This window comes from Ornithinibacillus halotolerans (genome assembly GCF_014637405.1).
GTDB lineage: Bacteria > Bacillota > Bacilli > Bacillales > Amphibacillaceae > Ornithinibacillus > Ornithinibacillus halotolerans.
Map to the genome: position 1 here is coordinate 57,672 of NZ_BMEY01000003.1, position 115,343 is coordinate 173,014.

The 115,343-nt window shown below is 35.2% G+C and carries 100 protein-coding genes (1 of these 100 only partly in view); 82 read left to right on the forward strand and 18 right to left on the reverse strand.

Annotated features, from left to right (window positions below; translation table 11 throughout):
• Window positions 1-1,063: 1,063 nt before the first annotated feature.
• Window positions 1,064-2,410: an FAD-binding oxidoreductase gene (locus IEV35_RS03510; protein WP_188383510.1), complete on the forward strand. Its 1,347-nt coding sequence runs from the start codon at window positions 1,064-1,066 to the stop codon at window positions 2,408-2,410.
• Window positions 2,411-2,450: 40 nt separating this feature from the next.
• Here the strand turns inward: IEV35_RS03510 and IEV35_RS03515 are convergent, their stop codons facing one another.
• The gene (locus IEV35_RS03515; protein ID WP_188383321.1) at window positions 2,451-4,478 is read right to left on the reverse strand and encodes a LuxR C-terminal-related transcriptional regulator; all 2,028 of its coding nucleotides are present in this window, start codon (window positions 4,476-4,478) and stop codon (window positions 2,451-2,453) included.
• 179 nt (window positions 4,479-4,657) lie between these two features.
• On the opposite strand from IEV35_RS03515, the gene IEV35_RS03520 reads away from it, so the two are divergent.
• The 8 genes from IEV35_RS03520 to IEV35_RS03555 all read left to right on the forward strand — a co-directional run bounded on the left by IEV35_RS03520 (window position 4,658) and on the right by IEV35_RS03555 (window position 13,237).
• Window positions 4,658-4,855 carry an alpha/beta-type small acid-soluble spore protein gene (locus IEV35_RS03520; RefSeq protein WP_188383322.1) on the forward strand — a complete coding sequence of 66 codons (198 nt, stop codon included), beginning with the start codon at window positions 4,658-4,660 and terminating at the stop codon, window positions 4,853-4,855.
• 173 nt (window positions 4,856-5,028) lie between these two features.
• Complete coding sequence (locus tag IEV35_RS03525) at window positions 5,029-5,742, forward strand: gamma-glutamyl-gamma-aminobutyrate hydrolase family protein (RefSeq protein WP_188383323.1); 714 nt, start codon at window positions 5,029-5,031, stop codon at window positions 5,740-5,742.
• A gap of 26 nt (window positions 5,743-5,768) precedes the next feature.
• Window positions 5,769-6,719, forward strand: coding sequence for a dipeptidase (locus IEV35_RS03530; protein ID WP_188383511.1), 951 nt, complete (start codon window positions 5,769-5,771; stop codon window positions 6,717-6,719).
• Window positions 6,720-6,913: 194 nt separating this feature from the next.
• The gene (locus IEV35_RS03535) at window positions 6,914-7,507 is read left to right on the forward strand and encodes an asparagine synthetase B family protein (RefSeq protein WP_188383324.1); all 594 of its coding nucleotides are present in this window, start codon (window positions 6,914-6,916) and stop codon (window positions 7,505-7,507) included.
• A gap of 258 nt (window positions 7,508-7,765) precedes the next feature.
• Complete coding sequence (fdhA, locus tag IEV35_RS03540; RefSeq protein WP_188383325.1) at window positions 7,766-9,022, forward strand: formaldehyde dehydrogenase, glutathione-independent; 1,257 nt, start codon at window positions 7,766-7,768, stop codon at window positions 9,020-9,022.
• 188 nt (window positions 9,023-9,210) lie between these two features.
• On the forward strand, window positions 9,211-10,041 hold the full coding sequence (locus IEV35_RS03545) for an MIP/aquaporin family protein (protein ID WP_188383326.1): 831 nt from the start codon (window positions 9,211-9,213) through the stop codon (window positions 10,039-10,041).
• Between the two features lie 26 nt (window positions 10,042-10,067).
• Window positions 10,068-11,561, forward strand: coding sequence for a glycerol kinase GlpK (gene glpK, locus IEV35_RS03550; RefSeq protein ID WP_188383327.1), 1,494 nt, complete (start codon window positions 10,068-10,070; stop codon window positions 11,559-11,561).
• A gap of 260 nt (window positions 11,562-11,821) precedes the next feature.
• Entirely contained in the window at window positions 11,822-13,237 is a 1,416-nt protein-coding gene (locus tag IEV35_RS03555) for a YfcC family protein (protein ID WP_229740631.1), read from the forward strand.
• Between the two features lie 49 nt (window positions 13,238-13,286).
• Here IEV35_RS03555 and IEV35_RS03560 read toward each other — a convergent pair whose 3' ends face one another.
• Window positions 13,287-13,661, reverse strand: coding sequence for a RidA family protein (locus IEV35_RS03560; protein WP_188383328.1), 375 nt, complete (start codon window positions 13,659-13,661; stop codon window positions 13,287-13,289).
• A gap of 182 nt (window positions 13,662-13,843) precedes the next feature.
• Between IEV35_RS03560 and ggt the strand changes: the two genes are divergently transcribed.
• The 4 genes from ggt (at window position 13,844) to IEV35_RS03580 (ending at window position 19,689) form a co-directional block, all read left to right on the forward strand.
• On the forward strand, window positions 13,844-15,457 hold the full coding sequence (ggt, locus tag IEV35_RS03565) for a gamma-glutamyltransferase (protein WP_188383329.1): 1,614 nt from the start codon (window positions 13,844-13,846) through the stop codon (window positions 15,455-15,457).
• Between the two features lie 102 nt (window positions 15,458-15,559).
• A complete protein-coding gene (locus tag IEV35_RS03570; protein WP_188383330.1) occupies window positions 15,560-16,429 on the forward strand; it encodes an alpha/beta hydrolase in 870 nt (289 codons plus the stop codon).
• A 313-nt stretch (window positions 16,430-16,742) separates the two neighbouring features.
• Window positions 16,743-18,098 carry an allantoinase AllB gene (gene allB / locus IEV35_RS03575; RefSeq protein WP_188383331.1) on the forward strand — a complete coding sequence of 452 codons (1,356 nt, stop codon included), beginning with the start codon at window positions 16,743-16,745 and terminating at the stop codon, window positions 18,096-18,098.
• A gap of 217 nt (window positions 18,099-18,315) precedes the next feature.
• The gene (locus tag IEV35_RS03580) at window positions 18,316-19,689 is read left to right on the forward strand and encodes an NCS1 family transporter (RefSeq protein ID WP_188383332.1); all 1,374 of its coding nucleotides are present in this window, start codon (window positions 18,316-18,318) and stop codon (window positions 19,687-19,689) included.
• 533 nt (window positions 19,690-20,222) lie between these two features.
• On the opposite strand, the gene IEV35_RS03585 is transcribed toward IEV35_RS03580, so the two are convergent.
• Window positions 20,223-21,551, reverse strand: coding sequence for an allantoinase (locus IEV35_RS03585; protein WP_188383333.1), 1,329 nt, complete (start codon window positions 21,549-21,551; stop codon window positions 20,223-20,225).
• A gap of 280 nt (window positions 21,552-21,831) precedes the next feature.
• On the opposite strand from IEV35_RS03585, the gene IEV35_RS03590 reads away from it, so the two are divergent.
• The 10 genes from IEV35_RS03590 to arcC all read left to right on the forward strand — a co-directional run bounded on the left by IEV35_RS03590 (window position 21,832) and on the right by arcC (window position 34,258).
• Complete coding sequence (locus tag IEV35_RS03590; RefSeq protein WP_229740632.1) at window positions 21,832-23,472, forward strand: PucR family transcriptional regulator; 1,641 nt, start codon at window positions 21,832-21,834, stop codon at window positions 23,470-23,472.
• A gap of 409 nt (window positions 23,473-23,881) precedes the next feature.
• Window positions 23,882-24,175 (forward strand): cytosine permease, encoded by a 294-nt coding sequence (locus IEV35_RS20070; protein ID WP_229740633.1) that lies wholly within the window; start codon window positions 23,882-23,884, stop codon window positions 24,173-24,175.
• 602 nt (window positions 24,176-24,777) lie between these two features.
• Window positions 24,778-26,040, forward strand: coding sequence for an allantoate deiminase (allC, locus tag IEV35_RS03600; protein WP_373284686.1), 1,263 nt, complete (start codon window positions 24,778-24,780; stop codon window positions 26,038-26,040).
• A gap of 27 nt (window positions 26,041-26,067) precedes the next feature.
• The gene (gene allE / locus IEV35_RS03605; RefSeq protein WP_188383336.1) at window positions 26,068-26,841 is read left to right on the forward strand and encodes a (S)-ureidoglycine aminohydrolase; all 774 of its coding nucleotides are present in this window, start codon (window positions 26,068-26,070) and stop codon (window positions 26,839-26,841) included.
• Between the two features lie 36 nt (window positions 26,842-26,877).
• On the forward strand, window positions 26,878-27,927 hold the full coding sequence (allD, locus tag IEV35_RS03610; RefSeq protein ID WP_188383337.1) for an ureidoglycolate dehydrogenase: 1,050 nt from the start codon (window positions 26,878-26,880) through the stop codon (window positions 27,925-27,927).
• Window positions 27,928-27,954: 27 nt separating this feature from the next.
• Window positions 27,955-29,004 carry an ureidoglycolate dehydrogenase gene (allD, locus tag IEV35_RS03615; RefSeq protein WP_188383338.1) on the forward strand — a complete coding sequence of 350 codons (1,050 nt, stop codon included), beginning with the start codon at window positions 27,955-27,957 and terminating at the stop codon, window positions 29,002-29,004.
• Between the two features lie 27 nt (window positions 29,005-29,031).
• Entirely contained in the window at window positions 29,032-30,789 is a 1,758-nt protein-coding gene (fdrA, locus tag IEV35_RS03620; RefSeq protein WP_188383339.1) for an acyl-CoA synthetase FdrA, read from the forward strand.
• Window positions 30,790-31,147: 358 nt separating this feature from the next.
• The gene (locus IEV35_RS03625) at window positions 31,148-32,410 is read left to right on the forward strand and encodes a YlbE family protein (protein ID WP_188383340.1); all 1,263 of its coding nucleotides are present in this window, start codon (window positions 31,148-31,150) and stop codon (window positions 32,408-32,410) included.
• Window positions 32,411-32,417: 7 nt separating this feature from the next.
• Window positions 32,418-33,320, forward strand: a complete 903-nt coding sequence (locus tag IEV35_RS03630; RefSeq protein WP_188383341.1) for an oxamate carbamoyltransferase subunit AllH family protein — start codon at window positions 32,418-32,420, stop codon at window positions 33,318-33,320.
• Window positions 33,320-34,258, forward strand: coding sequence for a carbamate kinase (gene arcC / locus IEV35_RS03635; RefSeq protein WP_188383342.1), 939 nt, complete (start codon window positions 33,320-33,322; stop codon window positions 34,256-34,258). Before IEV35_RS03630 ends, arcC begins: the two co-directional genes overlap by 1 nt.
• 46 nt (window positions 34,259-34,304) lie before the next feature.
• Here the strand turns inward: arcC and IEV35_RS03640 are convergent, their stop codons facing one another.
• On the reverse strand, window positions 34,305-35,957 hold the full coding sequence (locus IEV35_RS03640; protein WP_188383343.1) for a PucR family transcriptional regulator: 1,653 nt from the start codon (window positions 35,955-35,957) through the stop codon (window positions 34,305-34,307).
• Window positions 35,958-36,232: 275 nt separating this feature from the next.
• On the opposite strand from IEV35_RS03640, the gene IEV35_RS03645 reads away from it, so the two are divergent.
• Window positions 36,233-37,663 carry a uracil/xanthine transporter gene (locus IEV35_RS03645; RefSeq protein ID WP_229740634.1) on the forward strand — a complete coding sequence of 477 codons (1,431 nt, stop codon included), beginning with the start codon at window positions 36,233-36,235 and terminating at the stop codon, window positions 37,661-37,663.
• 431 nt (window positions 37,664-38,094) lie between these two features.
• Here IEV35_RS03645 and IEV35_RS03650 read toward each other — a convergent pair whose 3' ends face one another.
• Window positions 38,095-39,447, reverse strand: coding sequence for a trypsin-like peptidase domain-containing protein (locus IEV35_RS03650; RefSeq protein WP_188383344.1), 1,353 nt, complete (start codon window positions 39,445-39,447; stop codon window positions 38,095-38,097).
• Window positions 39,448-39,712: 265 nt separating this feature from the next.
• On the opposite strand from IEV35_RS03650, the gene IEV35_RS03655 reads away from it, so the two are divergent.
• The 17 genes from IEV35_RS03655 (at window position 39,713) to IEV35_RS03735 (ending at window position 58,340) form a co-directional block, all read left to right on the forward strand.
• Entirely contained in the window at window positions 39,713-40,267 is a 555-nt protein-coding gene (locus IEV35_RS03655; protein WP_188383345.1) for a chromate transporter, read from the forward strand.
• Complete coding sequence (locus IEV35_RS03660; RefSeq protein ID WP_188383346.1) at window positions 40,267-40,797, forward strand: chromate transporter; 531 nt, start codon at window positions 40,267-40,269, stop codon at window positions 40,795-40,797. Before IEV35_RS03655 ends, IEV35_RS03660 begins: the two co-directional genes overlap by 1 nt.
• Window positions 40,798-40,942: 145 nt before the next feature.
• Window positions 40,943-41,395, forward strand: a complete 453-nt coding sequence (locus tag IEV35_RS03665) for a GNAT family N-acetyltransferase (RefSeq protein WP_188383347.1) — start codon at window positions 40,943-40,945, stop codon at window positions 41,393-41,395.
• A gap of 531 nt (window positions 41,396-41,926) precedes the next feature.
• Complete coding sequence (locus IEV35_RS03670; RefSeq protein ID WP_188383348.1) at window positions 41,927-42,895, forward strand: lantibiotic dehydratase C-terminal domain-containing protein; 969 nt, start codon at window positions 41,927-41,929, stop codon at window positions 42,893-42,895.
• Window positions 42,882-43,754 (forward strand): SagB/ThcOx family dehydrogenase, encoded by an 873-nt coding sequence (locus tag IEV35_RS03675; RefSeq protein ID WP_188383349.1) that lies wholly within the window; start codon window positions 42,882-42,884, stop codon window positions 43,752-43,754. Before IEV35_RS03670 ends, IEV35_RS03675 begins: the two co-directional genes overlap by 14 nt.
• Complete coding sequence (locus tag IEV35_RS03680) at window positions 43,747-44,835, forward strand: TOMM precursor leader peptide-binding protein (protein WP_188383350.1); 1,089 nt, start codon at window positions 43,747-43,749, stop codon at window positions 44,833-44,835. Before IEV35_RS03675 ends, IEV35_RS03680 begins: the two co-directional genes overlap by 8 nt.
• Before the next feature lie 6 nt (window positions 44,836-44,841).
• A complete protein-coding gene (locus tag IEV35_RS03685) occupies window positions 44,842-45,849 on the forward strand; it encodes an ABC transporter ATP-binding protein (RefSeq protein ID WP_188383351.1) in 1,008 nt (335 codons plus the stop codon).
• Entirely contained in the window at window positions 45,849-46,718 is an 870-nt protein-coding gene (locus IEV35_RS03690) for an ABC transporter permease (RefSeq protein WP_188383352.1), read from the forward strand. Before IEV35_RS03685 ends, IEV35_RS03690 begins: the two co-directional genes overlap by 1 nt.
• A 12-nt stretch (window positions 46,719-46,730) precedes the next feature.
• The gene (locus tag IEV35_RS03695) at window positions 46,731-47,690 is read left to right on the forward strand and encodes a thiopeptide-type bacteriocin biosynthesis protein (RefSeq protein WP_188383353.1); all 960 of its coding nucleotides are present in this window, start codon (window positions 46,731-46,733) and stop codon (window positions 47,688-47,690) included.
• A gap of 15 nt (window positions 47,691-47,705) precedes the next feature.
• Window positions 47,706-49,640, forward strand: coding sequence for a hypothetical protein (locus IEV35_RS03700; protein ID WP_188383354.1), 1,935 nt, complete (start codon window positions 47,706-47,708; stop codon window positions 49,638-49,640).
• A gap of 44 nt (window positions 49,641-49,684) precedes the next feature.
• Entirely contained in the window at window positions 49,685-49,849 is a 165-nt protein-coding gene (locus IEV35_RS03705) for a thiopeptide-type bacteriocin (RefSeq protein ID WP_188383355.1), read from the forward strand.
• 22 nt (window positions 49,850-49,871) lie between these two features.
• Entirely contained in the window at window positions 49,872-50,033 is a 162-nt protein-coding gene (locus IEV35_RS03710; RefSeq protein WP_188383356.1) for a thiopeptide-type bacteriocin, read from the forward strand.
• A gap of 312 nt (window positions 50,034-50,345) precedes the next feature.
• A complete protein-coding gene (locus IEV35_RS03715) occupies window positions 50,346-52,286 on the forward strand; it encodes a TOMM precursor leader peptide-binding protein (RefSeq protein ID WP_188383357.1) in 1,941 nt (646 codons plus the stop codon).
• A gap of 21 nt (window positions 52,287-52,307) precedes the next feature.
• Window positions 52,308-53,894, forward strand: a complete 1,587-nt coding sequence (locus tag IEV35_RS03720; RefSeq protein WP_188383358.1) for a nitroreductase family protein — start codon at window positions 52,308-52,310, stop codon at window positions 53,892-53,894.
• A 29-nt stretch (window positions 53,895-53,923) separates the two neighbouring features.
• Window positions 53,924-56,626: a lantibiotic dehydratase gene (locus IEV35_RS03725; protein WP_188383359.1), complete on the forward strand. Its 2,703-nt coding sequence runs from the start codon at window positions 53,924-53,926 to the stop codon at window positions 56,624-56,626.
• Window positions 56,626-57,750, forward strand: coding sequence for a lantibiotic dehydratase C-terminal domain-containing protein (locus tag IEV35_RS03730; protein WP_188383360.1), 1,125 nt, complete (start codon window positions 56,626-56,628; stop codon window positions 57,748-57,750). The genes IEV35_RS03725 and IEV35_RS03730 overlap by 1 nt, the downstream gene beginning before the upstream one ends.
• Window positions 57,751-57,818: 68 nt before the next feature.
• Window positions 57,819-58,340 carry a hypothetical protein gene (locus IEV35_RS03735; protein ID WP_188383361.1) on the forward strand — a complete coding sequence of 174 codons (522 nt, stop codon included), beginning with the start codon at window positions 57,819-57,821 and terminating at the stop codon, window positions 58,338-58,340.
• A gap of 297 nt (window positions 58,341-58,637) precedes the next feature.
• Here IEV35_RS03735 and IEV35_RS03740 read toward each other — a convergent pair whose 3' ends face one another.
• Both IEV35_RS03740 and IEV35_RS03745 read right to left on the reverse strand, forming a co-directional pair.
• Complete coding sequence (locus tag IEV35_RS03740; RefSeq protein WP_188383362.1) at window positions 58,638-60,335, reverse strand: M3 family oligoendopeptidase; 1,698 nt, start codon at window positions 60,333-60,335, stop codon at window positions 58,638-58,640.
• A 123-nt stretch (window positions 60,336-60,458) separates the two neighbouring features.
• Window positions 60,459-61,661 carry a dicarboxylate/amino acid:cation symporter gene (locus IEV35_RS03745; RefSeq protein ID WP_188383363.1) on the reverse strand — a complete coding sequence of 401 codons (1,203 nt, stop codon included), beginning with the start codon at window positions 61,659-61,661 and terminating at the stop codon, window positions 60,459-60,461.
• Between the two features lie 201 nt (window positions 61,662-61,862).
• On the opposite strand from IEV35_RS03745, the gene IEV35_RS03750 reads away from it, so the two are divergent.
• The gene (locus tag IEV35_RS03750; RefSeq protein WP_188383364.1) at window positions 61,863-62,156 is read left to right on the forward strand and encodes a hypothetical protein; all 294 of its coding nucleotides are present in this window, start codon (window positions 61,863-61,865) and stop codon (window positions 62,154-62,156) included.
• A 161-nt stretch (window positions 62,157-62,317) separates the two neighbouring features.
• Window positions 62,318-62,602, forward strand: coding sequence for a DUF2651 family protein (locus IEV35_RS03755; protein WP_188383365.1), 285 nt, complete (start codon window positions 62,318-62,320; stop codon window positions 62,600-62,602).
• Between the two features lie 27 nt (window positions 62,603-62,629).
• Here the strand turns inward: IEV35_RS03755 and IEV35_RS03760 are convergent, their stop codons facing one another.
• The 4 genes from IEV35_RS03760 to IEV35_RS03775 form a co-directional block, all read right to left on the reverse strand.
• Window positions 62,630-63,481, reverse strand: a complete 852-nt coding sequence (locus IEV35_RS03760; RefSeq protein WP_188383366.1) for a CvfB family protein — start codon at window positions 63,479-63,481, stop codon at window positions 62,630-62,632.
• Between the two features lie 458 nt (window positions 63,482-63,939).
• Window positions 63,940-64,134 (reverse strand): hypothetical protein, encoded by a 195-nt coding sequence (locus IEV35_RS03765; protein WP_188383367.1) that lies wholly within the window; start codon window positions 64,132-64,134, stop codon window positions 63,940-63,942.
• Between the two features lie 84 nt (window positions 64,135-64,218).
• Complete coding sequence (locus IEV35_RS03770) at window positions 64,219-64,488, reverse strand: hypothetical protein (protein WP_188383368.1); 270 nt, start codon at window positions 64,486-64,488, stop codon at window positions 64,219-64,221.
• A 21-nt stretch (window positions 64,489-64,509) separates the two neighbouring features.
• On the reverse strand, window positions 64,510-64,965 hold the full coding sequence (locus IEV35_RS03775) for an AAA family ATPase (RefSeq protein WP_229740635.1): 456 nt from the start codon (window positions 64,963-64,965) through the stop codon (window positions 64,510-64,512).
• Window positions 64,966-65,158: 193 nt separating this feature from the next.
• Between IEV35_RS03775 and IEV35_RS03780 the strand changes: the two genes are divergently transcribed.
• The 12 genes from IEV35_RS03780 to IEV35_RS03835 all read left to right on the forward strand — a co-directional run bounded on the left by IEV35_RS03780 (window position 65,159) and on the right by IEV35_RS03835 (window position 76,583).
• The gene (locus IEV35_RS03780) at window positions 65,159-65,620 is read left to right on the forward strand and encodes a UPF0158 family protein (protein ID WP_188383370.1); all 462 of its coding nucleotides are present in this window, start codon (window positions 65,159-65,161) and stop codon (window positions 65,618-65,620) included.
• Between the two features lie 80 nt (window positions 65,621-65,700).
• Window positions 65,701-66,366, forward strand: coding sequence for a GntR family transcriptional regulator (locus IEV35_RS03785; RefSeq protein WP_188383371.1), 666 nt, complete (start codon window positions 65,701-65,703; stop codon window positions 66,364-66,366).
• 192 nt (window positions 66,367-66,558) lie between these two features.
• Window positions 66,559-67,479: a 2,4-dihydroxyhept-2-ene-1,7-dioic acid aldolase gene (hpaI, locus tag IEV35_RS03790; protein ID WP_188383372.1), complete on the forward strand. Its 921-nt coding sequence runs from the start codon at window positions 66,559-66,561 to the stop codon at window positions 67,477-67,479.
• Between the two features lie 12 nt (window positions 67,480-67,491).
• Entirely contained in the window at window positions 67,492-68,979 is a 1,488-nt protein-coding gene (gene hpaE, locus IEV35_RS03795; RefSeq protein WP_188383373.1) for a 5-carboxymethyl-2-hydroxymuconate semialdehyde dehydrogenase, read from the forward strand.
• A 12-nt stretch (window positions 68,980-68,991) separates the two neighbouring features.
• A complete protein-coding gene (gene hpaB / locus IEV35_RS03800; protein WP_188383374.1) occupies window positions 68,992-70,458 on the forward strand; it encodes a 4-hydroxyphenylacetate 3-monooxygenase, oxygenase component in 1,467 nt (488 codons plus the stop codon).
• 12 nt (window positions 70,459-70,470) lie between these two features.
• Window positions 70,471-71,454 (forward strand): 3,4-dihydroxyphenylacetate 2,3-dioxygenase, encoded by a 984-nt coding sequence (gene hpaD, locus IEV35_RS03805; protein ID WP_188383375.1) that lies wholly within the window; start codon window positions 70,471-70,473, stop codon window positions 71,452-71,454.
• Window positions 71,455-71,661: 207 nt separating this feature from the next.
• Window positions 71,662-72,138, forward strand: coding sequence for a flavin reductase family protein (locus IEV35_RS03810; RefSeq protein ID WP_188383376.1), 477 nt, complete (start codon window positions 71,662-71,664; stop codon window positions 72,136-72,138).
• Between the two features lie 33 nt (window positions 72,139-72,171).
• Window positions 72,172-73,320, forward strand: coding sequence for a Leu/Phe/Val dehydrogenase (locus tag IEV35_RS03815; RefSeq protein WP_188383377.1), 1,149 nt, complete (start codon window positions 72,172-72,174; stop codon window positions 73,318-73,320).
• A 3-nt stretch (window positions 73,321-73,323) separates the two neighbouring features.
• Entirely contained in the window at window positions 73,324-74,565 is a 1,242-nt protein-coding gene (locus IEV35_RS03820) for a dihydrolipoamide acetyltransferase family protein (protein WP_188383378.1), read from the forward strand.
• Window positions 74,566-74,650: 85 nt separating this feature from the next.
• A complete protein-coding gene (locus IEV35_RS03825) occupies window positions 74,651-75,436 on the forward strand; it encodes a fumarylacetoacetate hydrolase family protein (RefSeq protein WP_188383379.1) in 786 nt (261 codons plus the stop codon).
• Window positions 75,433-76,188, forward strand: coding sequence for a fumarylacetoacetate hydrolase family protein (locus IEV35_RS03830; protein WP_188383380.1), 756 nt, complete (start codon window positions 75,433-75,435; stop codon window positions 76,186-76,188). Before IEV35_RS03825 ends, IEV35_RS03830 begins: the two co-directional genes overlap by 4 nt.
• Before the next feature lie 11 nt (window positions 76,189-76,199).
• A complete protein-coding gene (locus IEV35_RS03835; RefSeq protein ID WP_188383381.1) occupies window positions 76,200-76,583 on the forward strand; it encodes a 5-carboxymethyl-2-hydroxymuconate Delta-isomerase in 384 nt (127 codons plus the stop codon).
• A gap of 107 nt (window positions 76,584-76,690) precedes the next feature.
• Here the strand turns inward: IEV35_RS03835 and ytaF are convergent, their stop codons facing one another.
• The gene (gene ytaF / locus IEV35_RS03840) at window positions 76,691-77,320 is read right to left on the reverse strand and encodes a sporulation membrane protein YtaF (RefSeq protein ID WP_188383382.1); all 630 of its coding nucleotides are present in this window, start codon (window positions 77,318-77,320) and stop codon (window positions 76,691-76,693) included.
• 194 nt (window positions 77,321-77,514) lie between these two features.
• Between ytaF and IEV35_RS03845 the strand changes: the two genes are divergently transcribed.
• The 3 genes from IEV35_RS03845 to IEV35_RS03855 all read left to right on the forward strand — a co-directional run bounded on the left by IEV35_RS03845 (window position 77,515) and on the right by IEV35_RS03855 (window position 80,862).
• Complete coding sequence (locus IEV35_RS03845; RefSeq protein ID WP_188383383.1) at window positions 77,515-77,928, forward strand: hypothetical protein; 414 nt, start codon at window positions 77,515-77,517, stop codon at window positions 77,926-77,928.
• A 49-nt stretch (window positions 77,929-77,977) separates the two neighbouring features.
• Window positions 77,978-80,155: a DNA topoisomerase III gene (locus tag IEV35_RS03850; RefSeq protein WP_188383384.1), complete on the forward strand. Its 2,178-nt coding sequence runs from the start codon at window positions 77,978-77,980 to the stop codon at window positions 80,153-80,155.
• Between the two features lie 467 nt (window positions 80,156-80,622).
• Window positions 80,623-80,862, forward strand: a complete 240-nt coding sequence (locus tag IEV35_RS03855; protein ID WP_188383385.1) for a ferredoxin family protein — start codon at window positions 80,623-80,625, stop codon at window positions 80,860-80,862.
• A gap of 59 nt (window positions 80,863-80,921) precedes the next feature.
• On the opposite strand, the gene IEV35_RS03860 is transcribed toward IEV35_RS03855, so the two are convergent.
• Window positions 80,922-81,059, reverse strand: coding sequence for a hypothetical protein (locus IEV35_RS03860; RefSeq protein WP_188383386.1), 138 nt, complete (start codon window positions 81,057-81,059; stop codon window positions 80,922-80,924).
• Window positions 81,060-81,293: 234 nt separating this feature from the next.
• Here IEV35_RS03860 and IEV35_RS03865 point away from each other — a divergent pair, with 234 nt between their 5' ends.
• From IEV35_RS03865 to IEV35_RS03900, 8 genes are all read left to right on the forward strand, one after another.
• Complete coding sequence (locus IEV35_RS03865) at window positions 81,294-81,641, forward strand: SCP2 sterol-binding domain-containing protein (RefSeq protein ID WP_188383387.1); 348 nt, start codon at window positions 81,294-81,296, stop codon at window positions 81,639-81,641.
• A gap of 27 nt (window positions 81,642-81,668) precedes the next feature.
• The gene (locus tag IEV35_RS03870) at window positions 81,669-82,814 is read left to right on the forward strand and encodes an acyl-CoA dehydrogenase family protein (protein WP_188383388.1); all 1,146 of its coding nucleotides are present in this window, start codon (window positions 81,669-81,671) and stop codon (window positions 82,812-82,814) included.
• Window positions 82,811-84,019 (forward strand): acyl-CoA dehydrogenase family protein, encoded by a 1,209-nt coding sequence (locus tag IEV35_RS03875; protein ID WP_188383389.1) that lies wholly within the window; start codon window positions 82,811-82,813, stop codon window positions 84,017-84,019. Before IEV35_RS03870 ends, IEV35_RS03875 begins: the two co-directional genes overlap by 4 nt.
• A gap of 15 nt (window positions 84,020-84,034) precedes the next feature.
• A complete protein-coding gene (locus tag IEV35_RS03880; protein ID WP_188383390.1) occupies window positions 84,035-84,832 on the forward strand; it encodes an enoyl-CoA hydratase/isomerase family protein in 798 nt (265 codons plus the stop codon).
• Between the two features lie 10 nt (window positions 84,833-84,842).
• Window positions 84,843-85,682 carry an SDR family NAD(P)-dependent oxidoreductase gene (locus IEV35_RS03885; protein WP_188383391.1) on the forward strand — a complete coding sequence of 280 codons (840 nt, stop codon included), beginning with the start codon at window positions 84,843-84,845 and terminating at the stop codon, window positions 85,680-85,682.
• A 15-nt stretch (window positions 85,683-85,697) separates the two neighbouring features.
• Window positions 85,698-86,834, forward strand: a complete 1,137-nt coding sequence (locus IEV35_RS03890) for a thiolase family protein (RefSeq protein ID WP_188383392.1) — start codon at window positions 85,698-85,700, stop codon at window positions 86,832-86,834.
• Window positions 86,835-86,844: 10 nt separating this feature from the next.
• A complete protein-coding gene (locus tag IEV35_RS03895) occupies window positions 86,845-87,192 on the forward strand; it encodes an SCP2 sterol-binding domain-containing protein (RefSeq protein WP_188383393.1) in 348 nt (115 codons plus the stop codon).
• Window positions 87,193-87,323: 131 nt separating this feature from the next.
• Entirely contained in the window at window positions 87,324-89,162 is a 1,839-nt protein-coding gene (locus IEV35_RS03900; protein ID WP_188383394.1) for an AMP-dependent synthetase/ligase, read from the forward strand.
• Window positions 89,163-89,231: 69 nt separating this feature from the next.
• Here IEV35_RS03900 and IEV35_RS03905 read toward each other — a convergent pair whose 3' ends face one another.
• Window positions 89,232-90,725: a response regulator transcription factor gene (locus IEV35_RS03905; protein WP_188383395.1), complete on the reverse strand. Its 1,494-nt coding sequence runs from the start codon at window positions 90,723-90,725 to the stop codon at window positions 89,232-89,234.
• 373 nt (window positions 90,726-91,098) lie between these two features.
• On the opposite strand from IEV35_RS03905, the gene IEV35_RS03910 reads away from it, so the two are divergent.
• From IEV35_RS03910 to IEV35_RS03920, 3 genes are read left to right on the forward strand one after another with little or no spacing between them, the layout of a single operon-like run.
• Window positions 91,099-91,713 (forward strand): DUF6230 family protein, encoded by a 615-nt coding sequence (locus IEV35_RS03910; RefSeq protein ID WP_188383396.1) that lies wholly within the window; start codon window positions 91,099-91,101, stop codon window positions 91,711-91,713.
• A gap of 27 nt (window positions 91,714-91,740) precedes the next feature.
• Complete coding sequence (locus IEV35_RS03915) at window positions 91,741-92,214, forward strand: DUF6114 domain-containing protein (RefSeq protein ID WP_188383397.1); 474 nt, start codon at window positions 91,741-91,743, stop codon at window positions 92,212-92,214.
• Window positions 92,215-92,246: 32 nt separating this feature from the next.
• Entirely contained in the window at window positions 92,247-93,983 is a 1,737-nt protein-coding gene (locus IEV35_RS03920; protein WP_188383398.1) for a hypothetical protein, read from the forward strand.
• A gap of 40 nt (window positions 93,984-94,023) precedes the next feature.
• Here the strand turns inward: IEV35_RS03920 and IEV35_RS03925 are convergent, their stop codons facing one another.
• Entirely contained in the window at window positions 94,024-96,081 is a 2,058-nt protein-coding gene (locus IEV35_RS03925; protein WP_188383399.1) for a thioredoxin domain-containing protein, read from the reverse strand.
• 119 nt (window positions 96,082-96,200) lie between these two features.
• Between IEV35_RS03925 and IEV35_RS03930 the strand changes: the two genes are divergently transcribed.
• Window positions 96,201-96,554 (forward strand): SNARE domain-containing protein, encoded by a 354-nt coding sequence (locus IEV35_RS03930; protein ID WP_229740636.1) that lies wholly within the window; start codon window positions 96,201-96,203, stop codon window positions 96,552-96,554.
• 279 nt (window positions 96,555-96,833) lie between these two features.
• Window positions 96,834-97,601, forward strand: a complete 768-nt coding sequence (locus IEV35_RS03935) for a SurA N-terminal domain-containing protein (protein ID WP_188383401.1) — start codon at window positions 96,834-96,836, stop codon at window positions 97,599-97,601.
• Window positions 97,602-97,873: 272 nt separating this feature from the next.
• Here IEV35_RS03935 and IEV35_RS03940 read toward each other — a convergent pair whose 3' ends face one another.
• Window positions 97,874-98,236: a hypothetical protein gene (locus IEV35_RS03940; RefSeq protein WP_188383402.1), complete on the reverse strand. Its 363-nt coding sequence runs from the start codon at window positions 98,234-98,236 to the stop codon at window positions 97,874-97,876.
• A gap of 235 nt (window positions 98,237-98,471) precedes the next feature.
• Here IEV35_RS03940 and IEV35_RS03945 point away from each other — a divergent pair, with 235 nt between their 5' ends.
• Both IEV35_RS03945 and IEV35_RS03950 read left to right on the forward strand, forming a co-directional pair.
• Window positions 98,472-99,038 carry a sigma-70 family RNA polymerase sigma factor gene (locus IEV35_RS03945; RefSeq protein WP_188383403.1) on the forward strand — a complete coding sequence of 189 codons (567 nt, stop codon included), beginning with the start codon at window positions 98,472-98,474 and terminating at the stop codon, window positions 99,036-99,038.
• Entirely contained in the window at window positions 99,022-100,140 is a 1,119-nt protein-coding gene (locus IEV35_RS03950) for a DUF4179 domain-containing protein (protein WP_188383404.1), read from the forward strand. Before IEV35_RS03945 ends, IEV35_RS03950 begins: the two co-directional genes overlap by 17 nt.
• Before the next feature lie 46 nt (window positions 100,141-100,186).
• Here the strand turns inward: IEV35_RS03950 and IEV35_RS03955 are convergent, their stop codons facing one another.
• A complete protein-coding gene (locus IEV35_RS03955; protein WP_188383405.1) occupies window positions 100,187-101,191 on the reverse strand; it encodes a tetratricopeptide repeat protein in 1,005 nt (334 codons plus the stop codon).
• 317 nt (window positions 101,192-101,508) lie between these two features.
• Here IEV35_RS03955 and IEV35_RS03960 point away from each other — a divergent pair, with 317 nt between their 5' ends.
• The gene (locus tag IEV35_RS03960; RefSeq protein ID WP_188383406.1) at window positions 101,509-103,005 is read left to right on the forward strand and encodes a peptide MFS transporter; all 1,497 of its coding nucleotides are present in this window, start codon (window positions 101,509-101,511) and stop codon (window positions 103,003-103,005) included.
• Window positions 103,006-103,600: 595 nt separating this feature from the next.
• The gene (locus IEV35_RS03965) at window positions 103,601-104,371 is read left to right on the forward strand and encodes an acyl-[acyl-carrier-protein] thioesterase (protein WP_188383407.1); all 771 of its coding nucleotides are present in this window, start codon (window positions 103,601-103,603) and stop codon (window positions 104,369-104,371) included.
• Window positions 104,372-104,408: 37 nt separating this feature from the next.
• On the opposite strand, the gene IEV35_RS03970 is transcribed toward IEV35_RS03965, so the two are convergent.
• On the reverse strand, window positions 104,409-106,166 hold the full coding sequence (locus tag IEV35_RS03970; RefSeq protein WP_188383408.1) for a glycoside hydrolase family 13 protein: 1,758 nt from the start codon (window positions 106,164-106,166) through the stop codon (window positions 104,409-104,411).
• A 388-nt stretch (window positions 106,167-106,554) separates the two neighbouring features.
• Here IEV35_RS03970 and IEV35_RS03975 point away from each other — a divergent pair, with 388 nt between their 5' ends.
• The 7 genes from IEV35_RS03975 to IEV35_RS04005 all read left to right on the forward strand — a co-directional run.
• Window positions 106,555-107,820 (forward strand): extracellular solute-binding protein, encoded by a 1,266-nt coding sequence (locus tag IEV35_RS03975; RefSeq protein WP_188383409.1) that lies wholly within the window; start codon window positions 106,555-106,557, stop codon window positions 107,818-107,820.
• Between the two features lie 67 nt (window positions 107,821-107,887).
• Window positions 107,888-109,192: a sugar ABC transporter permease gene (locus IEV35_RS03980; RefSeq protein WP_188383410.1), complete on the forward strand. Its 1,305-nt coding sequence runs from the start codon at window positions 107,888-107,890 to the stop codon at window positions 109,190-109,192.
• Between the two features lie 2 nt (window positions 109,193-109,194).
• Entirely contained in the window at window positions 109,195-110,046 is an 852-nt protein-coding gene (locus IEV35_RS03985; protein WP_188383411.1) for a sugar ABC transporter permease, read from the forward strand.
• 64 nt (window positions 110,047-110,110) lie between these two features.
• Complete coding sequence (locus tag IEV35_RS03990; protein ID WP_188383412.1) at window positions 110,111-110,950, forward strand: DUF1189 family protein; 840 nt, start codon at window positions 110,111-110,113, stop codon at window positions 110,948-110,950.
• Window positions 110,951-111,118: 168 nt separating this feature from the next.
• Entirely contained in the window at window positions 111,119-112,786 is a 1,668-nt protein-coding gene (locus IEV35_RS03995; RefSeq protein WP_188383413.1) for a glycoside hydrolase family 13 protein, read from the forward strand.
• Window positions 112,787-112,941: 155 nt separating this feature from the next.
• Entirely contained in the window at window positions 112,942-113,958 is a 1,017-nt protein-coding gene (locus tag IEV35_RS04000) for a LacI family DNA-binding transcriptional regulator (protein WP_308419763.1), read from the forward strand.
• A gap of 239 nt (window positions 113,959-114,197) precedes the next feature.
• Window positions 114,198-115,343: the 5' portion of a beta-N-acetylhexosaminidase gene (locus IEV35_RS04005; protein WP_188383414.1), read on the forward strand. Its footprint extends 735 nt past the window's final position; only the first 1,146 of its 1,881 coding nucleotides appear in the window; it begins with the start codon at window positions 114,198-114,200; its stop codon lies beyond the right edge, outside the window.

Sequence of the window (115,343 nt, forward strand, 5' to 3'; positions counted from 1 at the left end):
TCATTCTCTTAACAAGTTAACTTCATTTTCGTATGATAAGGAAAATAAAGTTTCTATTAGTTATGGAGGAGGGGAAGTTATGAGTCAAAAAATTGCTGTATTAATACTTCATGGTGCTGGAACTCCAGATGAAAACTTTGCAGATAAATTAATTGATAAGATTTCTGTACAATTTGCAAAAAAATTACCCCACATACATGCCAAAAGTGAACTGATCTTTGAACCTGTTTATTGGTCTAAAATTTTTGCAAATGAACAGGTAGATTTGTGGAAAAAGTTAAGTGATTATCGAGAGTTAAATTATACTAGCATGCGTAAGTTTGTGTTAGAGTTCTTAGCTGATGCAGTCGCATATCAGCCTACTAGAATAGGCAATCAAAATTACGACAAAGTTCATGCACTAGTTGCCCAGTCGATTCAGCGCTTAAGAATGAAAGCTGGAATAAAAGCTCCATTATGTGTCATAAGCCATAGTTTAGGTACAATTATTGCTAATAACTATTTTTATGATCTTCAAATGAAGCAAGAAAATATCGGCAAAGAAACCCAAGATTGTACTGGAATTAANCGTTATATTGACTTTGGTTCTCCAATTCAAGTTCCCTCTCCAACATTAAAGAAATATTACCCAGATTTAGATGGTGAATGGTTAAACTTCTATGACAAAGATGATGTATTAGCATTCCCATTAAAGGCAATTAATGAGGCCTATAATAAGGCAGTTACTCAAGATGTTGAAGTGAATGCTGGTGGATTATTTACAAGTTGGAATCCCTTTTCCCATCTGAAGTATGATACAGACAATGAAGTTATATCACCAATTGTCGAAGGTTTAGTTAGAACATGGAAGAAAATTAATGTAGGACATCAGTTAATAATATGAATACGAGAGTTAGTTAGATAAAAATGAATCTATAAATAAATGGGATAAGTCTAGCAATATTGTAAAGTTTATACTTACGTATACATTACAAATGTCTTTACTTATGATAATATACCTATTAAATACAACAAGTGTATGAAAGCAAATGTCCCCACATATTAGAGTAATGGAGGAATCCCGATGGTTGATAAAGGTATCAATCAAAGATCTGCATTAAAGATAGAAAAAGATCATCCTTTATATCATTTAAAGCGCATGGTGTGGAATCTAAATATAGATCAATATCCGGCTGTCATTTTTGAGTGCAAAAATGAGCGAGAGGTTGTAGATGCAGTTCATTATGCGTTAAATCATGGGTTGAAAATCACTGTCCGTGGGGGAGGGTTTCATCCTGCTGGGAAATCGGTAATGGATGAAGCGGTGCTAATAGACTTATCCCATATGAATAATGTACAAATTGATGAAGTTAGCAAAATAGCAACTGTTGAGGCTGGGGCAAGAACTTTTGAAGTGGACAATCCTTCTCAAGAATACGGTTTAGCTACTCCTTTAGGCATTGTTTCTAATTTAGGCGTTTCTGGAACAGCTCTTGGAGGTGGCATTGGATATTTAAGGGGATTGTATGGTCTAACCAGTGACAACATAGTCGGAGTCCACATCGTTACAGGGGATGGACAATTACTATATGTTAATCAATTTGAACATCCTGAATTATTTTGGGCAGTACGTGGTGCAGGATCAAATTATGGTGTAGTGACAAAGTTTGAATTTAAGTTACATCCAGTCGGTAGAAATGTCTTGGGATTAGATGTTGTATATGATTTTAAAGACCTCCATGAAATTATGAATAAAGTAGAAGTGTATCGCCAAACCGCAGTCGACGAAATTGCTTTTAATATTGTATTGACAAATAAACAACCGGATACAAACGAACCGGATGAAAAACTAGTATATTTATATGGTATGTATACAGGAGAGTTAAATCTGTACGTAGAAGAACAAATTATCCAACCACTTATTGAATTAGCAACTCCTATAGAAGATAACGTAGAAGTGATGACTTATATGGAAATGCAAAGTAAATATGATAAATATTTACAAGGTGGTGTTGGGGTAAAAGGGATCTCATTATTTTTTAATGAAATTAATAACCAAGTTCTAGATATATTAACATCTGAATTTGAAAAAACGGATTTACGAGTAGTTATACAAATAGTAGAACTACATGGTCAAGTAAATCGTATCCCTTTAAATGAAACAGCTTTCGCAATTCGTGATGCAAGTTATTTAATGCTTATAGATGCAGAAGTTGGTACAAATCCAGATGAAGCTGAAGACTGGATACTTCATATGTACCAAAAGTTGTTGCCATATTCGTATAATCAGATATCATATTTAAACTGTAGCCTTGTAAATGAAGATATTATTAAGAATTCCTATTCAAATATTATCGAACGATTAGTTGCCTTAAAAAAAGAATACGATCCAAATAATTTATTTGCATCGAATCATAAATTGATAGAATAAGACGAAAGGTAAGCTTATCTTCTTCTAAGCTTACCTTTTGTTATTTCGTTAGTTCCATTATTTTTTTAACAAGTTGAATTCTGTTTTTTACATTTGCTTTTTGGTATATGCGGCTGAGTGCTTTTTTTACTGTTATCTCCGCTATGTATAGGTCATTCGCAATTTCGATAATTGGTTTTCCCTCTAGTATAAGCTGTACAATATCCTGTTCCCGATTAGTCAAAGAATACTCCTTCGTTATTTCTTCTAATTCCGTAGGTTCTCTATGCTCTTTTAAAAAGTTGTTTAAGTATGATATAAGTTTTCCTCCACTAACATCCAACAAAAATGTAGGTGTAGGCTCTTTTTGATTATAAACATTATGCTCTGCTCCAGGAACCGTTTGGAACCCAAACTTATATAAGATATTTTGAAAAAACGGTAAAGGTGTTGATGTAATTATTCTTCCACCTGAAAATACTAACGGAAATAAATTATACAGTAAGAATGATCGTGCATGATTGTCAGTAGGGTCTTTGTAATCTTGAGTACGGATAAAATAACTAGTTGTTTTTTCTGGTGGTACTTGATAGTATTGCAACTCTTTTTTTGATAAATTTTCAAAGTATGGTCTAGAGATTGGATCACTAGTTAATAGTGACAATGTCTCCACATTGATTGGGACAATGATGGAGATTGCAATTACTTCTCCGTGTTTATTTTTAAGTAAGGTTGCTCCATGATACCCCATATTTTTTACGTATTCTGGCCCAACTAAATCTAATTCTAGTTTATTATGTTCAACGGATGCGTCGAAATAATAAGTCTCATTGGATATTCGATTATAATATTTCGTTTTACTTTCAGAAATATGTTCTTTTTGATGCGTGAAAAACTGTTCAACTTCATGGAAATTATAGATATCTACTGGCTCTAGGTACATGGAATTCTTATTCGTGTATTGAAAGAATACGGATTGAATTACTTCATCTCCAATGTGATAGAAAAATTCAGCAATATCCTCATTAGTTGGTTTATTAATAAGTCTATGATAATAATATTTTACAATTTTCTTTTGTATAAGATCATATTGTTCCGGGTTTCTCTGTTGTAAATTAACTTGTATCGCATCACGAACTAGGTCATGTAAACTCCAGCCTTTATGTGTTTTTCGGACGAAAGATAAAGATACTAATTTTGTAAAGGTTGTGGTGGAAATATCTTGACCAAGAATCGTTGAAAGCGTGCTTTGATTAAATTGATATAATAAAGCTGCTACTTCGATAAGGGAAGTCAATTGTTTATCCGTTACTTCACTTAACCATCTTTTCGTTAATGTACATAACATTTCTCTAATGTTTTCTTGGCAGAAACGTTCATTGTTGCTTTTAAAATTAGTAACGGATGCAAGTGAAATTAACAGAGGAAGTCCTTTTGTAAACTCCCAAATAGTCTCATATTCGTTTTCGTTCATTATGCCATTTTTTTTAGCTAGCTGTGTCGTTTCTTCATAATTAAAATTACTTAATTTAATTTGTTTTGTTGTGGAGCGCCATGCAGGGGATTCAACCCAATCCCCTGTAAGTGGATTTCTCCCTGCTAAAATAAAACTAACATTTGGATGGACATGTCGGACGAATCCTTCGCGAAACCATCGATCTAAATCATCCATTTGTTCGTACGTATCCATTGCAATGATAATTCGATCATTATAATCATGAACAAGTTCTATGACATCTGCTAAACTAATTGCATTTGTCTTTTTTAATGGTATATGTAAATAGCTTGAAAGCATGTAATACAGGTAATTTATGAAATCTTGTACAGTATGATTAAAATCCTGACTATCTATATGAAGAAAGGGGATATTGTGGCTATTGGCAATTCTTGCAAATTCGTTTAACGTGTATGTCTTACCAACCCCTCCTTTGCCGAATAGATGAATTACTTTAAACTGTTGTTTCTTAGATTGAAGGTACTCATGAAAAAAATTTAATTGATTTGTTCTACCAATAAAATAACTTCTTTCAACTTCCTCTACATCGTTTGTGCTCCAGTGCGGTTCTGAAGTTACATTAAGTACTTTCAATGTAATCCTCCTATCCTTTAAATTTTTGAAATCTTCTATTATTTCAACTGTAAGGTAGTACTAAAGTACTGTCAAGACAAATCATGGGAACATTTTGTGAAAGAATAAAAAAACATCAGTATTCAAAACCTAGTGTTGAACAGTGTATACTGTTCAATACCCACAGGGAGTGATCAGTCTTGGCAAGAAACAATAATAAGTTGTTAGTGCCTGGTGCAAGAAATGCAATGGACCAAATGAAAGAGGAAATTGCAAATGAATTTGGTGTTCAGCCTGGAGCGGACACTACTGCACGTGAGAACGGATCAGTGGGTGGCGAAATGGTCAAACGAATGATCCAAATCGCCGAACAAAGCATGCAAAGTAAGCAAAAATAGCATGCAAAAGAGGGGCTCTAACTGGGCTCCTCTTTTTAAATTCAAACATAATATGTATAGGCGGAATATAATCTCTATTCATAAATTAAACCCAATTGCAAATTAATTATCCCATCATGTTTCTGAAACGTGTATTATATTCTATAAGGGATATATTAAAGGGGGCTTGAGCAATGAAACCGTTAATTGGGGTAGTAACTTCGACAGAACTGGAACAAGAAACGTATTATACGAACACAGATAATGTGAATGCAATTATACGTTCTGGAGGAATTCCTGTCTTATTACCGTATTACCAATCAGATAATGATATATTGGAAATTGTATCGCAAATAGATGGATTATATGCGACTGGGGGATATGATATCGATCCAACTATATTTGGGGAAGAGCCTCATCCAGATCTTGGAACGATAATACCTGCAAGGGATAAGTTTGAAATAGAACTAATGAAAAAAATACTCGAGGTAGATAAGCCAATCTTAGGTGTTTGCCGTGGGAGCCAAACATTAAATATTGCACTTGGAGGCGATATGTTTCAAGATATTTATGCTCAGCATAGTGGAAAACTTTTGCAACACCAACAAAAAGCACCTACGGAACACGGTTCTCACTTTGTGACTGTAAGTGAAGGCTCCTTATTACATCGTATAACTGGGAAGACTAGTTTGAGAGTAAATAGTAGACATCACCAAGCTAATAGAAAAGTAAATCATCCACTACGAATTTGTGCTCAGGCTAGTGATGGGGTCATTGAAGCAATTGAAAGTACAGACCATCGTTTTGTACTTGGACTACAATGGCATCCAGAGAATTTACTTCGAGGAAATGATAGAAATTCTATAGCAATTTTCAAAGCATTCATAGATGCATGCCAGACGAAATAGTTGTTGGCAAGAAGGGAATTTATACATTGAAAATTATCGATACACATTGTGACGTACTATTTAAAATACAACAATCTAGGCGAAATGTATTAACTAAAGAAGTAATACAATTTAAAGATTCGAGCAAGCTGGATAGTAATTTAACTAGGATAAAAAAAGGCAATATTAACGTACAATTTTTTGCCATATTTATTTTGACTGAAGTTCCAGTAGAAGAAAAATGGCAACATGCATTAGAACAAATTGATATATTTTATACAGAGATATTAGGTAATCATCCAGAGATAAAACATATTCGAAAATGGGAAGACATCGGTAATTTGAAAGAGGATGAAATTGGTGCAGTACTAACATTAGAAGGTGCAGATGCGTTTGGAAATGATTTACGAAAGCTTCGGTTACTCTATCAACTCGGAGTATTGTCGATTGGACTGACATGGAACCATGCTAATTTATGTGCTGACGGAATCGGAGAATCTCGAGGTGCAGGTTTGACAGACTTTGGAAAAGAGGTCGTTCATTTAAATAATGAGTATGGGGTATTGACTGATGTATCCCATCTTTCCGTGAAGGCATTTTGGGATGTACTAGACATAGCAAAATATCCAATCGCTAGCCATTCTAATGCATATACATTATGTAATCATCCGAGAAATCTAAGGGATGAACAAATTAAAGCACTGTTTGAGAAGGATGCAATGGTCCATGTTGTCTTTTGGCCGCCTTTTATTAATCATAATCGAACAGCGGCAACTATAAATGACCTAGTAAAACATATTGATTATTTATGTAGTCTAGGTGGAGTTAGTAATATCGGTTTTGGATCGGACTTTGATGGGATATCATCCTTCGTTACGAACTTGGAAGATGCATCCAAGTATCAAAATTTAATAAATGAATTATTGAAACATTTTACCGAGGAAGAAGTAAAAGGATTTGCTTATCAAAATTTTATTGACCATTATGTTTTAACTTAAATTTAGTTTTTTATACGGAAAAAGCGGGTATAAGGAAATTAACCTTATACCCGTTCTTTTTTAACAAATTAATAGAGATTCTTTTACCGTAATCATTATTGTCATGGTTTCTTTACGAGCATAAATATAAATTATAATGCTATAAACCTAAACCAAAGTAGTTTTTAACTTCATGAAGGAGGATGTGTAGGGAAATGAATGAGATAACTGGTTTGGTAAATTACCGAGACTTTGTCCGAAAAGAGCGTACACCTTTTATTCAAATGATTGATGCTCTAACATCGGAAGGTACTATTCAAGAATGGTTTAACACATTTATAGGCTTTGGATATAAAGGAAAGGAACAGGTGAATCATCATTTATTAGAGAAAAAGATAAATGGGAAAACATATGCTATTGTGTTAAGTGGTGTTATAAATAATAGCGTTGAAGTTAGAAGGGTATTATTAGAAAAAGGCCATCGTTTTCATACAGAAGGTGATGCAGAGGTAGCCTTAACAGCTTATATCGAATGGCAGGAAAGAATTTGTTCTCTAGACTTAAAAGGAGATTTCACTTATGCAATATGGGAAGATGACAAACAATCCCTTTACTTAAGTAATAAGTCTAGGAATAGACCGGTTTATTATTATGAAGATGCATCACTCTTTCATTTTGCAACAGTAAAATTACCGTTAGAGGGATACAAAGCGATAAAAAATGTACATGGAAATCAAATAAAAGAACTACCTTTTAATAGTTATTTAATCTTCTCCAAGACAGGGACTCACGTAACAAACCTATACTAATCCTTCTCATAACTCCCCATTAACCATCCAATCCATAAGAAGATTTTTTTGGCTAGTTTATGAAAAATTCGCGTTTAATTATAATAACTTAATGAATAAAAAATCTTCTTAAGTGGATTAGTTGTACCCACTTAAGAAGATTCGACATTGATTTCAGAAAAAAACAAATAATTAAAGTATTGCAAAAATTAGTACAAGGTGTTATATTAGAAATAGTATGTCAGCGCTTACAACGACATCCTATATTATAATAAAGGAGTGGTATTTGTGAGTAACAAGGCAGTAATTTATTCAAAACCAGGTGAGGTGGAAGTAAAGGATATTGGATATCCTGATCTTGTCCTTCGCGATGGTCCAGGGGTGAATCCACTTAATGTTGGTCGTAAATGTAACCATGGAGTTATCTTAAAGGTGATTACAACCAATATTTGTGGTAGTGACCAGCATATGGTTCGTGGGCGTACAACAGCACCAAGTGGACTTGTATTAGGTCACGAGATAACTGGTGAAGTTGTGGAAGTTGGTAGTGATGTAGAATTTATTAAAAAAGGTGACATTGTTTCCGTACCATTTAATATTGCGTGTGGACGTTGTGTCAACTGTAGACAACAGGATACACATATCTGCTTAAACGTTAACCCAGATCGTCCTGGTTCTGCATATGGTTATGTAGACATGGGAGGATGGGTTGGAGGACAGTCTGAATATGTAATGGTACCATACGCAGACTTCCAATTACTTAAATTCCCAGATCGTGAGCAAGCATTAGACAAAATTATGGATTTAACAATGCTTTCAGATATTTTCCCAACTGGATACCACGGTGCTGTTAGTGCTGGCGTTAAAATGGGGTCAACTGTATATGTAGCGGGAGCAGGTCCTGTTGGATTAGCTGCAGCACATTCTGCACAATTATTAGGAGCAGCTGTTGTAATTGTTGGTGATCTAAATGAAGAGCGATTAGCACAAGCAAGAAGCTTTGGTTGTGAAACAGTAAACCTACGTGAACATGATAATTTAGGAGAACAAATAGCAGAGATTCTAGGTGTTCCTGAGGTAGATTGCGCTATCGATGCTGTTGGATTTGAAGCTAGTGGCCATGGACAGAATGCTGGTGAAGCACCTGCAACTGTTCTGAACTCTATTATGGAAGTTACAAAAGCTGGAGGACGTTTAGGAATTCCAGGATTATATGTAACTGGTGATCCAGGAGCAGTAGATAAGGATGCGAAAGAAGGAACATTAAAGATTCGCTTCGGATTAGGATTTGCTAAGGCACATCATTTCGTAACAGGACAAACTCCTGTAATGCGTTATAATCGTGATCTAATGAGAGCTATCCTAAGTGGAAGAGCACAGATTGCAAAAGCAGTTAATGCTACATTAATTTCTATTGATGAAGCTCCAGATGGATATAAGAAATTTGATGGTGGAGCATCACGTAAATATGTTATCGATCCTCATGGTATGGTTCGTGATCGTGCGCAATTTACTGCAAGTGCAACTGTAAATTAAAAAATAAAAGTTTATAAATAAATACTTAAAACGAAAGGCCTACACTATCTAGCGGGATAATGCTAAAAGTGTAGGTCTTTTTTAAAGAAAAAGGAATGTATATATTTATTGGGAATATAGTTTATTAAGGAATTAGTACATGCTAATTTACCTAATTTCCTAAAGTTAAATGAAAAGGGGTGTATGGAATGACAGAGTTTATGGGAGAACTTATTGGCACAATGATTTTAATTATTCTTGGTGGTGGCGTAGTTGGTGGAGTGGTGCTGAAGAACACGAAGGCAGAGGGTGCTGGGTGGATTGTCATTACAGTCGGTTGGGGGCTTGCCGTGACGATGGCAATTTATGCTGTTGGTAACATTTCAGGAGCTCATATTAACCCAGCTGTAACGTTAGGATTTGCAGCGGTTGGTGAGTTTGAATGGGCGAAAGTCCCATTATTTGTTACTGCACAAATGATCGGTGCAATAATCGGGGGAGTAATCGTTTATTTAGCTTACTTAGCTCATTGGAGAAAAACAGATGACCCTGAAACAAAGCTTGCAGTATTTGCTACCGCACCAGCAGAAAGAAGTATGTTTGCTAACTTCTTGACGGAGACGATTGGTACTTTTGTATTATTATTAGGATTATTATTTATTGGAGCAAATTCATTTACAGAAGGATTAAATCCACTAATTGTCGGTTTACTTATTTTAGCTATTGGGGTTTCTTTAGGTGGCCCAACTGGATATGCGATTAACCCAGCTCGTGATTTAGGTCCTAGAATTGCTCATGCATTTTTACCTATTGCTGGGAAAGGTCACTCTGATTGGGGTTATTCATGGATTCCTGTTGTCGGACCAATTTTTGGAGGAATATATGGAGCTGTATTCTATAAAGCCTTCTTTGAACAAGAGTTTTCCGTTCTTTTCTGGATAATGAGTGTACTTATGTTAGTTGCTATTGGTGGAGCTATTAGTGAGGATGCTAAAAAGCAACGCGAGCAGGCAGGAGAACTTAATAAAAAAGCAGTATAATCTTATTAAAAAGGGAGAGTGACGACATGGCTGAGAAATTTATTCTTTCCTTGGACCAAGGTACTACAAGTTCAAGAGCAATATTATTTAATAAAAAAGGGGAAATTGTGGAGACTGCACAAAAAGAGTTTGAACAACATTTTCCTCAACCTGGTTGGGTTGAGCATGATGCGAATGAAATCTGGACATCCATATTAGCTTGTATTGCAGAAGTACTTCGAAAAGCTGATGTAAGTCCTGAGCAAGTAGCAGGTATTGGAATTACCAACCAGCGCGAAACTACTGTAGTTTGGGATAAAACTACTGGTAAGCCTATTTACAAAGCAATTGTTTGGCAATCTAGGCAAACAGCAGATATTTGTAAACAATTAAATGAAAAGGGTTACAATGAGCTGTTTAAGGAGAAAACAGGCCTTCTAATTGATGCATACTTCTCAGGTACAAAAGTAAAATGGATCTTGGATAATGTAGAAGGTGCAAGAGAGAAAGCAGAAAATGGCGATCTATTATTTGGAACGATTGATACATGGCTAGTTTACAAGCTTTCAGGCGGTAAAGCGCATGTTACCGATTATTCAAATGCATCACGTACATTAATGTATAATATTTATGATTTAGCATGGGATGATGAATTGTTAGATATTCTAACCGTTCCAAAGAGCATGCTTCCAGAAGTAAAACAATCTTCAGAAGTGTATGCACATACAATTGATTACCATTTCTTTGGTCACGAAGTTCCAATTGCAGGGATTGCAGGTGACCAACAAGCTGCATTATTTGGTCAAGCGTGTTTTGAGAAGGGCATGGCAAAAAATACGTATGGTACCGGTTGTTTCATGTTAATGAACACAGGGGATCAAGGAGTTAAATCAGATCATGGTTTACTTACGACATTAGCTTGGGGTGTAGATGGAAAGGTAGAATATGCGTTAGAAGGAAGTATCTTTGTTGCTGGTTCTGCAATTCAATGGCTCAGAGATGGATTGCGTATGATAGATAGTGCGCCGGAAAGTGAAGCATTTGCAACTAAAGTGGAATCAACGGATGGTGTATACTTAGTGCCAGCTTTTGTTGGATTAGGAACACCGTATTGGGATAGTGATGCTCGTGGAGCAGTATTTGGAATTACACGTGGAACTTCTAAGGAACATTTTATTCGTGCAACACTAGAATCATTAGCATACCAAACACGTGATGTGTTAGATGCAATGGCAAAGGATTCAAAAATTGACCTGAAAACATTACGTGTTGATGGTGGAGCTGTAAAGAATAACTTCTTAATGCAATTCCAAAGTGATATGTTAGGCGTGTCTGTCGAACGACCTGTTGTCCAAGAGACAACTGCGCTTGGTGCAGCATATTTAGCAGGATTAGCTGTAGGGTATTGGGAGAGTAAAGAACAAATTGCTGACCTATGGCAAATTGAAAAAACATTTGAAAATGAAATGGATACAGATAAAAGAGATTCGCTATATGCTGGCTGGCAAAAAGCAGTTGAAGCTACTAGAGTATTTAAATAGTATAATTTCTACCATATTCATTTGTGAAACTGAGGCTGGAAAAACCCTGCCTCAGTTATTTTTTTGTACCTGTTCTTTAATAAGGTAAGAACAAGTGTCAAGGATAGTTCGTATATCAATTCAATGTTCAATTTAAACAACGATGTTAACATATTTTTATTTAAAATGTACAATGAATTTTTTGTGACAATCAAATAAGATGACTATAAGCTCGTTTTGTAAACCTTTTCAAACATGAACAAACAAGAGGGGGAATTAACATGGAGAAAAATACAACAACGAAGAAAAAGGGCTTTCAAATGCCGCATATTTATGTCATCTTATTCTTATTCAGTGCTATAGCAGCAGTTGCAACATATTTTGTTCCTGCAGGTACATTTGAACGAGTACCTGGACCAGAAGGAAGAACAACGATCGATCCAACTTCATATACGCAAGTTGAGTCAACACCAGTAGGACTTATTGATTTCTTAACTGTTATACCTAGAGGGCTCATCGATGCTGGGGAAGTTGTGTTCTTTACGTTTATTATCGGCGGTATGTTCATGGTACTTAGACGTACTGGAATTATTGAAATTGCAGTTGATAATTTATCAAGAAAATTTGCTAATAATAGTGTTCTATTAATTCCGATTTTAACTACTGTATTTGCTGTTGTAGCAACACTAATTGGAACACCGGAATTATCTTTAGTATATATACCAGTTATTTTACCACTTATGATTGCACTTGGTTATGATTCTATGGTAGCGGCAGCTATTGCTTTATTCGGTACTGTAATTGGATTTACAGCAGGTGTACTAAATCCAATTAATACTGGTTTGGCACAGAAAATATCAGGTTTACCTGTATTTTCAGGAATGGGCTTACGACTAATTATCTTTATTGTAGCTGTTACAATGGGAGTTCTCTTTATTATGCGCTACGCAAACAAAGTAAAGAAAAATCCGATGAACAGTTTAGTTTATGAAGATGATCGCGAAAAGCGCGAAATGTATCAAAAAGTCGGCAATGTCGAGAAAATTAAAGCTACACCAAGACAGAAGTATGCTGCTTTAGCAACACTTGTTTTCTTTGGTATTTTAGTATATGGGGTAATTGGCCATGGCTGGTTCATGGTTGAGATGTCTGGACTATTTATTATTATGGGTATTGTTGTTGGTTTAATTGCTGGCCTGAAAACAATGGAAATCTGTGAAGGATTTAACCAAGGTTTTCGTGATGTGTTAGTTGGGGCTATTATTGTTGGGGTAGCAAGAGCGGTTGCAGTAGTGTTAGAAGATGGACAAATTATGGATACAATCGTTAATAGCTTAGGTTCACTTGTAGGTGACCTTCCAGCAGTATTAAGTGCAGTTGGTATGTATGTTGTTCAATTATTAATTAACTTCATTATTCCATCTGGTAGTGGACAAGCACTTGTTACAATGCCAATTATGGCACCACTTGCTGATATGGTTGGAGTAACAAGACAAACGGCTGTACTTGCATTCCAATTAGGTGATGGTTTTGCGCATATTCTTTATCCAACATCTGGTTACTTTATGGCAGCATTAGTTATTGCTGGTGTACCATATCAAAAATGGATTAAATTCTTTATACCTTTATTTGTAGGTTTTGTAATCTTATCTGTAGTTATGCTTATCATCGCACAATCTATCCAGTGGGTAGGGTAATAAGAATAAATAATGAAAGGAAGGTCCTATAGTAGGCCTTCCTTTTTTGTTAAGCTTTTTTCGCTACAAATTCAATTTCCACTTCTGCTCCAAGCGGTAATTCTTTTACCGCTACACAAGTTCTTGCTGGGAATGGTTCGCTGAATTGCGTTTTATATACCTCATTCATTGCATCAAAATTTTTCATATCCGTTAAATAAACGTTAACTTTAACAACATGCTCCTCACTGAGACCTGCTTCGTTTAACACATCAAATAAACTTAAAAAACATTCTTTCGTTTGAGCAGCAATATCCCCCTCCATATCAGCATCCGAGGAATTTTTTGCTGTTTGACCTGATAAGTATACAAAGTCTCCGGCATCAATAGCATGGGAATAAGGTCCTGAAGATGTTGCACGTTTTGTCGTATATGCTTTTCTCATTTGTTATCTCCTTCACTAGATGTTTTATGTAGAGAGTCATGATTCCTCTCGTAACCCAACTTTAGCATTAATACCCTAGTTCGACAATTTTTCTTTCTAATTTGAGTAGTGACAGGTTATTTTCAGATTGGTATGATAATTAAAAGTAGATTAATAGTTTGCAACTTTTGGGGGAATGAACGATGGATTTATTTAAAGCTCAAGTTAGTCCGTATACGAGTGTGAGACAAGCTACATATGCGAGAAATGGAATGGTAGCAACTTCTCAACCGTTAGCATCACAAGCTGGGATAGACATTTTGAAAATGGGGGGAAATGCGATCGATGCTGCGATTGCAACTGCTGCGTGTTTAACCGTTGTTGAACCAACGACAAATGGAATTGGTGGGGATGCTTTTGCGTTAGTGTGGACGAAAGGGAATCTATATGGATTAAATGGAAGCGGCCCTTCACCGAAAAATATTTCTATTGAAGCAGTTAAAGAGAGAGGGTATGAAAAAGTCCCAAAATATGGATGGGTTCCAGTAACGGTTCCTGGTGCTCCTTCGGCATGGGCGGAACTATCCAATCGATTTGGTAAGCTCCCACTCTCTACAGTACTTGAACCTGCTATTCGCTATGCGGAAGAAGGGTTCCCGTTATCCCCAGTACTTGCTAAATTTTGGAATAGGTCGTATCAAATATTTAAGGAAAATTTAAAAGAAGAGATGTATAACCATTGGTTTGAAACGTTTGCCCCTCATGGTAGAGCACCAAAAACAGGAGAAATTTGGCAATCTAAAGACCACGCTAAAACGTTACGTTCCATTGCTGAATCAAATGCAGAGAGTTTTTACCGTGGAGAACTAGCTGAAAAAATTGCCCGTTATTCCAAAGAGCATGATGGATTTTTAACAACTGACGACTTAGCAGAATACAAGGCCGAATGGGTTGAACCTATTCATGTGAATTATAAAGGTTATGATGTATGGGAAATCCCTCCTAATGGACAAGGACTAATTACATTACAAGCTTTGAATATTCTAAAGGAGTACAATTTCTCTGAAAGAGATCATGTCGATACAATCCATAAACAAATTGAAGCGATGAAATTAGCATTTGCGGATGGATTTAATTATATTACTGAAGACAAATGGATGACTCGTTCAGTAGAGGAATTATTAAGTGAAACTTACGTCAAAGAGCGGAGGAAATTAATTACCGACAATGCAATGATGCCAGAAGCTGGGGATCCGAGAGCGAGCGGGACTGTTTATTTAGCAACTGCAGATGGTGAAGGAAATATGGTTTCTTTCATTCAAAGTAACTATATGGGCTTTGGATCGGGTTTAGTTGTTCCAGGAACAGGAATTGCCTTACAAAATCGTGGCTATGATTTTTCCATGGATTCCAATCATAGTAATCGATTAGCAGGTGGGAAAAAGTCGTTTAATACGATTATACCAGGATTTATGTCAAAAAACGGCGTCCCATTAGGACCATTTGGTGTCATGGGAGGTTTTATGCAACCACAAGGACACCTCCAAGTTGTCATGAATACTGTCGATTTTCAATTAAATCCTCAAGCAGCACTTGATGCACCTCGCTGGCAATGGATAAAAGAAAAACAAGTAGATGTAGAGCATAATTTTGCCCACCATTTAGCACAAGGATTAGCTGATAAAGGGCATAATATTCGAATAGCATTGGAGCCAAACAGTTTCGGTCGTGGTCAAATTATTTGGCGAGATCCTAGTACTGGAGTTTTAGTTGGTGGTACGGAGTCTAGAACAGATGGAATAGTAGCGGCTTGGTAACCGATGAAACAAATTAGTTGAAATTTCATTTGACTTACCTTTAACATTATGATGGAATTTAAAAGCATTAATTATTATAACAACAAGGACTGATTTTACTTCATGAAACAAACAGTAATTTATAAAACAGTGGATCAATGTGATATAAAAGGAGACTTTTATCCATCAGACAAAAAGGATGCACCAGTCATTATTTATATTCATGGTGGTGGACTAATCTGGGGTTCTCGAGAAGATATGCGAGAAGAGCAGATAAACTTCTTTAATTCTTCAGGATACCATGTATTCACAATTGATTATCGACTAGCACCAGAAACGAAAATAGATGGTATAAAAGAAGATGTTGAAGACGCGATTAATTGGTTGAAAACAAAGGGTTCCGAAACGTTTCAAATCAACGTCAATAAAATAGTTGTTATGGGTAGTTCGGCAGGAGGGTACTTAGCTCTTTTAACTGGGTTAATGAACCATAAACCAGATGCTATTGTCTCTTTATATGGATATGGGGATATTACAGGCTCCTGGTATACTAGACCGAGTTCTTTTTTCTTACAAAAACCAAATGTACCGAAGCAACTTGCCTATCAATTAGTTCAACCTAAGCCATTATCAGTAGGACCTATCCAACGTAGATATGCGATTTATTTATATTGTCGTCAACAAGGGGCTTGGTTAGATGAAGCTACAGGGATGAACCCAATTACACAACTAGATAAGATTAAAACGTATTGTCCTTATTATCAATTAGATCATACGTATCCACCAACGATGTTGCTACATGGAAATAAAGATACAGATGTTCCTTATGAAGAATCTGTAAAAATGAATGAAAAATTAACAGAGCATCAAGTCATTCATGATTTTATCACAATGGATAATGCTGACCATGTATTTGATGAACATTGGGATGACCCAAATGTAAAACAAGCATTCCAAAGAATAATTGAATTTATCGATGAACATGTCCAATAATAAATGTAGAAGAGTTTCCCGCTAGTGGAAACTCTTTTTTATATTTATGAGTATAAAGTTTATTTGTTTCAAATAATAATGACTAGGGAATATTGTAGGTTTCTGTCGAAATTTGTCCAAAGAAAACAAATAAAATATTATTATTTGTTCAAATGAAATAAAGACTTTCATTTTGCGCAGCAATATAATTGTACCTGGTATAAAAGTTCTATGAAAGCGTTTCTTATGTGATATGGAGATGGAAAATCTAACAATTATCCCTAACTTCTCCATGTTTTTAATCCAATTAGAAATAGTTTAAGGAGGACATCGTATGTTCGATTTAATTATAAAAAACGGTAACGTTGTTTTAAGTGATACCGTGAAAAAAGTAGATATCGGTATTAAAAATGAAAAGATATCTTGTATTGCAGAAGAAATAACTGAAGATGCAAAACAAGTGATTGATGCAAACGGTCAATATGTTATGCCAGGAATGATTGATACACACGTACATATTAGTGAACCTGGTCGTACTGAGTGGGAAGGGTTTGAAACTGGTTCAAAAGCATTGGCAGCTGGTGGGACTACAAGCTATGTTGAAATGCCACTGAATGCATTACCAGCAACTACAAATAAAAAAGCACTTGATTTAAAATTAGAAGCTGCTAAAACACAAAATTATGTAGATTATGGATTTTATGGCGGTTTAATTCCGGATAATCTAGAAGATTTAAAGGAATTGTCTGATGCAGGCGTACTTGCTTTTAAATGTTTCCTTTCTAATATAACTAGTGAAATTCCAGATGATTTCGTTAATGTTGATGATTATACATTATATAAAGGAATGCAAAAATTAGCAGAGTTAGATCAAATCCTTTGTATTCATGCGGAAAATCCATCAGTAACTTCTAAACTGGAAGAAGAATTTATTCGCGAAGGTAAAACATCTGCAATGGATTATCCTGATGCTCGTCCAGTATTTACTGAAGTAGAAGCTGTTCAACGTGCTTTACTATTTGCAAAAGAAACAGGCTGTAAACTACACATTGTTCATATTAGTACTTCTGAAGCAGTACAAGCTATACTAAAGGCTCGCTCTGAAGGTGTTGATGTAACGGTTGAATCTTGTCCTCATTATTTTGCTATGTCTGCAGAAGATGTAGAAGAAATTGGCGCATATGCAAAATGTCAGCCGCCTCTTAGAAAGAAAGCTGACCATGAAAAACTTTGGGATGAGTTATTAAATGGAAATATCGACTGGTTAACATCCGACCACTCACCTTGTACGGAAGACTTAAAACTTGAGTCAGACAATTTATTTACAGCATGGGGCGGAATTAGTGGAGCTCAAAACAATGTCGATTTAATGTTTGATTTAGCGGTAAAACAACGCGGATTATCAGTTAATCGTTTTGTTGAACTTATCGCTACAACACCTGCTAAACGTTTTAACCTTTCTAACAAAGGTGAAATTACAGTAGGAAAAGATGCCGATATTATCCTAGTTGATCCTGAGCAATCTTATGTGGTGAAGCGAGAAGACTTATACTACAAAAATAAACATAGTGCGTATGAAGGAAGAAAAATTGATTGTCGCGTAACAAAGACAATTGTACGCGGTAACGTAGTATATGACTTGAACGAGGGTATAATTGGAGAGCCAATTGGAAAACTAATGACCAAATAAGGAAAAAAGGTAGAGTATAAAAGTAATTTTGTATGAAGATATCTTTTATACTCTCCTCCATACATTTATTTGGGAATCGACTGTCTATTTTAACTAAAAGAAGAAAAAAATATTGTCTACATTGGACAATGACGTGATATGTGCAAGTGCTTATAATTTGTTCTTGAAATAAAATGTTTCCATATTAAGAGAAACTAAGGAAAAGGGAGTTTGAAATATGTCAAACGAAGGGAAAAATAACCAAGTAGTTGCAGCTGAAGGGGATTCTCTAAGGCCAACACAAGATAAAGATAGAACGATGGGGCCATTCGGCTACATGTCCATGTGGGTCGGAGACGGCGTAAACATGGGGAATATGACTCTAGGGATGAGTGTAATTGCTTTAGGAGTCGCAACAATGAATATGTGGCAAACTATTGCTGCAGCCGTAATCGCAATAGCAATTATTTCTATTATTTTTGCCTTAAATGATAGAGCAGGATATAGAACAGGTATCCCATATGTGGTACAGTTAAAAATGTCCTTCGGGGATAAAGGTACAATCATTTCTTCTCTACTACGTGCAGTACCAGCAATTATCTGGTATGGTATTCAAAGTTGGATTGGTGGTACGGCTTTAAACGAAATAATAAAGATCTTATTTAATTTTGATAATGTAATTATTAGTTTTATTATCCTACTTATTGTACAAATTCTTATTTCAATGAAAGGTTTTCACGCAATTAAATGGGTAGAAACCGTAGCATCTGTTGTTCTTATGTTAATTATTGCAACAGTGTTTGTTCTTCTAGTAAAAGACCACGGCTCTGAAATCGTTACTAGCTGGGTTCAAGCAGAAGGAACATGGGGATTAGAATTCTTCGGATTTGTGATGGTGTTTATGGGTAACTATGCAGCGATCTTCTTAAGTGCAGCAGATTACTCTCGTGAATTAAAAACAGGTATTAGTGATAAAAAACGTGGACTATTATATTTCTTACCAATTACAATCGCATATGGGTCTGTTCTTGCAGTAGGTGCAATGCTTGCTATTGTTACTGGTTATACAAATCCAGCACTTGCTTTACCAGCGTTATTAGATAATGAATATGCAACATTATTTGTTTCTGCATTTATCGTATTTGGTGCGATTGCTGTTAATATGGTAGCGAACGTTGTTACACCAACATATGTAATTCAATTATTTACTAAATTAAATTATAAAATTGCAGTAACAATTACTGGTTTACTAGCAATGGTGTCATTCCCATGGTTATTAGTACAAGATGAATCAGCACATGGCTTAGATATGTTCGTATTAATTTATTCAGCATTCTTAGGACCAATTGTTGCTATCTTATTACTTGAGTATTATGTATTTAGAAAACAGAAAGTTAAAGTGGATGAGCTTTATAAGAAGGATGGCCAATTTGCAGGTTGGAACCCAGCTGCATTAATTGCTCTATTTGGTGGTGCTGGTGCAGCATTTATCAAAGTTGACTTAGCTTGGATTATTGGTTTTGTTGTAGCAGGAATTCTATACTATGTAGTATCTAAGTTTGCTTTCAAAGGATCAAGATTCAAGAAAGATACCATTTTTGAAAATCAATAAGATAATTGAGCCTGGATGAGTTATTCATCCAGGTTTTTCTGTGCTATTTTTCATTTTGGGAGAAGAAATTAGCTGAAATAACTAAAGGGAGTCTCTTAGAAATTATTTAGAAAGGAAATGCCATTTGAAATGACGAATGGGATTCTCTCATACATCATTTAGAAAGGCACCCCCATTTGAAATGACAAATGGGATTCACCCATACATCATTTAAGAAGACAACCTTGGTTGAAATGACAAATGGGAGTTACTCATACATTATTTAGGAAGGCACCCCCAGTTGAAATGACAAATGGGATTCACCCATACATCATTTAAGAAGGCAACCTTGGTTGAAATGGCAAATGGGAGTTACTCATACATTATTTAGGAAGGCACCCCCAGTTGAAATGACGAATGGGATTCTCTAATACATCATTTAGAGAAGCAAACACAGTTAATATGACTAATGCGAATCCCATACATTATTTCCCCTCTCTACAATAGTCAAAAAAACAGGCACACCCTATAAGGATGTGCCTGTTCACATAAAACTACTTACCAACAACTATTTCACCATGATCGTATACAACTTCACCGTTAACGATTGTTGTTTTTACATTCCCTTTGAAAGTCTTACCAACGTATGGAGAATGTTGATGACGGTATAATAAGTCTTCGGCTTTCAGTTCAAAACTCTCATCTAAATTCACTAATGTAATATCAGCATCAAAACCTTCAGCTAGTGAACCTTTTCCTTCAAGACCAAAACGTTTAGCAGGATTTACTGCAGTTACTTCCACGATTTTTTCTAATGGAAGGTTACGTTTATGGTATCCTTCTGTTAATAGCACGTTTAATGTAGATTGCGCTCCGGAAATACCGCCCCAACCTTCGAAAAAGTTATCTGTAACAGTCTTCATATCAGCTGGTGCTGGTGAATGGTCAGATGCAATCATGTCGATTTCACCATTTGCTAGTGCTACCCATAATTGTTCTACTTCTTCACTATCTCTAAGTGGTGGCGCACATTTTGCAAGACCACCTTTTTCCTCTAAGTCTTTAACTGTAAGTGCTAAGTAATGGGCACATGTTTCAACAGATGCGTCAACTCCACGTTTTTTAGCTTCATTGATTAAGTCTGTAACTTTACGGCTGCTTGCGTGAACAACATGTAATTTACATCCAGTTGCTTCTGCATAAGAAATAACTCTTCTAACAGCTTCTATCTCAGAAATGATTGGACGAGATTCAACAAAGTCTCTTGCACTTGTTTTTCCTTGTGCGATTTTTTCAGTTGCAAGTTGATCACAAATAACCGTGCTTTCTGCATGTACTGCCAAGATAGAATTAAAAGAAGCAATTTCTTTCATACCTTTATATAATGTTTCATCATCAGCATTATTAAAGTCTTCAATACCACTTGGTGACATGAATGCTTTAAAACCGATAACGCCATTTTCATCTAGTTCTTTTAATTTATCAATATTTTCTGGAACTAGTCCACCCCAGTAAAACGGATTTACAACAGATTTTTCATCAGCTAAATCACTTTTTGCTTGTAGATTTTCTTTATTAATTACAGGTGGTGTACTGTTTAGTGGCATATCAAAGAATGAAGTTGCCCCACCTTTTGCAAGACTTCTACTTCCGGTAGCAAGTCCTTCCCATTCCGAACGTCCAGGTTCGTTGAAATGAACATGTGTATCAATAACACCAGGAAAGACATGTAGTCCTTTGGCATCAATCTCTTTTACTGCTGTTTCTTCAATAGTTGCTGCAACTTTTTGGATTTTTCCATCCTTTATAGCAATATCAGCTTGGGCAGTAGATTCAGCTGTAACAACTTGTCCATTCCGAATAATTAAATCAAATGTACTCATTATTTCCCTCCTATGTATCCTTTTAATAGTGTATAAAAACACAATTGGAAAATATTTAAAAGGCACCAACATTATTGTAAAGCTCTAATATAGCCATGTCATTGTTCATTTTAACTAAAAAAAGTTGTTAGTTGTTAACAGGTTGAACAAACTTACATGTTCTTAGTATAGCTAAAAATTTGTACTTATACTTTAAGCAGAAAAATTGTTATAATAAGTAGATGTGAATAATGTTCATTAAGTGGAGGTGGCAAAAGTAGAATATCGAGTTAAAGACTTATTGCGAAAACCAATTATGAAAGATGCCACTTATCTAGGAGACACTAGTGGCTTAAATAATATTATTTCTGGAGTAACTGTCCTTGAATCACCCGACATTGCCAAATGGTTAAAGGGCGGAGAGTTACTAATAACTAGTTTATTTCCAATTCGAGAACTTACTGATACACAAGTAAACGACTGGATTAGTCGTATTGCTGAAAAGAAAGTAAGTGCCTTAATTATAAAGATTCAAAAAGTATACTCGGAAATCCCTTCTAACATTTTAGAGGCGAGTAAACTGCATCATGTACCAATTATTCAAATTTCTAAAGATATTGCGTTTATCGATATTATGTATCCAGTCATGGAAGAACTATTCAATGATAGGGTAAAGAAACTAGAATATTTTAAAGAAGTTCATGACCGTTTCACTGCTTTATCATTAGCTGATGAAGGAGAAGATGGAATAATAAACACATTGGAAGAGTTGATTGGTAACCCTGTTGCCTTATATGATCGAGATTTTCGTTGTATAACAACTACTAATAATGCAGTTTCTTTATTTTATGGAATGGAACGGATTAATAAAAAAGAAGGAATAAAAAATACGAAATACCCGTTCCATAGGCAACGTGTTATTTTTCCTGGATTACAGGAACAAAAATGTGAGCAAATTGTTGTAACGATTGAAACAATTAATCATATAAAAATGCATTTAATTATAAGTGAACTGAATAAAGAAGTTACAAGTTTTGACTTTATTGCGATAGAAAATGCTGTAACAGCCTTATCTCTTGGACTGGTTAAAAAGTTTGCCATTGCAGAAGTGGAACAAAAATTTAAAGATGATCTCATTGATGATTTAATTTCTGGGAAAAAACAATCCCTTCACACATTACAAGATAGGGCGAATGTAATCAATTTTCATTTAGATATTGAATATGTTGCAGTACTCTTTCATTTAGAAGGAACCCACCCTGACAATGGGCAAGTGGAAGTCTTACACACACATCAACAGAGGCATTATAAATACCTCCGTGAATTGATAGAGTTTTATCAAAGAGATGCAATTGTACGTGAGCGTAGTAATGTAATAATTGTCTTATGGAAAATTCAACAGCATGATACGAATGACCGTGAATGGCTAAAAAAGATAAAAACAACGGTGAACCACATTCAAGACAAATTTAATAAATATAATAATGATTTTGCTGTTCAAGTTGGTATTGGTAATGTAGTGAAAAATGCACTTGATCTAGCTAAGACATATCAAGAAGCACAGGATTCTTTGGAGTTGGGACAGCTTTATAATCAAGGAAACTTTGCGATAAGCTTTAATGAACTAGGTGTTTATCGTCTGTTATACCAAATTAAAGATGTTTCTGCATTAACTAATTTTATACCCCAATCCCTTCAAAAACTATTAAACTACGATTATTCTGTGAAAAAAGACTTACTAGAAACATTAAAAGTGTTCTTACAAACAAGTCAAAATGCTGCTAAAACGGCTCAATTACTATTTGTTCACTATAAAACGGTCACATACCGAATTGAGAGAATTAAAGAAATTACAGGAATAGATTTTGAAGATCCTGAGGAAACACTTGCTGTTCAAGTTGGCTTTAAAATATTAGAAGTTATCGACAAAAGTGAAAAATGATAATACATGGAAACTCCCAAACCATATTACAGTTTGGGAGTTTTCTAATTATAAAAAATATACACTGGTTATATATTTTGTTAAAAAGGGATAATAATCATATGCATATAGGGAGAACACCAATTTTTTAGTAAACAAAAGTTTCCATTTTATACAAGTGTTTATTCAGATGGGATAAAAGTTACAATTTAATTTGTTTAAAGGTTATAAAGAAATTCTACTGTACAACCTTTATAATAATCTCATTAATTATAGTTGCTTATCTTTTTATGAGCATGTACTGTTTGCTCATAATTGAACTTTTAGAATCAGGAAGTGAAGTTCTTATATTGTTAAGTATTCGATAACTCCTACTAATATACTTCAAAAGACTAGACAACTTAAATAGCAATTTCTAGGAGGAATTTTTGTGGAACAAATTAATAGGGAAGAGTTATTAAAAGCTGGTTATAGTGAGGATGTTCTACCAACACAGCCTGCTGATAAAACTTGGAACATCGCCAATTTTTTCTCGGTTTGGATGGGATCAGTACATAATATCCCCAATTACCTTGCAATCGGAGGATTATTTGCATTAGGAATGTCTGTAGGACAGGTGTTTAGTTCTATCATGATTGCAGCGATTCTTATATCTATCGTTATGGTACTGAACGGTCATGCCGGTGCTAAATATGGTATACCTCGAAAAAAGAGATTAACCTAAACCAGTTATATTCTAAAGACGGGAATTATAAAGGATTTAATGTTAGTGCAATCATTACACTTGTTATTTCGGGTACATTAAGTTTAATTGGTAATTTCATACCGGTATTAGAACCGCTATATACACTTTCTTGGTTTGTTGGGATTATATCTGCTTTCATTCTGTATACACTGTTAGCACTTAGGAAAAGAGCATTATCAGTATCAAATTATAAAGTTAGCATAGAAGAAAAATAAGAAATGAAAATGAAAGTTTAGTTCATATCTCTTCAACATTGAAACTCCACGTAGTATTCAATTTATTATTAGGGTCTATGTGGGGTTATTTTATTGTCTTCAGAAATCTGATGACAGAAGAGAACATCCATAACAATATTCGGATTATTCCCTCTTTACTGTTTTCAGCTAAAAAAATGTCACATAATCTCAATGTTAGTTAATTTTTTTATCTTTATTTGATAAAATAATGAGTTATTTTTATCAAGAGTTTATATAGTAGTTCGCTCTTCGAAGGATTACAATTAGAACTGTATGAAATACAAACTTATTCTATTTTAATCGAATGGTTTTATTTAAATAGTACACCTTATTCATTAAGGACATATGTACTCTGTATTGAAGGGAAGGATTTTAGTGGCTGATTTAGAAAAAGATATCGTCGGTATGCTGGAAACCCTAGGTTCACATGGAAAAGACCCAGCTGGCGGAATTTCACGATTTCTATATTCCAAAGAATGGTTAGCAGCACAGAAATACTTAGAGCAAGAAATGAAAGAATTGGGCTTAGATGTTCATTTTGATGAAATAGGAAACCTGTACGGTCAGTTAAAAGGTTCAAAATATCCGAATGAAACAATACTTTCAGGTTCACACGTTGATACGGTTGGAAATGCAGGTTATTACGATGGACAATTAGGAATTGTTGCTGCATTTCTTGCTATTAAATACTTAAAAGAAAAATACGGGCAACCTCTACGTAATATAGAAGTTATCTCTATGGCTGAAGAAGAAGGCAGTCGATTCCCATATGCATTCTGGGGATCCAAAAATGTTGTTGGAACAGCTAAAAGAGAAGATGTAGAAAATATAAAAGACGCAGACGGAGTCTCGTTTGTTGATGCTATGAGAGAATGTGGCTTTGATTTCCGTGAAGAAAATAAAGGTATACGGGAAGATATTAAAGCATTTGTAGAGATGCATAATGAACAAGGCGGCGTACTAGAAGCTGAGAAGAAATCAGTTGGAGTTGTAACAAGCATTGTTGGTCAACGTCGATTCAATGTCGAAATCGGTGGTCAAGCAAATCATGCAGGTACGACACCAATGGGTTACCGTAAAGATGCAGTATTTGCTGCAAGTCAAATGATTTATGAAATCATAACGGAAGCCAAAAAATATGGTGATCCACTAGTAACTACAGTTGGACAAATTGAAGTAACCCCTAATGTTGTCAACGTAGTTCCAGGAAAAGCACTATTCACAATGGATATTCGTCATACAGAAAAATCTGCTCTAGTTGATTTTACTGATGTTGTTACAGAAAAAATCAACACAATAGCAAAAGAACACGGTGTTGACGTATCCATCGATATGTGGATGGATGAAGACCCAGTACCAATGGATGAGAAGATTGTGAAGTTAATTGAAGAAAGCTGTGACAAGAATGGCTTGAACTATAAAGTAATGCATAGTGGCGCAGGACATGATTCGCAAGTATTAGCACCACATGTTCCGACAGCGATGCTGTTTGTTCCAAGTCGTGACGGTATTAGTCATAATCCAGCTGAATATACAGAACCTCATGATTTGGCTGAAGGTGTTAAAGCACTTATGGGTGCATTATATGAATTAGCTTATAAAGAATAATTATATATAGAATAAGGAGAGATAAATATGGGTTATCCAAAAGATTTATTACAATCACGTTCTATTATTAAACATGGTTTATATGCATTAATTGCTCCAGAAGGACTTGTGAATAACAGTGTTCCTGGATTTGAAAACTGCTATGTTTCTATCCTAGGTTCTCCTCGTTTAGGAGCTAGTTTTGTCGATTACATTATTACTATGTATGAAGGCGGAAAAAACCTACGCGGATTTGGTGGAGATGCTGACGTAGAAACTTTCCTTTATGTTGTAGAAGGAAATGTAAAAGTTACTGCACAAGATAAAGAACATAATCTAACTCAAGGTGGTTACATTTATTGCCCACCAGGTACAAAAATGACAATGGAAAACGTAGAAAAAGGTGAATCTAAAATTTTCCTTTATAAACAAACGTATAAACCATTAGAAGGTACACCAGAACCTTGGTTAGTTACTGGAAATTCAAATGATATTGAAGAAGTAGAATACGATGGCAATAAAGAAATGCGTATTAAAGACTTATTACCAGCTGACTTTTCATTTGATATGAACTTCCATATCCTAACATTTGATCCAGGTGCATGCCATCCATTTATTGAAACACATGTTCAAGAGCATGGTGCATATTTACTATCAGGTGAAGGATTGTACAACTTAGATAATGAATGGATTCCTGTTAAAAAAGATGACTATATCTTCATGGGACCTTATGTACAACAAGCTTGTTATGCAGTAGGAAGAGAAAAACTTTCTTATGTGTACTCTAAAGACTGTAACCGTGATGCAGATCTTAAAAAATAAGGCACTAAATTTAATTGAAATAGACGGGGTGTCAAAATGAGAATTGCAAAAGAAGAATTAAAAGAATTAATGAAAGCAAAAGTTCATAAAGCAGGCCTATCCGAAGAACATGCAGAAGTTGTTGCTGACGTATTAGTTCATGCGGATCTAAGAGGGGTTCACTCTCATGGTGCAATGCGTGTTGAATATTATGCTGAACGTATTGCAAAAGGCGGAATCAATACCAATCCAAATATTTCTTTCGAGAAAACTGGCCCATCAACTGCTATTTTTGATGGTGATAATGGTGTTGGACATTACATGGCTAAAAAAGCGATGGAAGAAGCAATTGAGATGGCCAAGGAAAACGGAGTTGCTGTTGTTGGCGTAAGAAATATGAGTCATAGTGGTGCACTTTCTTACTTCGTAGATATGGCAGCAGACGCTAAAATGATTGGTATTTCTATGTGTCAATCCGATCCAATGGTAGTACCATTCGGTGGTTCAGAGCCTTATTATGGAACAAACCCAATTGCATTCAGTGCACCAAGTAGTACTGGTGAGAAAATCATTGTAGATATGGCTACAACAGTTCAAGCATGGGGTAAAATCCTACATGCACGTTCGAAGAATGAATCTATTCCAGATACATGGGCAGTTGATGAGAATGGTGCTCCAACAACAGATCCATACAAAGTAAAAGCATTACTACCAATTGCAGGTCCTAAAGGATATGGCTTAATGATGATGGTAGATATTCTTTCTGGAATTCTACTTGGCCTACCATACGGAAATAAAGTTTCATCTATGTATGAAGATCTAACAGAATACCGTAGACTTGGTCAATTACATGTTGTTATTAATCCAGCATTCTTTACTAACTTGGATAGTTTCTTAGAAAAAATTACAGCAACAATGAAAGAATTAAATGAAATTAAGCCTGCTCCAGGATTTGACCAAGTATTATATCCAGGTCAACCAAATGATATTCAACAAGAAAAATACGAACGTGAAGGTATTGAAATTGTTGATGAAATTTTAGAATATCTTAAGTCCGACGTGGTTCATAATAATCAATATGACCATAAAGATCCATTTGCTAAATAATTTTTCATGACACAAGGAGATAATGCCATGAAGGTAGAAAAGCAAGAACTCCATGAATTAATTCAGAAGAAATTACATCGTGCAGGACTGACTGAAGAACATGCTGATGTAGTAGCTGATGTACTAGTTCATGCAGATATCCGTGGTTATCATTCGCATGGTGCAATGCGAGTAGAGTATTATGCAGAACGAATTGCCAAAGGTGGATTGAACACTAATCCTAACTTCACCTTTGAAAAGACAGGTCCGACAACAGCAGTCTTCGATGGGGATAATGCCGTTGGTCATGTCGTTGCAAAAGAATCCATGAAAGAAGCCATAAAAATGGCTAAAGAAAATGGTATAGCAGTTGTTGGCGCAAAGAGAATGGGACATAGTGGAGCTCTTTCTTACTTTGTTCAACAAGCAGCAGAAGAAGACCTAATTGGTATTTCTGTCTGTCAATCCGACCCAATGGTAGTTCCATTTGGAGGGGCAGAACCTTACTATGGTACAAACCCAATCGCTTTTGCTGCTCGTGGAAGTAATGGTGAGGTTGTTACCTTTGATATGGCAACAACTGTTCAAGCTTGGGGGAAAATTCTAGATAAACGATCTAGAAATGAAGAAATCCCAGATACTTGGGCAGTAGATAAAGAAGGTAATCCAACAACAGATCCGTTTAAAGTAAATGCATTACTACCGATTGCTGGCCCGAAAGGCTATGGGCTAATGATGATGGTTGATATTTTATCTGGTGTTCTATTAGGACTTCCACATGGAAAACATGTTTCTTCTATGTATGAAGATTTAACAGAGTACCGTAACTTAGGACAATTACACATCGTAATCAATCCTGAATATTTTGTGGGACTTAAGCTATTTAAAGAATCCTTAACGGACTCGATGCATGACTTAAATAAAATCAAACCTGCACCTGGATTTAAGGAAGTGTCTTATCCAGGACAACGTAGTGCAGATAGAGAAAAGCAGAATGAAGAAAATGGTATTGAGATTGTCGATGAAATCTTAGAATACCTCAAATCTGATGTCGTTCATAACAACAGATATGACCACAAAGATCCATTTGCTAAATAATTTAACACATACTAGGAGGAACCAAATATGCTTCATACGATTATTAAGAAAAACTCGTATCAAGATTCCGTTAACTTAATGTTATTAACAAACGCGGTATCTGTGATCGAAGGTGTAGAAAAAATTCAAGTAATGATGGGTACACCAGCTAACAAAGATATCTTTAAAGCGGCTGGATTATATACAGATGAACTTGCTGATGCAGGTGCTAACGATATGTGTATCGTTTTAGATACAGAAGATGAATCAAAACTTGATGAAGTACTAGCTGCTGTTGATGAGTACTTAAGCAACCAAGCAATCTCTAAGAGTGATAGTGACTTTGAAACAGTTCGTACATTTGATAAAGCTATGAAAGCTATGCCAGATGCGAACTTAGCAGTTATCTCTGTTGCAGGACAATATGCTGCTGATGAAGCAGACAAAGCACTTGATAACGGACTAAACGTATTCATGTTCTCTGATAACGTATCTTTTGAAGATGAGCGTCGCCTAAAAGAAAAAGCACATGATAAAGGTCTTCTAGTAATGGGTCCTGACTGTGGTACTGGAATTGTCTCTAGTATTCCAATCGCATTTACAAACGTTGTAAAAGAAGGAAACATCGGTATTGTAGGTGCTTCTGGTACAGGTATCCAAGAAGTTACAACAATCATTGACCGTCTTGGTGGAGGAGTTGTTCACGCACTAGGAACTGGTGGACGTGACCTTTCTGACAAAATCGGTGCTATCACGATGATGGATGCAATTAAAGCTCTAGAAAACCATAAACAAACAGAAGTAATCGGAATTATTTCTAAACCACCTGCAAAAGAAGTACGTGACCGTGTTGTTCAATTACTACGCAGCCTATCTAAACCAGTAGTAACTATTTTCTTAGGTGAAAAACCTGAAAAACACGAAGGTAATGTATATCAAGCTTATACATTAGAAGAAACTGCAAGAATCGCAGTTGACTTAGCAAAAGGTAATGAAATTAAAGAAGACTACAATGCATTTGAACTTGCAGTAGACAATGTTCAATTAACTCCAGAACAAAAATCTATTAAAGGATTCTACTCTGGTGGTACTTTAGGATATGAAGCAGCTACATTATTATCTGATGCACTTAACTTAGAAAAAGGTCAAGCTGCAGAAGGATTCCTACTACAAGCAAATGGTCATGAAATTGCTGACTTAGGGGATGACATGTACACACAAGGTAAGCCACACCCTATGATTGACCCTGATACACGTGTAAGCTTCATGGAAAAAGCTGCGGATGATGAATCAACTGCTGTCGTTCTATTTGACGTAGTACTAGGATACGGTTCTCATAGTGATATGGCTGGAGCATTACTACCTTCTATTCAACGTATTAGAAGCAATGTGGAAGCTAAAGGACGTAACGTATACTTCGTAGCAACAGTATGTGGAACAGAACAAGATCCACAAAACTACCAAGAGCAACGTCAAAAATTAGTAGAAGCAGGCGTTATTGTACGTGACAGTAACAACCAAGCAGTACGTACAGCACTATCTATTATTGGTCTGAACGTAAATGATGTGAAAAAACAACATGTAGACTATACTGGTACAGTTGCAGAAGAAGATCTAAGCATCTCACCTGAATTAGATAAACTAATTAACTCAAAACCAGTTGTAGTTAACATCGGACTTAAGAGCTTCACAGAGCCTGTTGTTAAATACGGCGGAAGAGTAGTTCACTACGACTGGAGACCAGTTGCAGGTGGAAACGCAAGAATGGCTAAAATCCTTAACCTACTAAATAGTTATTCTAAGTAATATTACGTGAAATATTGATGAGAGTTGAATAATTTAAAGATATGGACAAATAGTGCGCAATACTAGCTCCGGAAATATACGGAGACTCCTGTGGGAGGACAGGCTTCGGTGAGACCCCGAGAATGCACCTGCGTCTGACAGTAATGCTACGCAGCAGGCTTCCTCGGTGCAAGGCAGCAATGAAGCATATTCATTGTAGTGGCCTGGCTCACCAGCCGCCCACGGAAAGCGAAGTATATTTCCGGAGCGGGTTAGGTGCACTCCACTCTATAATAATCCATCTTTGTTAGGGAGTTTTATTTTTCTAGCTAGCTACTCATCACACATATTATCTTTAAAATCAAAGGAGAGAACATAAATGAACTACAAGAATATTGATGAAGCAAACCGCGCCGTTCTTGATAAAATTGTCGGCTCACAACCTTTCTTAGTAGATGTAGTACCTGCTAAATCGGTAATTAAAGAATTAAACGAAGGAAAAGTTATCCTACATGCTGGTCCTCCAATTCAATGGGACGATATGACAGGACCAATGCAAGGATCATGTGTTGGTGCAGCTTTATTCGAAGGCTGGGCTGACAATGAAGACGATGCAAGAAACATGTTAGCAAATGGTGAAGTTGAATTTATCCCTTGTCACCATGTAAATGCGGTTGGACCAATGGGCGGTATTACTTCAGCTAACTTCCCTGTATTTGTAGTAGAAAACCGTTCAGAAGGTAACGAAGCATACTGTATCATGAACGAAGGTATTGGTGCTGTATTACGTTTCGGTGCATTCAACGAAGAAGTTATCAATCGTCTAAACTGGATGAAAGATGTATTAGGACCTGCTTTATCTAAAGCACTTAAAATTAAAGGTGACGGTCTAAACCTAAACGTTATGATTGCAAAAGCAATTACAATGGGTGATGAATTCCACCAACGTAATATTGCTGCATCATTAATCTTCCTAAAAGAAGTTGCTCCACTAATCGTACAAAGCGATATGGACGAAAAAGATAAACAAGATGTTATTCAGTTCTTAGCTGATACAGACCAATTCTTCCTAAACGTCATGATGGCTGCAAGTAAAGCAGTTATGGATGGTGCTAGAAAAATTCAAGACGGTACTGTAGTTACTGCTATGTGTAGAAATGGTAAAGACTTTGGTATTCGTATTAGCGGAATGGGTGACCAATGGTTCACTGCTCCAGTTAATACTCCACAAGGTTTATTCTTTACTGGATACTCTCAAGAAGATGCTAATACTGATATCGGTGATAGTGCAATCACAGAAACAATCGGTGTAGGTGGCTTTGCGATGATCGCAGCTCCTGGTGTAACTCGTTTTGTTGGTGCTGGTGGATTTGACGATGCACTAAAAACAAGTAATGAAATGTTAGAAATCTGTATCGACCAAAACCCTAACTGGGCAATTCCTACATGGGACTTCCAAGGTGCTTGTCTTGGAATTGACGCAAGAAAAGTAGTTGAAACTGGTATTGAGCCTGTTATTAACACTGGTATTGCTCACAAACAACCTGGTGTAGGACAAATTGGTGCAGGTACTGTACGCGCTCCACTTGCTTGCTTCGAAAAAGCTATTGAAGCATATGCTGAAAAATTAGGACTTATCTAAATAATAGATGAAGGAATTTATCTTTTACGGAGAGGAACATCATTCTGATCTTCCTCTCCTTCTTTCTGAAAATAATGTTGGACGAGTGCACAGTATCTTTCAAAATGGTATAAATATAAAAATGGGCGATTCCCTCGTTTTTATAGGAAATACGAAAAATGGTCGATTACCGTTCGGAATTCATTTGAAGGAAGAAGTACTTGATGAGTTTATTGCTTGTGTAGAGGATGACCTAGTTGTTTGTTGGAAAGGTTTTTCCTTGTATTTTGCTAATAAAGAAATATTAATGAAACTGGACTTGCAGCCTAGCACACCCTTTGTAAACTCTTTACCTATTTTCAGAAAGGAAAAAGTTATTTTCCCTTCTTTTGAAAAGTTTATTACTTTATTCATATCAAATGGTGAACCAATCGGTATCGAAGATTTATTTGTTAATCAATTATTGCTTTACTACATTGATGATCAACAGATTGAACAGTCGAAACTTGCAAATTCAATATCTAATTTAATGGATGCCTTGTTGTCTGACGACAAAGTGTTTATTAATGATTCGTTACGATACTTTTTAGGACGTGGTAATGGATTAACGCCATCAGGTGATGACATTTTAGTAGGAATTCTTGCTGTTCATGCAGTTACAGAAATGTTTAGTCAAGCATTTATTGACGAGTTAAAGGAAATAATACAATCAGAGCCAATTACAACAGATGTTAGTAAAGAATATCTGAAATATGCTTTAAATCGTAAATTTAGCTCTGTAGTTGTGAACATAATGACGGATTTACAGGAAGAAAATAGTTCGAAACTTGAACAGCATTTCAATGATCTAGTACAAGTGGGACATAGCTCTGGAGTAGATTCGGCATTTGGATTATTAATTGGAATATTAACACTTAGGAGGAAAAAATAATGGCAGAAAAAGTAGTTATTGCTTTAGGTGGTAATGCAATTTTACAACCAGGACAAGAAGCAACTTATGAAATTCAATTAGAAAACGTTCGTAAATGTACGAGTATTATTGCGCAAATCGTAAAAGAAGGATATGAAGTAGTTGTTACTCATGGTAACGGCCCACAAGTTGGAAACATTCTTCGCCAAAATGAAGAAGCAAAAGATGTTGTGCCTCCGTTTCCATTAGATGTTTGTAGTGCAGAATCTCAAGGTTTCATCGGTTATATGATGGAACAAACTCTACGCAATGAGCTACGTGAACTAGGTTTAAATAACACGGTTGTTAGTCTATTAACTGAAACAGTTGTAGATGCAAACGATCCAGCTTTCCAAAATCCAGAAAAACCAATTGGTGTATTCTACACAGAAGAAGAAGCAAAACAACTTGCTGATGAAAAAGGATGGGTTGTTGGTGAAGACGCTGGCCGTGGATACCGTCGTTTAGTACCATCTCCACAACCACAGTCTATTCTAGGCTCTGATGTTATTAAATCACTTACTGATGCAGGTACAATTACAATTGCTGCTGGTGGTGGCGGAATTCCTGTTGTTCAAAAAGAAGACGGGAAATATGAAGGTGTAGAAGCTGTAATCGATAAAGACCGTAGTGGTTTACGTCTTGCTAAAGAAGTAAATGCTGATGTTTTCATGATTCTTACGGATGTTGAAAATGTATATGTAAACTATGGTAAACCAAATCAGAAAGCTCTAGAACAAATTACTGTTGAAGAAGCAAAAGGTTATATGAATGAAGGACAATTTGCTGCAGGAAGCATGGGTCCTAAAATGGAAGGTGCACTTTCCTTTGCAGAACATGGTGGAAGAGCTATTATTTGTTCTTTAGATAAAGCTGCTGAAGCATTAGCAGGTAAATCAGGTACAACAATCTCTAAGTAAGTAAACAAAAAAAGAAAGGAACCGCAGATATTCTCTGTGGTTCCTTTTATTCGGTGAAGAAACTTTTAACTAATAATGCAGTTCGAAGTCGTAAGGAATTGTCAGGATCTTCTATATTGTATTGTAAGATCTTTTTACATTTACTTATTCGATACTTAACTGTATTTCGGTGGATAAATAATATTTTCGATGTCTCTGTTATTTCACAATTGTGATCTAAATAGACACTTAACGTATTAATTAAATCTTTTTCTTCAGATGTTTTCGGATATGCCAAAGAGCGAAGGGTTTCCTTATAAAAATCTTCAAGACTTTCACTAGGTATCATTCTCATTAATTCCTTTAACTCTTTAGTCCGATAAAACTTAATAATTTGCTTTTGATTTAATGCAGTTCCAGTGGCTACGGCATCGACTGCTTCTCTATATGCGATTGGTAATTCTAGCATGTCATTTATAAAGTTACTGATACCAAAAGAAATAGACGTTTTAAAATCTTTAAACATTCTCTTTTGGAATGACTTAATAATCGACACGATCGATTTTTTTAATGTTTCATTAAACTCTTTTGGAAATTGAAGAATGATGACAAAGTATTCATTCTTCATAAAAATAATATGTTCAATACCAAAGTTAGAAAATGTGTTAACAAATAAGTCGTAAATAAAATGGGTTAATTTATTAAACTTAACTTCTTTTTCAAAGATATTGGCATTTTTTTCTTCATCCAGTTTACAAACAAGACAAGCATATTTTTGGTTTCTTTTTAGTCCGTAGTTTTTCCCGCGGTGCATGACTTCTTCTTGTGTTTTTATATTTCCATCGACAAGAGAACTAAAAAAGTTATTTTTCACAACACGTTCGTTCTCTAATACGGCTTCATTTTTTACTAATATAGAAGAAATGACGTTAGAGGCTTGTTCGATTACGGTGTATGGAATAGTAACTTCTTGCTCATCATTTAAAACTGCTAACCAGTGTGGGTATGGATGGGTCGTTTGGACTGGATAGATTGTAATAGGAATGATCTTATCGTCTACAGTAACTTTGAGGGTAGAGAACTTTTCTTCTAAAACTTGATAGTCTATCTCCTCTTGTAACGTAGTGGATATTTGTAATTTTACTTCATCCATATGTTTGGAACGAAATTCTCTTGTTGTATGAATCGGATGGATAATTGGATTGTACAGAATAATGGGATAGGATGTTAAGAATCCAAGTTGGTCAACAAATGATTGTAAATTGGCTCCTTTTAACATCATATTAGTAAATTTCTTTTGAACTTTATAGGCGCTAAATAAATCATCCATTTTATTTTCCCAAAGATATTGCAGAAGATGATGTCCAATCTTGGTAAGGGTTAGATTATTAGGAACACTAATGATTGGGAAATTTAATTTATTTGCAAGTTCAATAACTTCTTCAGGTATTTCATCGATAAATCGATGTAATTTAATTCCAATACCTGCACAATTGGATTGATCTAATTCAATGATTAATTCATGTAATTTACTCGGATCATCTTTATATGAATAACCAGTCGTTAGTAAAAAAGAATGACTAGTGACAAACTTAATCATATCTGGTGTATTTTCAAGTGTTTCAACCGATTCAACTAACCGACTTAACCCATTTTCTCCGGCGATTACTTCGGCATCTTTCAATATCTCCCGAGATAATAATTCACTAAGTTTTTTCATGAGAAACCTCCTATCATGAGACGTTAATTATTTCTTGTTTTAATTATACACTGAAAGTTTGTGAAAAGGTGAATTTACTTTATAAAAAAATGAAAAAAATTAGCGATTATGAACAATTTTAGACAAAAACAACTGTTGAGATTGGTTGTTTTGTACAATGATTTTTTGGTGTCAATTCTTTAGAATAGAACAGTAGTTTACTAACAATATTTTAATTAATTTATTTTAGTTTTTATTTTCCTGATTGAATACAAATATTAGATGGACATATAACTATGGTATGCACATTTAAGAAATTCAATCCAATTAGCATTACGGCAAGATATATACAAGCTAGCTATGTAATTCAAATTAGTAAGAAAGAAGAAGTGATAAAAATGATGAATGAAATAAAAAAAGCAGATAACTGGCTCGGTGGCTTACAATGGTTAATGTTTATTTTTATTAACACTGTAGTTGTTCCAATCACAGTTGGAGCTGCTTATGACTTAAGTCAAGAACATATTGTTAGTATGATGCAATTTTCCTTTATTATTGGGGGGATTGGTTGTCTATTACAAGCAATTATTGGCCATAGAAGACCAATCATGGATGGTCCATCTGGTTTATGGTGGGGCGTTATTTTAGCACTTTCCTCTATGTCAGCTGCACAAGGTATTCCTTTAGCTGAGGTTGGTGGAAGTATCGCAGTTGGAGTAATTATTGCAGGAGTTTTAACTATTCTAATTGGTATTACAGGATTCGGTTACTACTTAGAGAAACTATTTAATCCTAGTGTAATGGGAACATTCATGTTGTTATTTGGTGTTTCATTATGTATTAGTTTCTTTAAATATATGTTTATTTCCCCTACAGAAGGTACAATTGATATCGGTATGGGATTAATTTCTCTTTTCATAGCAATTTTAGTAATTGTATTATCTGTAAAAGGTTCAAAGAAAATTGCTCAGTATTCCATGTTAATTGGTATTGTTGTAGGTTGGCCATTATTTGCAGTTATATTAGGTTCGGAGAGTCAACTTGGTGGAGGAGTTCCTTCTACTATTGAATTATTCTTATTCCCACTTGGTGAACCAGCATGGAATATTGGAATTATTATTACAGTAGTAGTTACAGGTATTCTAAACCTTTCTAAACAATATGGTTCCATTAAAGGTACAGATATAATGTATCCAGATCAACCTTCTACAAGTAAAGACTATCGTAATTCATTTACAATTACAGGTGTTCAAAGTATACTTTCTGGTTTCTTAGGTCTTGTACCATATTCACCGTTCGTGTCATCTATTGGTTTTATTCAACAAACGAAAATTTACGATAGAATGCCATTCCTATTTGCTTCAGTGATGTTCTTTATCATGGGTATTATCCCGCAAATCGGGTATTTCTTTACACTACTTCCATTAAGTATCGGTAGTGCAGTACTATTCGTATCTTATGTAACATTATTTGGTTCTGGTCTTGAGTGGTATGAGAAAGTTACGTTCAATTCAACTAACGTATACCGTGCAGCCATTCCATTGTTTATCGGTTTAGTATTATTTGCAATCCCTGGTTCTGCATGGGCAACATTACCTGAATTTGCTCAACCATTATTATCTAGTGGTTTATTAATGGGTACAATTATCGCAATCGTAGTGGAAAGTCTTACAGATTGGGATAAAGTAGGAATTGAGAAAGAAGTAACACAAGGGAAGAATGTGTAATTAATAAATATACAAAAAAACGCGACATTATTATGAAATGATAATGTCGCGTTTTTTTATGTTGGTATAGAGTTATTTAAAAGAAGAAAGAGATAATTGGAGATACAAATAGAATTTTTACTATACTAGCCCCGGAAATATACGGAGACGCCAGCAGGATGAAAGGCTTAGGTGAGACCCCCGAGAATGCACCTGCGTCTGCTAGTAACGCTACGAAGCATGCTTCCTCGGTGCAAGGCAGCAATGAAGCATATTCATTGTAGTAGCCTGGCTCAACAGCAGCTGCGGCGAGGTAGACACTGCGACGGTCTTGATCTGAGCAGATGTCGCCCCGGTACTGGAAGTGAAAGCGTAGTATATTTTCGGGGCGGGTTAGATGCACAAACTAAAAGCTTAGTTTAACCTTGAATAATAATATCTATCGTGCAAAATTAATAGGGCAAATAATCATCTGCCATTTCATCATAGTAGTACCATACCCCTTCAAACTCATCATAATACGTCCAAGTTTCTAAATAGTCATCGTAGTAATACCATAAATCATTTACGTCGTCATAATAACTCCATTGGCCAGTTTCTTCATTATAATACATGTTAGGGTCTGTACTTGGATCGACATAGCCTTCTTCTGTAATAATGTCTGTGTCTTCATTAGACCAATCCTCTTCAAATGGGTCGCCATTGGAACTTTCTTCTTCCTCATACCAGTCCTCATAATACGAATCTTCTAGCTCAAAATACTCCCAAAGTGCATCACCGAACTCAGACCAAAAGTCTTCATACCCATACTCCCAGTAATAATGGTAATCTTCTTCCTCAGAATATTCGCCACCATCAAAGTATCCTTCATCCCATGAACTATCTTCATATTCGCCGTAATATTGAGCGAGGACTTCTTCTTCATCCATTGGTTCATGTACCCAACTTTGGATGAGAGAATGGACTGTATATAAAGGAATACTAAATCCAATCATGGCATCTTCTATACTTTCTGCGGAGTTAATCGCAATAATCTTTTCTGACTTCTTAGAGATTAATGGACCACCACTACTTCCTGGTGAAATTGGAGCTGAGATTTGATATAAGTTCTCATAAACGTAAGGACTAATAATAAAGCTTCTATTTTTTCCAGTAATATAGCCCATTGTAGCGGTGTTTTCCAAACCTAATGGACTACCAAGGGCAATAATCTCTTCCCCAATCATTGTTGTGTCTGAATAATCAAGTGCAAAGGGTTCCTCTCCAACTAAATCTGGCACATGAATAACAGCTATATCTGTTTCATTAGATACCCCTATGACAGTACCAGGATACTCTGTACCGTGTACTGTTTTTATAAATACATTTGTTTCTCCTTCTACAACATGAGCATTTGTGACAACTGCACCGTTTGTATCAAATAAAAATCCAGAACCTTGACTAGATTGGGTGAAAACGGTATAAACAGTTTCTTGAGCTGCTGCAATTATTTCTGTTAAATCTTTTTTGTGTTTTTCTTCTAGTTGTTGTTTTTCTACTATTGGTGTAGTCGTTTTCGATGCTTCCGGGGTATTTTTCACTTTATGTTGTGTTATGACCTCGTCATTGGTAGCTATCGAGTCTGGTAGCCCTGAATAGAAGGTTGATACGATAAATATACTTAGGCCGATGGAGCTAACGAGAAGTAAAGTTAGAAAAACAATTGTAAATGCACTTAGTTTTCTTTTTTTTATTTGTTTTGCCCCGCAATATGCACAGTAATTTGAGTTAGGCCGTCGCTCTTTTCCACAAGATTGACAGTACATATTCCAACTCCTCTTTTCATTGTTAGTTACTATTATTATAGCATTAAACGTATTTACAAAATCCTTTTTATCGAAGTTTCATAATGTTATAGGTTACTATAATTATAGTTGAATTATGTGTATATTCTTGTTTAACAAGCACTGTCATGAAAAAGTAGTATAATAAAATGCAGTGATATTATCATACATATAAATCAATGTTGGAATACTAAATAGTAGCACAGTTTAATTACCTCGTAATTGTTTAGTTGAAAGGTGAATTTTTATGAAAACACAATGGAATTTATTTTTAGCATTCTTTCGAGTTGGAATGTTAGGATATGGTGGTGGGCCTGCTTCTATCCCACTAATACATAAAGAAACGGTTGAAACGTATAAATGGATGAAAGATGAGGAGTTTGGTGATATTCTTGCGCTTGCTAACACATTACCTGGACCAATAGCTACCAAACTTGCTGGGTATATCGGTTATCGAGTATCTGGTATATTCGGAATGATGTCAGCACTTCTTGCAACTGTGTTACCGACAGTTGTGTTATTAATTGTCCTTTTAAAAACACTAGCTTCCTTTAAAGAGTTTGATTGGGTAAAAGGGATGACTGCAGCAGTGATCCCCGTTGTTGGTATGATGATGGCAGTGTTAACATGGCAATTTTTTAATAAAGCTGGAAAAGGCATGGGATATGTCGCGACTACTCTATTGACTGTCCTATCATTTATCGCTCTCGTATTATTAAATGTTCATCCAGGAATCGTCATTGTAGTATTAATTCTAACGGCTGTGTTAATTCGAGATAATAAAAAGAGGGGGGATAAATAATGCTATTATATTGGCAAATATTCCTTGCCTTTTTTATTCCGGGAATTTTAGGTTATGGTGGGGGACCGGCATCGATCCCGCTAGTAGAGAATGAAGTAGTAGTTAGATATAAATGGATGTCTGTTCAAGAATTTAGTGAAGTGTTAGCTGTTGCTAATTCCTTACCAGGCCCAATTGCAACGAAAATGGCAGGATATATTGGGTATGAACTGGGTGGGGTGCTTGGAGCGACAATTGGAGTATTTGCAACCGTAGCACCGTCACTTATTATTATGATTGCATTATTAAGTCTCCTTTATAAATTTAAAGATTCGCCAAAAGTAAAACGTATTACCTTATTTGTACGTCCGGTTATTGCGATTTTACTAGGTGTCATGGCATGGAGGTTTTTCTTTGAGTCTTATGAAGGGATCGGATTTTTACATACCATAATTATAGGTGTTGCTAGCTATTTATTAATTGAACGGGTAAAAATTCACCCCGCTTTTGTCATTGTAGGTGCTTTTATATATGGTGGCTTATTATTGTAGTTTCTGGCATTCAATTGATTGCTAAATTAGTTATAAATGAATATTATATGTTAATATATAGGAAAGTTGAAAAGAACTTGTGAACAAGGCAAGTCACATATAAAAATAAACAATACTATTTTTAAATTTAAGGTAGGTTAAAAGTATGGACATCAGAAAATTAACAAAAGAAGAAGTACCTCCAATTGAATTGTTATTATTAGCGGATCCTTCTGAGGAAATGATTATGGGATACCTTCAAAGAGGGGATTGTTATGTTGCAGAACTAGGTGGAGAGATTATTGGTGTTTATGTTCTACTTCCAACAAGACCAGGTACAATGGAAATTGTTAATGTTGCTGTGTCTGAAGAACAACGAGGCAAAGGGATAGGGAAGAAGCTCGTATCTGATGCCATTCGAAAAGCAAGAATAGCTGGATATAATGCCATTGAAATCGGTACAAGAAATTCAAGTATTAACCAATTAGCATTGTACCAAAAATGTGGTTTTCGCATTATTGGAATTGACCCTGATTTTTATATTCGGAATTATTCAGAAGAAATTGTCGAGTACGGTATCGAATGTAGGGATATGATTCGGTTAAAATTAGATTTGTAAATTGTAATTAGTAAATGACTGTATAAGAAAAGGATTAGGAAAAGGTATGGAGTTCCTAATCCTTTTTTGTATTGGTTCTGTTAATAGTAGTTATGGACATTAAATTAAAACACGAATAAAAAGATAGATAATTAGGACTCATTTTATGTTTTCTTGACATACTAGTCAGAGTGATGCAATTTAACTAATATATTGCCGAATTTGTAAAATTTTGTCTTTTATTTTCCTACTTTCCTAAAAATGTAACAAATAAGTATAAAAAAGATATTTAATCGTGTAAATTTTAGTTGACTTTCCCAAGTTCAGTTTACCCATTTTATGGTAAAATTTACTTAGTATTTTCTAATCATTAACAACTTTCGGATTTGTCTGGCAAGTTACCCTGGTCAGAACCAATACTTGTTCTTCCTCTTAAGATTATACTAAACAATGACTTCTATGTATAAAAGCTTGAATATCTCCAACCATCATGCAATTACAGTCTAAGATTTAAGTTATCGGAATTTCTTATTTTAGTGAGGTGATTCAAAGGTGGGATGGTATTCTTACCACATTTATTATTATAATAATGCTTTTGTTGAAGACTTAATTTCTAAGGTGATTTCCAATCAACTTAAAAAGATGGTAAAGGAAGGAGATTGTTCTTCTTGGTTTTACCTACGTTTTTTTGAATATGGACCACACATTAGATTAAGGATCAAAGACTTTAAGGGAGATAAAACTCATCTATTAGATCCTATTAAAGAATTCATACATAATTATCCATCCGTAATGATAGATTACAAATCATTGAAAAGTCCCTATGGCCAAGATCTTAACTCAACTGATTCTAAGGACTTTATTGAAGAGGGAAATATTCTTGAAGTCCCTTATATTCCAGAGTATCAAAAGTATGGAGGGGAAGATGCAATATCGTATTCTGAAAGCTTTTTTCATGTCTCTAGTAAAATTGCCTCTTTATTAATAGACAAAACAAAATACGATTTCAATAAACGGTTCACGTTTACACTTGATTTAATGTTACTTACTGCGTTGTCTCTTGATTTACCAATAAAGAAGTTACCTTCATTCTTTTACCACTATGCAAAGTTTTGGGAAAAGTATATGGAACCGGAAATGAAAAAAAAGGTAAGCAATAAAGCACAACAACTATTTGAAAAGAATAAAGAAGTGATAACGAAACGTGTATATACAATAATTCATTCGTATGAAGGAAATAAAACACCCATCAACGAAATCCATGATATCTGGAAGGTTAATGTTACTAATCTAGCAAATGATTATAAGAATTCATTTAATAATGGGAAACTGATTCAACCTTCTACTGGGAAAATAGCAAGAAACGAATCGGAATTTCTAGATTCTATCTTTAGTATTTGCTTTTCTCATATACATATGACGAATAATCGATTAGGACTATCTCAATATGAAGAGTTTTACCTAGGGTTATTTATATATTTGGCTTTTAAACAAATGGGTCCTAAGATTGGGGTTGTTTAAAATAAAAGAATGGAGTATAAATTATAATCACTTTTTTGATGGATTGGCTTTAGGAAGTGATTTTGAATCATTAGCAGAATTGTATCATGAAAATAGCAAATATCATCCTAGTTTATTCTCGTTACAATGTCCGAGGCCAATGCCAGAACGGCAAGTAGTTATTGACAATTATATTAATAAAATAGAATTACCAACAGCAGATAAATTATTATTTCCTGAAATTAGTTTAGGTGAAATCTTGATGAAGAGAAGATCAAAGCGAAAATTTGGCGATCCAATAACTTTTCAAGAGTTAGCTATCATACTTAGTTATTCAGTGGGGGTGAGTTCTGTAGATGAAATTGTTAAAGAAAATAAAGTAAATTATTTATTCTATAGGACTTATCCATCGGGTGGTGGAATATACCCTGTCGAACTTTACTTCTATATTAATCAAGTGGATGATTTACAATCTGGGTTTTATAAATTTGTTCCAGAAAGTAACTGTATCTATCTCCTAAATATCAATCAACAGGAAGACAAAGACATCGATGACATGTATTTCTTTATTAAAGAGGACTCCAATACTGAGGAAAGTCCTTTCGGGCAAGCGGCAGTGAACTTTTTCTTTGTAGCAAATATGCAGATAATAACAAAATATTATGGGTTACGAGCTTATCGGTTAGTTCAGAAAGAAATTGGTCATATTGCTCAAAATATGCTTCTAGTTTCTACAGCATTGAATATTAACGCTGTTCCAATTGAAGGTTTTTTTGACGACATTGTAAATAAAAAACTACATTTAGATGGAATTAAAAACATTGCCACTTACTCCATACTACTTGGAAAAGAAAAAAAGGAAGATAACAAAAATGATTAATACTAAAAGGGATCAGTACCAAAATCTATTAAAACGGAAAATAAAGTTGAAACCAGGATATAACAAAGTGATCTTATCTAGTAATAAATGTTATATCAAAAAGCAACTATGGGGAAAGCATGATATTAAGCTAGAAGATCCGTATAAGCAGAATTGGATAGGTCCATTATTTAAACATCTTGACCAAGACTACACAGTGGGAGAACTTCTGCAAAATATTGTTCCTGCTCCAAAAATAAATGAAGCTTTAAAACTAATTTTATATTTAAAAGAAAGTTATATTGATTTCATTGCACCTGATTATTCAAAGGATTCTAAAGAAGTGGAACTCCTCGATTGGTTTACAACTAATTACAGATCTCTCATAAGAAACCATGAGAAATTAAGAGATCTTTTAGTAAATGCTCATGTCGTAGTACTAGGAGGGGGGAAAGTCGGGTCCAAGCTAGTTCAAAGTTTATTACAACTAAATCTTGGAAAAGTATCAATCCTTGAAAACTCATCTGATAAGGTGACTGGAAGTTTAATTAGTGATCATGCTTACCAAAAGATAAATTCAGTTATGTTACCAAAAGAAGGTTGGGTGGATTGGATTGCAGAAAATAAAGACTCTATTTCATTAGCTGTTGTGGCAATAGACGAATTTGATCCACAATTCTATGATTCATTTAATCTATGCGCAATTAATAATTCCATAAAATGGAGTTTACTAGCTACAGAGAATTCTTTTGCCTATATTGGTCCAACATTTATACCACAGCAAACAGGTTGTTTTCAATGTTACATGATGAGAAAAAGTGAAACAGATAAAGGCTATTCTGAATTCATAAAGCATTTGATTGAAGAACCTCAAGCAATAAAACCTTATATTAATCCTTCTGTAGTAGATATCGCAGTTGGTTATTTTATACTTAATTTGCCGTATATTATTAATGATAAGCCACAGGACTACATTTCTGACTTAACAATTGGCAGGCAGTTTCAGTTAGACTTTAGAACAAATACCATTCGTTCAGAAAATCTAATAAAATATCTTTCTTGTCCAAGTTGTACGAATGCATATATTAATAGAAAAGGGTGACTCAAGATGGGGCAAACGATTTCAAGTGTTATTGAGGTAAGAGACTTATATAAGAAATATCCAAAACAAAAGAAACCAGCAGTCAATGGTATATCTTTTCAAGTAGAACAAGGGGAAATTTTTGGTTTACTAGGGCCAAACGGTGCAGGTAAAACAAGTACGATTAAATTACTAACCTCTAGAATGCCTCTTGATAAGGGGAAGGTAAAGATTTTTGATCTTGATATGGATGATTCTCCAACAAAAATCCGTCAACATATTGGAGTTGTATCACAAGAAAGTAATTTAGATCAGAGTTTAAATGTTTTTGAAAACTTATGTTTCCATGGTGCTTATTTTGGAATTCCCAAAAAAGAACGTAGAGAAAAGGCAACTGAGCTTCTTGAAAAATACGGATTACTGGATAAAAAGAAAGCCAAAGTTGATAAGTTATCTGGTGGGATGATTAGGCGATTGATGATTGCTAGAGCTTTAATGCATGATCCTAAAGTGATTTTTCTTGATGAGCCTACTGCAGGATTAGATCCGCAATCTAAACGTTATTTATTAGAGCAATTACAAATGTTAAAAGATAATAATATAACGATGGTGTTAACGACGCATAACATGGACGAAGCAGAACAATTATGCGATCGTGTAGCCATTATTGATAATGGAACTATTTTAGCAATTGATACTCCAAACCAACTTATGAAAACCATTTCTGGGAATCAAGTCGTTCAAATGGACTTCGGAGTTAGAACAGAGGAGGACCTAGGGGAAATTGATAGATTTAAAAAACATATCTTGGGGTATGAAGATGTTCAATTGATTGAAGAAATAAAATCAACTCATGAGGAAAATGAATTAAAACGGCGTTTTCGAATAATGACCAAAAGTAATAACCAATTGATCCTTCAAGTAATGGAAGATATGAGAAGAGATTTTCCAGGAATAAATTTACTACAATTAACTAATTTGGAGTCAACATTAGAAGATGTTTATATTCACTATACAGGAAAGGAATTACGCTAATGAAAACATTAGATTATGTTAAAGATACCGATGAAAAATTAGAAGATTCGACAGTAGATCTGGAAATCCAAAATCAAACGATGAATGTTAACTTTTATGTGTCTATGGCTATGTTTTTAGCAATATTACGAAGAGATCTTCTTGTTCAATCCAGACAATTTATTGAGTATCTTCTTATGGTACTTTTTCAACCATTGTTCTTTTTATATGTATTCGGTAAGATTCTTCCGGGGATCGGATTTGCTTCAGAAACATATACTGCATATTTAGCGCCAGGTATTATTGCAATGACAGCATTTTTAGCCGGTATGCAAACAATTGCATTTCAGGTAGGTTCTGAATTTGGCTGGACAAGAGAAATTGATGATCGATTATTATCGCCAATACGAAATTGGTTATTAGGTTTAGAGAAAATAGTATTTGGTTGTATACAGTCCATTATTGCCGCATTTATTGTAACTTTGCTTAGCATCTTAATATTAGGTCATTGGTACGATGGAGTTGAATGGAACTGGTTCTTATTAATCGTAATAGTTATCTTTACTGGTCTTTCATCCGCAGCTTTGGGACTAACTTTGGGCACGGTTGTTAACCATAAAAATATCGGAATAATTTTTGGTGTAGTATTGACACCTATCATTTTCTTGGGAGGACCATTTTATCCTTGGTCTATGTTAGATGATTTTATTTTCCTTAAAATGATTTCGTTGCTAAATCCACTACTTTACGTAAGTGAAGGATTCCAATTAGCTATGTTACCAGATTCAACCACCATGGATATAGGCTATATCCTATTAGGCATTACGCTAACATTTGGATTATTTAGTTATCTAGGTATTAAAGGATTTATAAAAAGAGCAAGGCAATAGGTGACAGATAAAATGAAGAACATACAGGATAGAAAATCAGTGATAGATGAAATTGAAAAACTTCTATTAACTAAGTTGGTAACAAATGAAGAGTCAACAATCGATCGGAATAAGTTGGTTGAAACTTATATGCTAGGTGGAAGAGAAGCAATTGAAAAAGTAGCTAAATCTCTAGACTGGATTTATTTTAGAGTTACCCTTGGTGAACTTAAAGCCCATTACTTTTTATCCCATTACTATTTACCTATACTAGAAAAATTAGACTTAGACCAAAATAATTGGTGGTATATTGAGAAGTATGACGAAGGCGGCGTTCATTTAAGAATTAGGATATTAGCTACATTAGAACAACTGAATGATATATTGCTACTTGAAAAGCACATTAAAGCAGTAAAGGGTGTTAAACATGTTAATCGGTTAATATATGAACCAGAATTAAGGATTTTTGGTGGTAAGAACGGCCTAGAATTGGCACATGACTTTTTTAGTGCGGATAGTAAGTTTATTACTAAATGGTATGAAATTCGAGAAGGTAATTTAAGTGGCTTAAAAGGTTTATCCTTATTTTTCATAAGAAAGTTATTAGTAAGTAGTTATTTAGATCCTTTTGAACAATGGGATGTATGGAACAATATCTATTCACAACGCTGTTATATCCCTGATGAGAATCTTAATTTGGATTATTTTAATAACTGGCTAGGTAAGATTTACCAAATAGAAGAGGAACATATCGATAATCTCTTTCCTACAAAACAGGAGCAAGAATGCATTAAAAATTATCTGAATTTTCTAAATGACTTTGGGAAGCGGCTATACACCGATTACCAAAATGGTGAGATACAACGTGGAGTTAGAGCTTTTTTATCGGCAGTTATTTTATTTCACTGGAATAGAATTGGATTAGATTATTATACACAGGCTGGAATTAGTAGGGCTTTAATGCTAAAACAAGACCCATTAACGAATAAGTAAAGAGGGTGAAGAAGTTTGAACGTAATATTGAAACAAGATACTTTTTGGGTACGAACGAATAATGGGATTTTACTTAAAAATGGGAAGAACAGCATACATTTGACGGGTAAAAATGTATTTGAATTATTTGATAGAATTGCCCCCTTTTTAAAAGGACAATACTCCAAGGAGCAAATTTTAGGAGCATTACAGGGAAATCAAGCAGAAATTGTTGCATCCATATTGGACAACTTAAATCAAAGGGAGTTTCTAATTTTTGAGGAATCGAAGTTGCCGCATAACTTATCACTAGAAGAATTAGAAGCTTTTAACTCGCAAATTTCTTATATTGGAATAAATAAAGCTTCACCAGAATTTTATTTTCAACAATTTCGAACTACTAAATTATTAATCATTGGAGCAGCACAGCCACTTACTTCTATGGTATCGATTGCGATAGAAAATGGGATAAGGGAAGTTAGCTATATTGATTTAAATAATGAAAAAAGTACATCGTTTCAAATTAATGAGTATTTAGATTCTATTAATGGAATTCACACTGGTGTTTATAAACAACCAAATAAAATTACTATTAATAATGAACAGGATATTATTCAAATGATCAATAAGTTTGATTCAGTATTGTACATTGCACCAAGTTTTACGGATCCATTGGCATTTACATTAAGTAAAGCATGTGAAATGAGCGAAACAATACTTGGCATATCAACAATACTTCCTTCAAAGGTATATGTAGGGCCATTTTATATACCGGATAACTCACTCTGCTGGAATTGCTTAAGGTTAATTCTCCAATCTAATGATGAAGTTTGGTTAGAAAGCGATATTTTGAATCGAACAATACCGCCAGCAGTTGCATCTATTACTGCAACCTTAAGTATTTATAAGCTATTTAAAATTATTACGAATATACAAGATATGGCAGATAAAAGCAACATTTATGTTATCGGCCAAGAAACACTAGAAACATATGAGACCCCAATGTATCATGTAAAACACTGTCCTATTAATAAGGAAATTAAAACATTTGATATAAAAGATGTACTTCAACGAATGGAGAAAGATAATAACGGATTTGAGGAATTGGGGAACGAGGAATTTATAGAAAACTGTACAGAACAATTTGTATCTGAAGAGCTAGGGATGATCCAAAGTATTGATGAGGAGAATTTTATTCAAGTTCCAGTTAATCAATGTGTAGCACGGATTAGGGTCCCTGGAGAACATCAATTAATTGAGGTATATGGAACTGCCAATGACCCAATTAGTGCTAGGAAAGATGTTCTACAGCAGGCACTTAATCAATATGCAGAACATTTAACAGTTAATAATATGCCACATTATGCAGTAATGGAAACAGCAAATCATGTTTGGACTTGGACACCTGAATTAAATGTTGTGGAGGAAAGTATTCAAATTATTGAAAACCATCTATCACCTATTCACTATCAAGAATTATCTGAAATTGGAACAGTAGTTTCCGGTGCTAATCTTAATGTGATTTTATCAGAAGCTTTATTAATAAATAGTTTAAAATACATTATTAAACATGAGAATCAATATACTTGGCAGGAAATACAAGTAGATAGTAAGCTTGAAGATTCCTTATATAGTAGTATCCAAGATAATTTTAATGATATCAGAATTAAACGATTAAATTATATGAATTTAACTGTACTATTTGTAAAAGCAGATGATTACCAGCCTATTGTCGTATGTGATTCTAACCAGAATGATGCAATTAATCTAGCATTAACTACTCTTCAAAATAGAGTAAGCACTTCTTATAGTAATACAATACCATACATGGTTGGCAATAATGTACAAATGTCTCAAGAAATTTTTAACTTGTTTGAATTCCTAAAACTAAAAATTTGCTTTATACCATTAATAATGGATGAACTAAGCAATGCTAGTAATTTGAGATTTTACTATTCTTATCTAATTTAGTGAGGTATGTGGGAAACCTAAAAATATAGAAGGTGGGATGAATAATGGAAATTAAAGACCTAGAATTAAACATTTCATTAGAAGATATTGAACTAGAGGAGGTGAAAGTACTAGCTTTAACAAACAATGAATCTAAAGGATTACCAGAGATGGGTGCTTCAGCAAAATGGGTTGGTTGCTGTTCTTGTTGTTGTACTAAATTAAACTAAAATTTGAAAGGAGGTGAGGAAGATGAAAAAATTAGAATTTGAACTACGATTAGAAGATTTAGATTTTGAAGACATCAAGGTTGAGTCCCTAATGGATGATAACTCGAAAGGGTTACCAGAAATGGGTGCATCAGTAGGTGGAATTACATGTTGCTCATGTTGCTGCTGCGTTAAGTTAAGTTAGGTAACTAATGTATTCAAAGCTTTATGAGTAATTGAAGCGACAGCAAAATTAGAATTCTCTAGTAGACTTAAAAACTGAAGATGTTGAGGTTCGATCTCTATTGGGATAACTCAAAAAGGGAAATCGGAGCAACAGTAGGTGGAATTACATGCTGCTCCGCTACAAAGGTATTTTAAAATTGGGTAGTTCCTGCATACCTTTGAGGGACCATTATACAGAATAAATACATAATTAGCAATAAATAGACACCAAATGGTCCCTCTCTATATTAATTATTTCCACTTTTAACACAAAATAAAAGGAGAAATAAACATGTCAACTATTTATATTGTTTCTGACAATATGCTAAGTAATCAATTATATAATCAGTTAAAAGAACGGCAATATGAAGTTTATTTCTATACACAATCAGATAATAATTTTTCAGATAGTGATCTTATTATTTATGCTAGTGAAGAACAGTCTAGGAAGGAAATTCAAAAATGGAATAATACTGTAATGAAAATTAGGGGAGTATTTTTACCAATTCAATTACAATTTGAAGAGGTAATTATTGGTCCTTTTACGAAAGCGGGTCATCATGGTTGTACAGAATGCTGGTATGAGCGCTTTATTACAAACCGTGGTAGTGAAGAAATGTATGAGAAAACTGTAGGAGGATTTGGGACTACAGGTAGCATATTTCACGATATGAACCGAAAAATTTTAATTGAATTAATTATCTCCCAAATACAAAAGTATATAACATTTTTTAAGATAGAGCATACCACTTTCCACCTAAATCTAAGCACACTACAAGGGAAAGAACATCGCTTTCTACCTAATCCACATTGTTCGGTGTGTAGTACTTTACCAGATGATTCAAAAGAACTTGCTTTTATACATATAAAGAATCAACCGAAAAAGAATCCATATTCTTATAGAATTACACCTGTAAGTCATTGGAACTCATTATTTAATAAAGGGTTTTTGGATGAAAAAACAGGTATAGTAAAGTCTCTCAACCACTTACTAATTTACCAGTTTGTTCCAGCAGTTGGAGCGGAGTTAAAGATTCCTCGTCAAGGCTATTCAGAATTTGGGATTGGAAAGACATATGATTATGAATCTGGTAAAGTAGTTGCTATTTTAGAAGCTTTAGAACGCTATGCGGGATACCGTCCACAAGGTAAAAAAACGGTAGTAAAAGGGAGTTATAAAGAACTGAGACATGAAGCCCTTGATCCAACTACTTTAGGATTACACTTTGATGAAGATTATTCCAAGGAAACTGACTTAGTAAAGTTTTCGGAAGATCTTGCTCTAGATTGGGTGTGGGGTTATTCGTTTAGAGAAAATAAGCCAATTTTGGTACCTGAACATGTTGCATATTACTTTACGCATTATTGGAAAGAAACCTCTCGAATTGTTTTTGAAGTATCTAATGGCTGTGCATTAGGAGCATCCTCTGAAGAAGCCATTATTCACGGTTTATTTGAAATTATTGAACGTGATGCATTTCTAATGTACTGGTATGGAAAACTTCCCCCTACAAAAATTGATTTGAGTTCAGTGAAGAATCAAAATATTAAATTGTTGATTAAACGATTAAATAATGCAGGATACCAAGTTTTTGCATTTGACATAAGAACCGAATTAAGAATTCCAGCAGTTATGGTTATGATTGTCAATGAAAAGGACGAATTTCCTAAAGCATTATGTTCTGCAGGTGCACACCTAAATTATGAAAATGCAATTGAAGCAGCACTTGGAGAGGTGTCACTGAGTGCAAGTTGGAGAGAGAGAGAAAGAAAGAATTCCAAGAACTCTATTGAAAAAGCATACAGGCTTCTGAACGATAATGCTGAAGTAAAAGAAATGGATGATCATGCATTACTATATTCGTTGCCGGAAGCATTCCAGCGGTTAGATTTTTTATTTTCTAGTAATAAAACAGCTACGATTACAGAATTACAGTCAAATAGTTTAAGTGTTAAAAATAATGATTTAAGTGAAGATTTATTACAAGTAGTAGATCAATTCTTTAAAAATAATATGGATGTAATTGTAGTAGATCAAACATCTCCTGAACAAATAGAGGTTGGATTGAAAACAGTTAAGGTAATTGTACCAGGTATGCTACCGATGACTTTTGGTCAGGAGAACAGAAGAATTAAAGGAATCGACCGTCTTTTTACTGTTCCTTTCCAATTAGGCTTCAATGGACCATCTAAATTAGAAGAAATAAACCCGAATCCACATCCATTTCCATAAAATTAGAGGGGGGAATTCTCTTTGGAAAATTTAAAAAGTAATACGACTTTAGCAAAGAAATTTGCATTACAACAATCGATAAATCGTTATGAAAATCAATATGTTATCCCAAAAATATATGGTGTCAAACAACCAACTCCGTTTAAAGTATATCATCACGATACCAAGAAAGTCCCTCTCCACTCAATAAATTGGAGAAGAGAATCCAACATATGGGAACTCTTCTTCAAGAAAAATAATGGTAAAGTCAATAATTTACAAATGGAACAACTTTCCTCATTTCTATTTTATGCATACGGATTATTACGGTTTGAAATACTTCATGCTTGGGAGCTTCATAGAGGAGTGGCTTCTGCTAGATGTCTTTATCCAACCGATGTTTATATTGCAGTACCTAAAGGTTATTCTTGTTCATTGGAAGCCGGTATTTATTATTATAATCCTCTTTATCATGAACTTAATTTAGTAAGAAGTGGTAACTGGATAGATACTATTCTCAATGCGTGTGGCTACGAATTGGAAGATTCCAAAGAATTAATAGTATGTACAGCAACAAATTTTGGCAGAACTGCTTTTTATTATGCTGATTTTGCATATCGATTAACATCACAGGAAGTTGGATTGGCGGAAGAGAATATTGTTTTGTCTGCAAAAAATCATGGATTTGATGTCCACATATTTCACCAGTTTATAGATGAGGAAGTTAACGGAATTTTTGGTATATCAGGTGCGGAAGAAAGTGCAATGGGGATTATTTTATTAAAGCGCTTTAATAATAAATTAATTAGGAAGAAGACATTACGAAATCCTTTCAATGATCCTTCTACTAGCATAGTTAAAAAGGATTCTTATTTAGATGTAAAATGGTACCCAAAATTAATAGAACTTAATCAAAGTTCATTTTTAGAGGAGCTTTCCACAGAAGATATTTTACAAGAACCAATCATTGAAAATCGAAAAAAAGAAAATAAGAATGCTATTATCCCACTAATTACCTCATTAGACTCATTACCAGATAGGGATATTACTTTCGCGTGGCGCAATAGAAATTCAGGAGATAGTGTCTATTTGAATCCATCTCATGACCATATGAGCTTTTCTCACTTCTCAACGATAATGGCAACCTGTTCACTAACAGAAATCAATCAAATGGAACATATTTCACCATATCAGCACATTAAATTGATTTTGGCCATAAATAGTGTAGAAGGCGTCAAACCAGGAGTATATGAATATGATCCACAAAACCATTGTTTAATAGAATTAATAATAAAGCCAGTATCAATTGAATTACAAAAAACTTATGTAAAAGACAATATTAATATGAATGGTATTTCATTCTGTGTTTTTCCTGTGGTTAACTATCAGAAAGCTTTTGAACTAAATGCAAATCGTGGATACAGAATTGTAAATATACTTGGTGGTCATCTAGCTCAAAGGTTTGATATCGCTTCTGCTGGATTAGGGTATGGTGTGCGTTGTAGTGATAGTTTGAATGAAAATGAAGCAAATAGAATGTTAGGTATTAATTATCCTGAGCAACCACTAATGCATATTATTGTGTTTAATCCCAGAACAAATCTTACATTTGGTAATTCTATAATTTAACGATGCATATTGAGAAAGGGGTTTCAGCATTGAAAGTTAATCAACAAAGGAAAATAAATGTCTTTTATCCAGCTATTGAAAGAAAAGCAACTATGCCTAGTCATTTCTTAGAACGACTATCATTTAATCAAACACAAACGATTATTGATAAGTTTATAGCATTAGAAGAATGGTGTATAAATAATAAAGACAAAGTTTGTGATAGAATTTACATTTTTGTTAACAAGGAAAAAGATGAGAGATCTAAGAGGAGATTAATCGAACTAAAAAGAGATATTTATAATAATCGTTTTTCAAAGAATAGGTTTGAAAAGTATAAAATGATAATTGAACAATACAATGAGGAACAAATTAATATTGTAAATAAATGGATTCAATACAAATTCTTACAACAGGAAATCCTAAACACTGGACAAGTTGAGTTAACGAAAGAATATCAGATTAAAAAAGAAATTTTTAACAAGTTGTGTATGGAAGAAACCTTTATTAAAGGGTTGTCATTAGCCAGTTATAATCTTTATGAAAAATGGATGAAAGAACAAAAAAAATATACTTCCCTACCTAATAAAATTGGGAAATATAGAAAAATGGAGAATGCGCTACTAGGTTATTTATCAAGGACAGCAATGAAAACTAGCCCTTTCAGTACATTTACTGCTGTTTCAACAATGGGGGGAGATATAGATGAGAATTACAGGGAAATGACTCAAGTAAAACAGTCCCATGTAAATGTTAACCAGGCACTAATCCATCGGATCATTCATTATTTAGAAAATCATCATGTGGTAAAACCCTATCTTACTATTATTGGGAATCCCAATCGTTGGATGGATGATCAATCCATTTCCTTTTTCTATCGTGAGAGTAATGAACAATCTATTTATAAAATGGTTAAAACCGTTGAAAAAATAAGTAGTGTTCCTCGAAAATCACCCTTCCTGAAGTTATTGACTTTAATTGAAGAGGTACAACCTATTACATATGGACAATTACAAGAAAAGCTACAAGCTATACTAGGAATCACCGAAGAAAAAACGATTGAGATTATCAATCGTATGATTTCATTAGGGATTATTCTTTGTGAAATACCAATACCAGATCAAGAATATCAGGGGCTAGAGTGGTTAATCAGATATTTAAAACCCTTTTCAAATTCTTTTGCGAAGGAGTTTAGAGAACTGTTAGTAGAAATAAACAATAATGTAAAACAGCTAGAAGTGGTTGTAGCTTATGAAAGAGGACGTGTGTTGCGTCAAATTAATGAGTTGATTAAAGAGGTCTTTGGAAAACTCGGTGTAGAGGGTGAACAAAGTTGGAAGAACAATCTAGTTTATGAAGACTTTACTTTAACATCCACCACAAAAAAAATTTCTAATGATTTTTTTAATCAAAATGGAGAACGAATGTTAGAGGATTTATCAATTCTGTTTAAGTTGAACCCTATATTGGATGAGACTATTTATTTTAGAGAATCCATTAATTATTTTTATGAGTACCTGTACAAGGAGAATAATGAAAACAAAAGCGATTTACTTTCATTTTATTACGAGTATTATCTTGCTACAAAAGACTATCCTCAATTTAGTGGGGACCGTATTCCGTTTTATTATTATAATCCTTTTAATATCGAAAAGTTGACTAAATTAAGGTCTTTAAGTGAGGAATTTATAGAAAAGTACAATGCAGAAAAAGAAATTAATAAACATGAAATAGATTTAAAAAGTGATTGGGTAGCGAATATTTTAGAACGATTGTCATGTTTTAGCTCTACTAATAATATTTACTCCGTATATTGTCAACCATATCAGATTCGGGGTGAAGATCAACAAGTTGGTCTTGTAATTAATGATGTTTATTCTGGTACGCCAAAACCAGCTATCCGCTATAGTACCTATTTAAAACAACTTAAGAAACCAATTCAAGAGATGGTGTCAACGTATGAGCGGAATGGAGGAAAGGTTGCAGAGTTAATTGGAACATTCGGCCTAAATGCGAATTACCATCCTACGATAACTCCAATCGAAATTGTTTATGGAACACCAAAACCTAATGATGAAATAAAAAAAATATCGCTAGCAGAGTTATACATATCGAATAATCACACAGACGATGTACGAATATACACAAAAGAGAATAGACAAGAAATTATTCCATTAGATTTAGGGATGATGTTCTCTGGCTATCAACCACAACTCTATAAGTTTATTTCGAGTATTTATGGTAGAAGCTTTATTCCATTCTCAAGATTAAATTATTTAAAATCCAATTACCAGAACGTGGAAGAAATAACTATTTATCCTAGAGTGAAGTATGGAAATATCGTATTGGAAAGAAAGAAATGGCTAATTCCGAAAAAAAATTTACCAAGAAAAATTGAAAGTGAAAATGAATGGGAGTATTTTCTTAAGGTGAGGAAATGGCAACGGAAAATAGGTATTCCAGAAAATGTGTTCGTTCGCTCAAGACAAATTGATGAGTTTTATACAAATTCAGACTTAAATGAGGAAAGTATTACTACTAAGAAGCGAATGGGAGCATTAAGTAAGCCGCAATATATCGATTTTACTAGTTACTTTTTTATTAATTTATTTGAAAAGTCAATACAAATGGTAGAGAACTATCTTCAAGTTGAAGAGGTTTTCCCGTCTTCAGAAGACTGGAAATATATTAATACCCCTCACGTTTTAGAGTGGGTATTACAAATTAGTAATAAGGTGGAAGGGGAAAAGTGATGGAACCGAATAATAACTGGGGAGTACTTAAAATTTATTATTATGATAAGAATAAATATCCATTATTAATAGATGGTGTATTTCCTATTATGAAAGAATTTAAATTGGAAAATAGTATTAATAACTTCTATTTTGAGCCTCACTGGGAACATGGACCACATATACGGTTATTTGTTGAAGTATCTACGAAAAGATTGAAAGAAGATATTGTTGGATTAGTAAAGAAAAAATTAGATACATATCTAATGGCCAATCCTTCTCGTGGAAATCTAGATGAAGAACTATATAAACAAATACATAGTTCATTAGCATGGTGGGAACTATCAACAGTAGAAGAAATGGATTTACAACCCAATAACAGTGTGATCGTTTCTTCTGAACAACCGAGTACAATGTTATGGGGTGGGGAACTAGGAGTTAAAATGGTTCAGAAATACCTATCGAAAAATAATGAATTTTTATTTACTTGTCTCAAGCAGATAAGAGACAATGAAATTGAAAAATTCGGAGTTGTGCTGAAGCTTATGTATATTCATGCTTGGCTTATGGATCCCTCACTTAAGTATTCTCATCTTTCCTTTCGGTCGCATGCGGAAGCATTCTTCATGTCAACTGAAGAACCAAGTAAATATAGAAAGCTATTTCAAGACAAGTTTCTTAAACAAAAAAATACTTCACAAGTAATTATCCAGACCATTGAGGAAGAGATTAATAGTGGTTTAGTACCTGACCTCTTTCAAAAATTTATAAATGTGTATGAAGAGATTTATCACGAAGTTCTTTCTTATATTAAGAATGGGGAGATTTCTTCATTATCCAACGATAAGATGAATGAACTGTCAGAAGAAATTAGAAAAGAAAAAGGATTAGATTGGGTTGAAATTGCTTCAAGTAACGAATTCCATTCTACTTTATTAAGTAATAATTGGAAGAACTTTATGGATAATAATATCGAATTTATGGCAAATAGATTTATGATAAACTTACTGTATACTGTCTTTGTGCAAATAGGAATCACACCATTGGAAAGGTATTTATTATGTTGGTATTTTTCTCAAGTTATAGAAGAGAATTATCAGATTGATAGTATCGCTTTAGTGAAGAATTTACAAAAGCTATTATAGTATTATTGTCTAAAGGAATACATTGTATAAAAGGAATTTTTTCAACATTCTTATGGGAGGGATTCTTTATGATGAATAAAAAAGATAAAGTTCTGAGAAGTCTTTGGTTATTATCAGGGGTGTTATTTTTATTAACTTTGGTAATGTTTTCATTTACATATGGTAAATTACCTAACATACTTTCAATCTATTATCGAATTGATCAGTTATTCTTCCAACAATCATCCACCACTTGGGATAAGAGTGATTTTGGTGTGTTTTTTGTCACTATATTTATATTCATTAATTTTCTGGTACATATCATTTTGCCATTTATAGGAAAAAAGAAACCAGAATTACTATACATCAGAAATAGGAAATATTGGTTCTCAAAGGAAAGTTTACGAGAAGAAATCAAGAAAAGATTGAAGTATATTTTTGCTTATAGTGGGGTCTATGTTAACTTAATATTTTTAGTAAGCTATTGCATGATGATCAATCAAAATGGAATTAAATCATATCTTCCGCATTTTCTTGCATTGTCAATTACCATTATTTCGACTTTGTGGTATATGGTTTGGATATTTAAACAATTAAGGCCTGGTAGATAGAATTATTGCAGTTCTAAAGAAACTAGATTTTAATTTACAGATGTATCGAAGAAGAATGAGGAGACTAGTACAAAACTATTATATAGGATCATACTGAATATTATAGTTAGTACCACGGAAACATACTTCATGTGTACTAAAAAGAGAGCAGATATTCCTTGCAACATAGTTTTACAAAGGTTCAAATATCCATTGGTAGCATCGTATCAAATATATGGTGATACTCAATAGTTTTATTACCAAAAGTAGTCATGTAAAAAAGGATTACGGTGTATTGTCCATAATCCTTTTTTTACCTTATAATGCTTTATCATCCACACTCTCAAGCCATTCTTCAATCGCTTGAACGGTTTCTTCTACAGTGCCATCTTCAAATGGTGATTTTAGATTAGCTGCTTCTACTAAACCTAAGAAAGGTTTTGACCCACCTAATTTACATAGTTTTAAATAATCTTCCCATGCAGCTTCATGATCTTCTCTAGAACGTTTCCAGAATTGGAATGCACAGATTTGCGCTAATGTGTAATCAATGTAATAAAATGGTGACGCATAAATATGTCCTTGACGTTGCCAAATCGCACCAGTTCCCCAGTAAGGCATATCACCATAATCACGGTGTGGTAAGTATTTTTCTTCTAGACCTTTCCATGCAGCTTTACGCTCTTCCGGAGTCCATTCGGGATTTTCATAGACAAGATGTTGAAACTCGTCAACTGCTACTCCATATGGTAGGAAACGAAGACCACTTGCTAAATGAGCATGCTTATATTTTTCCGTATCTTCTTCAAAGAACAATTCCATCCATGGCCAAGTAATAAATTCCATACTCATCGAATGAATCTCTGCAGCTTCATAGGTTGGCCAAATATATTCCGGAATACCGATGCCGCGACTTTGATAAACTTGGAAAGCATGGCCTGCTTCATGAGTAAGTACATCAATATCACCAGATGTACCATTAAAGTTAGCAAAGATAAATGGTGATTGGTAGTCTTCAATAAACGTACAATATCCTCCAGATTCTTTCCCTTTTTTCGCTTCCAGATCCATTAAGTTACGATCAAGCATGAATTGATAAAATTCTTTCGTTTCTGGAGAAAGCTCTTCATACATTTTCTTCCCATTTTCAATAATCCATTCTGGTGTTCCTTTTGGCTTCGCATTCCCTGTTTTATATTGGAAACTTTCATCATAAAACTTTAACGAATCTACCCCAATTCTTTCTTTTTGTTGTTCATATAATTTAGATACAAGTGGAACAATGGATTCTTGTACTTGTTTGCGGTAATTAGCAACCATTTCTGCATTATAGTCAATACGCATCATTCGAATATAACCTAATTCTACAAAGTTTTTGTATCCTAATGTTGTTGCAATCTCATGGCGAACTTTTACTAATTGGTCATATAGCCAATCGAATTTTTCACTGTTTTCAGCAAAGAATCCTGCAGAAGCTGAAGCGGCCTTCTTACGGACATCGCGATCTTTGTCCTGCATGAATGGCCCTAGTTGTGCTAATGTGTATGTTTCGCCATTGAATTCAACTTGGGCAGATGCAACGAGTTTAGAGTACTCAGAGGTAAGTTTGTTTTCTTTTTGAAGTAATTCTATCACTTCCGGTGCAAATGCTTTAATGGAATAATCAGCAATGGCAAAAAGCTGTGAACCCCATTTTTTCTCCAATTCATCTCGAAACGGTGATTGTATTAATTCTTTATAAAAATCGGTATCAAGCTTTTGAACTTCTGGCATAATTTCATCCATATAATCACGTTCTGTTTGATAAAACTCATTGTTCGTATCAATGGATGCTCGAATATACACTAGATTGAACAAGGTTGAGATTTGGCTGCGAAAAGCATTAATAGCTTCGATAGCTTTGTTTTGTTCTCCAACGGAAGTCGCTTGTTTGAACGATTCTAGTAAGTTAGCAAATGTTGCTTTTCCTTTTTCTAGATTAGGTCGTGTGTATGTATAATCTTCAAATCGTTGCATGGTTGTTCCCCCTTAATTTCATAAGATATTTTCTTTTCTAGTGTACACTATTTTTGGGGAAAATAAGATATTTTTGTTAAAAAAGAACCAGCTCTAAAAAGCCGGTTCTTGAAGATTGATATGCTAGGCTGCTTTTGCTTGCTTTTTTCTCTCTGATTCTTCGACTACAACACTTGCGACGGCATCTCCCATCACATTGACAGAAGTACGCATCATATCGAGGATACGATCGATCCCTGCAATTAATGCGATTGCTTCGAGAGGGAGGTTTACTGCAGCTAATGTCATCGTTAACATAACCATTCCTGCACCAGGAACTCCTGCTGCTCCAATAGATGCTAAAGTAGCTACTAATGCAACGATAATTAGTTGGCTGATGGTGAGCGATTGACCGAAGTATTGTGCAGTAAACATTACAGCAATCCCTTGATAAATGGCTGTTCCATCCATGTTAATGGTGGCCCCTAATGGAAGAACAAAGCTAGACGTTTCTTTAGAGACACCAAGATTTTCTTGGGTATTTTTCATCGTAACTGGTAGCGTACCAGAACTACTACAAGTTGAAAATGCTACGGTTGCTGCTGGGAAGATTCCTTTAAAGAAGTGCATAGGACTCATTTTGCCTAAAGATTTTAGAGCAAGGGTGTAAACAACGACTACTTGAATGATACAAGCAATTAAGACTGCTATTATTAATTTTATAAGTGGCATTAAGACATCCAAGCCGTATTGCCCAACAATCGGTGCTAGTAAGCCAAAAATACCGAGTGGAACAAGTACCATGACAGCTGCTGTAATCTTATACATGACCTCGGCCAGTCCATCAAAGAAACGTTGTACAGGTGCAGCCTTTTCACCGACCATGGTGATGCCAAGACCAAGGAAAATGGCAAAAAAGATAATTTGTAGAACATTTGCTGTTGCGAGAGCTTCAATAGGATTGGTAGGTACAATATTTAGTAGGGTATCGACTACATTTTGTGTTTCACCAGAAGGAACATTTTCTTCATTTAATTGCATATCAACACCTGTACCTGGAGAAAGGATAGTAGCTACGGTTAGCCCTATAACAATGGCGAAGAAACTGGTTGCAAGATAAAACGTAATGGTTTTCCCACCAAGCCTTCCAAGCTTTTTAACATCTCCGGCACTGGTTACGCCAACAATAATGGTTGAAAAAATTAACGGTACGATGATAAACTTAATTAACCGTAGAAACAAGTCTCCAAGTGGCTGAACATACGTCGCGCTATCTCCGAAAATTAATCCAACAATGATAGCTAACACGAAAGCAGCGAGTATTTGCCATAAAAAACTCTTTTTCATAGATAATTCTCCTCTCTTTTGGTATGATAAAATTAACTATGTCACAAAAAGTGTTTATCCTCCTTTCTGTAACCAGGATGAAAGCACTTACAAAAAATGCTATTGTTTATTTGTATTCTATTTATTGTAAAATTATATTAGTATATCAAAATTATTTTGATATTTACTATAAAAACACTAAAAAAGTGAGGTGTAAGCAACATGTTAGTTCAAGCAGTAATTACTATTGCAGCCGTACTTACAGTAGCAGCTATTATCTTAGGCTTCATTTTCTTAAAATCTTCAGGCGGCAAAGGATATCTTCCGTACATTCCAAGTGCTATCCTTTTCTTTGGAGGAATCATTGTAGTATGTGCAGCAACTCCTCAAAAGATAATGATTTGGGAAGCTGGATTAGGTGGCTGGGGAATTGCTAGTCTTTTCGCGGCTGGAATCAGCTTTATGATACTTAGTGTTATTCATGCCTATTTCGTACATGATGAAAAAGTAGCTTAAAAAATAATAAATATCCTAAGAATTTAATACACATAGCCAAAAAACCTCTGTTCCTTTAAGCAAGATCATTTATTGATCCTGTTTCTCAAAAAAGAAGCAGAGGTTTTTTATTGGAATAATCTATCGTTTTGTACGTAATATTGTAAAAAAGGGGGGAGATTATGGAGTTACTTGAGTCGATAAACCCTTTTGTCATGCAGTTATTCCTAGTACCTGTAATAGTAATAGGATTAGGTGTACTTGTCTCTGTCCTAACGAAAAAAGTATATCTAGCGCCTCTAATTACGTTGTTATTCAATCTAATAATTGAATTGTTGTACCATGGCCGTCAGACGGAAGGCTTTATATTAAGCTCATGGAATATTGTTTTTCCGATATTCTCATTTGTCGTTGCATGGGTAATTATATTTGTACAAAAACAAAAGACTAAGATAAACAATGGTTGAGATGAATAATATCTCAACCATTTCTTTTTACTTTTTTAAATACGTATTTCCGTCACGTTGTTCAATTTTTCCTTCTTTTAGTAACTTTCCTAGCGCTCGTTTAAATGCAGCCTTACTAATGTTGAAAGTGCTTCTAATATCTTCCGGATCACTCTTATCACTAAAAGGAATCATGCCGTCATGCTCTTGTAGATGCTCTAAGATCATATCTGCGTCTTCTACCATACCATGTTGTTTTAGTGGGCGTAAGGAGATATTTAATGTGCCATCATATTTAACTTCAATGACACGTCCTTCGACAAGTTCACCTAGCCTTGGTTCTGTTTTTCTCTCTGTATGGTGAATAAATCCACGATAATCTTCCTCGGTAATAATAGCCGAACCTTCTCTGCTCGTATGATATACTCTTCCTTTTACAGTTTCATTTAATAACGAATCAGGAGCGAGTTCTATTTCACGAAGAATAACACCTTCTGTTGCTGGTAAGGCAAGTAATCTTCCTTTTCTATCTTTGCCTAAAGTGACGTATAGTTTGTCTCCTTCTTTAGGCCAAACGTTTTCAAATAATGGTAAATCGTCCTTAGAGACTAGGAATTCCTTTGTTGTGCCAATATCTACAAATGCACCTAAATTTGGAATGACATTGACTACAGTAGCCCAACCATATTGATCCATGACTACAGTAGGAAGTTTCATGGATGCAGTTAGTTTTTCTTTTTTATCCAAGTATAAGAAAACGTCAACTTTTTGGTCTACTTCAAGTTCTTCGTCCGCTTCATTAAAATGAAGCAGTGCTTCTTGCATATCTTTTTTAACGACATAACCATTATCAATTTTTCGGTCAACAATCATCGTTTGAATGGTACCTATTTCGATCATACAAACCCCTCATTTCTTATGTATTGGAAAAGGGACACCCTAGTATATAGGGTATCCCTTTTATTTCTAAAGTAACACATCATTATTTTTATTATACCCCGAAATGATTCGGGTGGGAAATTCTTGCTAAATATCATATTTAAATGTTGCAGTTCTCAGTAACGCCACTGAGTTTATACGAATTTCACTTTACCGCGGTACATGTTCCACTGGGTGATAAGAATCAGCCACTCGGACTACTTACCCCTTATCCATGTTCTCTAACTTAAGCAACGTAAGCCCAACCTTCTCTTACGTCCTTGCGACCCTATAGTCGCGCCAGTGTGAATAAGCATTACCAAAAACACTGTAGAATGCCAGATATGATTGTCACTTTAGACAACTTACCTATTATTTCATAGTTTTAGTTATTTGTCAATATATGCTTTTTATCCCAGTGCTTTCAATAGCCTTGCTTGTTATGATTTAACAGACTTCTTATATGCCCAATGAACTATGAAATAACAAATTAATAGGCTAAACAGTGCAACAATTGTTAGTGAAACTGCATTAGGTTCTCCAAACACTTTATAATATACGTGGACTAAAGATAAATCTAAACCTAACCAACGTAAAAATCCAAGAATGAAAATACCACCAACAATACCTAACATAATAGTTAACGTAAATTTAATTTTAGTAATATTATATCCTCCTTTCTATAAATTGTGTGATCGATTAAATACTCCATACACGTATTATTGAATGTCTTTTCTGGTAAACCTATATAAAGAAATACGATATGAAATATACAATGTAAATGCGGCAAATAGTAAAGGTATGGCAATAGGCTGTATGCTAATTACATTGAGTACAAACGAAGCAAAGTTGTTTTCTAGCGTAAGATGAGGGTTTGCAATTATTACAACAAAGATGATAATCGTAAATAAAAATACAAAAGCAAAAATACTCATCGCATATCGAAAATTACTGAAGAAATAAAAGATAGGAATACATATAGCTAACATGAATTAGTAAATGGCTCACATTTATGCCTCCTTTCGAGTCATGTAATACATCATATCTTCTAATGTCGCATTTTCGAGTACAATGGTTTCACCTAAAGGCTGAAGGATAGAAGCATTTCCTTCGAACAATCCATGAAAACCAGTTTGTGTGATTTGGATTCCAGTAAATAAATCTCTTGTATCTGAATCAATTAAATCCTTTTTGCCCTTTACAATATAAAAAGATTCCTTAATCTCCTCCATATCCATATGAAGAAGAATCTTACCTTCATTAATGAAAACAATGTAATCCGCAATTTTATCTAAGTCATTAGTTATATGGGTCGATAGAAAAATTGTCTGATTCTCTTTAATCATTAACTCTTGTAATAAATCGAGCAATTTTCTTCTAAAAATAGGATCCAACCCAGAAGTCGGCTCATCCATGATTAGTAGATCTGGCTCATGACGTAGAGCAAATAGTAATGAGGTTTTCATTTTCATTCCTTTGTAAACGAATATACATTCAACATATTCCGACAAATATTGCCTGGGAAATATAACTAAGTTTTGATGCTGATAATAAATAGAGGATAGTAAATACAGTACTAATAACTGTTTGTTTGTTAATGCTGACGTTTTTATTTAAAATAAGATTATTAGTGTGTTAAACATAAAAGGAGGTAAATTCATGGGTCCTAAAGTGAAAATAAGCGATATTGTTGATGGAATGGAATTTCAAATGGAGGAATATTTTACTTTCTTGCATATACCAACTGGTAAAGTTGTTTCTATTTCGGAACAATACTTAGGAAAAGCAGAGGAGGGTGAATTTGATGGAGTAGAAGATTTAGAGGAAGAAGAAAGGCTTGCTTATGATTACATGGAAAACTCAAATGTATTTGTAGAACTGCCAACTAGGTATGATATTAATGAATACCGTATCATACAGGATTTCTGTTATTCCATTGATAATAGGATGATAAAAGATAGGTTGTTGCGTGTTATTGAAGGAAAAGGGGCATTCAGAAGATTTAAAGATGCGGCACATCATCTGGCAGTAATTCAGGATTGGTATACCTTTCGAGAACAACGTTATAAAGAAATTGCAATAAGATTTTGTGAAGAATTTGACGTTGAATATATTGATTAAAACTAGGGTAAAACTATATTCTTGATAATTGTTTTCTGAATATTGACAACATATATTATTTCCTATATTATAAAATCATGATGATAAAAGAAAACAAACAACAAAAAGTATATCGGATTTTAAAGGGAAGAATAATTGAGCGAGAATATGTTCCGGGTCAACGAATTGTAATTGATCAAATTGCAAAGGAATTAGAGACAAGTACGATTCCTGTAAGAGAAGCAATTAGACAGCTAGAGGCAGAAAGACTTGTTGTCTATAAAAGGAATGTTGGTCCAGTTGTAGCCGAAGTAAATGAGTCAGATTACTTGGATACCGTACATGTTCTTGCACTACTTGAAGGGTTTGCGGCATCTCTGGCTGCAAAGAATTTCACACAAGAAAAGATTAATAGATTAAGAGAACTGAATCGATTAATGGAGGAGGCGCTTGAGAATTTTGATGTCATTCAGTTCAGTAGGTTAAACTCAGCATTTCATCAAACCATTTCCGAAGCGTGTGGGAATACATACTTACTTGAAACGATAAAGCACACTGTCAATCGAATTGATTCTATTAGAGGAACTGGTTCAACTTTATACTCCAAACGAGTAAAAGAATCGATTGAAGAACATAAAGAAATCATTGCATTATTAGAATCGAAAGATGAAAAAGGCGTGGAGGAATTTGCCCGCCAACATAAAATAAAAACTGCTGAGAACTTTGAATTACGTAGAAAGAACTTAATTGAAACAAACACATTTTAATAGTAAATGGAATTACTTCTAGCACAAAAAACTCAGATAAAGTTGAAGTTTTTTGTGCTATTATTTTTATATTTAGTTTGAAATGAACAAAAAATACGACAAAAAATTCTGTTGACATGACATATGAAATCATATATGATTTAATTGTTCAGAAAATTAACATTAGTATAATAATGTTTTGGAGGTAATCAAATGGCTTTTCAAGAAGCAAAAGAAAGATTCCGAGGCTCAATTACACCGGTGATTACACCTTTTCATGAAGATGAGCGAATCGACTTTGATAAGTTTAAGGAACTAATCAATTGGCAGATTGAAAGTGGAAGTCATGGGATATCCGTAACTGGTACTTCAGGTGAACCAAGTTCTATGTCTATTGAAGAAAGATTACAAGTCATGGAAACAGCCTGTAAGACCGTAAACGGAAGAGTTCCATTCATCCCAGGAACCGGATCAACCAACCACCAAGAAACACTCCGCATGACCAAGGCTGCGCAAGAAATGGGTGCAGATGGAGCAATGGTCATTGTCCCTTACTACAATAAACCTAACCAACACGCACTATACAAACACTTCAAAGCTATTGCAGATTCAGTAGATATTCCAATTATTTTATATAACATACCAGGAAGAACAGCAGTAAATTTGGAAGCGGTTACAATTGCGAGGCTAGCTGAAGATTGTCCAAATATTATCGGTGTAAAAGAATCAAATAAAGATTTTGAACATGTTAATAAAGTATTACTAATGTGTGGGCGTGACTTTAATCTATATTCCGGCATTGAAGTACTTTGTTACCCAATGTTAGCTATTGGCGGGGCAGGACATATTAGTGCAACAGCGAATGTTGCTCCACGAGAAGTAGCAGAAGTTTACAACCGATGGGCAGTCGGAGATGTGAAAGGTGCGCAAGATTTACATTATGAATTAATGAAACTAAATGATGTGCTTTTCCGAGATACAAATCCTGCACCAGTTAAAGCTGCCTTAGGAATGATGGGGAAAGTAAAACCAATTTTGAGAAAACCGTTAGATGTTCCATCACCTGAAATTCAAGCGGAAATCCGTGACGTATTACTAGATTATCAGTTAATAACTGAAGATGTGCAAGCATAGGAGGGAACAGTTTTGATAGAGAAAGTAGATGATGTAAAACTCTACATAAATGGAGAATTTGTCGACGCATCTGATGGGCAAACTTTTGAGAATATAAATCCATTTACAAATGAAACTACTAATTTAGTAGCGAAAGGTACTGAAAGTGATATAGAAAAAGCTGTAGAAGCTGCAGAAGAAGCATTTGAACATGGGCCTTGGGGATCGATGAAACTAAAGGAACGGATGAAATATATTGAGAGAATTGCAGACTTAATCGAAGAAGAAGCAGAATCCATTGCATACTTGGAGTCTCTCGATTCTGGTCTACCAATTAGTCAAACTCGTAAAATGGCAGCACGTGGGGCAGAGAATTTTCGCTTCTATTCTCGGATGGTTCAAGCAAGAATGCATGGAGATGCCTATCAAGTTGATGATGAATTCATTAATTATACGGTCTACCAACCATTAGGAGTAGTTGGACTTATTACACCTTGGAATGCTCCATTTATGTTATTAACCTGGAAGGTTGCACCAGCCCTTGCCACTGGAAACACAGTTGTACTAAAACCAGCAGAATTGTCTCCCTTATCAGCGAATATATTGGCCAATGTGATTCAAAAGGCAGAATTGCCTAAGGGAGTTTTTAATGTAGTCCATGGATTTGGGGAAACAGCTGGGGAATCATTAGTAAAACATCCAACGGTGAAGGCAATTTCCTTTACTGGTGAAACAACGACAGGAAAACGAATTATTAAAAACAGTGCCGATTCGTTGAAAAAGACTTCAATGGAATTAGGTGGGAAATCACCGCTTATTGTATTTGAAGATGCAGACTTCGACCAAGCACTGGATGCTGCTGTCTGGGGGATATTCTCCTTTAATGGGGAACGCTGTACAGCGAACTCTAGAGTCTTTGTTCAGAAAAATATACGAGAGAAGTTTACAAATGCATTAAAAGAGCGCGTCCAGAATATTGTAATAGGAGCTCCAATGAATAACGAAACGGAACTCGGACCATTAATTGATCAAGGCCATTTTAAAAAGGTGACTGGTTATATAGAACTTGCGAAAGAAGAGGGATGCGAAATATTTCAGGGGACTGTCCCTCCTGAGCTAACAACAGGTAATTACGTTCCGCCAACACTTCTTCTTAATGCCAAAAATGATATGAAAGTTTGCCAAGAAGAAATATTTGGACCAGTAATGGCAGTAATTGAATTTGAGAAAGAAGAAGAAGTGATCGAAATGGCTAATGATGTGGAATATGGTTTAGCAGGTTATGTATGGACTAATGATATAAAACGGGCACACCGAGTAGCACAAGCAGTCGATTCGGGAATGATTTGGGTGAATTCGCAGAACGTACGAGACTTACGAATTCCATTTGGTGGAATGAAAGCAAGTGGAATTGGACGTGAAGGAGGACATTTTGCGATATTCGAATTTTATACCGAACCAAAAGCAATCCATGTTGCTATCGGAAATCATCATATACCACAATTCGGAAAAGGAAAATAAGGAGGGAATAACATGCCAGCCAAAACAGGAAAACAATATATTGAAGGATTAAAGAAGGCGAATAACAATGTGTATATCCAAGGAGAAAGAGTAGATGATGTGACGGAACATCCTGCTTTTAAAAATGTGATTAAATCGATGGCTAACCTATATGATTTACAATACGAAAAACCAGAGAAAATGCTTTATACGTCTCCAACTACAGGGGATAAAGTTGGAATGACTTTCTTACAACCGCGCTCAGTAGAGGATTTAATTAAACGAAGAGAAGCGATGCAAGAGTGGGCAAGAACTTCGGGGGGAATGATGGGACGTTCTCCAGATTATCTAAATGCAGAAGTAATGGCAATGGGGGTTAATAATTCTCTATTTGCGGAAGGTGATCCTCGGTTTGCCGAAAATGCACGTAATTATTATGAATACGCACGTGAGAATGATATTAGTTTGACCCATACACTTATTCATCCACAAGTAAACCGTGCGAAAGCACAGCATCAACAGAAAGATGCAAATGTGGCACTACACTTAGTGGAAGAGCGTCCAGATGGGATTATAGTTGATGGAATACGTCTCCTTGCAACACAAGGCGGCATTACGGATGAAATTCTCGTCTTTCCTTCTACGGTTAAAAAAGCAGGGGAATTAGATGATCCATATTCGTTAGCGTTTGCGATTCCAAACAATACACCAGGATTGAAATTTATTAGCCGTGAGTCCTTTGATTACGGAAAGAACGATTGGGATCATCCGCTTGGATCTCGTTTTGAAGAAGGAGATGCGATTGTTTCCTTTGAAAATGTGTTTGTTCCTTGGGAGCGTGTATTTGTATGTGGAAACTCTTCCGTATGTAATCGCACGTTTAAAGAGACAAACGCAGTTGTGCACATGGCCCACCAAGTTTTAGCAAAAAATATAGTGAAAACAGAGTTTGTTCTTGGTGTAGCGTTAAGTATGATGGATGCGATTGGAATTGATGGGTTCCAGCATGTTCAAGATAAAGGTGCAGAAATTATGCTTACTTTAGAAACGATGAAATCTCATTTATATCGTGCAGAGCATAATGCAAAGTTAGATAAATCTGGTACGATGACACCGGACTTTGCTGCATTAGACGCAGCGCGAAATTGGTATCCAAGAATTTATCCTAGACTTTCCGAGATTATTAGAATACTAGGTGCATCTGGACTAATGGGTATCCCAACCGAAGCCGACTTTAACCATGATGAAATTGGACCAATTATTCATCGTGGCCTACAAGGGAAAAACTTAGAAGGATATGAGCGTGTACAATTATTCCGACTTGCTTGGGATATGACGTTAAGCGCATTTGGAAGTCGTCAAACTCATTACGAATACTACTTCTTTGGAGATCCAATTCGTATGGGGATGACATACTTTGATAACTATGACAAAGAACCATATAAAAACTATATACAAGATTTCTTGAAAAAATCTACTGGCGTAAAAGCTTCCAACTAAGGAGGGAGTCAAATGGATTTTAATATTATACGCTCAGCAAGGGCAGTCCTCCATGTCACTGATTTAGAAGCATCAAGGAAATTTTATGTCGATGCGCTCGGATTTATTGAAACAGAGTCTGATGAGAACCATATTTATTTAAGAGGATTAGAGGAACACAATCATCATAGTCTACTATTGAAAAAAGCAGGTACCCCTGTTGTGGAAGCGCTAGGATATAAAGTATCTTCTGAACATGATTTGGAAGCACTAGCACTATTCTTTGAAAAAGAAGGATATCCTACAAAATGGATGGAAAAAGGATCCCAACATGCCATAGGTCGCACGTTACGAGTAAATGATATCGCTGGATTACCATTAGAATTTTTTGCTGAAATGGATACAGTGGATAGACTATTACAACGCTATGATCTTTACAAGGGATCACGTATGCAACGAATTGACCACTTTAATTGTGCTGTTACTGATGTGGAAGAAAGCTATAAGTTCTATCATGAAAAACTTGGCTTTGCCTGCTCCGAATATACAGATACGCCAGAAGGGAATATTTGGGCAACATGGTTACATCGGAAGCAAAATGTCCATGATGTTGCGTTTATGAATGGAAAAGGACCAAGATTACATCATATTGGTTTTTGGTTACCAGATCAGTTAGCACTTATTCATACGTGTGATGTACTTGCCTCAATGGGTTATGGAGAATCAATAGAACGAGGTCCTGGACGACATGGTTTATCTAATGCGTTCTTCCTTTATTTAAGAGACCCTGATGGACATCGAATTGAATTATATAGTGGAGACTATTTAACGAGTGATCCGGATTTCAAACCAATTCGCTGGGATATTAATGACCCAATGCGGCAAACATTCTGGGGGCATGCTGCACCAGATAAATGGTTTACAGAAGCATCTACAGTGTTGAATGTTCATACTGGGGAAGTTGTGGAAGTAAAAGAGGGGAAATTAAAGCAGCATAAGCCTACTTTTGTGATTTAAATAGGTATTGTTTGTGGGGAGTTTTGACTCATTAACATTTGAGAGATATTAGAGCGTGAAAAGTGCATGAGGGACGTTCTCATAAACATTTCATAAGAAAATTACCCTAAAAAGTATATGAGATTCGTTCTCCTACACAATAAGCAGGAAAAGTATATGAGTTACACTTCATATATTTTTCTAAAGAATAAAAAAGGGGGTCAACAGATGGATGACCGCTTGTTCCGTAACGCAATGGGGAAATTCGCAACCGGTGTTACGGTAATTACGACGAAATTAGGTGAAGATGTTCATGGCATGACGGCAAATGCTTTTATGTCGGTATCCTTAGATCCCAAACTAGTACTTGTGTCAGTTGGGAATAAAGCTACGATGAAACCTTATATAACGAATGCAGGTAAGTTTGCAATAAGCATATTAAACGAAGAACAAAAAGATTTATCCGCGTATTTTGCAGGTCAAATCAATGAAACTCGTGAAATAGATTTTTATTGGTTTCAAGAGATGCCAACTATTAAAGAAGCACTAGTAAATATCGTATGTGATTTACATGATGCAGTAGAGGCTGGAGATCACACACTTTTTCTTGGGAAAGTAACGGATATCGTAATCCGTGATGGCGAACCACTTGCATTTTATGAAGGGAAATATCGTGAGTTAGAAGATAGTAAACGCGTGAAATAATAGTTTTTAATCTTGCTGAATGGGGGTATTACCATGAAACAGCAATTAGATCAGTCTTCTCAGATGTCTTTTGATATATTTCAAAAAATAAACGGACATGAACAAGTAGTCTTTTGTAATGATCCTAGTACAGGATTACAGGCAATTATTGCCATACATGATACAACACTAGGTCCTGCACTTGGAGGAACTAGGATGTACCCATATGCCAGTGTAGAAGATGCATTAAACGATGTACTGAGACTGTCAGAGGGGATGACTTACAAATGTGCAGCAGCTGATATTGACTTCGGTGGAGGTAAAGGAGTCATCATTGGTGACCCAAAGACCGATAAATCACCTGCACTGTTTCGGGCTTATGGCCAATTTGTTGATTCATTAAATGGAAGATTTTTTACAGGTACTGACATGGGAACAACGATGGATGATTTTGTTCAAGCGGCAAAAGAGACAAATTTTATTAATGGCATTCCAGAAGAGTTCGGAGGTGGGGGAGATTCTTCCGTACCAACAGCACAAGGTGTAATTTATGGGTTAAGAGCGACATCACTATACTTGTATGGAGACGAAGATCTTTCTGGAAAAACGTATGCAATCCAAGGACTAGGTAAAGTTGGATTTAAAGTTGCAACTCATTTGCTGGAAATAGGAGCAAACTTAATTGTCACTGACATTAATGAAGAAGCATTAAAAGCAATTGAACAAATTGCAGCCGAACAAAAAGGTAATGTCACCATAGTAGGTAGTGATGAAATCTATACTGCTGAAGCGGATATATTCATCCCATGTGCAATGGGTGGAATCTTGAATGATGAAACAATTGAAAAGTTAAAAGTAAGAGCAGTAGTTGGCTCTGCGAATAACCAACTGAAAGAAGAACATCATGCGAATGTACTTCATGATAAAGGAATTTTATATGCACCAGATTACATTGTAAACTCTGGTGGGTTAATCCAAGTAGCAGATGAGCTCTACGGGGCGAATAAAGCGCGGGTCTTAATGAAGACGAAAGCAATCTATCAATCTATTTTAGAAATCTATCAGCAATCAGAACTAGATGCAATTACTACGCTAGAAGCAGCCAATCGAAAATGCCAGGAACGACTAGAAGAACAACGGGGACGTAATAACTTTTACAGAAGGCAAAAAAGCCCGAAGTGGACATTTATAAATGAGGTGTAATTAATGGTTGAAGTGAAATTCCATGATATTGGCGAAGGGATGACAGAAGGAGAAGTCGTTAGTTATCTCGTAAAAGTTGGTGATAAGGTAAAAGTAGACCAACCATTAGTAGAAATGCAAACAGATAAAATGGTTGCCGAAATTCCTTCTCCTGCATCAGGAACAGTGAAAAAAATCCACTTTGATGAAGGTACCTTAATTAAAATAGGCTCTGTTTTACTAGAAATTGATGATGGAACAGAAAAGAAGAACAATTCCTCATCGGAACAGGAAGTGTCTGCTAGTTTGTTAGCACCTAGTCCGACTGTTAAGAATGAGGTCCCATTACAAAAGAAAACACCACCTAAGCGGATCATCGCAGCACCACATACGAGAAGAATTGCTCGGGAGAATGATGTGGATATTGAAGAAGTAGTCGGTACCGGTCCAGCTGGAAGAGTGACAGATGAAGATATATTTCGTTTTGTTAAGGCACGTGATGAAAAAATAGAATTAGAGATTCCAAAAGGTGAAACGCCGCTTCTAGTAGAAAAGGAAAAAACAGAAGACAGTGTTAGCGATACAATACCTTTTACTGGAATTAGAAAACAGATTGCTATGAATATGTCTCATTCGGTATCAACCATTCCACATGTCACGCATTTTGATGAAGCAGATTTAACGGATTTACTAGCCTTTCGACAAGAGCTAAAAGAGGATGGGGAAAATATTTCAGTTGTTGCCTTTTTCTTAAAAGCGTTAGCAATCACATTAAAAGAGTTTCCATTGTTTAATGCACGATTAGAGGAAGAAAACAAAGTCATACGATTACTGAAAGAATATCATATCGGTTTAGCTACAAATACAGAAAAAGGGTTAGTAGTCCCTGTAATAAAAGATGTGGATAAGAAATCGATAAAAGAAATACATGATGAAATGAAAGCTTTAACGAAAAGAGCACAAGACAATAAGCTTTCTATCCATGATTTGAAAGGTGGAACATTTACCATCAGTAATGTTGGGCCACTTGGAGGTATAGCGGCGACACCGATAATTAATCATCCACAAACAAGTATCATTGCATTTCATAAGACGAAAAAAATGCCTGTTGTCATGGAAAATGATGAGATTGCCATTCGATCAATCATGACGATGTCGTTGTCATTTGACCATCGTTTAATTGATGGCGCAGATTCGGTTCTATTTACAAATCGATTTATCGAATTGATCCAACAACCAAAAAAACTATTATTATATTTGCGGTAACATGCAGGGCAGTAAGCACCGAACGGGGTTTTACTGCCTATAAATCTGTAATCGACTATTTATAGAATATGAGGTGACTTTCGAAATGACATTTCAAGCTAAAGCAAGGTTTTCTTCAATGCTGGAAGATATCCAAGTCGGTCCGTCTTACATTGAATGGAAAGGGAAAAAGTTAACAGAAGATGCGCTCACATGGCAGCCACCTGTAACAGGAACAGTTTACGGAACACTATTAAACTTTACGGAACAAGTTGAAGCATTACAAAGTCAATTCAACAAAGACCCTTATAAGAAACCTCCAATTAGACCGATCATGTATATAAAGCCAAAGAATACATTTAATGCCCATCTGAAAGAAGTAGCAATTCCAGAAGAGATTAATGAAGTAGAAATTAATGCAACCCTTGGGATAATCATTGGGAAGACAGCTACAAATGTTAAAGAAGAGGAGGCTTATCATTTTGTGGAAGGATATACGATCGTAAATGATGTGTCCATTCCGCATGATAGTTATTACCGTCCAGCCATCAAACAAAAAGCACGTGATGGATTTTGTCCAATTGGCCCATGGTTAGTAGGAAAGGAACATGTCGTAGATCCAGATAATTTATTGATACGGACATTTAAAAATGACGAACTAATTCAAGTGAATCATACGAAAGAATTGGTACGGTCAATTCCCCGCTTAATTCAGGATGTAACTGAATTTATGACATTATACAAGGGGGATGTGCTGCTCGTTGGAGTGCCTTATAACCCTCCAAAAGCAATCGTTGGAGATACGATACGTATTGAAATTGACCAAATTGGAAGTTTAGAAAATCAATTTGTCATGGAAAATGTCCAAGTTGCAAAGGGGGAACACAGATGAAGCATGCCCGTGTTAGTTGTTATGGACAAATTTTCGAAGCGATAGAAACAGAAGGGAAATTAAAGCTATCGGATGGTAGAATCGTAGAACAAAAGGATGTTGTGTTTCTTGCACCAATAGAAGCGGGAACGATTTTCGCATTAGGATTAAATTACGCAGACCATGCGAATGAAATAAGTTTCAAAGCACCGGAGGAACCACTTGTATTTTTAAAAGGTCCCAATTCGTTAATTGGCCATAATGGACTGACCCGTCGTCCTAAAGGTGTTGAAACGATGCATTATGAGTGTGAACTTGCGGTTGTTATTGGGAAGAAAGCCCGTCATGTGAAACGAGAAGATGCCTATGAATATATTTCAGGTTATACGATAGCTAATGATTATGCCATTCGAGATTATTTGGAAAATTATTATCGACCTAATTTAGCGGTAAAGAATAGGGATACATTAACACCGATTGGTCCTTGGTTTGTAGATAAAGAAGATATTAATGATCCGATGAATTTGAGACTGTATACGTATGTGAATGGTGAAATAAAACAAGAAGGTTCAACGAAGGATATGGTGTTTGATATCCCTTTTTTAATTGAATACTTAAGTAGTTTTATGACGTTAAATGAACATGACATTATATTAACAGGAACCCCTAAAGGAACGGTAAATGTTGTAGAAGGGGACGAAGTAATTGTTGGAATTGAAGGGCTCGGTGAGCTGAAAAATACAATTGTTGGCGATGAAGCTTTTGCACGGTAAGGAGTGAAAGGATGCCACATATTATTGTTGAATATACCGATAATCTTAAGCAAGATGGAGATATAAAAGGATTACTAAAGAAGATTAATGAAGCAGTGATTGCAGAAGGAGATGCTTTTCCAATTGGAGGTATTCGTTCTCGAGCGGTCGAACTGACTGATTATGTCGTTGCCGATGGTGCTGAAGAAGAGGATGCGTTTGTACATGTTACATTAAAAATTGGAAAAGGGCGATCAGAAGTTGTTAGGAAAGCAGTTTGTGATCAAATTTTTCAAGTGATCGAACAACACTTTGAAAATATATATGCGAACCGTTATTTAGCTCTCTCGATGGAGCTATATGAGTTTCCATACCCTACGTATAAGAAAAATAATATTCATAAACGGTATAAATAGTGATTATAGACGGTCTGTTCATTTTATACTTTTCTAAACGTATAAATCAGAAACCATCCTAAACATTTATAGACCCGAAATCCTAATCGGTTTTCGGGTTATTTGTATTATACGAGATTGATAATCCCAAGTGTTATTAATAGCACTGGAGGAAGAAAATGCATTCGTTCAAGTCGTTTATTATTGGCTAACACTATCCCTACTTGAATCCCATAATGAACAAAAACACCACTCATTAAAGCGATTAGAATGGGTGTGTATATTGGTGAATAACCAAGGATAGCTGCCCCTATACCTGCCCCAAAGGCATCTAATGCAAGTGCTGTACCAAGTAAAATAGCCTCTCCTATAGAGATAGTTCCTGATTGATCTAAATCGGCTTTGTCAGGAGTTGTAATGACTGTTCGTAAACTTTGAAAATTATTTGGTGTTGTTGTTTGTTGGTCTATTTCCTCTTCTTTATTTATTTGCCCTCTTATTGTATTAATTAATGCAAATAAACCAATAAAGATAAGAATGAATCCGCCAATTGTTTTTGCGGTACTAATCGATAAAAAGGTATTTAGCATCTTTCCAAGAACCATAGAAACAAGAACGACCATACCAGAACAAACCATAATAATCGCTAAAGCACTTTTTGGAACAAGTATTTTTCTCATTCCATAGGATACCCCAACACCAAAACCGTCTAGACTTACAGCAATTACGAGGAATAATAATCCAGTGAAAAATAGCATAGCACCATATCCTTTACATGTTCTAGAGTATTGTATGGAGATGATGGTTGGTGTGTGCCTTTTATATTTGGGCTATTTTCATCTGAAATCAATAAAAAAATACCGATAGAACCTGCATAAATCTGTTCTTACTGGTCAGCTTTTGGTATCGTTGGAATAAGTAATTATTTTGGTGTTATGTTGGAGGAATAATCATGTTAAAAAAAGTAATAACAGCAATTGTATCAACTTTAATTTTTGGAGCAGTGATGGGGCTAGTAAACTATTTAACAAGTCCAATTAGTGATTTTAATAACTTTTGGTTACCTGCAGTCTATTTTGCCCTCTATTCTGCCCCGGTTTATTTAATCGGTGGAATTCCTATTTCTTATTTAATCGAGAGGTTACTGAAGAAACTGAATTTTAATTCAGACATTGCGAGGCACTACACGAAATACGGTCTCTTTATCTTAGTCGGAATTATTGTAGGGATTTTTTATGTATTAATCTTAAAGATATCTGGAAATCAGTCTAATCAAGAATTGTTAGTTTATTTAGTTGGGGGAGTACTTGCATCGTTAATTTTCTATTATGTGTCCCTCGTATTTAACCGAGAAAAAGTAAATTAGAAGTGTGATATAGTAGGTAAGAGATGTTGTTAAGAAAGGAATTACAAACATGAGTAAAACATTAGTATTGGCAGAAAAACCTTCTGTAGGTAGAGATATAGCAAGAGTGCTTCAATGTACAAAAAAAGGTAATGGCTATCTCGAAGGTTCCAAATATATCGTGACATGGGCCCTTGGCCATTTAGTAACATTGGCAGACCCTGAAACCTATGATGATAAATATAAAACATGGCGTTTAGAAGATTTACCGATGCTTCCCTCTAATTTAAAACTAGTTGTGATGAAGAAAACAGGTAAGCAATTTAATGCGGTAAAAACACAAATGAACCGAAAAGATGTTCATGAAATTGTAATCGCGACCGATGCAGGGCGAGAAGGAGAACTTGTTGCAAGATGGATTATCGAAAAAGCGCGCATAAACAAACCAATTAAACGACTTTGGATTTCATCTGTTACAGACAAAGCCATTCGAGATGGATTTAATCAGTTAAAACCAGGTAAACAGTATGAGAATTTATACGCATCAGCGGTGGCACGTTCCGAAGCTGACTGGTATGTTGGATTAAATGCGACAAGAGCACTAACGACCAAGTTTAATGCCCAATTATCAAGTGGACGAGTTCAAACACCAACACTAGGTATGGTTGCTCAACGAGAACAAGAGATTAAAGAGTTTAAACCTCAAACTTATTATGGAGTGCAAGTTCAAGCATCTGACAAAGTTAAATATACGTGGTTGGACGCAAAAGGGAACACTCGTTTTTTTTCACAGGAAAAAGCGAATGAAATAGTGAAGAAAATCCAAGGCCAACCATTAACAATTAATACTATTGATAAAGTAGCTAAAAAGAAATTTGCACCGCAGCTATATGATTTAACTGAATTACAACGCGATGCCAATCGTATTTTTGGATATTCTGGGAAACAAACGTTATCCATTATGCAAAAATTGTATGAACGACATAAAGTATTGACCTATCCGCGAACAGATTCTCGTGTTATCTCAACAGATATCGTGCCAACATTAAAAGACCGTTTGAAGGCATGTGGAGTGGATCAATATGCTAATTTAGCACAAACAATTTTAAGAAAAGGGATTACGAAGCTTCCCAAATCGGTAGTAGATAATAGTAAAGTAAGTGATCACCACGCTATCATCCCTACAGAAGAAGCGGTTGTATTAATGGATTTAGATGATAAAGAAAGAAAAATATACGACCTCGTTGTGAAGCGATTCCTAGCTGTATTAATGGATCCTTATGAATATGAACAGACAACGATTCATGCTTCCATAGGTATGGAGCAGTTTACTGCAAAAGGTAAAGTAGTTAAGAAGCAAGGGTGGAAAGCGGTGTATGACCGAAACTTTGAAGAGGAACTTTCAGACGATCAACGACTTCCTATTTTAAAGCAAGGGGACAGTTTTACAAATGTTACTTCGAAGTTAACGTCAGGGGAGACGAAGCCGCCAGAACGATTAACAGAAGGTGCACTCCTCCAGGCGATGGAAAATCCGGTTCGTTATATGAATCCAGAGGAAAAACATTTAGCTGGTACCCTTCAAAAAACGGGTGGGATTGGCACTGTTGCTACTCGTGCTGATATTATTGATAAGCTATTTAATAGTGGGTATATGGAGTTGAAAGGTAAATATATCTTTATCACTTCTAAAGGAAAGCAGCTATTAGAACTTGCACCAGAAGATTTACGTTCACCAGCATTAACCGCAGAATGGGAACAAAAGCTTAGTCTAATTGCTGAAGGGAAACTAAATAAAAATAAGTTCCTAGCTGAAATTAAAGATTACACAAAGGAAATCATTCAAGAAATTAAAGGAAATGATACAAAGTTTAAACATGATAATCTTACTGGAACAAAATGTCCTAACTGTGGAAAGCTGATGCTCGAGGTGAATAATAAGCATGGTCGAATGCTAGTTTGTCAGGACCGTGCATGTGGCCATAAGAAAAATATCGCGAAAAAGACAAATGCGCGTTGTCCGAATTGTCATAAACGTCTAGAATTACGTGGTGAAGGGGAAGGACAAATGTTTACTTGTTCATGTGGTCACCGTGAAAAACTTTCTACATTTAATAAACGTAAAGAAAAAGAGAAAAAAGGGAAAGTTTCCAGAAAAGATGTAAATAAGTATTTGAAGAAGCAGGATGACGGGTTTGCAAACAATGCACTTGCGGAGGCACTTGCTAAATTGAAAGAAAAGAAATAGGTTGGGCCAGAACTATTTGTAAATAGAACGGGCTATGTGACAGTTTACTAGCGATATATAATGAAAGGTCACATAGAACCGCTCTTTGCGCCCAAATGAAAGATTTACCGGAAATAAGGTCACATAGACGGGTTCTATACGCCCAAATGAAAGATTTACCGGAAATAAGGTCACATAGAACCGTTCTATAAGCCCGAATGAAAGATTTATCGGAAATAAGGTCATATAGAAGGGATCTATGAGCCCGAATGAAAGATTTACTAGAAGCAAGGTCACATAGAACCAGTCTATGCGCCCAAATGAATGCAACAATTAATAGGATGCAAAGTCACATTGCACATTTATCCGGAGTAATGATACTACATTTAACTATATTATGAACATTCCATAAATCAATTTACTTGAATTAATAGTGGTTGTATCATTAATATGTAGTTATACCTAAATAATAGGAGGGTTACATTTTAATGGCTTTTGTTATTTTAGATCCATGTCAAAATGAAAAAGCGGCAGAATGTGTTAGTGTCTGTCCAGTTGATTGTATAGAAGAAGGTCCAGATCAATTCTACATAGATCCTGATATTTGTATTGACTGTGGTGCTTGTAAAGCAGTTTGTCCAGTTGATGCGATAGAAGAGGAATATGATTTGACTCCGGAACAAGAAGTTTTCTTAGAAAGAGCAGAAGAATTTTTCGCAAATCGTTAATAAATTAAAAATCCCGTTAGTATTGTGCTAGCGGGATTTTTGTATCTTCACATATGTAATTAATTTTCCTCAACCGCAACAGCAAGCTTACTTGCGATCCAACGCTTGGCTGTTACTTCATCGACTTCATATATTTTTCCTGCTCTAAATAACTCTCCATGATAAGCGGTTTGTACATTCATCTTCACTTTTACCATCATATTAACCACCTTCCTCATTATATTAATTATAACGAAATTACTAGATTGTGGCTAATGTAGTGTTTTACCATTTTCTATTATCTCTTCTAACTTTACGAAAGTAGGTCCTCACTCATACAAAAGTAGGTATCTTCTAATATACTCTCAAATGTTCCCTACATAATAAGGAATTCTCAAAATGATTGGTGAACCGTACGCTATGACTAAGACAAGAAAATAGGAGGAATTCAAATGGAAGAAATTAAAAAGTTATTTACTGAAATTGATGGAGCTTTGAAAGATAATCCTGAACAAGTAAAAGGAGTTCAGGCTGTGTATCAATTTAACTTTCACGAGGATGAGTCAACTGTTTTTCAATTAGTGTTAAATGGTGAAAATAGTTATACAACTGAGGGGAAGAAAGAATCTCCTGACTGTACATTAACGATGTTAAAAGAAGATTTTCTTGCGATGGCAAAAGGGGAACTAAATGGTACAAGGGCATTTATGAGTGGACGATTAAGAATTAAAGGAAATATGGGTTTAGCTTTAAAACTTCAAAGTATATTAGCCACCTATAATCAAACAAAGAATTTATAAGATGCGTTTCGTAAGGAGGAAACAGATTTGATTTCATTTCATCCAACTGAAGAAGAATTAGCTTTTTTAGAAGTGGCTAAAGACTTTGCTAAGAAAAAGATACGTAAAGTCGCAAGAACTGGTGAAGTTAATTTAAAAGTTAATGAAGAACTAGTGGAAGAAGCAAGGGAGCTAGGGTTTCTCTCTTTAGAATTACCTGAGGAATGGAATGGATTAGAATTACCTTTGATTTCTCAAGTGCAAATTATGAAGGCTTTAAGTTATGGGGATTTAGGTATAGTACAAGGATTACCGAGTGCAGGAGATGCAGCACCATTCTATCGGATTATGCATAATTATTCCCAACTTCAATCGGTAAAAGAAAAATATATGGATCAACCAGATTATTGTTCGGTATTAATAGATTTGTGTAAAACAAGTGACTTCGCAACTACAGAACTTGTTGTGAAACGTAAAGGAAATAACTATGAATTAAATGGTATGACAGAACCAGTTCGTCTTGCTAGATTTGCTGAGTCAGTAGTTCTCTTCGCCTTTGATCAGGAAGGGCAGGCAGTCATTTTGCTCGTCCAAGATAACAAATGGACAGTTCAAGAAGGAGATTACCGACTAGGACTTCTAGCTTCAGGGCTTGGAAGATTAGTCTTTGAAAACTGTGTGGTGCCTGCTAATCAAGTTATCGTTACTGGTAATGATGCAGAAAAAATAATGAAAAAAGTCCGTACGCGGAAATTTGTTCTTGAAGCGGCAAAACAAAATGGACTAATGGAAGCAGCGCTAGATTATACAACACAGTACACAACAGAACGGAAAGCTTTTGGCCAGGAAATTGCTAAGTTTCAAGGCGTTTCTTTCAAAATTGCCAAAATGGCTATGGAAACACGAATCGTAAATCATCTTATGTTTGAAGCAGCTTTAAAGGCTGACGAAGACTCACAAAGTGCTTACGGATTAGCATTACGAGCACTGCACAGAGCACATAAAGGGGTGCGATTTGTAACGGATGCCGCAGTACAGTTATTAGGGGGACATGGCTTTATTCAAGAATTTCCAGTGGAAAAGTGGATGCGGGATGCACAAGCCCAAGTAGCTCTATATGGTCGAGAGAGCAATTATTTACTAGAGCGTGGTACAGAATTATTGACTAGTGAAGGGCGGGTGAGTGTGGAATGATTTCATTGGAGTTGTCCGAACAGCAAAAACAAATTAAGGAAATGACCCATTGGTTTGCTGAACATGAAATTCGTCCAATTGCTCTAGAAGCGGATAAATTGGGAAAAGTTCCAGATGATTGGCTTCATCAAGTTAATCAAATGGGAATTCATTTAAATACTTCATCCTTTGGGGGTGGAGGAAAAGAAACCTCACAAGGAAAAAAGAAAAAAGAACGAGAAGGAAACCGCATGGGTGTTATAGCGACGGAGGAAATGGCATGGGGAGATCCAGCAGTAACTTTATCCTTACCAGGTGCAGGTCTTGGTGGACCACCTATTGAAAGTAGTGGCACTCCAGAACAGAAAGAAAGGTTTTTATCTATTTTTACGAACGATAAACCAAGGTGGGGGGCATATGCCTTAACGGAACCAGAAGCAGGTTCAGATGCTTCTGGAGTAAAAACTACTGCTATAAAAGTTAATGATGGTTATATATTGAACGGACAAAAAATCTTTATTACCAATGGAGCACGGGCATCTTGGGTCGTTGTGTTTGCAACTGTCGACCCTAAGTTAGGCCGAGCTGGCCAACGAGCATTTGTTGTTGAAAAAGGAACACCAGGATTTACTTGTACAAAGCTAGTTAAGAAAATGGGACTACGGGCAAATGAAACTGCAGAGTTACTATTAGAAGATTGCTTCGTACCAACTGAAAATCTGCTTGGTGGTGAGAAACTCTATGAAACAAGTGAATCAAAGCCTTCAGGATTTCAAGTTGCTATGAAAACTTTTGATTCTACTCGACCGATTGTAGCAGCAATGGCGATTGGAATTGCACGTGCTGCTTATGAATACACACTTAATATCGTTAGGAGAGAATATCCAAAGCAAGGAAAATATTATTACTTAGCTTGTCAGATTCTTGCAGAAGCAGAGCAAAACATTCAAGCTGCAAGGTTATTAACTTGGGAAGCAGCGTGGATGGCAGACCTTGGCATTGCTAATGCAAAGGAAGCGGCAATGTGTAAAGCGTATGCTGGACAAATGGCTTTAGATGTCTGTTCTAAATCTCTTGAGTTACTAGGCCCAACAGGATTAGATGGACATTTAGTAGAAAAATTGTTCAGGGACGTTAAAGTGTTTGATATTTTTGAAGGAACTAATGAAATACAGCATTTAGTCATTGCTAGAAGGCAATATGCACCATACGGATTACGGGTGTAGAAGGAGGTTAATAAAGTGACCGATCAACTAGTACAATTGGAAAGAAGAAAAAAGGGCGTTACATGGCTCAAGATTCATCACCCACCGGTAAATGCAATTGGTAAAGACTTAATGGATGAATTGGATGCGGCAGTTATCGAACTTACAAGTGATCCATCTACTAGAATTGTAGTCATTACTTCTACACACCCAAAGATTTTTCTATCTGGAAGAGATTTAAAAGGAATGATTTTAGGAAGTAGCGACATGGCTTTAGAAGATAATTTCATTGAAAAAGAAAGTGCTCGCATGCAAGCTTGTTTTCAACGATTTCGCGATTTACCAAAACCAGTTATTGCGGCAATTAATGGCCATGCACTAGGTGGAGGCTGTGAACTTGCATTAGCGTGTGATTTTCGGCTAATGGGTAATGGGAAAATAGGATTAACCGAAGTATCACTAGGATTAATCCCAGGTGCAGGTGGAACCCAACGGATGACTGAATTACTTGGTCGAGGAAAAGCAATGGAACTTATTTTTCTAGGAAAGAAGCTGTCTGCAAAAGAAGCAGAGGAAATCGGATTAATTCATTATGCTATTGAGCCTTCCCAATTTGAAGAAAAAGTGACCGAATTTGCAGAAACATTAGCAACAGGTGCCGTCCATGCAATGGGATTAGCAAAACAGGCAATAAATGCTTCAGAAAAGGGATTGGAAGAAGGATTAGCAGTTGAAGCGAAAGCATTTGCAAATACTTTTGAATCTAATGAACCTAGTATTGGTCTTGCTGCATTTTTTCAAAAAGAAAAAGCTAATTTTATCGATTCAGAATAGGAGGGAAGACATGGCTTGGAATGAATTATTAAAAGGAAAAGTTGCGGTCGTTACAGGTGCTTCAAGAGGACTAGGTCGAGCAGATGCACTAGCACTTGCAGAAGCAGGAGCAGATGTTGTTATTACAGATATTTTAATAGAATCGGATGAATCCAATGAAAAAGAAGCTGAAAAATATGGCCCAATGGCGCAAATTATGCATAGTACGAATGTCATGTTTGCCGATAAAACAGCTATGGAAATACAAGCAATGGGTAGAAAATCATTTGCAATGAAAATGGACGTCACAAATCGGAAACAAGTGGAAGAAGTCTTTTCTAAAGTGAAGGAGGAGTTTGGCCGAATTGATATATTAATTAATAATGCAGGTACATTAGATCATATCTCCCAAATCGAAGATCAGAATGATAGCTTTTGGGAAAGAGATTTACAAGTGAATTTGACTGGAGCCTATAATTGTACAAAAGCAGTTTGGCCATATATGAAAGAGCAGCAGTACGGAAAGATAATAAATATGGCCTCTGTCGCAGGTACTTTAGGTGGATTTGGGCAAGCAAGTTATTCAACGACAAAGGCAGGTCTATTAGGATTTACAAAGAGTATGGCATTAGAAGGTGCTCGCTTTGGTATTAATGTCAATGCCATTATACCTGGAATAATTGGTACCGAAGCCTTTCATCTAGGGAATCCAAAAATGAATGAACGAATGATTAACCGTACTGCTTTTAAGCGTCCTGGCGAGCCAGAGGATATTGCAAATGCAATTACATTCTTAGTATCCGATAAAGCAAAATATATTACTGGTGTTGGATTAAACGTGTCTGGTGGTATTGAATTATTTACATTTTAGTTAGGAGGGGTAATCATGCGTGAAGTAGTTATTGTTGATGCGATTCGTACAGCCATCGGAAAAAGGAATGGTTCTCTTTCTAGCGTTCATCCGGTTGACCTATTAGTTCCAGTTTTACAAGGGTTAGTAGAGCGAAACAATGTTGAACCTGCTCTTATAGAGGATATTGCTTGTGGATGTGTCACTATGACAGATGAACAAGGCGGAAATATCGGTCGGATGGCAAGTCTTGCAGCAGGATTTCCTGTAGAGGTGCCAGCATATTCGATGAATCGAATGTGTGGTTCGAGTCAACAAGCAATACATAATGCTTCCCAAACGATTCTTGCAGGGGATGCTGATATTGTGATTGCCTGTGGTGTTGAGAATATGAGTAGGGTACCAATGGGAAGTGATTTAGGTTCTTTTAGCGATAGATTAGTAGAACAGCATTCTATCGTTCCACAAGGTTTCTCCGCAGAAATGATTGCATCTCAATGGGGATTATCAAGAGAAGAGCTTGATGAATATTCATTACAAAGTCACAGGAAGGCAGCAACGGCAACAAATAAAGGACTATTTGACCGCGAAATTATACCAATTCACCGGGAAAGTAATGAGATATTTTCAACGGATGAAGGAATTAGAATAAATACATCAATGGAAAAATTAAGTGGACTAATTCCATCATTCCAACCAGACGATGGAGTGGTTACTGCAGGGAATTCCAGCCAAATTAGTGATGGTGCAGCTGGCTTGTTACTCATGTCTAGTGAAAAAGCAAAAGAACTAGGAGTTAGACCACGAGCAAAAATCGTCGCTCGAACAGTTGTTGGGGTCGATCCGGTTATGATGCTTACAGGTGTAATACCGGCAACACGTCAAGTGCTAGAAAAAGCCGGTTTATCTATCCAAGAAATAGATGCAATTGAAATAAATGAAGCATTTGCATCCGTTGTGAAAGCTTGGGAAAAGGAAATTGAGCCCGATATGGAGAAAGTTAATAGTAGAGGTGGCGCAATTGCATTAGGTCACCCACTTGGAGCAAGTGGTGCACGTTTAATGACGACATTGTTACACACGTTAGAAGATACGAATGGAAAATATGGACTTCAGGTGATGTGCATTGGATTTGGAATGGCAACTGCCACAATTATTGAGAAAATTGGATAGGAGGATAACGATGGAATTCGTTAAACCAAAGTCGGACGACGTATTTGAAATGATTGATGCTGCTTTACATGAAGATCCAGCTGCAACGAAAGGAAAGGATGGGGTGTACCAGTTTAATCTGACAGGAGAAGATGGCGGAACTTATCAAATGGTCATTGAACCAGACGAGGCAAAAGCGCTAAAAGGTGAAGTGTTTACGCCAGATGTTACCTTAACATTGTCGGCAGATGATTTTAAAGATTTAGTAGCAGGAACTTTAAATCCAACTGCAGCATTCATGAGTGGAAAGTTGAAAATTAAAGGGAATTTAGGGTTGGCATTAAAGTTACAGGTTGTGTTAAATTCCTTTTCTTTTTAAAGGAAGAATGGGATGACTCCATGATATGACCGGAAAACACAAATAATAAAAGTGTTTTCCGGGCGTATGTATGTTTAGTCATTCATGTGAATATATTTGGTGTAAGAAAGCAATACGAGGAGGTTTTTTAAATGAAACCTAGTAATCTAGTAGATATGCTTTACCAAACAGTCACAAAATACCCCGAAAAAGATGTCTACATGTGGAAAGAAAACGGCAAATACCAACATATGACTTTTCGAATGTTCTGGGAAAAGATTTATCATGCTGCTTCGGCTTTTAAAGCGCTAGGAATTGAACCAGGAGATAAAGTTGCAATCCTATCTAATAGTAATCCAAAGTGGGGGATAACGGACTTTTCGTTAGCCAGTATAGGAGCAGTTAGTGTTCCCGTATACCCAACCTTGCCAGCAGATCAAATTGCATACATTTTAGAGAACTCTGAAGCAAGAGCAATTGTAGTTGAAGACGAGGAACAGAGGCAAAAAGTTATCGATAGTGGTGTTCAGCTAGATTTTAAAGTAATTATGTATCCAGGGGAAGAATCTTCGGGGAATGATGTGTTAGCCTTTGAAAACTTCGAGCGAATTGGCAAGGAAAGTTTGTTATCCAATTGGGAAGATATATGGAGCAATGTGAAGAAAGAAGATTTAGTGACCATTATTTATACGTCAGGTACAACAGGAAAACCAAAAGGTACGATGCTGACACATGAGAATTTTCTAGCTAATATTCAATCGGTAAAATTTTGGTTTATTGAATTATTGCCTGAAGATCTTGCATTATCATATTTGCCTTTGTCCCACGTCTTTGAACGGATGGCAGGTCATTATACATTACTATCAATTGGTACAACTATTGCCTACGCAGAAAGTATTGAAACTATCCAAGAAAATTTAGTAGAAGTGAAACCGACAATTATAACAACCGTTCCACGATTATTAGAGAAAGTTTATGCAAAAGTGTTAGGAGAGATTAATGGCGGGTCTCCGGTGAAAAAGAAAATATTTAATTGGGCATTGGATATAGGAGCAGAACGGTATGATAATTATTTAAAAGCTTCCGTTCAAGATATCGCACTTGGAGATTTTATGTCAAAAAGCTTAGCAAGAAAGTGGAAATTAGCTGACAGACTTGTATATAAGAAAGTAAAAGAAAAACTAGGTGGACGATTAAGAGGCCTTGTATCAGGTGGTGGAACGCTAAATCCAGATATTGCACGATTTTTTTGGTCATTAGATATGCCTATTTTAGAAGGTTACGGATTAACAGAGACTGCACCCGTTATTACTTTAAACCCTATGGTTCGCTCAAAGGTAGGGACAGTTGGAAAAGTACTACCTAATTTAGAAGTGAAACTTGCGGAAGATGGAGAAGTGTTAGTAAAAGGCCCGAGTGTTATGAACGGATATTTTAAAAATGAGCAAGCAACAGCAGAAGCTTTTGAAGGAGACTGGTTTAAGACAGGAGATATAGGAGCGTGGGATGAGGAAGGATATTTAAAGATTATTGACCGAAAGAAACGTATTCTCGTATTATCTACTGGGAAAAATGTTGCACCCCAGCCGATTGAAAGCGCTATCAATGAAAGCCCATTTATTGAACAATCATTAGTAGTTGGGGATAATAAGAAATTTATTACTTGCCTCATTAATCCCGATTATGAAAATTTACTACCATGGGCAAAGAAAAATAATGTACAATCTGAAGATTTGGAAGAAATTTGCCGTTATAAAGTAGTTAGAGACTTATTGGAAAAAGAAGTTCTAACGCGAACCGATAAATTTGCAAACTATGAACAACCGAAAAAAATAGTAATTATTAGTGAGCCATGGACCATTGATGGAGGCGAATTAACACCAAAAATGTCTTTACGAATTAATGTCATCCAAGAAAAATATAAAGACTTAATTGAAAATATTTATGAAGAAGCAGAATCTGGTAATAAAGAAGTAGTGATAGGACAGTAGCTTATGTGAGTTGAACAAGTGGATAAACTATAATAAAAATAAGGAGCAATTAGCGGCTCCTTATTTTTATTACTCAATAATTCCTTCTCTCAATGCTCTTGCAACGGCTTCTGTCCGGTTGCTTGCTTCCATCTTTTGCATAATGGTAGATACGTAATCTCGTACAGTATATTCACTTAAATTTAAAAAACTAGCTGCCTCCAAAGTGGAATAACCTTCAGCCATTAATTGTAATACTTCCACTTCACGTTTGGAAAGATGGATTCGAACTTGATCCGACTTTTGTTTCGTTTCCTGTTCTGCCGAGAACTTAGCTAATATTTCCCCCGCACTTTGCCCAAACTTTATTAATGCAGAGAAGCTTTCTTGTCCGATTTTGAAGTATTTTCCTGGACCTTGATCCAGAATTGCTGCACCAAGTAATTTATTATTTGATGCTAAGAAAATAGGAGCTATTACGACAGAGCGCAAATTGAATTGCTTAATGTACTCACTAGGAAAACCAATTTCAGCATCTTTTAAATAAAGTGGCTGTAAATAATCCAAGCTTTGCCCGAATAACTCTAAAAAATGTAGGTTGTTTTGGATTATTGGCAGATTACTTATATCTTCTGTTATATTTTGTATTGCTTCGTTATCTAAGCGGTGACCAAATAAGCCAAAGCCCATTTGTTTATCGACAGAATAGGAAAATAATGCACATCGTTCAAATGGTAAATAATTGACGAAACCAGCAGTAATATTTTCAACTGCTTCTTGATAATTTCTAGAACGCATTACAGTTTCATTGAACATAATGACAGAGTCTTTCCACTCTTGATCTTGTTTCGTAAGTTGAAAAGATTCTTTTCCATTTTGAAATACTTGCAAAGCGTACGATACAAATGGCACGACATGATTACTTTCTTCCTTTCGTACACAAATTAATATAGTAATATCCTCATATGGGATTGGAAAGACAGTATACTTCCCCGCCTCTTCCATTTGATTTAGTAACAACTCGGACAACCCATAAATAGTACTTGCTTTGATAGGTTCATCACCGAATAATAAGTCCCCACTTAAATGATTAAACCATTTCTCAACAAGAAATTGGTGGTTTCTTTTTATTGCAATTGCAGTCCAAACAATCGGTAATTGATTGGAAGTAACTAAGTTTTGTAGAAAGGAATCAATTGCAAAATAATGTTGATACGGTTGTGTTAAAACTTCTTCACTTAATTTAATAAATACATATTGGATGGCTTGATGATCTTTATAGGAGAAATCATTTTCAGCTTGAATTACTTTGTGGACGGCATTTTCTAGTAACGTAATGATGAATTTATTCGTTTGAATTGATAGTGTTACTTCAGTAGAAGCTGCTTGTTTTGTAGTGTGGAATAAGCGGTTTGCCAAATAGTGAACAGTATCATCTATGTTTTTTTGAGATCGTTCTCGGGATACTTGTAAACGTGCTGTTACAGTATGCCATTCTTTTAATATAGCTTCCTCATGTTTGGAAATTAGTTGTATTCCTTTTTCATATATGTTGTTCATCTGTTCTTGAATAGTATAGGACATGACAATCACTCCTTTAATAAAAACTTATTATTTATCATTTTATAATTAAAAAAAGTAAGAATAGGATAGGAAAATATGTATCGTATAATATTTGCTTATTATATATATTACGATATAAATCCTAATTTTAAAGGGTTATCCATTGAAATTTACTAATATTATGAAAAATGAGGTATTTTGTACTATAAAAACAACCATAAAAGCCTATATTCGTAGGGTACTAAACTTGGAGACTCTGACTTACAATATGATTAATACGAGATGTAGCTATTTTTTTTACTTATTATGAAAGCGTTATCAACAAGGGGGTGTCTGTATTTCTGGTAACGCAAAAGGAAAGGAATTTGTTCCACAAAATACCTTCATTGAGGTGATGAAATTGAAAGAGAACGAAAAGATTATAGTAGGAAAAACAATGAAGAAAAAGTTTCTTATTGCGTTGCTAACTGGGTTTCTTGCATTTGGTAGTTTAATAGCTGCGTTTGGATTTTCAGGAACGGCATTTGCACTACCGCTTGGTGGAATTGGAGATTTTTATGTTGAGTTTGACGAATTAAATGGGACTAATTTTCAACTTTTACCACATGTAGGTGAAACAGGAAACTCAGATGCAGAACCAATGGTGCGAAATAAAATGGATGAAGTAGTCATTACAAATTTGCATATTTATAAAGATCTTGAATTACCTGGAATTGGTTGGGTTCGATTCCATGTTCGCTCAACTGGACCAACTAATATTACAGGACTCATACATGATGCTCGTTTAATTGAAGCAGATTTGAGTTTTAATAACTTAGAAATAGAAGAAAAGAACACCTCAGAATTCTCCCAAAACTGGTCGCAAAATGCTGCAACAATTAAAATTAAAGATGCAAAAATTGTTACTGACTACTTGTTCCAAACGGTCGTAAGTCTTGATGGTGCAAAAATCTCAGCGGAAAGAATAGATGGCCCAGATATGACGACATTTCCTGGAAATGGGAAATAACCCGAGCAAATAGGAAAGGTGATTCTAATGAATAGAAAGGAAAGAAAAGAACGTAAAAGACAAATGAAGCAAGAAAGAAAATTTGAAAAAGTAGTTGAAGGAAATTCCTTCAAACAGTGGAGAAGCCGACGTCCTTTTTGGGGAGCAACATTGACTATTTTAGCAGGATTGATGATTTTATATATCCCATTACACTTATACGCTATAGCATTTATTCCAGGTAGTCTTGTATTTGTTGGGTTTATTTTTGGCGGACTTGTACTTATCATCGGAATTTGTGAATACTTCTATCCACAACTTTCAACCTTCTTTGGAATTGCAACGATCTTTTTATCTGTTTTATCTATTATGGGAGCTCTTGGAGGATTTTTAATTGGGACAATATTAGGCATTGTCGCTGGAGCATTAAATATTGCATGGGATAAGGAAGAAATCGATTTAGATACGTGGAAGCGGAATAAACAACAAGAGAAGATAGAACAGGTCAATCAAGCAGTCTAAAAGGAGAGATTGGTAGACGAGGGGAATAATCAATGAAATTAAAACGAAAAAGAAGAATTCCATTAATCTTAATTGTGATATTAGTTGTTGCCACGCTTGTTGCACCGATTAATCACATATTTGCAAGTAATCCTCAACATCCGTCTGGTAATAGTGGGGGTTTTATTATTGAAACTACTAAGGTTGATGGAACAATGGATTTTCTCGGTGCTTTAACAGGCAATATTACAATATATGAAGGGATGATTCATGGTTTAACAATAACAAAAGTAATTGAAAGAGGAAATGGTCTTGAACCACTTGTCGTGCGAATTACTTCACCTGGACCAATTCCAGTTAAAAATTTGAATGCCCAAACAATAAATAATGAGTTACCTAATATTGGCGGTCTATGTAAACCTAGTAAACTCGGTAATATATGTATGGAAAATGTTGTCATGAATGTAGAAGAACAGGTAGTCGAAAGCATCTCTCTTGTAAATGCCAATATTCACACATGTTATTTAAGTGAATGTGGTTCATTACCAAACTATAATCCGCTGATTAGTATCGAGCAGCTAGAAGAACTATTTAATGATGGAGAAAATAGTGAGGAAGAATTACAGAAAATCATTGATTTAATAAAAGAGCAGGAGGATTTATCTGAACAATTAGAAGGTCTATTAGATAAAGCAACAGTTATTGTAGAGGAGTTACTGAACGAAGAATATGTAAGCGGGTTATATGAAGAGATTACTAAATTAGAAGAGTCACTGTTAAGTGAACTTGGATTAGACCAAATACTCCCTGATTTTGAATCTGTCTTGTTAGCAATTGAAAATATATCGACACAACTTATCGCTGTTATTGAATTATTAGATACAGGTAGTGCTCTTATCGATGAAATCGATGCAAATATTTCTAGTATTGAAAGAAAGTTCGCAGAATATGAAGAAGCGCTGGAAGATAAGGAACAGTTAATGAATCAATTTGGTGCGTATGCCCAATTAATGGAACTTGCTGAATTACAAAAAGCTGGTAGTCCTATTGAATATTCAGTAGAAAATAACGATCAAGAAGAGGAGGAAAAAGAGGAAGTACTATCCAATTTACAAGTTAGAATGTTGGATTTAATTAATAAAATTGATAACCAGAAAAATGAGCATAATAATTTGCTTACCAAAGTTGAAGAATTGAAACAGGAAGAAGACACTCTTCAAAAAGAGTCAAACGGATTAAAGGAACTATTGGAAGAACTTGGACTTGGTAATGAAAAAGGCGATGATGGAGATGTTGAAAATGTTTTAAAACCGGTCGAGGACATTGGATTAGATCCTATTATAGAACCTGTAAAGGATAATGTTTTAGATCCAGTAAAAGAAAAAGTGCTCGATCCAGTTCTTGATCCAGTCCAGGAAAATATTCTTGACCCGGTAACAGAAGATGTATTGGATCCTGTTATTGACCCGATAAAAGAGAACATCCTTGATCCAATAGAAGAAAATGTACTCAGCCCCATTTTAGATCCGATAACAGGAAAATTAATCGATCCTGTTACTGGGAAAGTGATTGATTTGATAGTAGATCCCGTAAATGAAAAGCTAATTGACCCAATTACAGAAAAGGTAATTATACCAATACTTAATCCTTTAACAGGAAAACTAATAAATCCGCTTACGGGTGAAGTTATCAAACACGTGTATAATGAAGAAACAGGAAAATTACTCGATCCCTATAAAGATAGCTTTTTAAAGAAACTAATTAAGAAACTATTAAATCCATTCGGATAATAATAAAATGCTCCCTTTCCATTGGGGAGCATTTTATCTTTTATTCCATGATGTTTTTAAAGGCTGTTTCTATATTGGTAGTTGGTTGCTTACAAGTAAAGTTCTGACAAACATAGATAGTAGTTTTGTTTTCCAACTTTTTATAGTTCTTGGCAAAGGGTGCAATTTGACTGAACTCAGTAGGATCTTTACCGATAAGGAATACGGTGTTTGGCAGAAACTTGTCTTGAAGCAATGATCTTAATTGTTTCCAACTGTTGTCCTCTTCATATAATACAACCACTTCTTTTGTCGGGTTCTCGGATAGTAACAGACTCTGCATAAAGAATGCTCCTGCAGATGGTTGTCTTTTTATATCTTCAAAAAAGGTAAAGTACATTTCTTCTACTTTCTCTAAAAACATTGTCTCACCAGTTAAAGAAGCATATTGGATAAGCATTAGTGAGGCAACACTATTCCCTGATGGTGTTGCACCGTCGTATATTTCTTTATCATTCGATATGAGTTTTTCATTCTCTTTACCACTGAAGAAGAAGCCACCGTTTTCTTCATCCGAGAATGAATGAATCATTTCATTTAATAAAGCCTTTCCTTTTTCTAAATAATCTAAGGTAAAGGTACTTTGATATAACTCTAAATAAGCCCAGCTTAGGAAAGCATAATCATCCAAATATGCGTTAAAGTTTGCCTCCCCATCACGGTATCTGGCCATTAATTTTCCATTTGTAAAAAGATTGGATTCAATAAATGCTATAGCTTTCTCTGCCATCATAATATAATTTTTATTTTGAAAAACGTTACCAGCTTTTGCTAAACTGGCAATCATCATCGCATTCCATGAAGTAAGAATCTTGTCATCCACATGTGGGTAAACTCGTTTTTCGCGCTCTACAAGTAATTTCTTACGGCCGGTTTCCAGCTGTCTTTCTAAGTCTTCAGTAGTTAGTCCAAACTCTTCTGCAACACTTTCTAAATTCGCTCGTATTAAATTCGGTATATTTTTTCCTTCAAAGTTACCATATGGCGTGATACCGTATGCTGTTGTATAGATTTCCCCCAAGTCCTCACCAAGGATGTCATAAATTTCTTCATCTTCCCAAACATAATACTTTCCTTCAACACCTTCAGAGTCTGCATCGATGGCAGAATAAAAAGCACCTTCCGAATTCATCATTTCTCTTTCAATAAAGACAATAATTTGTTCGGCAATTCGTTTATAAAAGGTTTTCTTCGTTATTTGATAACATTCTGTATATACTATTAAAAGTAGGGCATTATCGTATAGCATTTTCTCGAAATGCGGGACAAGCCATTTTTCATCGGTGGAATATCTGGCAAAACCATAGCCAACATGATCCCAAATTCCACCTGCAGCCATATTTTGTAACGTGCTTTCTACCATCTTTAGAGCAGCTATTTTCCCAGTAGAATGGTAGTACTTGAGGAGGAACATTAGATTTTGCGGCTGTGGGAACTTTGGTGCTTTTCCAAAACCACCATATGTAAAATCAAACCCTCTTCCTAGCTGTTGAAATGCTTGGTCAGTGATTTCCTTGGATAACCGATGCTTGCTTTTTTCGCGGACCGTACTGTCTAATGCATTCATGACACTTTCTGTGACGTCAGTTATATGTTCTGGGTCCTTGGTATATTTTATATGTAGTTGTTCTAATACTTCTATTATCCCGGGTCTTCCATATTTACTTTCTTTCGGAAAATATGTGCCTGCATAAAAAGGTACTTTATCCGGAGTCATGAAAATACTAAGTGGCCATCCTCCATGCCCAGCCATCATCTGGCATACTTTCATATAAATAGAGTCAATATCTGGACGCTCTTCTCGATCCACTTTTATAGAAATATAATGTTCGTTTAAAATAAGGGCTACTTCTTCATCTTCAAATGATTCATGAGCCATCACGTGACACCAGTGGCAAGTGGAGTAGCCGATAGAAAGGAAGATAGGTTTGTTTTCTCTACGAGCTACTATAAATGCTTCTTCTCCCCATGGGTACCAATTAACGGGATTATGGGCATGCTGGAGCAAATAGGGTGATTTTTCACCGATTAATCTATTGGGTTTCTTATTTGTAGGCATCTAAGTACCTCCTAAACTATTTTATTAAATTTAGTTTACCCTATTTGATAAGTCAGAAACGAGCAATTCATTTTGTTTCCTCTATAGTGGCTATAATTATTTAATTGAAAGGAATGGAAATGATGAATGACATAGCTGAAGAATTAGTAAAACTTTTAGAAGATTTAAATAGAAAAGAACGTAAGCTTGATGAAATTTCAAACACCTTACAAGGCATTGATGACGAAATCGGGAGTGGTCCAGGATATCTGTACGAGCCAATTATCGAACTGGAATTAATTATTGTCAAGATGCTTGGTGGAACAAGAAAAAATCTTTCTGCTTTTAGGGAACTTGATGATAGAAATCCATTATATCTTTTAGAAGAAGGGAATATTACTAGGCAAGAGTTTTTAAAGCAAATTAAAAGGGGTATTGAATCAGATTTGACGCCTGATGCGGTGTTAAGTGATGATTTTTCCTACGAAGATTAGTATAAAAATAATAGAAAAGCACTTGATGAGTGTCTTTTTTTATTTTATGCCCAGCCAAAATTTATAGTCTTATTATTAATTTCATGGATTACAACTCATTTACATAGTTTTTACACATAATTGTAATTGCTTACGACTATGAGTCAAGTATCCCTGTCATATCAACCAATGGAGATATTAACTGTGTGTAATAATACAGAGATTTAAAAAGTGATGGAGTTTACATTAAGATTCAGTTTGGTACAATAGTCAATACGTTGAACAAAAAGGAGAATGATGATGAGTAAAAAGTGGTTATTAAGCATATCTGTCGTAATGCTTATATTCATTATGGCTGCATGTAGTGATAATGATTCTGCAGATGGAGAAAACTCGAATACGAATGATGCTAATAATGGAGAAGTGGGGGAACAAACTGAAGCACCTAAACCGGATTTAGAAAACATTCCTGATGTCGTTGCTGAAGTTAATGGTGAAGAAATATCAAAGGAAGAGTTCGAATCCGTTTATCAAACTCAATTCCAACAAGTTATGATGCAAGCACAGTTTACTGGTCAAGAGGTTGATCAAGACCAATTAAAAGGGCAAATTATTGATGCTCTAATTGGACAGAAACTAGTTCTTCAAGAAGCAGATAATAGAGGACTTGAGGCTTCAGAGGAAGCTGTAAATGAAACAATTGACAGTCTTGTTACTCAAAATGGATTTGAAACCCAAGATGAATTATTTGATGCCTTTAAAGTACAAGCTGGCATGGAGAAAGAAGAAGTTTTAGCAGAAATTGAAATGCAAGTAAAGGTAGAGAAGCTAATTGCAAGTGAGTCTGGTGATGCTGAGCCAACGAAAGAAGAGTTACAAGAAGTATACGATACGTATGTTGCTCAATTAGAACAAGTGAGTAAAGAAGATGAAGAAGTGGAAATTCCTTCATTTGAAGAAATGGAAGCCGATCTTATCAATCATGTAAAATCACAAAAAGAATCAGAAACATATCAAAAACTTGTTGAGAAACTTCAAGAGGACGCAGATATAACTAAAAATCTTTAAAGAAGAAACTAGGTCTGAATAGGACCTAGTTTTTTTGTGTTCAGCTTACTCAATACATTAAGTTAAATAAGTATGGAGTTTAAAAACACGAATAGTAAATTGAGAGAGGCTCTAATAGGGAGAAAAAACCTTCTGCAAACAAGAAACCTATATAGAAGTTCAAATTTTAATTTACTGTATATAGACCTATTATAATAGGTAGGTGCAACGATCAGTGATAGCATGTAGATTCTCGAGGTTGTGTTTATAAGAAAAAGATATGACAGAGAGCGTTACATTGTCTCATCGTCATATCCTAATTTTTGTGCCATTTTATTAAATGAGGTGCTTACCTGTTGGAAAGATTCATTCACTTTTTGTTTATCCACTATTTTCGAGAAATCGACATCAACACCTGTAAAATTATCTCCAAATACTGCTAAGTTGTTAAGAAATTCTTGAACTTCCTCTAATTGACCAATAGCAGCATCCATATATGTATATACCCGAAAAGAGTGTTCATTTGCACGGAACTTTTCATATAAGACTTTTCGTTCATTATTTTTCTTATGTGCCAGACGTTTCAGATTTTGCATACTAATAACTGTATTTTTTCCTTGTTTAGCTAGTGTTTCTGACGTGTTTGTATAGTCCATTCTTCTCAACCTTTCTCTTAAGATGTAAAAAAACAGAGCGCCATATCCACATTATATCATATAGAAATTATAGTAGAGGTGATATTGCTTTACTTGAGCTCTCTTGTCTTCCATAAGGGGATTTTTAGTATACTAAAGGTAGAGTTTTTAGTTTTGTAAAAAAAAAGTTGAGAATATTTTTAAAATGGAACGATGTATATAGTGTAAGGGCCTTTACAGAAAAGGAGTTATGGTGATGAAAATTACAAGTGATAATTTTATCAAGCAATTTAAAAAGAAAAAAGAGGCAGCACTTGAATATGTAATTGATACTTATATCGGTGTTGTAAAAGCAGTAATATATAACAACATCAACATAAAGAAAGATACCCATCTAATTGAAGAATGCATTAGTGATACCTTTCTCGGTGCTTTTGATAATGCGAGACAATTCAAAGGGGATAGTGAAGATTTTAAGAAGTGGCTTTGTACAATTGCCAAGTATAAAGCCATTGATATGCAACGGAAAATAGCTCGTTCTCCTTTGACAACGGAAATGGATGAAGCAACCCATGCTGTAAAGTCAGCAGAAGAAGAGTTCTTTACAAGGGAGAATACAATTGAATTACTTAATATGATGAGTGAGCTGGAGCAGATGGACCGTGATATTTTTACGATGAAGTACTTTTTAAATATGCAAAATCAAGAAATTGCTGATTCCCTCGGTATAACCAAGGCAGCTGTCGATAATCGCCTTTACCGTGGAAAGAAGCGGTTGCGTAAATTCAGTTTGGGAGGAAGTATCCATGAGAAAACTGTATAAGCAGTTTAATAGATCACCTATCGACGAAAATATAGAACCGATGTATGTTAGTGAAATGGAAAAAGAACGTATTAAACAGCGTGTGATGAAACAGAAGAAAAAACAAGTACCAAGATTGTTGTCTGTGGCAGTAGTAAGCACAGTCACTTTGATCATTCTATGTTTTGCAATGAGTGTAGCAAATCCAGCTTTTGCTGCAAACATCCCGTTAATTGGAAATATATTTAATCTATTTCAGGATAATGAAGAGGAATATATTTTTGAACATTACGAGGAGTATGCAAGTCCAGTAGATAGTTCCTATGAAAGCAACGGGGTGAACGTAACGATAACTGATGTCGTTTATGATAAAGAAAATATCACATTAGCATTTACGATTGAGAGTGAGCATGATCTAGGAGATGAGTTACGTACAGATCATGAATGGGGATTAAAAACACGGACTGAAAATAATCTTCTCTTAGATTATGACGGTAGTACTGGTGGTTTTGAACAAATTAAGAAGGTGGGGGAAAATAAATATGCTGGTATTTACCAAGTATACTTAAAAGCAAGGAAACATCCTGATGAACTGATTGTCGATTGGAAATGGAATGAAATAGGAAGCCTAGATGAAAGTGTTCCATATCCTAAATTCAAAACCTCTGTTAAAGGAAATTGGAAATTTAACTTAGAGTTAGCGGCCATTGAAAGCAAACAACAAAAGTATGAAAATATCGTATGGAATGATGAAGGATTGGAAGTTACATTAAATAAAATTGCAACAACACCAATAGCTACTAGCTTTTATTTCAGACAAAAAGTAACGAGGGTGTATATGGATGAATATGGTGATGCTGTTATTGATTATGAAGTAATAGATGACTTAGGGAATGAATATACAATGGTTTGGAATGGTTATGGATCAAATAATGAGTTTGTACATTCTACTCGCTCTATTACTACCAAGCTTGATGAAAATGCTTCTTCGTTAACGATTACGCCAGTTGTTCGATTTTTTAAAGCGGAGGAGAAGGAACCTGGAGCAACATTTAGTGAACTTTATGTTTCTAAGGGGCCATTTAAGTTAGAGTCTCAAGTCGTTCCGTTAAATAAAAAATAATACTGATAATCATATCCCCGAATTACTTATATATCGGGGATATGTTTTATAGCTCCTTTAATCTCTGCTGGGCTTGTTGATCTCCTTTTAAAGCTGCTCGCTTATACCAATATTTCGCCTGTTTCATGTTTACTCCAGTCCCAATTCCATTCTCATAACATTGACCGAGATTAAATTCACCATAAGAATCCCCAAGATCTGCAGCCATTTGATACCAAGAAATAGCTTCCTCGCCATCCCCTTTTTCAACGGCTTCATGACCAAGTCGGTTTGCAGCAAAAACATCTCCAGCCAATGCGGATTGTACAAACCACTTTCTTGATACTTCTAAATCCATTTTTGTTCCGACTCCATTTGCATACATATAGCCAAGTGTATACATCGCTTCAGGGACTCCTTTATCCGCTGCTAATCTAAATAGCTCCAATGCTCTTTTTTCATCTTTTTCCACATATTCTCCGCGCAAGTACATATCTGCATAGTTATTCATTGCATCCCCATGGCCTAATTCCGCAGCTTTCTTATAGTACATATACGTTTTTTCAAGATTATGTTCCACAACTTCACCAACAAAATAATAATTACCAAGCCAATACAGCGCATCTGCCTTTTCCCCTGCAGCAGCCATTTGGAACCACTCGAAAGCCCAATCATCTCTGGAAATGGATTTATAAAAATGGGCGAGTTCTAATTGTTTATCTAAGTTCCCATTCATCGCTTCAGCGTATAGGGAAACTACTTCTTCTAATTCCTGATCATCTAAATAGATTAGAGATAGTTCCTCAGATGGATTAAGTCCTTCCTCCAAAATGCTGCATAAATCTCGGATAATAATATGTCTAACTTCATCTTTAAATTCAGTAAGACTGACTAATTGATGATGCAAAATATCCAAATCATCCCGAATATTTTTTAGGTAAGAAGAGCAGTCTTTTAATATAGATGCAACATCATCTAATAAAGTGTCCGTTGACTGTATTTTACGTAGTAGTGTTGAAGTTTCTTGAAGTCCTATTTTTTCTAGCTTTGTATTCAGATTTTCATGTTTCATAATATTGTACCTTTCATAAACCAATCATTTTTGAAGATTATCTCATAATTATCTAAAGTTAGCATGTAAAGTGAAGAACTTGAAATATTTAATTAATATTACAAATATTACCTATAGCTCATTATATGATTCCTATTGTTATTACTAGTGAATCGTTTACATAAAAACCTTTCATTATCTTACCATTTTTTAGAACAGTTCTACTTCTTTAAATACCCTTTACGTGAGTAGATATTTTTCATAAAATGTTTAAGTCAACTCCTTGAGAGTTTTCAGTTTATTTCCGAAATTTAAAAACATCAGGAGGCTATTAAATCATGAATAAACATGATAAGGATGCCATATTAAAAACAATTCCACAGAAAGGTTTTTTCGGACATCCAAAAGGGTTATCAACCTTATTCTTTACTGAGTTCTGGGAACGTTTTTCCTATTATGGAATGCGTGCCATTCTCTTATTCTATATGTACTATGAAGTAAGTGACGGCGGACTTGGTATTGATCAAACAACAGCAAATTCTATTATGGCGATTTATGGATCGCTTGTTTATATGTCTGGTATTATTGGTGGTTGGATTGCTGACCGTATATTAGGTACTGCTCGGACTGTGTTCCACGGTGGAGTTCTCATTATGATTGGTCACATCATTTTAGCATTACCATTTGGCGCTCCAGGATTATTTACTTCCATGTTCTTTATTATTATCGGTACGGGGCTATTAAAGCCAAACGTTGGAGGTATGGTTGGGGATCTTTACAGCATGAAAGACCCTCGTCGTGATTCTGGTTTCAGCATTTACTACATGGGTATTAACATGGGTGCTTTCATTGCTCCTTATATCGTTGGTACGTTAGGGGAAGGAGTTAGCTTCCACTTAGGATTTGGTGTAGCAGCAATTGGTATGGCAATTGGTCTTATTGTATTTGTTGTAACACGTAATAAATTCTTAGGATTAGCTGGTACAATTGTTCCGAATCCATTAACAAAACCAGAAAAATCTCGTATGATAAAAATCATTTTAGTTGTATTAATTGTACTAGGGATTATCGGTTGGTTAGGCATTACAGGCGGATGGTTAACAGTAGAACGTGTCATCTTCTCCATTAGTATTTTAGGTATTATTATTCCGACTGCTTACTTTATCTTCATGTACCGCAGTCCTAAAACAACTAAAGTCGAGAAATCTCGTCTACTTGCTTATATTCCATTATTTGTTGCTGCTATGGTTTTCTGGGCTATCGCTGAGCAACAATCAAGTATCTTAGCAACATTTGCTAATGAACGTACAAACTTAAACTTTATGGGATTTGAACTGAAAGCATCATGGTTCCAATCACTTAACCCATTATTTATTATTTTGTTTGCTCCTTTATTTGCAGGTCTATGGACGAAATTAGGGGACAAGCAACCATCTGTATCACAAAAATTCTCAGGTGGACTAGTCTTTGCAGGTCTTGCATTTATCGTGATGATGCTTCCAGCATATCTAAATGGTGGTGCTGGTACGTTAGTAAGTCCATTATGGTTAGTATTATGTTTCTTCTTAATCGTTATGGGAGAATTACTAATTTCTCCAGTAGGATTATCTGCTTCAACTAAATTAGCACCAGCTGCATTCGCAGCACAAATGATGAGTTTATGGAATCTATCCAACTCATCTGCACAAGCAATCAACGCACAAGTTGTCCGTTTCTACACACCAGAAACAGAGATTGCTTACTTTGGTATTATAGGTGGAGTAGCAATCGTACTAGGAATTTTATTATTCATCTTCTCACCAAAATTAAAAGAGTTTATGCAAGGCTTGAACTAAGCTAATGCTGGAGCTGACTCATGGATCTGTATTTATCAGATTTGTGGGTCAGCTTTTTTTATTGGAAATGCTATTCTCAAGTTGATTTTGGAATAAAAAGTGGATGAAATGAAGTTGATATAGCGTCTCAAGTTGATTTTGAAATAAAAAGTGCATGAAATGAAGTTGATAGAGCGTCTCGAGTTGATTTTGGAGTAAAAAGAGTATGAAATGAAGTTGAAAGAGCATCTCGAGTTGATTTTGTAATAAAAAGTGCATGAAATGAAGTTGAAAAAGCATCTCAAGTTGATTTTGTAATTAAAAGTGCATGAAATGAAGTTGAGAGAGCATCTCGAGTTGATTTTGGAATGGAAAGTGCATGAAATAGAGTTGATAAAGCATCGAGATGATTTGAGAATAAAAAGTGGATGAAATGAAGTTGAGAGAGCATCTCAAGTTGATTTTGGAATGGAAAGTGCATGAAATGAAGTTGATAGAGCGTCTCGAGTTGATTTTGGAGTAAAAAGAGTATGAAATGAAGTTGATATTACTTCTTCACGAGCAAAAATTCATAGTATGATAAGTAGGAGACTAATTTCGATTAGGAGAGAAGCATATGCAACCAACAACGAAATATGAAAAGACCTATCCGATTGAACTGAGTGATGTAGATTTTAAAAAGGAATTAAAACTTAGTGCTTTATTTAATTATTTTCAAGATATAGCTAATCTAGCAGCAGAAAATTTAGGTGTAGGAATTAATGATCTATTAGAGAAGTATGGCGTTGCTTTTGTGTTAATGCGAATTCGAGTGGATGTAATCAGAACTCCACAATTAGGAGAAGAACTCCAAATTGAAACATGGCCACTGCAACCAGGAAAACTAGAATTTGAACGTGATTTTATTGTCAGAGATAGTAGTGGTAATATTATTGCGCGTGCTGTATCCGTTTGGGTCATCATGGATTTGAAAAAACGCCGATTAAAACGGAGTGATGCCATTAATTTAACCTATCCAGAATTAATAGAAGAGAAAGCAATTGATGTGGAATTAAAAAAGTTAAAGGCAGCAGAAAATATAGAGATAGCTTACTATAAAAAAATTGGCTATAGTGATATTGATTTTAATGGTCATTTAAATAATTCACGCTATGTGGATTATATAATGGACTGTTTTCAACTAGAAGAGATAAAACAGTACAATACAAAATCCATTGAAGTTAACTATTTAAACGAAGCACTACCTGGAGATACTTTAGTTCTCAAGAAAAGTATCGATAGTAACCTAGTGTTTGTTGAAGGATATCGAGAAGCTGATCACAAAGTAGTTTTTCGTGCGAAAGTGAATATTGAGAGAAAAATAAAAAGGAATAGGAGCGGCAACTAGCCAGTCCTATTCCTTTTTCAAAAAAACACTTACCTTTTTACAACTCAAACACACGATACCCCAGTGGTTGAACAGTTACAGTAGAGTCAGTAACAAATTCTTTCTTAGTTCCATTATCTATTTCCCATTCTTTCTGAGGAGTATTTGCAAACACATTGCTCGGTACTTCAATCTCTTCTTCACTATTATTGATAATAAATAGTAAACGTTTATCGGCATTGAATTTCTCATAAACTACATAATCTTTTTCATTATCTACATGAATAAATTTAAAATTAGAATGGTTACCAAAGACGGGCTCTGTTTTACGCCAATGTAATAATGTTTTTACATAGTTAAATAACTCTCTATCCTGCTTATCTTCATTCCATTCCATACAAGCTCGACAACCTGGATCCTGGCCACCTGCCATTCCAATTTCATCCCCATAATAAATACAAGGTGAGCCGATAAAGCTTAATTGGAATAGATATAGTAGTTTGACCCGATCCTGATTGCCATTAGCTAATGTTAAAATACGTGGCGTATCATGGCTATCTAATAAGTTGAACGCAACTTCGTTTACATTTTTAGGGTACATATGGAGTACCTTCGTAATTGAATCAGCAAATTCCTGTGCAGGAATACTCTTCTTTGCAAGGAAATCAATGGCACTATTCGTAAACGGATAATTCATCACCGCATCAAATTGATCTCCTAATAACCAAGGCATCGAATCATGCCAAATTTCCCCTAATATATATGCATCTGGTTTAACACTCTTTACAACCCTTCGAAAGTCTCTCCAAAATGCATGGTCTACTTCATTGGCAACATCTAAACGCCAACCGTCGATATCAAATTCTTCAATCCAATACCGTGCAACATCTAATAAATATTGTTTTACTTCCGGGTTTTCTGTGTTTAATTTCGGCATCGATGATACAAACCCAAACGCATCATAATTTGGCTTTGGTTCTGTTTCAACAGGGAAATCCCAAAGGTGGAACCAATCTTTATAATTAGAGTTTTCTTGGTTCTTAAGAACATCTTGAAAAGCCGGGAAATAAAACCCACTATGATTAAAAACTGCATCTAACATCACACGAATTCCACGCTTATGACATTCTTGGACTAACCGACGAAATGTTTCTTTATCTCCGAATTGTGGGTCAATCTCCATATAATCGATGGTGTCGTATTTATGATTTGAATAAGCCTTAAAAATAGGAGTAAAGTAGATTCCACCAATCCCTAATTCTGTGAGATGATCTAAATGATCGATGACTCCTTGAAAGTCTCCACCAAAGAAGTTGGAAGGTGTAGGATCGGTACTTCCCCATGGGAGAGTTCCTTCAGGATTAATGGAAGGGTCCCCATTTCCAAATCGTTCTGGGAAGATTTGATACCAGACAACATCTTTTACCCAGTCAGGTGCATTAAATACATCAATTGAATTCAAATATGGAAAGCAGAAGTAGTTCGAAATCTCTGAAGGCGGAGTTTGGAAAATTCCACCTTCTGTGTAGTATAACGTTTGCACAGAATCAGAACATTCAAATGCATAACGCATCCGGTGAAATTCTGGATTCACTGCAATTGTCCAATAATCATAGAGGGAAGTTGAGCCAGATTTAGTCATTAATTTGTTCTCAGTTTGCCATTTTTCATCTACCCAATCATATGGATCTCCATAGATTAGGGAAACAGATGTTACATCGTCTTTCTTTGTTTGTAACATAATGTGGAGTGTGTCTTTATCATATGCGTAAGCATAGTTATTAGTTGGTCTATGGAAAATAGCCTCTTTTATCATCTTCATTCTCCTTTAGCATAAAGTAAACCCCGTCTACAAAAAGTAAACGGGGTTGTTGTATAGAAACAAAGCATTGCCCTTTATTTATACTTTAAATTTACTGTAAGCGTTTTATAAAGTCAACATTAAAAAACACTTCATACAGGGAAAGAGAAAAGAGGTGTCAAATGAATAAAAATTAAAATAATCTATGAAAACGATTGCACAAATTTTGAAAAAGAGGTACAATCTGATTGTAAGGTTGCGCAAACGTTTTCACAAAAACGATGAAAACTAGCAAACTAAATTTAGGGGCAATTAGGTAATCCTTACAAGATAGGTAGATTCATCGTATTACAAAAAAACAAGTTTAGTTAGTTACTAACTAAAACGAAAGAGGGGGAAAGAAATGAAATTTAATTGGAAAAAGCTTATCTTTATTGCAATGCTAGGTAGCTTACTTGTTTTAGCAGCATGTGGTGGCGATAATAACAACAATGACGGAAAGTCTAGTGATGGTGGCGATAAAGCTGCTGGTACATTAGAAATTGGTGTAGAAGCTGGATACATTGACTATGTTAAATCAATCGTCCCTAAGTTTGAAGAAGAAACTGGTATTAAAGTAACTGTTACAGAAAGAGATTTATTTGAATCACTTGAAGCACTTCCATTAGATGGACCAGCTGGAATTGCTCCAGACGTGCTAATTGCTCCATATGATAGAGTTGGAAACTTAGGTCAACAAGGACATCTTGCTGAGTATACATTCCCAGATGATGGGCGTTATGATGACTTAGACAAACAACAAGTAACAATTGATGGTAAAACATATGGTGCGCCATTTGTAATTGAAGCTCTAATTCTTTATTACAATAAAGATTTAATTGATCAAGCTCCAGAAACTTTTGCTGATTTAGAAGCATTAGCTGAAGATGATCGTTTTGCATTTACTTCAGAACAAGGAAGAACTACAGCATTCCTTGCAAACTGGTTAGATTTCTATAGCACGTACGGATTACTTTCTGCTTATGGTGGATATGTATTCGGCGAGAATGGTTCAGACCCATCTGATGTTGGTCTAAACACGGAAGGTGCTATCGAAGGTATTGAATATGCGACTGAATGGTTTAATAGATGGCCACAAGGGATGCTAGATGCTACAACTGCAGGTAACTTCATTAACGAACAGTTTACGACAGGTAAAGCTGCTGCAATTATCGGAGGCCCATGGTCTGCATCAGACTTTAATGCATCTGGTATAAATTACGGTGTTTCTATGATTCCTTCATTACCAAATGGTGAAGAGTACCAACCATTTGCTGGTGGTAAAGCGTGGATCGCAAGTAATTATGCGAAAGATAAAGAAGCTGCACAAAAATGGTTAGACTTTGTAACAAACGAAGAAAATCAACAAAAGCTTTATGAAGATAAAGGGGAAGTTCCTGCTAACCAAGCGACACGTGTTGTAGTTTCAGAAGCAGGAGATGAATTAACTGCTGCTGTTATTAACCAATATAACGAAGCAATTCCTATGCCTAGCATTCCTGAAATGGCAGAAGTATGGACAGGTGCTGAAACACTAATGTTCGATGCTGCTTCTGGAAATAAAACAGCAGAAGAATCTGCAAATGACGCAGTGGAAGTTATTACAGAAAATATCTCTCAAAAATACTAAGAGGTAAGTTGAACTTTGGCAGAGATACATTCTCTGCCTCAGTTTCTTTATTAAGGGAGTGAGTACAGTGGAATATGTAGAAACAGGCAAAAAACGGATAAGAACAGCAATATTACTCTCTATTATTCCAGGTTTAGGCCAAATCTATAATAAGCAGCTATTCAAAGGAATTGCATTTCTTATTATTTTTGCTTTGTTTATTATTGAAATGTTTAATTTTGGTATTGGAGCATTAAATGGTTTAATTACACTTGGAAGTACCCCTGGTGCAGACCATTCATTATTTATTCTTATTGAAGGTTCCTTGCAACTACTAATTCTTCTATTATTTATACTTTTTTACGTGATTAATTTGAATGATGCTAGAAAAGTTGCTAGATTATGGGCGGAAGGTAAAAAAGTAAATACCTCATTAAAATCCGTTCTACTCAATATGGTTGATCGTGGTTTTCCATATTTATTTACGATTCCAGCATATGTAGCTATGCTGTTTGCTATCGTTTTTCCTGTATTAGTAACAATCTTTATTGCTTTTACTAATTACGATTTTTATCATATACCACCTGCAAAGTTAATTGACTGGGTAGGATTTGAGAACTTTAGTAATATATTCTTTTTAAGTTCTTACCGTGATACATTCTTTGCTGTATTTGGCTGGACAGTGATTTGGACATTAGCAGCTACAACACTTCAAATTGTAATAGGTATTTTTACTGCTATTGTATTAAACCAAAAATTCATTAAGTTTAAGCGTGTATTTGGTATTATCTTTCTTTTACCATGGGCAGTACCTGCATTCATTACGATTATGAGTTTTTCTAATATGTTTAATGATAGTATTGGTGCCATTAATACTCAGGTAATCCCGTTAATAGATGCACTAATACCATTCGTTGAATTACAGAGTCTTCCTTGGAAGACAGACCCATTCTTTACGAAAATTGCTATTATCTTAATACAAGGTTGGTTAGGATTTCCGTTTATATATGTACTTGTTTCCGGTATTCTCCAATCCATACCAGAAGAGCAGTATGAAGCAGCTCGTATTGACGGTGCTGGAGTAATTCAACGCTTCAAACATATTACGATGCCTGCGATTTTCACGATTGCAGCACCAATCTTTATTACACAATATACAGGTAACTTCAATAATTTCTCGATGATTTATTTATTTAATGAAGGTGGACCGGGAAGTATTGGAGCTGGAGCAGGTTCAACGGATATTTTAATCTCATGGATCTATAAATTAACAACAGGGACATCGCCACAGTATTCCATTGCATCTGCTGTGACACTATTCATTTCCTTGTTCGTAATTATGATTTCATTAATTGTCTTTAAGAAAACGAAAGCCTTTGAAATGGAGGATTAAAGATGGCTAATATGTTGAAATCTCAAAAAACCTCCCGAATAATTAGTAAATTTTTTACGTATTTTTATTTAATCTTGTTAGCTGTAATTATCATTTATCCATTATTGATAACTGCAAGCTCTGCTTTTAAAGCGGGTAACGTAACAGCATTTAATCTAAACTTTGATGCCGAGTGGACGTTAGCTAACTTTTCCAGACTATTTACGGAAACACTTTACGGTAGCTGGTATATGAACACATTAATCATTGCACTTGTTACGATGGTTGTTCAAGTAACTGTTATTACATTAGCAGGGTATACGTACAGTAGATATCGTTTTGTCGGAAGAAAGAAAAGCTTAATGTTCTTCTTAATTATTCAAATGGTACCAACAACAGCTGCTTTAACTGCATTCTATGTAATGGCACTACTACTTGGAGCATTAGATCAAAGTTGGTTCTTAATGTTCTTATATATCGGTGGAGGTATCCCGATGAATACGTGGTTAATGAAAGGATACTTCGATACGATTCCGTATGATTTAGATGAATCAGCAAAACTGGATGGTGCTGGACATTTCCGTATCTTTGCTCAGATTGTACTACCATTAGTAAAACCGATGATCGCTGTACAATCTTTATGGGCATTTATGACACCATTTGGAGAATATATGTTAGCGAAGTTCTTACTACGTACACCGGAAAATTATACCGTTGCAATTGGTCTGCAAACCTTTATTAATAATCCGCAAAACCAAAAAGTTGCTTTATTTGCGGCAGGTGCGATATTAATTGCGATACCGATTACAATCTTATTCTTTATGTTGCAAAAACATTTTGTTGCTGGACTAACATCTGGTGGTACAAAAGGGTAACACATATATAATAAATTATCTCATAAGAAATGAAGTGAACAACGTGAAAACAGATATTTTTCCAATGAACTATTTCAAAAGCATCTTTACTCCAATACGGGCATTTATAGGTAGAAAAAAGTTAAATTGGTTTCAAATTATTGTCGTTCTACTATTTCTGAATGCTTTAATGATGATTCCATTATCACTAAATTTAGCCAATTTGGAGTCGTATCCTGTAGAAGAGACATATCCAAATGCATTTGCATTGGTAGATGAATCAGTATTACAGGAACTGGAAGGTGTGGAATATTCACAAGGAACATTAACATTACCAGACAGTTTCTATATGGAAACGGAGAATGGTATAGTTGGGGGAAATTTATCGGACTCTGAAGAGAAAACCGCGTTGCAAGCAGAAAATGCACTTTTACTTCAACAAAAGAAGTTAATTATTAAGGAAAATGATAATCCAGTTGCAAGAGTAGCTTATACGACAGACTTTTCTATTGAAGATGTAGCTACTGTTGAAGAGATGAAAAAAGAATTATCTCGTCAGTGGTTTATACAAAATAAAAGCTTTATTGTAGGGAGCTTGCTTTTCTCATTATCGATTCTATTATTTGTCAGTCTTGTCGTTATTAGTTTAGGTTCTGCTTTATTTGTCCTCCTTACGAAGAGAGGACAAGTTTCTACGATTCGAACGTATAAAGAATCCGTTAATTTAGTTTTAAATGCACTTGGCTTACCTACTCTAATTGCTATGTTACTAGGCATAATCCAGTTCAATATTATAACGATGATTATGATACAAACGTTTGGCTTTATTATGATGTTACTACTCATATTTATGAAAACACGGTTCAGTGATGACATTGTCGAAGAGCTGACCAATGTTGACGATAAACAGGGAAATAAGAGATAGATAGGAACTGGACGATGAGAATGGGACATAACTCAATTAGAGGTAGTAAATAACGAACAATATCCGGGGCGGGTTAGATGCATTAAAATTCAATGTTCGGTTTTACCTTTAGTATTGTCCCATCTTCCCTTACTAGGCAGCAAGAAATGATGAACAAGGAGAGTTATTATGAACAAAGTATGGTGGAAAGAAGCAGTAGCTTACCAAGTTTATCCGCGTAGTTTCATGGATTCCAATGGAGATGGTATTGGCGATATTCAAGGTGTCATCTCCAAATTAGACTACTTAAAAGAATTAGGAATAGATGTAATTTGGCTGAGTCCAGTCTATAAATCTCCTAATGATGATAATGGCTATGATATTAGTGATTACCAAGATATTATGGATGAGTTTGGAACAATGGAAGATTTCGATGTCCTTCTTGCTGAAGTACATCGTCGAGGTATGAAATTAATAATGGATTTAGTTATTAATCATACATCAGATGAACATCCATGGTTTATTGAATCTCGTAAATCAAAAGATAATCCGTACAGAGATTACTATATTTGGCATCCAGGAAAAGATGGGAAAGAACCAAATAATTGGGAATCCATCTTTGGTGGTTCCGCATGGAAATATGACGAGAAAACGAATGAATACTTTATGCACGTTTTTTCTAGTAAACAACCAGATCTAAACTGGGAAAATCCTGATGTACGTCATGACTTGTACAAAATGGTTAACTGGTGGCTTGATAAAGGAATAGATGGGTTCCGTGTAGATGCAATTTCTCATATCAAAAAAGTTCCTGGTTTTCCAGACATGCCAAATCCGGACAATTTGAAATATGTTCCATCTTATGAGGGACATATGAATCGTGATGGAATCCATGTCTTCCTTGAGGAATTAAAACAAAATACATTTGCGAAATATGACATTATGACAGTAGGAGAAGCAAATGGTGTTAGCCTAGAACAAGCTGATGAATGGGTTGGAGAACAGAATGGCAAGTTCAATATGATTTTCCAATTTGAACATTTAGGTCTTTGGAGAAAAGAGAAAGAAACAGGTATTGATTTACCAGCATTGAAAAAGACATTGACGAAGTGGCAAAAGGGATTAAATGGTATTGGCTGGAATGCATTATTCTTAGAAAACCATGACCAACCACGATCTGTTTCCACTTGGGGAAATGATAAAGAATATCGTGTTGAATCTGCTAAAGCATTAGCAACGATGTACTTTTTAATGCATGGAACACCATTTATTTATCAAGGGCAAGAAATTGGAATGACGAATGTTCAATTTCCTTCTATTGAAGATTATGATGACGTTGGAATGAGAAATTATTATTATAATGAACTAGAAAAGGGAACACCAGTTGAAGAAATTATGGAAGTAATTTGGAAGACAGGTCGGGACAATTCTAGAACACCAATGCAATGGTCAACAGAGAAAAATGCTGGATTTAGTACAGGTAATCCGTGGATGAAAGTTAATCCGAATTATACGGAAATTAATGTAGAAGCAGAAATGAAGAATCCACATTCTATCTATCATTATTATAAAAAGCTTATACAACTACGTAAAGAATCGGATGTTCTTGTATATGGTAGCTATGATATTACGATGGAAGACCACGAGCAGATTTATGCATATACAAGAAAGCTCGGTGATGAGATATTCTTAATTGTGACGAATCTGTTTGCAAAAGAAGCACAGTTTTCACTTCCAGAAGAATTAAATATTTTAAGTAAGGAATTGCTGCTTAGCAACTACGAAAGTTATGAAGAAAATAAATTAAATTCGTATGAAGCTCGGGTGTATCGATTAACTAATAGTACTCGTTCATAAATGTACTAGTTTTTCATATGGAAAATGTATCTAATGATAATAGTGAATATTTCAAACTAATTAATGTGCTGGTAAAATAGTCATAGATAACTCTAAAGCGAATGCAACTATAAATATCAAATATTACACAATTCAAGTAAAGTAGAGGTGGGATTATGGTAACGATAAAAGATGTAGCGAAGATTAGTGGGGTTTCCCCCTCTACTGTATCCCGTGTGATTGCAAACAATCCTAGGATTAGTGAAGAAACGAAGAAAAAAGTCCGAAAAGCAATGAAAGAACTAGGTTATCATCCGAATGTAAATGCTAGAAATCTAGTTGCCAAGTCGACAAAAGCGGTTGGAGTAATTATGCCATCTTCTACAAACACCGCCTTACAAAATCCATTTTTTCCAGAGATTTTACGTGGGATTGGCTCTGTTATCCATGATGCGCAATATTCAATGTATCTATCCACTGGTGAAACAGAGGAAGAGATTTTTAAGGAAGTACAGCGTTTAGTGTATGGGAGTTATGTTAGTGGAGTTATTCTTCTTTACTCTCGTATCAACGATAAAGTAACTGATTTCCTAAGAGAACAAGATTTCCCATTTATTATTGTTGGAAAGCCATATGATTATGAAACTGAAATCTCGCATGTAGATAATGATAACTTTAAAGCTGGTAAAGAGATTACTAATCATTTAATTAATATGGGACATAGTCGAATCGGATTTATTGGTGGTTCGCGGGATTTGTTTGTAACACGTGATCGTGAAAATGGTTATTTAGCTGCTTTGGATGAAGCCGGTATAGAACATCGTGAAGAGTATAAAATCCACACAGAATTTCTAAAATCTGGTGGTCGAGAAGCGGTAGAACATCTCATGTCATTAGACACTTTACCGACGGGATTAGTGGTGAGTGATGACCTTATTAGTCTCGGTATATTAAGCATGCTTGAGGAATACGGGATTCGTGTACCTCAAGATATCTCACTAGTTAGTTTTAATAATGTATACTTATCAGAGATTACTAGACCGGCACTGACGACGGTAGATATTCAAATCTATGAATTAGGTGCTCAGTCTGCAAAAGCGTTAATTGAAAAAACGCAGAATAAAAATGAACCAACGAAACGGATTATTATCCCTTATAAAATTGTATATCGAGATTCAGTAAGTAAATGTTGAAAGGAGCCTTAGGGCTTCTTTTTTTGTATTAGTAAACATATTTCCCAAATGTAATGATATAGATAAGCGTAAGCATTAAAATAATATTACGATATTTTTAACTTTTTTTGAATAAATATTTCACTTTGATATTAAATATGTTAGTATTTCAATTAAAGCTTGTACGAGAGAAAGTGAAGATTTATTAATGTTATTTGTAAGCGTTAACATTAAATTGTGCAATAAAAGGAGGTCAACAAATGAAATTAAATTTCATAGGTGATACCACTGAACTAGCGGAAGGAATTAAAATTCTAGAGAAAGAATTGCATTTTGAACAATCAACTAAGGGCTTCCCTATATACATAACTAATCGGGCAGGATCCATCGAAGTGAATTGTGAACAGGATCATGGGGTAATAAAGTATGAAGAAAAAATTCACTTTTTTCGCGCATTAGGTCTATGGCTAGAAAACTATCAAACAATGGAAAATTTTCATTTAGTTGAAGATCCAAAGTTTTCCATGACTGGTGTGATGCTTGATTCATCTAGAAATGCAGTACTTACAGTTAATGGAATATACAGTATGCTACGAAAAATGGCTGTAATGGGTCTAAATGTACTGATGGTTTATACAGAAGATACGTATGAAGTGAAGGAATATCCTTATTTTGGATATATGAGAGGTCGGTATACCGAGGAAGAATTACGGAATTGTGATCAATATGCAAGTAAATTAGGAATTGAGATGATTCCATGTATCCAGACGCTAGCACACTTAACAGAAGCATTGAAGTGGAATTATGCAGCAGGGATAAGAGACACTGCAGACATTCTATTGGTGGATAACCCAGATACCTATACGTTTATTGAACATCTTATTCGTGCATCTTCTAGCCCATTCCAGTCGAAACGGATTCATATAGGTATGGATGAGGCACATCAGTTAGGGTTAGGAAAATATTTAGAACAAAATGGCTATGAAGAACGATTTAATATTATGAATCGCCACTTACAAAAAGTTGTCTCTATTACGGAAAAAATGAATCTTAAACCAATGATATGGAGTGACATGTATTTCCGTCTAGGTTTAAAGACAGGTGGTTATTATGATTTAGACGCTGTTGTACCTCAAGAAGTGATGGAATCTATTCCTGATACACAGTTGGTTTACTGGGATTATTATCATACAGATGAAGAATTTTATCGTACTTTTATCCGTAAACATCAGGATTTAGGGTCAACGCCAGTCTTTGCTGGTGGAGTTTGGATATGGAATGGTATTTCACCAAACTACGGAAAAGCATTAGCTACAACGGAAGCAGCCTTAACAGCGTGTAAAAAAGAAGGAGTTCAAGAAGTGTTTGCAACAATGTGGGGTGATAATGGAGCGGAAACCCCTTTA

Coding starts and splice junctions, on each gene's coding strand:
- IEV35_RS03510 (WP_188383510.1), top strand. CDS start 1,064: ATGGTTGATAAAGGTATCAATCAAAGATCTGCATTAAAGATAGAAAAA.
- IEV35_RS03525 (WP_188383323.1), top strand. CDS start 5,029: ATGAAACCGTTAATTGGGGTAGTAACTTCGACAGAACTGGAACAAGAA.
- IEV35_RS03535 (WP_188383324.1), top strand. CDS start 6,914: ATGAATGAGATAACTGGTTTGGTAAATTACCGAGACTTTGTCCGAAAA.
- IEV35_RS03545 (WP_188383326.1), top strand. CDS start 9,211: ATGACAGAGTTTATGGGAGAACTTATTGGCACAATGATTTTAATTATT.
- glpK (WP_188383327.1), top strand. CDS start 10,068: ATGGCTGAGAAATTTATTCTTTCCTTGGACCAAGGTACTACAAGTTCA.
- IEV35_RS03555 (WP_229740631.1), top strand. CDS start 11,822: ATGGAGAAAAATACAACAACGAAGAAAAAGGGCTTTCAAATGCCGCAT.
- IEV35_RS03560 (WP_188383328.1), bottom strand. CDS start 13,661: ATGAGAAAAGCATATACGACAAAACGTGCAACATCTTCAGGACCTTAT.
- ggt (WP_188383329.1), top strand. CDS start 13,844: ATGGATTTATTTAAAGCTCAAGTTAGTCCGTATACGAGTGTGAGACAA.
- IEV35_RS03570 (WP_188383330.1), top strand. CDS start 15,560: ATGAAACAAACAGTAATTTATAAAACAGTGGATCAATGTGATATAAAA.
- allB (WP_188383331.1), top strand. CDS start 16,743: ATGTTCGATTTAATTATAAAAAACGGTAACGTTGTTTTAAGTGATACC.
- IEV35_RS03580 (WP_188383332.1), top strand. CDS start 18,316: ATGTCAAACGAAGGGAAAAATAACCAAGTAGTTGCAGCTGAAGGGGAT.
- IEV35_RS03585 (WP_188383333.1), bottom strand. CDS start 21,551: ATGAGTACATTTGATTTAATTATTCGGAATGGACAAGTTGTTACAGCT.
- allC (WP_373284686.1), top strand. CDS start 24,778: ATGTACTCTGTATTGAAGGGAAGGATTTTAGTGGCTGATTTAGAAAAA.
- allE (WP_188383336.1), top strand. CDS start 26,068: ATGGGTTATCCAAAAGATTTATTACAATCACGTTCTATTATTAAACAT.
- allD (WP_188383337.1), top strand. CDS start 26,878: ATGAGAATTGCAAAAGAAGAATTAAAAGAATTAATGAAAGCAAAAGTT.
- allD (WP_188383338.1), top strand. CDS start 27,955: ATGAAGGTAGAAAAGCAAGAACTCCATGAATTAATTCAGAAGAAATTA.
- fdrA (WP_188383339.1), top strand. CDS start 29,032: ATGCTTCATACGATTATTAAGAAAAACTCGTATCAAGATTCCGTTAAC.
- IEV35_RS03625 (WP_188383340.1), top strand. CDS start 31,148: ATGAACTACAAGAATATTGATGAAGCAAACCGCGCCGTTCTTGATAAA.
- IEV35_RS03630 (WP_188383341.1), top strand. CDS start 32,418: ATGAAGGAATTTATCTTTTACGGAGAGGAACATCATTCTGATCTTCCT.
- arcC (WP_188383342.1), top strand. CDS start 33,320: ATGGCAGAAAAAGTAGTTATTGCTTTAGGTGGTAATGCAATTTTACAA.
- IEV35_RS03640 (WP_188383343.1), bottom strand. CDS start 35,957: ATGAAAAAACTTAGTGAATTATTATCTCGGGAGATATTGAAAGATGCC.
- IEV35_RS03645 (WP_229740634.1), top strand. CDS start 36,233: ATGGTATGCACATTTAAGAAATTCAATCCAATTAGCATTACGGCAAGA.
- IEV35_RS03650 (WP_188383344.1), bottom strand. CDS start 39,447: ATGTACTGTCAATCTTGTGGAAAAGAGCGACGGCCTAACTCAAATTAC.
- IEV35_RS03655 (WP_188383345.1), top strand. CDS start 39,713: ATGAAAACACAATGGAATTTATTTTTAGCATTCTTTCGAGTTGGAATG.
- IEV35_RS03660 (WP_188383346.1), top strand. CDS start 40,267: ATGCTATTATATTGGCAAATATTCCTTGCCTTTTTTATTCCGGGAATT.
- IEV35_RS03665 (WP_188383347.1), top strand. CDS start 40,943: ATGGACATCAGAAAATTAACAAAAGAAGAAGTACCTCCAATTGAATTG.
- IEV35_RS03680 (WP_188383350.1), top strand. CDS start 43,747: ATGATTAATACTAAAAGGGATCAGTACCAAAATCTATTAAAACGGAAA.
- IEV35_RS03685 (WP_188383351.1), top strand. CDS start 44,842: ATGGGGCAAACGATTTCAAGTGTTATTGAGGTAAGAGACTTATATAAG.
- IEV35_RS03690 (WP_188383352.1), top strand. CDS start 45,849: ATGAAAACATTAGATTATGTTAAAGATACCGATGAAAAATTAGAAGAT.
- IEV35_RS03695 (WP_188383353.1), top strand. CDS start 46,731: ATGAAGAACATACAGGATAGAAAATCAGTGATAGATGAAATTGAAAAA.
- IEV35_RS03705 (WP_188383355.1), top strand. CDS start 49,685: ATGGAAATTAAAGACCTAGAATTAAACATTTCATTAGAAGATATTGAA.
- IEV35_RS03710 (WP_188383356.1), top strand. CDS start 49,872: ATGAAAAAATTAGAATTTGAACTACGATTAGAAGATTTAGATTTTGAA.
- IEV35_RS03715 (WP_188383357.1), top strand. CDS start 50,346: ATGTCAACTATTTATATTGTTTCTGACAATATGCTAAGTAATCAATTA.
- IEV35_RS03730 (WP_188383360.1), top strand. CDS start 56,626: ATGGAACCGAATAATAACTGGGGAGTACTTAAAATTTATTATTATGAT.
- IEV35_RS03735 (WP_188383361.1), top strand. CDS start 57,819: ATGATGAATAAAAAAGATAAAGTTCTGAGAAGTCTTTGGTTATTATCA.
- IEV35_RS03740 (WP_188383362.1), bottom strand. CDS start 60,335: ATGCAACGATTTGAAGATTATACATACACACGACCTAATCTAGAAAAA.
- IEV35_RS03745 (WP_188383363.1), bottom strand. CDS start 61,661: ATGAAAAAGAGTTTTTTATGGCAAATACTCGCTGCTTTCGTGTTAGCT.
- IEV35_RS03750 (WP_188383364.1), top strand. CDS start 61,863: ATGTTAGTTCAAGCAGTAATTACTATTGCAGCCGTACTTACAGTAGCA.
- IEV35_RS03755 (WP_188383365.1), top strand. CDS start 62,318: ATGGAGTTACTTGAGTCGATAAACCCTTTTGTCATGCAGTTATTCCTA.
- IEV35_RS03760 (WP_188383366.1), bottom strand. CDS start 63,481: ATGATCGAAATAGGTACCATTCAAACGATGATTGTTGACCGAAAAATT.
- IEV35_RS03765 (WP_188383367.1), bottom strand. CDS start 64,134: ATGTTAGGTATTGTTGGTGGTATTTTCATTCTTGGATTTTTACGTTGG.
- IEV35_RS03770 (WP_188383368.1), bottom strand. CDS start 64,488: ATGTTAGCTATATGTATTCCTATCTTTTATTTCTTCAGTAATTTTCGA.
- IEV35_RS03775 (WP_229740635.1), bottom strand. CDS start 64,965: ATGAAAACCTCATTACTATTTGCTCTACGTCATGAGCCAGATCTACTA.
- IEV35_RS03780 (WP_188383370.1), top strand. CDS start 65,159: ATGGGTCCTAAAGTGAAAATAAGCGATATTGTTGATGGAATGGAATTT.
- IEV35_RS03785 (WP_188383371.1), top strand. CDS start 65,701: ATGATAAAAGAAAACAAACAACAAAAAGTATATCGGATTTTAAAGGGA.
- hpaI (WP_188383372.1), top strand. CDS start 66,559: ATGGCTTTTCAAGAAGCAAAAGAAAGATTCCGAGGCTCAATTACACCG.
- hpaB (WP_188383374.1), top strand. CDS start 68,992: ATGCCAGCCAAAACAGGAAAACAATATATTGAAGGATTAAAGAAGGCG.
- hpaD (WP_188383375.1), top strand. CDS start 70,471: ATGGATTTTAATATTATACGCTCAGCAAGGGCAGTCCTCCATGTCACT.
- IEV35_RS03810 (WP_188383376.1), top strand. CDS start 71,662: ATGGATGACCGCTTGTTCCGTAACGCAATGGGGAAATTCGCAACCGGT.
- IEV35_RS03815 (WP_188383377.1), top strand. CDS start 72,172: ATGAAACAGCAATTAGATCAGTCTTCTCAGATGTCTTTTGATATATTT.
- IEV35_RS03820 (WP_188383378.1), top strand. CDS start 73,324: ATGGTTGAAGTGAAATTCCATGATATTGGCGAAGGGATGACAGAAGGA.
- IEV35_RS03825 (WP_188383379.1), top strand. CDS start 74,651: ATGACATTTCAAGCTAAAGCAAGGTTTTCTTCAATGCTGGAAGATATC.
- IEV35_RS03830 (WP_188383380.1), top strand. CDS start 75,433: ATGAAGCATGCCCGTGTTAGTTGTTATGGACAAATTTTCGAAGCGATA.
- IEV35_RS03835 (WP_188383381.1), top strand. CDS start 76,200: ATGCCACATATTATTGTTGAATATACCGATAATCTTAAGCAAGATGGA.
- ytaF (WP_188383382.1), bottom strand. CDS start 77,320: ATGCTATTTTTCACTGGATTATTATTCCTCGTAATTGCTGTAAGTCTA.
- IEV35_RS03845 (WP_188383383.1), top strand. CDS start 77,515: ATGTTAAAAAAAGTAATAACAGCAATTGTATCAACTTTAATTTTTGGA.
- IEV35_RS03850 (WP_188383384.1), top strand. CDS start 77,978: ATGAGTAAAACATTAGTATTGGCAGAAAAACCTTCTGTAGGTAGAGAT.
- IEV35_RS03855 (WP_188383385.1), top strand. CDS start 80,623: ATGGCTTTTGTTATTTTAGATCCATGTCAAAATGAAAAAGCGGCAGAA.
- IEV35_RS03860 (WP_188383386.1), bottom strand. CDS start 81,059: ATGGTAAAAGTGAAGATGAATGTACAAACCGCTTATCATGGAGAGTTA.
- IEV35_RS03865 (WP_188383387.1), top strand. CDS start 81,294: ATGGAAGAAATTAAAAAGTTATTTACTGAAATTGATGGAGCTTTGAAA.
- IEV35_RS03875 (WP_188383389.1), top strand. CDS start 82,811: ATGATTTCATTGGAGTTGTCCGAACAGCAAAAACAAATTAAGGAAATG.
- IEV35_RS03885 (WP_188383391.1), top strand. CDS start 84,843: ATGGCTTGGAATGAATTATTAAAAGGAAAAGTTGCGGTCGTTACAGGT.
- IEV35_RS03890 (WP_188383392.1), top strand. CDS start 85,698: ATGCGTGAAGTAGTTATTGTTGATGCGATTCGTACAGCCATCGGAAAA.
- IEV35_RS03895 (WP_188383393.1), top strand. CDS start 86,845: ATGGAATTCGTTAAACCAAAGTCGGACGACGTATTTGAAATGATTGAT.
- IEV35_RS03900 (WP_188383394.1), top strand. CDS start 87,324: ATGAAACCTAGTAATCTAGTAGATATGCTTTACCAAACAGTCACAAAA.
- IEV35_RS03905 (WP_188383395.1), bottom strand. CDS start 90,725: ATGTCCTATACTATTCAAGAACAGATGAACAACATATATGAAAAAGGA.
- IEV35_RS03910 (WP_188383396.1), top strand. CDS start 91,099: ATGAAATTGAAAGAGAACGAAAAGATTATAGTAGGAAAAACAATGAAG.
- IEV35_RS03915 (WP_188383397.1), top strand. CDS start 91,741: ATGAATAGAAAGGAAAGAAAAGAACGTAAAAGACAAATGAAGCAAGAA.
- IEV35_RS03920 (WP_188383398.1), top strand. CDS start 92,247: ATGAAATTAAAACGAAAAAGAAGAATTCCATTAATCTTAATTGTGATA.
- IEV35_RS03925 (WP_188383399.1), bottom strand. CDS start 96,081: ATGCCTACAAATAAGAAACCCAATAGATTAATCGGTGAAAAATCACCC.
- IEV35_RS03930 (WP_229740636.1), top strand. CDS start 96,201: ATGATGAATGACATAGCTGAAGAATTAGTAAAACTTTTAGAAGATTTA.
- IEV35_RS03935 (WP_188383401.1), top strand. CDS start 96,834: ATGAGTAAAAAGTGGTTATTAAGCATATCTGTCGTAATGCTTATATTC.
- IEV35_RS03940 (WP_188383402.1), bottom strand. CDS start 98,236: ATGGACTATACAAACACGTCAGAAACACTAGCTAAACAAGGAAAAAAT.
- IEV35_RS03945 (WP_188383403.1), top strand. CDS start 98,472: ATGAAAATTACAAGTGATAATTTTATCAAGCAATTTAAAAAGAAAAAA.
- IEV35_RS03950 (WP_188383404.1), top strand. CDS start 99,022: ATGAGAAAACTGTATAAGCAGTTTAATAGATCACCTATCGACGAAAAT.
- IEV35_RS03955 (WP_188383405.1), bottom strand. CDS start 101,191: ATGAAACATGAAAATCTGAATACAAAGCTAGAAAAAATAGGACTTCAA.
- IEV35_RS03960 (WP_188383406.1), top strand. CDS start 101,509: ATGAATAAACATGATAAGGATGCCATATTAAAAACAATTCCACAGAAA.
- IEV35_RS03965 (WP_188383407.1), top strand. CDS start 103,601: ATGCAACCAACAACGAAATATGAAAAGACCTATCCGATTGAACTGAGT.
- IEV35_RS03970 (WP_188383408.1), bottom strand. CDS start 106,166: ATGATAAAAGAGGCTATTTTCCATAGACCAACTAATAACTATGCTTAC.
- IEV35_RS03975 (WP_188383409.1), top strand. CDS start 106,555: ATGAAATTTAATTGGAAAAAGCTTATCTTTATTGCAATGCTAGGTAGC.
- IEV35_RS03985 (WP_188383411.1), top strand. CDS start 109,195: ATGGCTAATATGTTGAAATCTCAAAAAACCTCCCGAATAATTAGTAAA.
- IEV35_RS03990 (WP_188383412.1), top strand. CDS start 110,111: ATGAACTATTTCAAAAGCATCTTTACTCCAATACGGGCATTTATAGGT.
- IEV35_RS03995 (WP_188383413.1), top strand. CDS start 111,119: ATGAACAAAGTATGGTGGAAAGAAGCAGTAGCTTACCAAGTTTATCCG.
- IEV35_RS04000 (WP_308419763.1), top strand. CDS start 112,942: ATGGTAACGATAAAAGATGTAGCGAAGATTAGTGGGGTTTCCCCCTCT.